This is a genomic window from Nocardioides sp. QY071, from assembly GCF_029961765.1.
Lineage (GTDB): Bacteria > Actinomycetota > Actinomycetes > Propionibacteriales > Nocardioidaceae > Nocardioides.
On the sequence record NZ_CP124681.1, the window covers coordinates 2,323,723 to 2,436,819 of the forward strand.

The 113,097-nt window shown below is 70.8% G+C and carries 118 protein-coding genes and 4 tRNA genes (2 of these 122 cut by a window edge); 95 read left to right on the forward strand and 27 right to left on the reverse strand.

What is annotated here, in order from left to right; translation table 11 throughout:
• From hutI to QI633_RS11125, 13 genes are all read left to right on the forward strand, one after another.
• Positions 1-939, forward strand: partial view of an imidazolonepropionase gene (gene hutI, locus QI633_RS11065; RefSeq protein WP_282428988.1) — the 3' portion only. 219 nt of this gene lie to the left of the window's left edge; 939 of the gene's 1,158 nt are visible here — the last part of the coding sequence; the start codon falls outside the window, past its left edge; it ends in the stop codon at positions 937-939.
• Between the two features lie 27 nt (positions 940-966).
• Positions 967-1,530, forward strand: coding sequence for a DM13 domain-containing protein (locus tag QI633_RS11070; protein WP_282428989.1), 564 nt, complete (start codon positions 967-969; stop codon positions 1,528-1,530).
• Between the two features lie 5 nt (positions 1,531-1,535).
• A complete protein-coding gene (locus tag QI633_RS11075; protein ID WP_282428990.1) occupies positions 1,536-2,507 on the forward strand; it encodes a DUF389 domain-containing protein in 972 nt (323 codons plus the stop codon).
• 192 nt (positions 2,508-2,699) lie between these two features.
• Positions 2,700-2,951, forward strand: coding sequence for a hypothetical protein (locus QI633_RS11080; protein ID WP_282428991.1), 252 nt, complete (start codon positions 2,700-2,702; stop codon positions 2,949-2,951).
• Positions 2,952-3,024: 73 nt separating this feature from the next.
• Entirely contained in the window at positions 3,025-3,573 is a 549-nt protein-coding gene (locus QI633_RS11085; protein ID WP_141799124.1) for a DinB family protein, read from the forward strand.
• Entirely contained in the window at positions 3,570-3,764 is a 195-nt protein-coding gene (locus tag QI633_RS11090; protein ID WP_141799123.1) for a DUF3046 domain-containing protein, read from the forward strand. The genes QI633_RS11085 and QI633_RS11090 overlap by 4 nt, the downstream gene beginning before the upstream one ends.
• On the forward strand, positions 3,761-5,041 hold the full coding sequence (locus QI633_RS11095; protein WP_282428992.1) for an MFS transporter: 1,281 nt from the start codon (positions 3,761-3,763) through the stop codon (positions 5,039-5,041). The genes QI633_RS11090 and QI633_RS11095 overlap by 4 nt, the downstream gene beginning before the upstream one ends.
• 196 nt (positions 5,042-5,237) lie before the next feature.
• The gene (gene recA, locus QI633_RS11100) at positions 5,238-6,290 is read left to right on the forward strand and encodes a recombinase RecA (RefSeq protein WP_141799122.1); all 1,053 of its coding nucleotides are present in this window, start codon (positions 5,238-5,240) and stop codon (positions 6,288-6,290) included.
• Between the two features lie 4 nt (positions 6,291-6,294).
• Positions 6,295-6,846, forward strand: a complete 552-nt coding sequence (locus tag QI633_RS11105; protein ID WP_282428993.1) for a regulatory protein RecX — start codon at positions 6,295-6,297, stop codon at positions 6,844-6,846.
• On the forward strand, positions 6,836-7,348 hold the full coding sequence (locus tag QI633_RS11110) for a phosphoribosyltransferase (protein WP_282428994.1): 513 nt from the start codon (positions 6,836-6,838) through the stop codon (positions 7,346-7,348). The genes QI633_RS11105 and QI633_RS11110 overlap by 11 nt, the downstream gene beginning before the upstream one ends.
• A 1-nt stretch (position 7,349) precedes the next feature.
• On the forward strand, positions 7,350-8,207 hold the full coding sequence (locus QI633_RS11115) for a polyphosphate kinase 2 family protein (RefSeq protein ID WP_141799119.1): 858 nt from the start codon (positions 7,350-7,352) through the stop codon (positions 8,205-8,207).
• The gene (locus QI633_RS11120) at positions 8,204-8,989 is read left to right on the forward strand and encodes a HipA family kinase (protein WP_260806039.1); all 786 of its coding nucleotides are present in this window, start codon (positions 8,204-8,206) and stop codon (positions 8,987-8,989) included. The genes QI633_RS11115 and QI633_RS11120 overlap by 4 nt, the downstream gene beginning before the upstream one ends.
• Entirely contained in the window at positions 8,986-9,396 is a 411-nt protein-coding gene (locus QI633_RS11125; protein ID WP_141799118.1) for a DUF3037 domain-containing protein, read from the forward strand. The genes QI633_RS11120 and QI633_RS11125 overlap by 4 nt, the downstream gene beginning before the upstream one ends.
• A gap of 105 nt (positions 9,397-9,501) precedes the next feature.
• On the opposite strand, the gene QI633_RS11130 is transcribed toward QI633_RS11125, so the two are convergent.
• From QI633_RS11130 to QI633_RS11140, 3 genes are all read right to left on the reverse strand, one after another.
• Positions 9,502-10,245, reverse strand: coding sequence for a sirohydrochlorin chelatase (locus tag QI633_RS11130; RefSeq protein WP_141799117.1), 744 nt, complete (start codon positions 10,243-10,245; stop codon positions 9,502-9,504).
• A 34-nt stretch (positions 10,246-10,279) separates the two neighbouring features.
• A complete protein-coding gene (locus QI633_RS11135) occupies positions 10,280-11,026 on the reverse strand; it encodes a phosphoadenylyl-sulfate reductase (protein WP_282428995.1) in 747 nt (248 codons plus the stop codon).
• A gap of 199 nt (positions 11,027-11,225) precedes the next feature.
• Positions 11,226-12,941, reverse strand: a complete 1,716-nt coding sequence (locus tag QI633_RS11140; RefSeq protein ID WP_141799114.1) for a nitrite/sulfite reductase — start codon at positions 12,939-12,941, stop codon at positions 11,226-11,228.
• Positions 12,942-13,290: 349 nt separating this feature from the next.
• Here QI633_RS11140 and QI633_RS11145 point away from each other — a divergent pair, with 349 nt between their 5' ends.
• Positions 13,291-14,742 (forward strand): glycine hydroxymethyltransferase, encoded by a 1,452-nt coding sequence (locus QI633_RS11145; RefSeq protein ID WP_141799113.1) that lies wholly within the window; start codon positions 13,291-13,293, stop codon positions 14,740-14,742.
• Between the two features lies 1 nt (position 14,743).
• Here the strand turns inward: QI633_RS11145 and QI633_RS11150 are convergent, their stop codons facing one another.
• Together QI633_RS11150 and QI633_RS11155 are read right to left on the reverse strand one after the other, a co-directional pair.
• Complete coding sequence (locus QI633_RS11150) at positions 14,744-15,436, reverse strand: response regulator (RefSeq protein ID WP_141799112.1); 693 nt, start codon at positions 15,434-15,436, stop codon at positions 14,744-14,746.
• Positions 15,433-17,022 carry a sensor histidine kinase gene (locus QI633_RS11155; protein WP_282428996.1) on the reverse strand — a complete coding sequence of 530 codons (1,590 nt, stop codon included), beginning with the start codon at positions 17,020-17,022 and terminating at the stop codon, positions 15,433-15,435. The genes QI633_RS11150 and QI633_RS11155 overlap by 4 nt, the downstream gene beginning before the upstream one ends.
• A gap of 137 nt (positions 17,023-17,159) precedes the next feature.
• On the opposite strand from QI633_RS11155, the gene QI633_RS11160 reads away from it, so the two are divergent.
• On the forward strand, positions 17,160-18,518 hold the full coding sequence (locus QI633_RS11160) for a cation:dicarboxylase symporter family transporter (protein ID WP_282428997.1): 1,359 nt from the start codon (positions 17,160-17,162) through the stop codon (positions 18,516-18,518).
• Here QI633_RS11160 and QI633_RS11165 read toward each other — a convergent pair.
• Entirely contained in the window at positions 18,506-19,636 is a 1,131-nt protein-coding gene (locus tag QI633_RS11165; RefSeq protein ID WP_141799110.1) for a phosphotransferase, read from the reverse strand. The two genes, QI633_RS11160 and QI633_RS11165, sit on opposite strands and share 13 nt — an antisense overlap.
• 100 nt (positions 19,637-19,736) lie before the next feature.
• On the opposite strand from QI633_RS11165, the gene QI633_RS11170 reads away from it, so the two are divergent.
• From QI633_RS11170 to QI633_RS11195, 6 genes are all read left to right on the forward strand, one after another.
• Positions 19,737-20,690: a YihY/virulence factor BrkB family protein gene (locus tag QI633_RS11170; RefSeq protein WP_141799109.1), complete on the forward strand. Its 954-nt coding sequence runs from the start codon at positions 19,737-19,739 to the stop codon at positions 20,688-20,690.
• A 9-nt stretch (positions 20,691-20,699) separates the two neighbouring features.
• Positions 20,700-21,815, forward strand: coding sequence for a potassium channel family protein (locus tag QI633_RS11175; protein ID WP_313901098.1), 1,116 nt, complete (start codon positions 20,700-20,702; stop codon positions 21,813-21,815).
• 156 nt (positions 21,816-21,971) lie between these two features.
• Positions 21,972-22,145: a hypothetical protein gene (locus tag QI633_RS11180; protein ID WP_160158269.1), complete on the forward strand. Its 174-nt coding sequence runs from the start codon at positions 21,972-21,974 to the stop codon at positions 22,143-22,145.
• A gap of 75 nt (positions 22,146-22,220) precedes the next feature.
• Positions 22,221-22,604, forward strand: a complete 384-nt coding sequence (locus QI633_RS11185) for a hypothetical protein (protein WP_282428998.1) — start codon at positions 22,221-22,223, stop codon at positions 22,602-22,604.
• 31 nt (positions 22,605-22,635) lie between these two features.
• Positions 22,636-22,845, forward strand: a complete 210-nt coding sequence (locus QI633_RS11190) for a hypothetical protein (RefSeq protein ID WP_141799107.1) — start codon at positions 22,636-22,638, stop codon at positions 22,843-22,845.
• Positions 22,846-23,412: 567 nt separating this feature from the next.
• Positions 23,413-23,817 carry a YjbQ family protein gene (locus QI633_RS11195; RefSeq protein WP_141799106.1) on the forward strand — a complete coding sequence of 135 codons (405 nt, stop codon included), beginning with the start codon at positions 23,413-23,415 and terminating at the stop codon, positions 23,815-23,817.
• Positions 23,818-23,851: 34 nt separating this feature from the next.
• Here QI633_RS11195 and QI633_RS11200 read toward each other — a convergent pair whose 3' ends face one another.
• Genes QI633_RS11200 through QI633_RS11210 form a run of 3 tightly spaced genes read right to left on the reverse strand, consistent with a single transcriptional unit; the run spans position 23,852 to position 27,578 of the window.
• A complete protein-coding gene (locus tag QI633_RS11200) occupies positions 23,852-24,733 on the reverse strand; it encodes an intradiol ring-cleavage dioxygenase (protein ID WP_282428999.1) in 882 nt (293 codons plus the stop codon).
• Complete coding sequence (locus QI633_RS11205; protein ID WP_282429000.1) at positions 24,730-25,785, reverse strand: maleylacetate reductase; 1,056 nt, start codon at positions 25,783-25,785, stop codon at positions 24,730-24,732. Before QI633_RS11205 ends, QI633_RS11200 begins: the two co-directional genes overlap by 4 nt.
• Entirely contained in the window at positions 25,782-27,578 is a 1,797-nt protein-coding gene (locus QI633_RS11210; protein WP_282429001.1) for an FAD-dependent monooxygenase, read from the reverse strand. The genes QI633_RS11205 and QI633_RS11210 overlap by 4 nt, the downstream gene beginning before the upstream one ends.
• Before the next feature lie 143 nt (positions 27,579-27,721).
• Here QI633_RS11210 and QI633_RS11215 point away from each other — a divergent pair, with 143 nt between their 5' ends.
• From QI633_RS11215 to QI633_RS11300, 18 genes are all read left to right on the forward strand, one after another.
• Positions 27,722-28,648 carry a helix-turn-helix domain-containing protein gene (locus QI633_RS11215; RefSeq protein WP_282429002.1) on the forward strand — a complete coding sequence of 309 codons (927 nt, stop codon included), beginning with the start codon at positions 27,722-27,724 and terminating at the stop codon, positions 28,646-28,648.
• Positions 28,649-28,663: 15 nt separating this feature from the next.
• Positions 28,664-29,260: a TMEM175 family protein gene (locus QI633_RS11220; RefSeq protein WP_282429003.1), complete on the forward strand. Its 597-nt coding sequence runs from the start codon at positions 28,664-28,666 to the stop codon at positions 29,258-29,260.
• 255 nt (positions 29,261-29,515) lie between these two features.
• Positions 29,516-30,769, forward strand: coding sequence for a site-specific integrase (locus QI633_RS11225; protein WP_282429004.1), 1,254 nt, complete (start codon positions 29,516-29,518; stop codon positions 30,767-30,769).
• Positions 30,769-31,446, forward strand: a complete 678-nt coding sequence (locus QI633_RS11230; protein ID WP_282429005.1) for a hypothetical protein — start codon at positions 30,769-30,771, stop codon at positions 31,444-31,446. Before QI633_RS11225 ends, QI633_RS11230 begins: the two co-directional genes overlap by 1 nt.
• Positions 31,447-31,515: 69 nt before the next feature.
• Positions 31,516-31,716 carry a helix-turn-helix domain-containing protein gene (locus tag QI633_RS11235; RefSeq protein ID WP_282429006.1) on the forward strand — a complete coding sequence of 67 codons (201 nt, stop codon included), beginning with the start codon at positions 31,516-31,518 and terminating at the stop codon, positions 31,714-31,716.
• Between the two features lie 215 nt (positions 31,717-31,931).
• Entirely contained in the window at positions 31,932-32,819 is an 888-nt protein-coding gene (locus QI633_RS11240) for a hypothetical protein (RefSeq protein ID WP_282429007.1), read from the forward strand.
• Positions 32,820-32,991: 172 nt separating this feature from the next.
• A complete protein-coding gene (locus QI633_RS11245) occupies positions 32,992-33,240 on the forward strand; it encodes a hypothetical protein (RefSeq protein ID WP_282429008.1) in 249 nt (82 codons plus the stop codon).
• A complete protein-coding gene (locus QI633_RS11250) occupies positions 33,237-33,518 on the forward strand; it encodes a hypothetical protein (protein ID WP_282429009.1) in 282 nt (93 codons plus the stop codon). Before QI633_RS11245 ends, QI633_RS11250 begins: the two co-directional genes overlap by 4 nt.
• The gene (locus QI633_RS11255; protein WP_282429010.1) at positions 33,515-34,615 is read left to right on the forward strand and encodes an AAA family ATPase; all 1,101 of its coding nucleotides are present in this window, start codon (positions 33,515-33,517) and stop codon (positions 34,613-34,615) included. Before QI633_RS11250 ends, QI633_RS11255 begins: the two co-directional genes overlap by 4 nt.
• A 168-nt stretch (positions 34,616-34,783) precedes the next feature.
• The gene (locus tag QI633_RS11260; RefSeq protein ID WP_282429011.1) at positions 34,784-35,170 is read left to right on the forward strand and encodes a helix-turn-helix domain-containing protein; all 387 of its coding nucleotides are present in this window, start codon (positions 34,784-34,786) and stop codon (positions 35,168-35,170) included.
• Between the two features lie 9 nt (positions 35,171-35,179).
• Entirely contained in the window at positions 35,180-35,848 is a 669-nt protein-coding gene (locus QI633_RS11265) for a hypothetical protein (RefSeq protein ID WP_282429012.1), read from the forward strand.
• A 109-nt stretch (positions 35,849-35,957) separates the two neighbouring features.
• Positions 35,958-36,320, forward strand: a complete 363-nt coding sequence (locus QI633_RS11270; protein WP_282429013.1) for a hypothetical protein — start codon at positions 35,958-35,960, stop codon at positions 36,318-36,320.
• Positions 36,317-36,742 carry a hypothetical protein gene (locus QI633_RS11275; protein ID WP_282429014.1) on the forward strand — a complete coding sequence of 142 codons (426 nt, stop codon included), beginning with the start codon at positions 36,317-36,319 and terminating at the stop codon, positions 36,740-36,742. The genes QI633_RS11270 and QI633_RS11275 overlap by 4 nt, the downstream gene beginning before the upstream one ends.
• Positions 36,739-36,996, forward strand: coding sequence for a hypothetical protein (locus QI633_RS11280; protein ID WP_282429015.1), 258 nt, complete (start codon positions 36,739-36,741; stop codon positions 36,994-36,996). Before QI633_RS11275 ends, QI633_RS11280 begins: the two co-directional genes overlap by 4 nt.
• Positions 36,996-40,199 (forward strand): hypothetical protein, encoded by a 3,204-nt coding sequence (locus tag QI633_RS11285; protein ID WP_282429016.1) that lies wholly within the window; start codon positions 36,996-36,998, stop codon positions 40,197-40,199. Before QI633_RS11280 ends, QI633_RS11285 begins: the two co-directional genes overlap by 1 nt.
• A gap of 322 nt (positions 40,200-40,521) precedes the next feature.
• A complete protein-coding gene (locus tag QI633_RS11290; RefSeq protein ID WP_282429017.1) occupies positions 40,522-41,139 on the forward strand; it encodes a hypothetical protein in 618 nt (205 codons plus the stop codon).
• 314 nt (positions 41,140-41,453) lie between these two features.
• Positions 41,454-41,756 carry a hypothetical protein gene (locus QI633_RS11295; protein ID WP_282429018.1) on the forward strand — a complete coding sequence of 101 codons (303 nt, stop codon included), beginning with the start codon at positions 41,454-41,456 and terminating at the stop codon, positions 41,754-41,756.
• Positions 41,753-42,076: a type II toxin-antitoxin system PemK/MazF family toxin gene (locus QI633_RS11300; RefSeq protein WP_282429019.1), complete on the forward strand. Its 324-nt coding sequence runs from the start codon at positions 41,753-41,755 to the stop codon at positions 42,074-42,076. The genes QI633_RS11295 and QI633_RS11300 overlap by 4 nt, the downstream gene beginning before the upstream one ends.
• Positions 42,077-42,089: 13 nt before the next feature.
• On the opposite strand, the gene QI633_RS11305 is transcribed toward QI633_RS11300, so the two are convergent.
• The 7 genes from QI633_RS11305 to QI633_RS11335 all read right to left on the reverse strand — a co-directional run bounded on the left by QI633_RS11305 (position 42,090) and on the right by QI633_RS11335 (position 45,304).
• Entirely contained in the window at positions 42,090-42,902 is an 813-nt protein-coding gene (locus QI633_RS11305; protein ID WP_282429020.1) for a hypothetical protein, read from the reverse strand.
• Positions 42,903-43,062: 160 nt separating this feature from the next.
• Positions 43,063-44,010 carry a helix-turn-helix transcriptional regulator gene (locus QI633_RS11310; RefSeq protein WP_282429021.1) on the reverse strand — a complete coding sequence of 316 codons (948 nt, stop codon included), beginning with the start codon at positions 44,008-44,010 and terminating at the stop codon, positions 43,063-43,065.
• A complete protein-coding gene (locus tag QI633_RS11315) occupies positions 44,010-44,369 on the reverse strand; it encodes a hypothetical protein (protein WP_282429022.1) in 360 nt (119 codons plus the stop codon). Before QI633_RS11315 ends, QI633_RS11310 begins: the two co-directional genes overlap by 1 nt.
• A 273-nt stretch (positions 44,370-44,642) precedes the next feature.
• Positions 44,643-44,903 (reverse strand): hypothetical protein, encoded by a 261-nt coding sequence (locus QI633_RS11320; protein WP_282429023.1) that lies wholly within the window; start codon positions 44,901-44,903, stop codon positions 44,643-44,645.
• A 115-nt stretch (positions 44,904-45,018) separates the two neighbouring features.
• Positions 45,019-45,093, reverse strand: a tRNA-Val gene (locus tag QI633_RS11325).
• Between the two features lie 17 nt (positions 45,094-45,110).
• Positions 45,111-45,181, reverse strand: a tRNA-Cys gene (locus QI633_RS11330).
• Positions 45,182-45,231: 50 nt separating this feature from the next.
• Positions 45,232-45,304 (reverse strand) — tRNA-Gly (locus QI633_RS11335).
• Between the two features lie 123 nt (positions 45,305-45,427).
• Here QI633_RS11335 and QI633_RS11340 point away from each other — a divergent pair.
• Positions 45,428-46,255: an aminotransferase class IV gene (locus QI633_RS11340; protein ID WP_282429024.1), complete on the forward strand. Its 828-nt coding sequence runs from the start codon at positions 45,428-45,430 to the stop codon at positions 46,253-46,255.
• Here QI633_RS11340 and QI633_RS11345 read toward each other — a convergent pair.
• Complete coding sequence (locus tag QI633_RS11345; RefSeq protein WP_141799099.1) at positions 46,252-47,424, reverse strand: GAF domain-containing protein; 1,173 nt, start codon at positions 47,422-47,424, stop codon at positions 46,252-46,254. The two genes, QI633_RS11340 and QI633_RS11345, sit on opposite strands and share 4 nt — an antisense overlap.
• A gap of 93 nt (positions 47,425-47,517) precedes the next feature.
• On the opposite strand from QI633_RS11345, the gene QI633_RS11350 reads away from it, so the two are divergent.
• From QI633_RS11350 to QI633_RS11360, 3 genes are all read left to right on the forward strand, one after another.
• Complete coding sequence (locus tag QI633_RS11350) at positions 47,518-49,353, forward strand: NAD(P)/FAD-dependent oxidoreductase (RefSeq protein WP_282429025.1); 1,836 nt, start codon at positions 47,518-47,520, stop codon at positions 49,351-49,353.
• A gap of 81 nt (positions 49,354-49,434) precedes the next feature.
• A tRNA-Val gene (locus tag QI633_RS11355) sits at positions 49,435-49,506 on the forward strand.
• A gap of 116 nt (positions 49,507-49,622) precedes the next feature.
• The gene (locus QI633_RS11360) at positions 49,623-52,241 is read left to right on the forward strand and encodes a PKD domain-containing protein (RefSeq protein ID WP_282429026.1); all 2,619 of its coding nucleotides are present in this window, start codon (positions 49,623-49,625) and stop codon (positions 52,239-52,241) included.
• A 6-nt stretch (positions 52,242-52,247) separates the two neighbouring features.
• On the opposite strand, the gene QI633_RS11365 is transcribed toward QI633_RS11360, so the two are convergent.
• Positions 52,248-52,799 carry a DNA starvation/stationary phase protection protein gene (locus QI633_RS11365; protein WP_282429027.1) on the reverse strand — a complete coding sequence of 184 codons (552 nt, stop codon included), beginning with the start codon at positions 52,797-52,799 and terminating at the stop codon, positions 52,248-52,250.
• Between the two features lie 152 nt (positions 52,800-52,951).
• Here QI633_RS11365 and thrS point away from each other — a divergent pair, with 152 nt between their 5' ends.
• The 28 genes from thrS to QI633_RS11505 all read left to right on the forward strand — a co-directional run bounded on the left by thrS (position 52,952) and on the right by QI633_RS11505 (position 78,513).
• The gene (gene thrS, locus QI633_RS11370; protein WP_282429028.1) at positions 52,952-54,937 is read left to right on the forward strand and encodes a threonine--tRNA ligase; all 1,986 of its coding nucleotides are present in this window, start codon (positions 52,952-52,954) and stop codon (positions 54,935-54,937) included.
• Positions 54,938-54,940: 3 nt separating this feature from the next.
• Positions 54,941-55,936: a hypothetical protein gene (locus QI633_RS11375; protein ID WP_282429029.1), complete on the forward strand. Its 996-nt coding sequence runs from the start codon at positions 54,941-54,943 to the stop codon at positions 55,934-55,936.
• Positions 55,937-55,976: 40 nt separating this feature from the next.
• Positions 55,977-56,720 (forward strand): TetR/AcrR family transcriptional regulator, encoded by a 744-nt coding sequence (locus QI633_RS11380; protein ID WP_282429030.1) that lies wholly within the window; start codon positions 55,977-55,979, stop codon positions 56,718-56,720.
• Positions 56,717-57,259, forward strand: a complete 543-nt coding sequence (locus QI633_RS11385; protein ID WP_282429031.1) for an HIT domain-containing protein — start codon at positions 56,717-56,719, stop codon at positions 57,257-57,259. The genes QI633_RS11380 and QI633_RS11385 overlap by 4 nt, the downstream gene beginning before the upstream one ends.
• A 61-nt stretch (positions 57,260-57,320) precedes the next feature.
• A complete protein-coding gene (gene pgsA / locus QI633_RS11390) occupies positions 57,321-57,959 on the forward strand; it encodes a phosphatidylinositol phosphate synthase (protein ID WP_141799090.1) in 639 nt (212 codons plus the stop codon).
• 31 nt (positions 57,960-57,990) lie between these two features.
• Positions 57,991-58,884, forward strand: a complete 894-nt coding sequence (pdxS, locus tag QI633_RS11395; RefSeq protein WP_141799089.1) for a pyridoxal 5'-phosphate synthase lyase subunit PdxS — start codon at positions 57,991-57,993, stop codon at positions 58,882-58,884.
• A 222-nt stretch (positions 58,885-59,106) separates the two neighbouring features.
• A complete protein-coding gene (locus QI633_RS11400; protein WP_282429032.1) occupies positions 59,107-59,649 on the forward strand; it encodes an alternate-type signal peptide domain-containing protein in 543 nt (180 codons plus the stop codon).
• Positions 59,650-59,683: 34 nt separating this feature from the next.
• Positions 59,684-60,385, forward strand: a complete 702-nt coding sequence (locus QI633_RS11405) for a signal peptidase I (protein ID WP_282429033.1) — start codon at positions 59,684-59,686, stop codon at positions 60,383-60,385.
• Between the two features lie 43 nt (positions 60,386-60,428).
• On the forward strand, positions 60,429-61,091 hold the full coding sequence (locus tag QI633_RS11410; protein ID WP_282429034.1) for a hypothetical protein: 663 nt from the start codon (positions 60,429-60,431) through the stop codon (positions 61,089-61,091).
• Positions 61,084-61,686 (forward strand): SipW-dependent-type signal peptide-containing protein, encoded by a 603-nt coding sequence (locus tag QI633_RS11415; RefSeq protein ID WP_282429035.1) that lies wholly within the window; start codon positions 61,084-61,086, stop codon positions 61,684-61,686. Before QI633_RS11410 ends, QI633_RS11415 begins: the two co-directional genes overlap by 8 nt.
• Positions 61,686-62,666 carry a signal peptidase I gene (locus QI633_RS11420; protein ID WP_282429036.1) on the forward strand — a complete coding sequence of 327 codons (981 nt, stop codon included), beginning with the start codon at positions 61,686-61,688 and terminating at the stop codon, positions 62,664-62,666. The genes QI633_RS11415 and QI633_RS11420 overlap by 1 nt, the downstream gene beginning before the upstream one ends.
• 55 nt (positions 62,667-62,721) lie before the next feature.
• A complete protein-coding gene (locus QI633_RS11425) occupies positions 62,722-63,357 on the forward strand; it encodes a hypothetical protein (protein ID WP_282429037.1) in 636 nt (211 codons plus the stop codon).
• Between the two features lie 10 nt (positions 63,358-63,367).
• Positions 63,368-64,066, forward strand: a complete 699-nt coding sequence (locus tag QI633_RS11430; RefSeq protein WP_282429038.1) for a hypothetical protein — start codon at positions 63,368-63,370, stop codon at positions 64,064-64,066.
• A complete protein-coding gene (locus QI633_RS11435) occupies positions 64,063-65,442 on the forward strand; it encodes a LamG-like jellyroll fold domain-containing protein (protein ID WP_282429039.1) in 1,380 nt (459 codons plus the stop codon). Before QI633_RS11430 ends, QI633_RS11435 begins: the two co-directional genes overlap by 4 nt.
• A gap of 61 nt (positions 65,443-65,503) precedes the next feature.
• Entirely contained in the window at positions 65,504-66,352 is an 849-nt protein-coding gene (locus tag QI633_RS11440; protein ID WP_282429040.1) for a S26 family signal peptidase, read from the forward strand.
• Positions 66,318-66,890: a pyridoxal 5'-phosphate synthase glutaminase subunit PdxT gene (gene pdxT, locus QI633_RS11445; protein ID WP_282429041.1), complete on the forward strand. Its 573-nt coding sequence runs from the start codon at positions 66,318-66,320 to the stop codon at positions 66,888-66,890. The genes QI633_RS11440 and pdxT overlap by 35 nt, the downstream gene beginning before the upstream one ends.
• Positions 66,891-66,986: 96 nt before the next feature.
• Positions 66,987-67,859 (forward strand): acyltransferase family protein, encoded by an 873-nt coding sequence (locus QI633_RS11450; protein WP_282429042.1) that lies wholly within the window; start codon positions 66,987-66,989, stop codon positions 67,857-67,859.
• Positions 67,860-67,874: 15 nt separating this feature from the next.
• Complete coding sequence (locus QI633_RS11455) at positions 67,875-68,642, forward strand: YebC/PmpR family DNA-binding transcriptional regulator (protein ID WP_141799082.1); 768 nt, start codon at positions 67,875-67,877, stop codon at positions 68,640-68,642.
• 79 nt (positions 68,643-68,721) lie between these two features.
• Positions 68,722-69,246 carry a crossover junction endodeoxyribonuclease RuvC gene (ruvC, locus tag QI633_RS11460; RefSeq protein WP_141799081.1) on the forward strand — a complete coding sequence of 175 codons (525 nt, stop codon included), beginning with the start codon at positions 68,722-68,724 and terminating at the stop codon, positions 69,244-69,246.
• Positions 69,243-69,836: a Holliday junction branch migration protein RuvA gene (ruvA, locus tag QI633_RS11465; RefSeq protein ID WP_282429043.1), complete on the forward strand. Its 594-nt coding sequence runs from the start codon at positions 69,243-69,245 to the stop codon at positions 69,834-69,836. The genes ruvC and ruvA overlap by 4 nt, the downstream gene beginning before the upstream one ends.
• Before the next feature lie 11 nt (positions 69,837-69,847).
• A complete protein-coding gene (gene ruvB, locus QI633_RS11470) occupies positions 69,848-70,927 on the forward strand; it encodes a Holliday junction branch migration DNA helicase RuvB (RefSeq protein ID WP_141799079.1) in 1,080 nt (359 codons plus the stop codon).
• Between the two features lie 107 nt (positions 70,928-71,034).
• Positions 71,035-71,364 carry a preprotein translocase subunit YajC gene (gene yajC, locus QI633_RS11475; protein ID WP_160158267.1) on the forward strand — a complete coding sequence of 110 codons (330 nt, stop codon included), beginning with the start codon at positions 71,035-71,037 and terminating at the stop codon, positions 71,362-71,364.
• Between the two features lie 2 nt (positions 71,365-71,366).
• Positions 71,367-73,217 carry a protein translocase subunit SecD gene (secD, locus tag QI633_RS11480; protein ID WP_141799077.1) on the forward strand — a complete coding sequence of 617 codons (1,851 nt, stop codon included), beginning with the start codon at positions 71,367-71,369 and terminating at the stop codon, positions 73,215-73,217.
• Positions 73,217-74,485, forward strand: coding sequence for a protein translocase subunit SecF (secF, locus tag QI633_RS11485; RefSeq protein WP_141799076.1), 1,269 nt, complete (start codon positions 73,217-73,219; stop codon positions 74,483-74,485). The genes secD and secF overlap by 1 nt, the downstream gene beginning before the upstream one ends.
• A gap of 4 nt (positions 74,486-74,489) precedes the next feature.
• Positions 74,490-75,050 (forward strand): adenine phosphoribosyltransferase, encoded by a 561-nt coding sequence (locus QI633_RS11490; protein ID WP_282429044.1) that lies wholly within the window; start codon positions 74,490-74,492, stop codon positions 75,048-75,050.
• 120 nt (positions 75,051-75,170) lie between these two features.
• The gene (locus tag QI633_RS11495) at positions 75,171-77,381 is read left to right on the forward strand and encodes a bifunctional (p)ppGpp synthetase/guanosine-3',5'-bis(diphosphate) 3'-pyrophosphohydrolase (protein ID WP_260806585.1); all 2,211 of its coding nucleotides are present in this window, start codon (positions 75,171-75,173) and stop codon (positions 77,379-77,381) included.
• Positions 77,382-77,581: 200 nt separating this feature from the next.
• Entirely contained in the window at positions 77,582-78,115 is a 534-nt protein-coding gene (locus tag QI633_RS11500; RefSeq protein ID WP_282429045.1) for a hypothetical protein, read from the forward strand.
• Positions 78,112-78,513 (forward strand): hypothetical protein, encoded by a 402-nt coding sequence (locus tag QI633_RS11505; protein WP_282429046.1) that lies wholly within the window; start codon positions 78,112-78,114, stop codon positions 78,511-78,513. Before QI633_RS11500 ends, QI633_RS11505 begins: the two co-directional genes overlap by 4 nt.
• Before the next feature lie 120 nt (positions 78,514-78,633).
• Here the strand turns inward: QI633_RS11505 and QI633_RS11510 are convergent, their stop codons facing one another.
• Complete coding sequence (locus tag QI633_RS11510; protein ID WP_260806025.1) at positions 78,634-79,872, reverse strand: DUF349 domain-containing protein; 1,239 nt, start codon at positions 79,870-79,872, stop codon at positions 78,634-78,636.
• Between the two features lie 46 nt (positions 79,873-79,918).
• Between QI633_RS11510 and QI633_RS11515 the strand changes: the two genes are divergently transcribed.
• The 22 genes from QI633_RS11515 (at position 79,919) to nusB (ending at position 102,857) form a co-directional block, all read left to right on the forward strand.
• A complete protein-coding gene (locus QI633_RS11515) occupies positions 79,919-80,650 on the forward strand; it encodes an MBL fold metallo-hydrolase (protein ID WP_282429047.1) in 732 nt (243 codons plus the stop codon).
• Between the two features lie 2 nt (positions 80,651-80,652).
• A complete protein-coding gene (hisS, locus tag QI633_RS11520; RefSeq protein WP_282429048.1) occupies positions 80,653-82,038 on the forward strand; it encodes a histidine--tRNA ligase in 1,386 nt (461 codons plus the stop codon).
• On the forward strand, positions 82,035-83,804 hold the full coding sequence (gene aspS, locus QI633_RS11525; RefSeq protein ID WP_282429049.1) for an aspartate--tRNA ligase: 1,770 nt from the start codon (positions 82,035-82,037) through the stop codon (positions 83,802-83,804). Before hisS ends, aspS begins: the two co-directional genes overlap by 4 nt.
• 150 nt (positions 83,805-83,954) lie before the next feature.
• A complete protein-coding gene (locus QI633_RS11530) occupies positions 83,955-84,980 on the forward strand; it encodes an ABC transporter permease (RefSeq protein WP_141801096.1) in 1,026 nt (341 codons plus the stop codon).
• Positions 84,981-85,075: 95 nt separating this feature from the next.
• Positions 85,076-86,815, forward strand: a complete 1,740-nt coding sequence (locus QI633_RS11535) for an ABC transporter substrate-binding protein (RefSeq protein WP_141799071.1) — start codon at positions 85,076-85,078, stop codon at positions 86,813-86,815.
• Positions 86,816-86,915: 100 nt separating this feature from the next.
• Entirely contained in the window at positions 86,916-87,932 is a 1,017-nt protein-coding gene (locus QI633_RS11540; protein WP_141799070.1) for an ABC transporter permease, read from the forward strand.
• Between the two features lie 14 nt (positions 87,933-87,946).
• Positions 87,947-89,038 (forward strand): ABC transporter ATP-binding protein, encoded by a 1,092-nt coding sequence (locus QI633_RS11545; RefSeq protein WP_141799069.1) that lies wholly within the window; start codon positions 87,947-87,949, stop codon positions 89,036-89,038.
• Complete coding sequence (locus QI633_RS11550) at positions 89,038-90,276, forward strand: dipeptide ABC transporter ATP-binding protein (RefSeq protein ID WP_141799068.1); 1,239 nt, start codon at positions 89,038-89,040, stop codon at positions 90,274-90,276. Before QI633_RS11545 ends, QI633_RS11550 begins: the two co-directional genes overlap by 1 nt.
• Before the next feature lie 57 nt (positions 90,277-90,333).
• Positions 90,334-91,707: a replication-associated recombination protein A gene (locus QI633_RS11555; protein WP_282429050.1), complete on the forward strand. Its 1,374-nt coding sequence runs from the start codon at positions 90,334-90,336 to the stop codon at positions 91,705-91,707.
• A 190-nt stretch (positions 91,708-91,897) separates the two neighbouring features.
• Positions 91,898-92,452, forward strand: coding sequence for a hypothetical protein (locus QI633_RS11560; protein ID WP_282429051.1), 555 nt, complete (start codon positions 91,898-91,900; stop codon positions 92,450-92,452).
• The gene (locus QI633_RS11565; protein WP_141799066.1) at positions 92,449-92,712 is read left to right on the forward strand and encodes a DUF6167 family protein; all 264 of its coding nucleotides are present in this window, start codon (positions 92,449-92,451) and stop codon (positions 92,710-92,712) included. The genes QI633_RS11560 and QI633_RS11565 overlap by 4 nt, the downstream gene beginning before the upstream one ends.
• An 11-nt stretch (positions 92,713-92,723) precedes the next feature.
• Positions 92,724-95,405, forward strand: a complete 2,682-nt coding sequence (alaS, locus tag QI633_RS11570; RefSeq protein ID WP_282429299.1) for an alanine--tRNA ligase — start codon at positions 92,724-92,726, stop codon at positions 95,403-95,405.
• Positions 95,405-95,875 carry a Holliday junction resolvase RuvX gene (gene ruvX / locus QI633_RS11575; RefSeq protein ID WP_141799065.1) on the forward strand — a complete coding sequence of 157 codons (471 nt, stop codon included), beginning with the start codon at positions 95,405-95,407 and terminating at the stop codon, positions 95,873-95,875. Before alaS ends, ruvX begins: the two co-directional genes overlap by 1 nt.
• On the forward strand, positions 95,868-97,019 hold the full coding sequence (gene mltG / locus QI633_RS11580) for an endolytic transglycosylase MltG (protein WP_282429052.1): 1,152 nt from the start codon (positions 95,868-95,870) through the stop codon (positions 97,017-97,019). Before ruvX ends, mltG begins: the two co-directional genes overlap by 8 nt.
• 10 nt (positions 97,020-97,029) lie before the next feature.
• Positions 97,030-97,836 carry a shikimate dehydrogenase gene (locus QI633_RS11585; protein WP_282429053.1) on the forward strand — a complete coding sequence of 269 codons (807 nt, stop codon included), beginning with the start codon at positions 97,030-97,032 and terminating at the stop codon, positions 97,834-97,836.
• Positions 97,837-97,846: 10 nt separating this feature from the next.
• A complete protein-coding gene (locus QI633_RS11590) occupies positions 97,847-98,545 on the forward strand; it encodes a prepilin peptidase (protein WP_282429054.1) in 699 nt (232 codons plus the stop codon).
• A gap of 24 nt (positions 98,546-98,569) precedes the next feature.
• Positions 98,570-99,748 (forward strand): chorismate synthase, encoded by a 1,179-nt coding sequence (gene aroC / locus QI633_RS11595; protein WP_282429055.1) that lies wholly within the window; start codon positions 98,570-98,572, stop codon positions 99,746-99,748.
• Positions 99,745-100,263, forward strand: a complete 519-nt coding sequence (locus tag QI633_RS11600; RefSeq protein WP_349016725.1) for a shikimate kinase — start codon at positions 99,745-99,747, stop codon at positions 100,261-100,263. Before aroC ends, QI633_RS11600 begins: the two co-directional genes overlap by 4 nt.
• Positions 100,260-101,357: a 3-dehydroquinate synthase gene (aroB, locus tag QI633_RS11605; protein WP_282429056.1), complete on the forward strand. Its 1,098-nt coding sequence runs from the start codon at positions 100,260-100,262 to the stop codon at positions 101,355-101,357. The genes QI633_RS11600 and aroB overlap by 4 nt, the downstream gene beginning before the upstream one ends.
• Complete coding sequence (locus tag QI633_RS11610; RefSeq protein WP_141799057.1) at positions 101,354-101,803, forward strand: type II 3-dehydroquinate dehydratase; 450 nt, start codon at positions 101,354-101,356, stop codon at positions 101,801-101,803. The genes aroB and QI633_RS11610 overlap by 4 nt, the downstream gene beginning before the upstream one ends.
• Positions 101,804-101,874: 71 nt before the next feature.
• Positions 101,875-102,441 (forward strand): elongation factor P, encoded by a 567-nt coding sequence (gene efp, locus QI633_RS11615; protein ID WP_141799056.1) that lies wholly within the window; start codon positions 101,875-101,877, stop codon positions 102,439-102,441.
• 8 nt (positions 102,442-102,449) lie between these two features.
• Complete coding sequence (gene nusB, locus QI633_RS11620) at positions 102,450-102,857, forward strand: transcription antitermination factor NusB (RefSeq protein ID WP_141799055.1); 408 nt, start codon at positions 102,450-102,452, stop codon at positions 102,855-102,857.
• Between the two features lie 74 nt (positions 102,858-102,931).
• Here nusB and QI633_RS11625 read toward each other — a convergent pair whose 3' ends face one another.
• The 8 genes from QI633_RS11625 to QI633_RS11660 all read right to left on the reverse strand — a co-directional run bounded on the left by QI633_RS11625 (position 102,932) and on the right by QI633_RS11660 (position 111,181).
• Positions 102,932-104,395, reverse strand: a complete 1,464-nt coding sequence (locus QI633_RS11625) for an aldehyde dehydrogenase family protein (protein ID WP_282429057.1) — start codon at positions 104,393-104,395, stop codon at positions 102,932-102,934.
• A 39-nt stretch (positions 104,396-104,434) separates the two neighbouring features.
• Entirely contained in the window at positions 104,435-105,934 is a 1,500-nt protein-coding gene (locus QI633_RS11630; protein WP_282429058.1) for a GMC family oxidoreductase N-terminal domain-containing protein, read from the reverse strand.
• A gap of 140 nt (positions 105,935-106,074) precedes the next feature.
• Positions 106,075-107,025 carry a PDR/VanB family oxidoreductase gene (locus tag QI633_RS11635; RefSeq protein ID WP_282429059.1) on the reverse strand — a complete coding sequence of 317 codons (951 nt, stop codon included), beginning with the start codon at positions 107,023-107,025 and terminating at the stop codon, positions 106,075-106,077.
• Positions 107,026-107,056: 31 nt separating this feature from the next.
• Positions 107,057-107,809 carry an SDR family oxidoreductase gene (locus QI633_RS11640; RefSeq protein WP_282429060.1) on the reverse strand — a complete coding sequence of 251 codons (753 nt, stop codon included), beginning with the start codon at positions 107,807-107,809 and terminating at the stop codon, positions 107,057-107,059.
• Positions 107,806-108,324 (reverse strand): aromatic-ring-hydroxylating dioxygenase subunit beta, encoded by a 519-nt coding sequence (locus QI633_RS11645; protein WP_282429061.1) that lies wholly within the window; start codon positions 108,322-108,324, stop codon positions 107,806-107,808. Before QI633_RS11645 ends, QI633_RS11640 begins: the two co-directional genes overlap by 4 nt.
• Positions 108,317-109,615, reverse strand: a complete 1,299-nt coding sequence (locus QI633_RS11650) for an aromatic ring-hydroxylating dioxygenase subunit alpha (protein WP_282429062.1) — start codon at positions 109,613-109,615, stop codon at positions 108,317-108,319. Before QI633_RS11650 ends, QI633_RS11645 begins: the two co-directional genes overlap by 8 nt.
• A gap of 5 nt (positions 109,616-109,620) precedes the next feature.
• A complete protein-coding gene (locus tag QI633_RS11655) occupies positions 109,621-109,992 on the reverse strand; it encodes a hypothetical protein (RefSeq protein ID WP_282429063.1) in 372 nt (123 codons plus the stop codon).
• A 43-nt stretch (positions 109,993-110,035) separates the two neighbouring features.
• The gene (locus QI633_RS11660) at positions 110,036-111,181 is read right to left on the reverse strand and encodes an acyl-CoA dehydrogenase family protein (protein WP_282429064.1); all 1,146 of its coding nucleotides are present in this window, start codon (positions 111,179-111,181) and stop codon (positions 110,036-110,038) included.
• 185 nt (positions 111,182-111,366) lie between these two features.
• On the opposite strand from QI633_RS11660, the gene QI633_RS11665 reads away from it, so the two are divergent.
• Both QI633_RS11665 and QI633_RS11670 read left to right on the forward strand, forming a co-directional pair.
• A complete protein-coding gene (locus QI633_RS11665; protein WP_282429065.1) occupies positions 111,367-112,884 on the forward strand; it encodes a PAS domain-containing sensor histidine kinase in 1,518 nt (505 codons plus the stop codon).
• A gap of 71 nt (positions 112,885-112,955) precedes the next feature.
• Positions 112,956-113,097, forward strand: the 5' portion of a protein-coding gene (locus QI633_RS11670; RefSeq protein WP_141799046.1) for a flavin reductase. 383 nt of this gene lie beyond the right edge of the window; 142 of the gene's 525 nt are visible here — the first part of the coding sequence; its start codon is at positions 112,956-112,958; its stop codon lies beyond the right edge, outside the window.

A 113,097-nucleotide genomic window follows, 5' to 3' on the forward strand; every position in this document is an offset into this window, starting at 1 on the left:
CTGGTGTTCGCCGGCGACCGCGCGCTGGAGTTCCAGGCCCGGATGGCGGGGGAGTCGTACGCCGCCGGCGGCATCCGCACCACCGTCGCCGCCACCCGGGCGGCCTCCGACGACCAGCTCGCGGCCGGCGTCGCGCGCCACGTCGCCGAGATGCGCCGCCAGGGCACGACCACCCTCGAGATCAAGTCCGGCTACGGCCTCTCGGTCGACGACGAGGCCCGCTCGCTGAAGGTCGCGCGCCGGTTCACCGACGAGACCACCTTCCTCGGTGCGCACGTGGTCGCGCCCGAGTACGCCGACGACCCGGCGGGGTACGTCGACCTGGTCACCGGCCCGATGCTCGAGGCCGCCGCTCCCCACGCGTCGTGGATCGACGTGTTCTGCGAGCGCGGCGCCTTCGACGAGGACCAGGCCCGCACCATCCTCGCCGCCGGTGCGGCAGCCGGCCTTCGCGGTCGCCTCCACGGCAACCAGCTCGGCGAGGGCCCCGGCGTGCGGCTCGCCGCCGAGCTCGGCCTCACCGCCGTCGACCACTGCACCTACCTCACCGACGACGACGTGCACGCGCTGCGCGACGCCGGCACGGTCGCGACCCTGCTGCCCGGCGTCGAGTTCAGCACCCGCCACCCGTACCCCTCGGGACGCCGCCTGATCGACGCCGGCGTCACCGTGGCGATCGCCAGCGACTGCAACCCGGGCTCCTGCTACACCAGCTCGTTGCCGTTCTGCATCGCGCTGGCCGTGCGGGAGATGGGGATGACCCCGGGCGAGGCCGTGTGGGCCGCCACCGCCGGTGGCGCCGCCGCTCTCGGTCGCAGCGACGTCGGCGTGCTCGTCCCCGGCGCCCGCGCCGACCTGGTCCTGCTCGACGCGCCGACGCACGTGCACCTGGCCTACCGGCCGGGTGTGCCGCTCGTCGCGCGCACCTGGAGCGCCTGAGCGGCACGCTGGCCTAGGGTGGGCGGCATGAGCCGCCGACGCGCGACCTGGCTGGCGATCGGGGGCGTCCTGGTCGTCGTACTCGTCGCGGCGCTGGCGATCTTCGAGCCCTGGCTGCTCGTCGTCGACCGCACCGCCGACGACGCCGACGACCCCGCCGCCGTCGTCGGTACGGCGAGCGGCGGGCTCACCGACACCGCGGTGCCCTCCGCGTCGGGCGACGAGCTCACCCGGGTGGTGCTCGCCTCGGCCGACTTCATCGACGGCGAGCACGACACCGCAGGCCGGGCCACGGTCTACCGGCGCAGCGACGGCAGCCGCTTCCTGCGCATCGAGGACCTCGCCACCTCCAACGGCCCCGACCTCCACGTCTGGCTCACCGACAAGCCGAGCGGCGGCTCGTGCGACGGGTGCCGCGACTCGTGGGGGATCTACGACGACGACGCCTACGTCCGCCTCGGCGAGCTCAAGGGCAACCGCGGCGACCAGAGCTACGAGATCCCCGCCTCCGCCGACCTCGCCGCCATGCGCTCGGTCGTGATCTGGTGCGACCGCTTCAACGTCGCCTTCGGGACCGCACCTCTAACCTGACGTCCGTGCAGCACCTGCGGATCACCTCGCCCCGCGACCTCACCCCGGCTGTCGTCGACGCACTGAAGTGCGACCCCGCGGTCACCAGCCTGACCTGCGTGCACGGCGCCGCACTGGTGCCCGAGGGCGACGTGGTCGAGGCGGACGTGCCGCGCGAGGCGGTCAACGACGTCGTCGACGCGCTGCGGGACCTCGGGGTGGCGCGGGAGGGCTCGATCCACGTCGTACCGATCGCGACCTGGCTCTCGCAGCCCGCCCTGGACGCGGAGCGTCGTACCCCCGGGTCCTCGGCCGACTCCGTGGTCTGGGCCGACGTCACCCAGCGTGCGTTCGAGGAGTCGGAGCTGAACTGGACGTTCCTGACGTTCATGAGCCTGGCGACGCTCATCGCGAGCATCGCGATCGTCCTCGACTCGCAGATCCTGGTGATCGGCGCGATGGTGCTCGGGCCCGAGTTCGTGCCGATCGCGGCCCTCGGACTCGCCCTGGTGCGGCGCCGCCCCACACTGCTGCGCTACGCCGCCCGCTCGTTGGTCGTCGGGTTCGCCGTCGCCATCGTCGTCACGATGCTGGCGGCGTTCGCCGCGCGCGGCCTGGGCTGGGTCACCGCCGCCGACGTCACTGCGCCACGACCCGCGACGGCGTTCATCTACACCCCAGACAAGTGGTCCTTCATCGTCGCCGTCGTCGCGGCCGCCGCCGGCGCGCTCTCGCTGACCTCGGCCAAGGTCGGCGGCCTGTCGGGCGTCTTCATCTCCGTCACCACCATCCCCGCGGCGGGCAATGTCGCGCTGGGACTGGCGTTCGGGCTGCCCGACGAGATCCGCGGCAGCGTGCTGCAGCTGCTGCTCAACATCTCGGGCATGGCCGTCGCCGGCTGGCTCGCCCTCGCCTTCCAGCAGGCCGTGTGGAGCCGGATGTCCGCGCGCCGTGCCCACCTGGTCGCGCGCCTGCGCCGCCATCCCGGCGCGGAGTGACTAGTGGTCATCTCCGGAAGTTGTTCGGGGGTGGCCCGGGTCTGAACGAAGTGGCCCCCGAGTGCGTGCATCGCAAGGCGCAGGCGCGACGCCATACCGGGTTGTCTCGCGAGCGTCTGCAACGCCGCGAGGTGCGTGCTCGGGGTGCGGGACACCCGAAGAACTTCCGGAGATGGCCACTAGCGTGCGGGCATGGAGCAGGACGAGGAACACCGCGCGCAGCTGGACCGGCTGCGGTTCGTGCAGGCCGTCGCGGAGCACGCCACCCAGGTGGTCGCGCTGATCACCCGTGCCCGCAGCGTGGACGAGGCCGTGGTGGCCGTCTCGCGGCTCCTCGACGTCGACGAGGTGACCGTGATGTCCGGGCTCGCGCAGTTCAACCTGCTCGCCCTGACCCGGCCCGCCACCGAGCGGCGCGCGGCGCTGCTGGCCGAGGGGTCCTGAACTGGCAGGGCTTCGACGGGGGGTGGCGGAATATGCCTCGCCCGGTCGTCCCTGAGGGCGGGAGGATGGTCTCGTGACCAACGAGACGACCGCCGAGATCGCCCCCGACACCAAGGACTGGACCTGGGTGCTCGACCGCCCGTGCCCCGACTGCGGGTTCGACCCGGCAGCCGTCGACCGGGTCGCCTTCGGCGACGTCATCCGCGACAACGCGGCGTTCTGGGTCTCCGTCCTCGAGTCGCCGCGCGCCGGCGAGCGGCCCGAGCCCACGGTCTGGTCGCCCACCGAGTACGCCTGCCACGTCCGTGACGTCCACCGCGTCTTCGTCGGCCGCGTCGAGCAGATGCTCACCGAGGACGACCCGCGGTTCGCGAACTGGGACCAGGACGAGACCGCCGTCGCGGAGCGGTACGACCAGCAGCGGGCCGCGGACGTCGTACCCGACCTGCTGGCCGCGGCCGACGCTGTCGCCGACGCCTACGACCGGGTCCCCGACGACGCCTGGGACCGCCCGGGACGGCGCAGCAACGGCAGCGTCTTCACCGTCGAGACCCTCGGCAGCTACCACCTGCACGACCTGGTGCACCACCGCTGGGACGTCCGGTGGATCATGGGCGAGTGAGGCACACCGAGTTCTGGGCACGCATGGAGCGCAACCTCGGTGGGGCCTACGCCCACGTGTGGGCCGACAGCTTCGTGATCGGCACGCTCGACCACCGCACGCCGAGCGAGGCGCTCGCGGCCGGCGTCTCGCCCAAGGAGGTCTGGCGCGCGGTCTGGGAGGTCCGCGAGCTCCCGGAGAGCGAGCGGTGACCGGCGTCGTCGAGCCCGACCTGGTCCTGGGCGGGGTGCAGCGGCGCACCGTCAGGGTCCTCGTGCTCACCCAGGCGGTCGGCGCCGTCGGCATCACCATCGGCATCGCCACCGCCTCCCTGCTCGCCCGCGACCTGTCGGGGTCGGAGTCGATGGCCGGGCTGGCGCAGACGGCGCAGGTCCTCGGCGCCGCGGTCATCTCGTTCCTGCTGGCTCCGCTGATGGCCCGTCGCGGGCGTCGCAGCGGACTGATGACGGGGTACGTCGTCGGCTCGGCCGGCGCCCTGACCGCGGTGCTGGCCGGGGTGGCCGGCTCGATGGTGCTGCTGCTCGTCGGCGCGATGATGCTCGGCGCGACGACGTCGGCCAACAACGCCGCGCGGTACGCCGCCACCGACCTCGCCACCGACGAGAACCGCGCCCGCTCGCTGTCGCTCGTCGTGTGGGCCACCACGATCGGCGCCGTCGCCGGGCCGAACCTGACCGGCCCGGCCGGCTCCTTCGCCGACGCCGTCGGGATCCCCGAGCTGACCGGGCCGTTCGCGATCGGTGCCATCGGCATGCTCACCGCGGCCGTCCTCGTCGGCCTGCTGCTGCGGCCCGACCCGCTGCTGACCGCGCAGGAGGCGGCCGCGCGGACGGTGCCGGGCGTCGTACGGACGGGGTCGTCGTGGAGCCGCGCGGCCGCGACGGTCCGTGAGCGCCCGGTCCTCGGCTACGCCATCGCCGGGCTCGCGCTCACCCACGCCACGATGATCGGCGTGATGACGATGACGCCGCTGCACATGGAGCACGGCGGCTCGGGGCTCGAGGTCATCGGCATCGTCATCAGCGTCCACGTGCTCGGCATGTTCGCCTTCTCGCCGTTCGTCGGCATGCTCGCCGACCGGGTCGGCCGGCCGCCGGTCCTGGCCGCCGGGGGAGTCGTCCTGCTCGCCGCGCTGCTGCTCTGCGCGTCGTCCCCGACCGGGATGTCGTGGGAGGTGACCGCCGGGCTGTTCCTGCTCGGCGTCGGCTGGTCGCTCGCCATGGTGTCGGCCTCCACCCTCGTCGCCGAGCACGCGCCGCTCGACGTACGCACCGACGTCCAGGGCGTCTCCGACCTCGTCATGGGCCTGACCGCCGCGGCTGCCGGCGCGGTCGCGGGCGTCGTGGTCGGCGGAGCCGGCTATCCCGCCCTGGCGCTGGGGAGCCTGCTGCTCGTCGTCGGCGTGCTCGGCTGCGCGGCGCGGGCCATCGCGGAGTCGCGCGGCGCCGCGACACGCCGACTCACCTGACACGACTTCGAACAGGTGTTCGGCTAGATTGGTCGTACGGCAGAACGTGGGTCCCGCCAGGGTCCCTCGGCTGTCCACAGGTACGACGTCCGGGCGGGTTGTCCACACCCACGACACGACTGATCAGGTTGTGTCGGGACCTCGCCCTAGCGTCGCCTCTGTACCTGGCCCACCACGACACGAAGGACTGAGGACCATGGCTGGAGACGACCGGCAGAAGGCGCTCGAGACCGCCCTGCTCAACATCGAGAAGCAGTACGGCAAGGGTTCGGTGATGCGCCTCGGCGACGACTCGCGCGCCCCCCTGGACGTGATCCCGACCGGGTCGATCGCGCTGGACGTGGCGCTCGGCATCGGTGGCCTCCCGCGTGGCCGCGTGGTGGAGATCTACGGCCCCGAGTCCAGCGGTAAGACCACGGTCTCGCTGCACGCCGTCGCCAGTGCCCAGGCCGCCGGCGGCATCGTGGCCTTCATCGACGCCGAGCACGCGCTCGACCCCGAGTACGCCAAGGCCCTCGGCGTCGACACCGACGCCCTCCTCGTCTCCCAGCCCGACTCCGGTGAGCAGGCCCTTGAGATCGCCGACATGCTGATCCGCTCCGGCGCCCTCGACCTGATCGTCATCGACTCCGTCGCCGCGCTCGTGCCCCGCGCCGAGATCGAGGGCGAGATGGGCGACAGCCACGTCGGCCTCCAGGCCCGCCTGATGAGCCAGGCGCTGCGCAAGATGACCGGTGCCCTCAACCAGTCCAAGACGACCGCCATCTTCATCAACCAGCTGCGCGAGAAGATCGGCGTCATGTTCGGCTCGCCCGAGACCACCACCGGTGGTCGCGCGCTGAAGTTCTACTCCTCCGTGCGCCTCGACGTGCGCCGCATCGAGACCCTCAAGGACGGCACCGACATGGTCGGCAACCGCACCCGGGTCAAGGTCGTCAAGAACAAGGTCGCCCCGCCCTTCAAGCAGGCCGAGTTCGACATCATGTACGGCAAGGGCATCTCCCGCGAGGGCAGCCTGATCGACGTCGGTGTCGAGGCCGGCCTGATCCGCAAGGCCGGTGCCTGGTACACCTACGAGGGCGACCAGCTCGGCCAGGGCAAGGAGAACGCGCGCTCCTTCCTCAAGGACAACCCGGACCTGGCCAACGAGCTGGAGAAGAAGATCCTCGAGAAGCTCGGCGTCACCCCCACCGTCGACGGCGAGTTCAACGACCTCTCCGACGAGCCGATCGGCGTCGACTCCTTCTGATCCGATGCGCGACGAAGAACCCCCCGAGGACGACGGCTGGACAGAGGATGCCGACCCCGAGTCGGTGGCCCGCAAGATCCTCCTCGACCAGCTCAGCCTCAAGGCCCGCAGCCGCAAGGAGCTCGAGGACCGCCTCGCCCGCCGCAACGTCCCGGGCGACGTGACGACCCGCCTCCTCGACCGCTTCGAGGAGGTCGGGCTGGTCGACGACGAGGCATTCGCCCGCGCCTGGGTCGAGGGCCGCCAACGCAGCCGTGGCCTCGCCACGAAGGCCTTGGCGGCCGAGCTGCGCCGCAAGGGCGTGCCCGACGAGACCACGAAGACGGTGCTCGCCGAGGTCGACCCGGAGCACGAGGAGGAGACGGCGGCGGTGCTGGTCCGCAAGAAGCTGCGCAGCATGCGCGGTCTGGAGCCGCAGGTCGCGACCCGGCGCCTGGTCGGGATGCTCGCCCGCAAGGGCTACTCACCCGGTGTCGCATACGCCGTGGTCCGGCGCGAGCTCGGGGCAGCGGCGGAGTCGGTCGAGGCCGGTGCAGAATGGGCGGGTGACGACTGACGCGGCGCCGGCGCCCGAGCGCGAGATCCTGACCTACGACCTGTTCGGCACCGCGGTGCGCGACCTCGCCCAGCAGGTCGTCGACGACGGCTTCGAGCCGGACATCGTGCTGGCGATCGCCCGCGGCGGACTCGGCCTGGCGATGGGCCTGGGCTACGCGCTGGACGTGAAGAACCTGTCGGCGGTCAACGTCGAGTTCTACACCGGGATCAACGAGCGCCTCGACGTCCCCATGATGCTGCCGCCGACGCCGGCCGCGATCGACCTGACCGGCATGAAGGTGCTCATCGCCGACGACGTCGCCGACACCGGCAAGACGCTCGAGGTGGTCCGCGACTTCTTCGCCGACCACGTGGCCGAGGCCAGGACCGCGGTGATCTACGAGAAGCCGTGGACGGTGATCCGCCCGGAGTACGTCTGGCGCCGTACCGACGCCTGGATCGACTTCCCCTGGTCATCGACCCCACCGCTGGTCGACCGGCGCGGCGGCCAGGCCCACTGAGATGGCCTTCCCCCTCTCGGACCTCACGTCCACGCTGCGCGTCGCGCCCGGCCCGATCGACCTGGGCAACATCGAGACCGACGCCGCGCCCGGCTTCGACGGCGGCAAGTCGGACGGCGAGGCCGCCCTCGCCGAGCTCGGCCCGAACCTCGCGGACCTGCAGGAGCGGCTGTTCGCCGACGGCAAGTCGGGCGGGCGCCGCTCGGTCCTGCTGGTGCTGCAGGGCATGGACACCTCCGGCAAGGGCGGCACGCTGCGCTCGACCGTCGGCCTGGTCGACCCGCAGGGTGTGCGGATCACCTCGTTCAAGGCACCCAGCGAGGACGAGCGTGCCCACGACTTCCTGTGGCGGATCACCAAGGCGCTGCCGCCGGTCGGACTGATCGGTGTCTTCGACCGCTCGCACTACGAGGACGTGCTGATCGCGCGTGTGCGCGAGCTCGCGCCGCCGGCGGAGATCGAGCGGCGGTACGACGCCATCAACGCCTGGGAGGCCGAGCTGGCGTCCGAGGGCACCACGATCATCAAGTGCATGCTGCACATCTCGGCCGCTGAGCAGAAGGAGCGCCTGCTGGCGCGGCTCGACGACCCGACCAAGCACTGGAAGTACAACCCGGGCGACGTCGACGAGCGCGAGCTGTGGCCGGCCTACCAGGAGGCCTACGAGATCGCGATCGCCCGCACCAACACCGAGGTCGCGCCCTGGCACGTGATCCCGGCCGACAAGAAGTGGTACCGCAACCTCGCGATCGGCACCCTGCTGCACGACGCTCTGCAGTCCTTCGACCTCGACTGGCCCGAGGCCGACTTCGACGTCGAGAAGGAGAAGCAGCGGCTCCTCGACGAGAAGGCCCTGTGAGCAGCGGACGGATGGAGCAGGTCAAGGTCACCCGGTACGTCACGCCGCTGCGCGAGGGCGGCAGCCTGCCCGGCATCGTCGAGGCCGACGACCTCGGTACGTACGTGTGCAAGTTCCGCGGCGCCGGCCAGGGCACCCGGGTGCTGGTCGCGGAGGTCGTCGTGGCGGGCATCGCCCGCCTGCTCGACGTACCCACGCCCGACCAGGTGGTGCTCGACCTCGACCCGGAGATCGCGCGCTACGAGGCCGACGAGGAGGTGCAGGACCTGATCAACGCCAGCACCGGCCTCAACCTCGGCATCGACTTCCTGCCGGGCTCGTTCGGCTACGACCCGACCAGCGCCCCTGACGCCGACCTGGCCGGCCGCGTGCTGTGGCTCGACGCGTTCACCGCCAACGTCGACCGCAGTTGGCGCAACCCCAACCTGCTGGTCTGGCGCGGCACCCTGCAGGCGATCGACCACGGTGCGTCGCTCTACTTCCACCACTCCTGGTCCGGCGGCCCCGGCGACCCGGCGCGCTTCGCCGCGCAGCCGTACGACGCCTCCGAGCACATCCTGCGCGGGTACGCCCCGCAGGCGGCCGCCCAGGACGCCGACCTCGCGGCCCGGCTGACCGACGACGCGCTCGCGCGGGTGCTGGCCGACGTGTGCGACGACTGGCTCGAGCCGGTCCCGGGCGCGGAGACGCCCGACGCGCTGCGGGAGCGGTACGTCGCCTTCCTCGCCGCACGCCGCGACGGTGGCCGGGCCTGGCTCCCGGCGCCGGAGATGGCCTCGTGAAGCCCTACCAGTACGTCACCCTGCGCTGCGTCCCCCGTGTCGAGCGCGAGGAGTTCGTCAACGTGGGCGTGGTGCTGTACTGCCCGGCCGAGGACTACCTCGGCGTGCGCTCGTCGGTCGACGCGGACCGGATCCGCGCGCTCGACGCGGACGTCGACATCGCCTCGGTCCGAGCCGCGCTCGACGCGATCGACCGGGTCTGTCGCGGCGAGGCCCACGCGGCGTTCGGCGTGGGCGTGCGCGCGACGGCGTACGGCTCACGGGCGCAGAAGGACGACGCGAGCACGCGCTTCGGGTTCCTCAAGGCGCCGAGGAGCACGGTGCTGCAGCCCGGGCCGGTCCACGGTGGGGTCACCGCCGATCCGGCCCGCACGCTCGAACATCTGCTGGAGCAGCTGGTCCTCTAGCGCCGAGTGCCGACATAACGGGAGCTGGGACGACGAAACTGGCGCTGGGACGACGATGCTTCCTCGTCCAAGCGCCAGTTTCACCGGCCGGCCGGTGAAACTGGCTCAGACCGGGACCAGCTCGACCGCGCCGACGGCGTAGCGGGCGAGGATCGTGCGGGCGATCTCCGGGTGGGCGCCGAGCGGCTCGGACACGGCGACGGCGCCGGCCTCGAGGGCGAGCTCGGTGGCCCGGTCGACCAGGTTGCCGGGCGCCAGGAACAGCGAGGCGACCGCGATGTGGCGACGCCCCTCGGCCCGGAAGGCACGCACGGCCTCGCCGGTGGCCGGCGGCGCGCTGGTGGCGTACGCCGCCGTGACGGGCAGCTTGTGGTGCGCGCCCCACAGCCGGGCGAGCCGGGCGACGGCCTGGTTGGCCAGCGGGTCCGACGTACCGGCGGCGGCGAGCACGAGCGCGTCGAGCTCGCGCACCCGGGCACCGCGCAGGGCTTCACGCAGCCGCTCGTCGAGCACCTCCAGGAAGCGCGCCTCGAGGCCGAGCACGGCCGTGGCGCGGATCTGCAGGCCGGGGTGGCGCGTGGTCGCCTCGGCGATCACCTCGGGTACGTCGACCCGGGCGTGGAAGGCCTCGACCAGCAGCAGCGGTACGACGACGATCTCGTCGTACCCCGCCTTCACCAGCCGGTCCACGACGGTGTGGAAGTTCGGCTTGGCGAGGTCGAGGAACGCCTTCTCGATGCGCAGGTCGGGACGCAACGCCTTCGTCGCGTCGACGAGCGCGGAAACGGTGGCGGCCGAGCGCGGGTCGCGGCTGCCGTGGGCAAGGGCGATGAGTGCCGGAGCGGTCATCGTCGGTTCCCCCTCTCCTCCGGGATGCGGGCGGTCATGAGTGGATCCCGCATTCGGTCTTGTTGGTGCCGGCCCAGCGGCCGCTGCGCGGGTCCTCGCCGGGGGCGACCCGGCGGGTGCACGGCGCGCAGCCGATGGACGGGTAGCCGTCGTAGACGAGCGGGTTGACGAGCACGCCGTTCTCGGCGATGTAGCGCTCGACCTGCTCGTCGCTCCACCGGGCGATGGGGGAGACCTTGACCTTCTGCTTCTTGGCGTCCCAGCCGATCACCGGCGCGATCACCCGGTTGTGCGTCTCCGCGCGGCGCAGGCCGGTCGCCCACGCGTCGTACCCGGCCAGCGAGTCGGCCAGCGGCTTGACCTTGCGCAGGGCGCAGCACAGGTCGGGGTCGCGCTTGTAGAGCTCGGGGCCGTACTCGGCGTCCTGCTCGGCCACGGTCTGGACCGGGGTGATCGAGATCAGGTTGACGTTCATCGTGGCCGCGACCGCGTCGCGGGTCCCGATGGTCTCGATGAAGTGGTAGCCGGTGTCGAGGAACACGACGTCGACGCCGGGCACGACCTTCTCGGCGAGGTGCGCCAGGACGGCGTCGCCCATCGAGGAGGTGATGCAGAACCGCTCGCCGAACGTGGCCGCGGCCCACTCGATGATGACCTCGGCGGGGGCGAGCTCGAGCTCGGCGCCCCAGTGGGACACGAGCTCGCGGAGCTCCTCAGGGGACCGGCCGGCGGTGTGCGACCCACGGAACTCGCGGGCGGCACGCGTGGTGGCAGTGGTCATGAAGCACCTCCTTCAGGGGTGCGGGCGGACGGGGCGGCGGGCCCCAGGAACTGGAGGCTGAAGGCCCGGAGGCAGCTGCGGCATTCCCAGCCGCCTGCTTCGCGGGGCCACAGGTCGGTGTCGCCGCAGTAGGGGCAGTGGTACGGCGACGCGGCACGCGCGCTCCGTCCGCTGCCCGGCTCGACCGACCCGTGTCCCATCAGACCGATTCCAGGGTCTTCTCGCCGCGCAGCAGCTCCTCGTCCGCGCGGTGGACCCACTCGTCGAACGCCTCGCCGTCGGTGCGGTCGGCGAGGTAGTTGGTGACGATCGTGGTGACGTAGTCGTCGAGACCGGCGCTGGTGACCTTGTGGGCGCGCAGCTTGCGGCCGAAGTTGGCGCGCAGGCCCGTGGCGCCGCCGAGGTGCACCTGGAAGCCCTCCACCTGCTCGCCCTCGGAGAGCACCATCTGGCCCTTGAGTCCGATGTCGGCGACCTGCGTGCGCGCGCACGCGTTGGGGCAGCCGTTCACGTTGATCGTGATGGGGGTGTCGAGGTCGGGGAAGCGCTTCTCGAGCTCGAGGGTGAGCAGGCGTGCGCGCTCCTTGGTGTCGACCAGGGCGAGCTTGCAGAACTCGATGCCGGTGCAGGCCATCGTGTTGCGTCGCCAGTTCGAGGGACGGGCCGTCAGGCCGATGCCGTCGAGGCGCTCGAGCAGGGCCTCGGTCTTGTCGCCGTCGACGCCGATCAGGACGATCTTCTGGTACGCCGTGAGGCGGGCGCCCTCGACGCCGAACTCGTCCATCAGCTCGGCGAGCTGGACCAGGGCGGTGCCGGAGATCCGGCCTGCCGAGGGAGCCAGGCCGACGTAGAAGCGGCCGTCCTTCTGCTCGTGGACACCGACGTGGTCGCGGTGGCCGACCGGCGTCTCGGGAGAGGCGAGGGTGGCGAGCTTCTTGCCGAGGTACTCGTTCTCGAGGACCTCGCGGAACTTCTCCACGCCCCAGTCGGCGACCAGGAACTTGAGCCGGGCGCGCGAGCGCAGGCGGCGGTAGCCGTAGTCGCGGAAGATGCCGGCGACCCCGGCCCACACGTCCGCCACCTCGTCCAGCGGGATCCACACGCCGAGCTTCTGGGCGAGCATCGGGTTGGTGGACAGGCCGCCGCCGACCCACACGTCGAAGCCCGGGCCGTGCTCGGGGTGCACCGAGCCGACGAAGGAGACGTCGTTGGTCTCGGGGGAGACGTCCATGCTGGGGTGACCCGTGACGGCGGTCTTGAACTTGCGCGGGAAGTTCGAGAAGTCCTTGTTGCCGATGTAGCGACGCTCGATCTCGAGCAGCGCGGGCGTCCCGTCGATGATCTCGTCCTTGGCGATGCCGGCGACCGGCGAGCCCAGGAACGGTCGGGGGGAGTCGCCGCAGGCCTCGATGGAGTGGAGGCCGACCGCGTCGAGGCGCTCCCAGATCTCGGGGACCTTCTCGATCTCGATCCAGTGGTACTGGATGTTGGCGCGGTCGCTGACGTCGGCGGTGTCGCGGGCGAAGTCGACGCCGATCGAGCCGAGGGCCCGGACGGCGGCCGACGAGAGCAGCTTGCCGTCGGAGCGGACCCGCATCATGAAGTAGCGGTCGTCCAGCTCCTCTTCCTCGAGGGCGGCGGTCTCGTTGCCGAGGATCCCGGGCCGGCGCTGGGTGTAGAGACCCATCCAGCGGAAGCGGCCGCGCAGGTCGGCGGGGTCGATCGAGTCGAAGCCGCGCTTGGAGTAGGTGTAGAGGATCCGGTCCCGCACGTTGAGCGGGTCGTCGTCCTTCTTGGACTGCTCGTTCTTGTTGAGCGGCTCGGTGTAGCCGAGGGCCCACTGGCCCTCCGCGCGCTTCGGGCGCGGGATCTCGGTGAACTTGGCACGTTCGGGCTTGAAGCGCAGGTCAGGCATGCGGAGAGGAGGTCCTTCGCTGATGGGTACGCCCGGCTGTGGAGGCGTACGGCTCGGGTGGATGCGGCGGCGACGTCAGCGGGGCCAACACATCATGCTGCGCGTGCGCCCGAAGTCCACGTGGCGTCGAACCACGAGGTGCGCATGGGTGGCAGCAGTGACCATGTCAATGAGTCTCACCCCTCGGACTCCTGGTCCACAAATCCGAATCTCATTATCTGGATGCCGTTCCCAACATGTGGACGGATCGTGCGCCTGACCCGCCCGCTCAGGCGGGGCCTGCGACGCACGTCACACCGGGTGCCGCCTGCCAGCGCGCCAGCAGGTGTTCGCCACTACGCTGTGCGCCATGAGCGACAACTCCCTCAACGGCGCCCTCGTCAGCAGCGCCTACAACCAGGCCCTGGAGGTCATCGCCTCCGTCGAGCCCCGCATCGCGGACGCGACGCGCCAGGAGCTCGCCGACCAGCGCGCGTCGCTCAAGCTGATCGCGAGCGAGAACTACGCCTCGCCCGCCGTGCTGCTCACCATGGGCACCTGGTTCAGTGACAAGTACGCCGAGGGCACCGTCGGGCACCGCTTCTACGCCGGCTGCCAGAACGTCGACACCGTCGAGGCGCTCGCCGCCGAGCACGCCCGCGAGCTGTTCGGCGCCGAGTACGCCTACGTCCAGCCGCACTCCGGCATCGACGCCAACCTGACGGCGTACTGGGCGATCCTGGCCCACCGGGTCGAGGGACCCTGGCTGCAGGACGCCGGCGTGAAGAACATGAACGACCTCTCCGACGCCGACTGGGAGCGGCTGCGGCACGAGCTCGGCAACCAGCGGTTGCTGGGCATGAGCCTCGACACCGGCGGCCACCTCACCCACGGCTTCCGCCCGAACATCAGCGGCAAGATGTTCCACCAGCAGCAGTACGGCACCGACCCGGAGACCGGGCTGATCGACTACGACGCCCTGCGGGCCAAGGCCAAGGAGTTCAAGCCCCTCATCCTGGTCGCCGGCTACTCGGCGTACCCGCGCCGGGTGAACTTCGCCAAGATGCGCGAGATCGCCGACGAGGTCGGTGCGACCCTCATGGTCGACATGGCCCACTTCGCCGGCCTGGTCGCCGGCAAGGTGTTCACCGGCGACGAGGACCCGATCCCGCACGCCCACGTGGTCACCAGCACCTCGCACAAGTCGTTGCGCGGCCCGCGCGGTGGCTTCATCCTCGCGACCGAGGAGTACGCCCCGAGCGTCGACCGCGGCTGCCCGATGGTGCTCGGTGGCCCGCTCTCGCACGTGATGGCCGCCAAGGCCGTCGCCTTCGCGGAGGCCCGCACGCCCGCCTTCCAGACCTACGCCCAGGCTGTCGCCGACAATGCGAAGTCCCTGGCCGAGGGGCTGCAGACCCGCGGCACCAAGCTGGTCACCGACGGCACCGACAACCACATCGTGCTGCTCGACGTGTCCTCCTTCGGGCTGACCGGTCGCCAGGCCGAGTCGGCGCTGCTCGACGCCGGTGTCGTCACCAACCGCAACTCGGTCCCGTCCGACCCCAACGGCGCCTGGTACACCTCGGGCATCCGGATCGGCACCCCCGCGCTCACCAGCCGCGGCTTCGGCGGCGCCGAGTTCGACGCGGTCGCCGACCTGATCGTCGAGGTCCTCAAGAACACCACGCCCGGCACGACGTCGGCCGGTGCGCCCTCGAAGGCGTCCTACGTCCTCGCCGACGGCGTGGCCGACAAGGTCCGCTCGGCGTCGGCGGAGCTGCTCGACAAGCACCCGCTGTACCCCGGTCTCGACCTCTCCTGAGCTACCTCCAGGAGTAGCTGACCTCGGGCCGCCCGCCGCTCGCGCCGTACCTCAGGCCGCGGGCGGCGAGCCCTTGGTCGGCGAGGTGCTCGAGGTAGCGCCGCGCGGTGACGCGCGAGCTGCCGACGGCGGTGGCGACCTCGCTCGCGGAGAGGTCGCCACCGGCCTCGCGCAGCGCGGCCGTGACGGCGCGCAGCGTCTCCGTGCTCATCCCCTTCGGCAGCGGCGCGGTCGCGCTGGGTCGTAGCGAGCCCAGCAGCCGGTCGACCTCGTCCTGCACGACCTCGGCGGGTGCGGCGTCCAGCTCTGCCCGGTAGGCGGCGTACTGCTCGAGCTTGGCGCGGAAGGTGGCGAACGTGAACGGCTTGAGCAGGTAGAGCACCACGCCCTGGCCGACCGCCTGGCGCACCACCTGGGTGTCGCGGGCAGCGGTCACCGCGATCACGTCGCACAGGTGGCCGGCGCCGCGCAGGCCGGCCAGCAGCCCCAGCCCGTGGGTGTCGGGCAGGTTCATGTCGAGCAGCACCAGGTCGACGGGGGCGCCGGCATCGCGGGCGGCGTCCAGTGCCCGGGCCGCGTCGCGTGCCGAGCGGGCGACCCCTGCCAGCGCGAAGCCCGGCACCCGTCCGACGTACGACGCGTGCGCCTCCGCCGCCAGCTCCTCGTCCTCGACGACGAGCACCCGCACGCTCACGGCGCCGTCCCGGTGCGCAGGGTGACCGTGAACTCAGCGCCGCCGAGCCCGGACCGGCCGACCGCGACGTCGCCGTCGTGCTTGCGGGCGACCTGGACGACGAGCGCGAGGCCCAGGCCACGGCCGGTGCCGGGCTCGGCCTTGGTGGTCCAGCCGCGGTCGAGCACCCGGCCGGCGGCCTCCGCGTCGAGCCCCGGGCCGCTGTCGCCGACCCGGACGACGAGGGTGCCGGCGTCGCCCTCGAAGGCGACGGCGACCCGGCGCGGGTCGACGAGCGCCACGGCGTCGAAGGCGTTGTCGACGAGGTTGCCGACCACGGTGACCAGATCGCGGGCCGGGATGCTGCTGCCGGCCGGCACGGTGCCGGAGATGGCCAGGTCGATGCCGCGCTCGGCGCCCTCGGCGGTCTTGCCGAGCAGCAGCGCGGCCAGCACCGGGTCCTCGACGGCGCCGACGACCTGGTCGGTCAGCAGCTGGGCGACCTGGAGCTCGGAGGTCGCGAACTCGACCGCGTCGCCCGGGCGGCCCATCTCGATGAGGGACACGACGGTGTGCAGGCGGTTGGCCGACTCGTGGTTCTGCGAGCGCAGGGACTCGGTGAGCCGTCGTACGACCTCGAGCTCGCCGGTGACCGAGCGCAGCTCGGTGTGGTCGCGCAGGGTGACGACCGAGCCCACGTCGCGGCCGTCCCACCGGGCGGGGGCGGCGGACACGACGAGCATCCGCTCGCCGGCGAGGTAGAGGTCGTCGGACTCCGCGGTGCGTCCACGCGCGGCGGCGACCAGGCCCGGCGCGAGGCCGAGGTCCTCGACCGGACGGCCGACGACGTCCTCGGGCAGCGCGAGCAGCCGCCGCGCCTCGTCGTTGGCGAGCTGGACCCGGCCGGATCCGTCGAGGAGCAGCAGGCCCTCGCGCACGGAGTGCAGGACGGCGGAGTAGTACTCGTACATCCGCGCCAGCTCCTGCTCGCCCATCCCGTGGGTGACCCGGTGCAGCCGCCGGCCGAGCAGCCACGCACCGGTGAGGCCGAGCAGGAGCACCAGCAGCCCGCACAGCACGACGATGGTCACGTCGCGGCGCAGCCCGCGGTCGATGTCGCTGACGGTGATGCCGACCGAGACCAGGGCGACCACCTCGCCCCCGTCCTCCACCGGTACGACGGAGCGCACCGACGGGCCGAGGGTGCCGGTGTACTGCTGGGTGAAGACCTCGCCCCGGGGTGCGTCGCCGAGGTCGCCGACGAACTTCCGGCCGATCTGCGTGGGGTCGGGATGCGTGTAGCGGGTGCGGTCCAGGCCCATCACCACGACGAAGTCGGTGTCGGTGTCGCGGCGTACCTCCTCTGCCCACGGCTGCAGCTCGGCAGTCGGGTCGGCGCTGCGCAGCGCCTCGCGGACGGCGGGGGAGTCGGCCACGGTCTGGGCCACGGCGACCGCGCGCTGGGTGGCCCGGCTGCGCGAGTCGCGCCGGGCGTCGTACGACGCCATCAGGATGCCGACCACGACGAGCAGCAGCACCGTGCCGACCTGCAGCACCAGCACCTGGCGGGCGACCGGGCGGTCGCGGAGCGGGCGTGGGCGGGGCACGTCGCCATTCTCGCGCAGCCGGGGCCCCTGCATGTGACCTGCGCCACGAACACAACGAACACAACGGTGACGGTCGTCACGACCGGTCGCAGAGTTGCGGAGAACCCCAGCCCGACCATGCGAAACCCGGAGGAACCATGGGCACCACCAGTACGGCGAGCGCGACCCAGCGCGGCGCGCGGACGCACTATCTCTACCTCGCGGTGATCGGCGCAGTGCTGCTCGGCATCGCGACCGGCCTGCTGTTCCCCACCTTCGCGGTCGAGCTGAAGCCGCTCGGCGAGGGCTTCGTCAACCTGATCAAGATGATGATCCAGCCGGTCATCTTCTGCACGATCGTCCTCGGCGTCGGCTCGGTCGCCAGCGCCGCGAAGGTCGGCCGGGTCGGCGGACTCGCCCTCGGCTACTTCCTCGTCATGTCGACGGTCGCGCTGTCGATCGGCATGCTCGTCGGCAACCTGCTGCAGCCCGGCGACGGCCTGCACCTGACCGCCGAGGCGGCCGCGACCGCGCAGGAGAAGGCGGCCGAGGGGCACGCCGACACCACCGCCTTCCTGCTCGGGATCATCCCGACCTCGGCCTTCAGTGCGCTCACCAGCGGCAGCGTGCTGCAGACCCTCCTGATCGCGCTGCTCGTCGGCTTCGCGCTGCAGCGCATGGGCGCGACCAGCGCACCGATCATCACCGCCGTCAGCCACCTGCAGCGCCTCGTGTTCCGGCTGCTGGCGATGATCATGTGGGCCGCCCCGGTCGGCGCCTTCGGCGCGATGGCCGCGGTCACCGGCCAGGGCGGCGTGGACGCGCTGAAGAGCCTCGCCGTGCTGATGGTGGGCTTCTACATCACCTGCGTGCTGTTCGTCGTCGTCGTTCTCGGCGCGCTGCTCAAGCTCGCCACCGGCATCAACATCTTCGCGCTGCTGCGCTACCTGGGCCGCGAGTTCCTGCTCATCCTCGCCACCTCGTCCTCGGAGTCCGCGCTGCCCCGGGCCATCGCCAAGCTCGAGCACGCCGGCATCGACAAGACCACCGTCGGCGTCGTCGTCCCGACCGGCTACTCGTTCAACCTCGACGGCACCGCGATCTACCTGACCATGGCCTCGATCTTCATCGCCGAGGCGATGGGCACCCCGCTCGCGCTGGGCGAGCAGGTCTCGCTGCTGCTGTTCATGATGATCGCCGCCAAGGGCGCCGCCGGCGTGACCGGCTCCGGCATGGCCGTGCTGGCCGGTGGCCTGCAGTCGCACCGGCCCGAGCTGGTCGACGGCGTCGGCCTGATCGTCGGCATCGACCGGTTCATGTCCGAGGCCCGGGCGCTGACCAACTTCGCCGGCAACGCGGTCGGCACCGTCCTGGTCGGCCACTGGACCGGCAGCATCGACCGGGCCCGGCTGGACCGGGTGCTCGCCGGCGAGGAGCCGTTCGACGAGACCACGATGGTCGACGACCACGCGCCGGCGCCGGATGCCGAGGCGCGGCGGGTGCCTCAGCCGGTCTGATCGACCAGGTCCAGGACGTAGCGGGCGGTGGCTGCCCTGGTGGCGGCCATCGCCCGCAGCGCGTCGGTGGGCTCCTCTTCGAGCACCTCGAAGGGGATCGCCGAGAGCCCGCTGAAGATCAGCAGGTGCAGCGCGTGCGCGCGCCTGACCGCGTCGATGCCGAGGTCGACGCCCTCGGCGACCAGGCCCTCGACGTACGCCGCCAGGCAGGTCGCGTCACGCTCACCGAGGTCGCTCGCATCGCGGCGACCGATCTGGACGTCGCCGACGAGCAGCTGGCCGAGGTCGAACCCGACCGGCAGTGCCATGAAGAACCCGAAGTCGATCATCGTGAAGCCGTCGCGGTCGGGCCGCACCAGCAGGTTGTTGGGACAGGCGTCGCCGTGGCCGACCAGCTCCGGCTGGTCCAGCAGCTCCTCGGTGAGCCGCGGCAGGGCGTCGACGGCGGCCAGCAGGCGCGGTCGAAGGTCGGCGAACGCGCCGGCGACGAGCGGGTGCCGCCACACGCCCTCGTCGCCGAGGATCGGCAGCACCTGGTGGCCGAGCCGGCCGTCGACGTAGCTGCGGACATCCCACTCCCGGCTGCCGATCCGGGCCAGGGCCCGCACACCGGGGCGGGCCGCGAACCTGCCGAGCAGGTGCGCTGCGTGCCGGTAGCGGGCCAAGTCCCACGTCACGTCGGCCGTCGGCACCACCTCGAGCCACACGGTGTACGCGCCGTCGTCGATGTCGTGGACGCCCAGCGCGCGCGGGATCGCCAGGCCCTCGGGCAGGTGGTCGGCGAGGTCCGAGGAGTAGACCGCGCCCTCGGTGCGCCACGGCACCATCCCGGCGGCCCAGGACCGGATCTCCTCCGGGACGTCGAGGAAGAACGGCGAGCGCGACCACTCGTGGACGTGCTTCACGAACATCCGGAAGTCGTGGGCATGGCCGTCGACCGCCGCGGTCCCGCGCACCCACCAGCGACCTCCGGTGGTGATCGCGGGCAGCGCGTAGTCGACGACCTCGGCGCGGGAGGAGAGCAGCTCGACGTCGTCGACCCCGAGCAGCTCGGCGACCATCGCCGCGAGCACGTCATCGCCGACATCGGCGGCACCGAGAGCGGATCGGTCGTGCACGGTGACCTCCTGGCAGCGAGTCCCGAGCGATGCAGATCACCCGATCGTAGGGCCGTGCGGGTCCCCGGGGCACTGGCTCCGGGCCGCTAGCGTGAGGGCCATGGCGGAGGACTCGGGCACCCAGGTCGTGGTGCCGTGGCCCCGTCGCCTCGCCCACCTGGTGTGGCGCCTGGTGGTCACGACGGTGAGCTCGTGCCTGAAGTACCGCGTCACCGGGCTCGCGGCCGAGGCCGCCTTCTTCGCGGTGGTCTCGGTGCCGCCGCTGGTCTTCGCCCTCGCCGGCGGCGTCGGCTACGTCACCGAGCACTTCACCGCCGCCCAGGTCGACGAGGTGCGTCGTGCCGTCGTCGACCTGTTCTCGCGCTTCCTCACCGACACGGCCGTCAACAAGGTGATCAAGCCGACCATGGACGACGTGCTGCGCGGCGGCCGGTTCGACGTGATCTCGCTCGGGTTCGTGCTGGCCCTGTGGTCGGGCTCCCGGGCGCTCAACGTCTTCGTCGACACCATCACGATCATGCACGGGCTCGGCGGGCACCGGGGGATCGTGCGCACCCGGGCCCTGTCGTTCGTGCTCTACATCCTCGCCGTGATCTCCGGCGCGATCACGCTGCCGCTGGTGGTGGCCGGGCCCAAGCTGGTGCGGTCCTGGCTGCCCAACCGGGCGGAGTTCCTGATGGGGTTCTACTGGCCGCTGATCATCGTGATGTGCGTGTGCTTCCTCGCCACGCTCTACCACGTCTCGGTGCCGGTGCGGACCAACTGGAGCTTCAACCTGCCCGGTGCGGTGTTCTCGCTGACCAGCTGGGTCGTCGGGTCCTACCTCCTGCGCTGGGTGCTGACCGTGACCGCCGAGGACTCCCACTCGATCTACGGCCCACTGGCCGCGCCGATCGCGATCCTGGTGTGGCTCTACATCGCCGCGCTCGCCGTGCTCATCGGTGCGGGCGTCAACGCCGCCTTCGACGAGGTGTTCCCGCAGGAGGCCACGCAGCGGGCGCGCCGGGAGCTGCTCGACCGCCTGCTGCGTCGTACGCCGGACCCGGTGGAGTAGGTTCCCGCCGTGGGTGTGCTGAGCGGAGGACCGGCCGAGACCCCCCTGACGGGGCAGGTCGCGCTGCCCGAGCGGATCCGGTCGCCCTGGTGGCAGCTGGGGCGGCGCCTGCTGCTCGCCCTGGCGATCCTGGCCGGCACCGTGCTGCTGGTCTACCTCGACCGCGACGGCTATCGCGACTCCGGCGACGCCACGGCGGGCGACCCCACCGGCAGGATCACCCTGATCGACGCGATCTACTACACGACCGTCACCTTGAGCACCACCGGCTACGGCGACATCTCGCCGGTCAGCGACGGCGCCCGCCTGGTCAACGCGTTCATCATCACCCCGGCCCGCATCGGGTTCCTCGTGCTCTTGATCGGCACCACCCTCGAGGTGCTCGCCCAGCGCACTCGCGAGCTCTTCCGGATCTCCCGTTGGAGGAACAACATGGGACACCACGTCGTGGTGATCGGCTACGGCACCAAGGGCCGCAGCGCCGTCGAGACGCTGGTCGGCAACGGCCTCGACCGCGAGCACGTCGTGGTGGTCGACCCGAGTCCGGTCGCGCTGGCCGACGCCCACGCCGACCAGCTCGCCGTCGTCACGGGCGATGCCACCCGTCGCGGCGTCCTGCAGCGCGCCGGCGTCGCGGAGGCCGAGCAGGTCATCATCACCACCGGCCGCGACGACTCCAACGTGCTCGCCGCGCTCACCGTGCGCCAGCTCAACCCCGACGCCTGGATCGTCGCCGCGGTCAGCGAGCAGGAGAACGCACCGCTGATGCGGCAGTCCGGTGCCGACTCGGTCATCACCTCCTCCGACGCCGTCGGCCGGCTCCTCGGCCTCTCCACTCTCTCGCCCACGCTCGGCACGGTGATGGAGGACCTGCTCACCTACGGCGAGGGACTCGAGGTCGCCGAGCGCGAGCTGCTCGTCAACGAGGTCGGCATGCCGCCCCAGTCGCTGCCCGACCAGGTGATCGCGGTGGTCCGCGACGAGAAGGTCTACCGCTACTTCGACCCGGTCGTGACCCTGCTCGCCCGCGGGGACCGGCTGGTCGTCGTACGCCCGGCCAAGGAGCTGCCCTGGGCCCCCCGTCCGGGCACGCACGACGAGGACTTCGCCGCGGACGAGGACTGAGCCGGTGAAGGCAGGCTGAGCCCGGGACCCTCGGCGGGACCCCTGGTCCTCCCGGACTACGCCGGTCGCCGACGACCGTCCTGACCTGAGTGTCGATCGGTCCGATCCGGCTCGCGCCGCGCGACATCGGCTCCGCGAACCGGCAGGGTGGGTCGCATGGGGAAGGACTTCGGACCGTGGGTGCGCCACGACTGGTGCCCACGTTGCTACCGCCTGACGGAGCAGACGCGTTGGTACCGACGACTACTCGGCGAGCCGCCGGACCAGCACGAGCGGCGGGTGCGCTGCAACGAGTGCTCGGCCGACCTGGGCCACGCCGCGGCCAGCTGAGCGTGTGACAGCGGGGTTGGCCTCTGGGGATCGGGTACTGCGCGGTCGAAGTCCGTATCCGAGGAGGAGGCACTCATGCACCGCAAGAGCACGGCCGAACAGTTGAGGGACGACCTGCGCGATCTCGTCGACGCTGTCGTGCCCGAGGTCGAGTCCGCGGCCCACGCCGTCGCGGAGAAGGCACCACCGCTGATCCACCACGGCCGCGCCGTGGCCGTCGAGAAGGGCACGCGGGCGGCGACGTCGCTCGCCCAGCGGATCCCGGACCCGGTCATCGATCGGCTGCCGGACACGGTCGCGGACCGGCTCCCGCAGCCGCACCGCAGGCGGGGCCGGACGCTGCTCGTGCTCGGCGCGCTCGGCCTCCTCGGTGCAGGCGCCGCGGTCGTCGCCCGCCGGCGGCAGGCCCCACCCGAACGCCCCGTGGTGACCGGGATCGACGAGCAGGACCGGGCCTGACGTATTCGAACATGTGTTCTATTCTGGGCTCATGGCGGGGGTGCGGCACGTGTGGGTCCGACTGCCGTTCGTGCCCGTCGAGCTGCCCGGCCTGGTGCTCCACTGGCGCGCGACCGACAACGGCTGGGAGGGCCTGGTGTCGTACGTCGACCGCGAGGGTCGGGCGGTGACCGACTGGCTGGCCGCGACCGCTCTGCGGCCGGTGCCGCTCGAGCAGAAGGGCGGCTCGCCGGCGCCGTGACCCGGACGGCGACGGCGTGCGGGATCGTCGGAGGTCATCTCGTCGTTTTCGCCCCGCGCGGCGGCTCTGGCCACTACTCTCGGTCCCGGTTCCCCAACCACAGCGTGCCCGACGAACCCCACACTCGCCGGGCACGGGACGCCCTGCCCGGCATCGCCGGGCAGGGCGTTCTTCGTACCCGGACCTGGTCGCTCGTGATGTCGCCCGTCGTGCGGCGGGTAAAGCCTTCGCGAAGTGCCTCCGGTGCTCCGGCCGCCGACCTACTCTGAGCCACACCAGGCGATTCTCGGGATCGGCCAGGTTGCGACGATGAAGGGATCCCGCGCATGTCGATCGTGCGTCCGCAGCTCGACGTGGCTCCCTGCGTCCCCCCTTCCCCGGCTCGTGGCTGTTCCCTGCATCGGGCCGGCCGTGGTGAGGCGTCCCCACTCAGCCTGACCATGGGCGGGTGCTCTCCGGGAGACCACTGAGTGCCTGTCGGACCCGGGAATCCCGGGTGTCCGCTCCGTTGCGGGAAGAGCGCGCCCGCGACGGAGCGGACGACCACCCGGCCGCCATGATGGACCCGTGGACACCGAGACCAGGACCTACCGCACCGGCGAGCGCGACGTCGTCCTCGACCTGACCCGCGACTGCGCGGCCTTCGTCGCGGGCCGTGGCGACGGCCTGCTCCACGTCTTCGTGCCGCACGCCACCTGCGGCCTCGCGATCCTCGAGACCGGCGCCGGCAGCGACGACGACCTGCTCGCCCTCCTCGGCGACCTGCTGCCCGCCGACGACCGCTGGCTGCACCGCCACGGCACCCGCGGCCACGGGCGGTCCCACGTGCTGCCGGCCCTGGTGCCGCCGTACGCCACCGTGCCGGTGCTCGCCGGCAGCCTCGCGCTCGGGACCTGGCAGAGCATCTGCCTGGTGGACCTCAACGTCGACAACCACGAGCGTGAGGTGCGGTTCAGCTTCCTCGCGGGATGAGGCGGCGCAGCGGGAACGCTCGCGCGGCAGGACACTAGGCCGGGGCCAGCACGATGTCGAAGCGCACCCGGGACCAGGCCCCGTCGACCACGCGGTCCGCGGGAGCGGGGGTACCCGCCGGCTGCTGCTCGAACCTCTTGACCAGCGAGTCCTTCACGCCGAAGACCGAGTCGCGGTCGAGCAGCTCGTCGCCCTCGACGAAGATGTGCGTGACCAGGGTGCGCCGCCCGGCGGCGGTGACCATGAAGTGCAGGTGCGAGGCGCGCATCGGGGAGCGGCCGGTGGCCGCGAGCATCCGGCCGACCGGACCGTCGTGCGGGATCGGGTACGGCGTCGGCGTGATCGCCCAGAAGGCATAGCTCCCGTCCGGCCCGCTGTGCAGGTGGGCGCGTGCGGCGGTCCGGTCGTCGTCGTACTGCACGTCGTAGAAGCCGTCGTCGTCGGCCTCCCACACCTCGATCCGTGCGCCCGGCACGGGGTTGCCGTCGGTGTCGGTGACGGTGCCCTCGACCCAGCACGGCTCGCCCGCCGCGCCACGGGCGATGTCGCCGCCGGACTCGATCCGCGGCGAGCCGTCGACGAAGAACGGTCCGAACACGGTGGCCTCGGTGGCGTCGCCGTGGGCCTGGTTGTTCATCGCGATCGTCTGCATGGACGCGCCGAGCACGTCGGAGAGCAGGATGAACTCCTGGCGCCGCTCGTCGGTGATGTGTCCCGCGTCGGTGAGGAAGCCGATCCCGGCCTCCCACTCGGCCTCGGTCAGCCGGACCTCGCGCAGGAAGGCGTGCAAGTGCCGGGTCAGCGCCTGCATCAGCTCCTTCAGGCGCGGGTCGGCGGTGGCGTCGAAGGAGCGCAGCACGCGCTCGACCAGGTCCTGCTCGCGGGCCTGCTGCTCGGGTGGGACGGGCGTGCTCATGCGGGATCGGCTCCTTCCCAGACCGCACGGAGGAGCGCGGTGAGGTTCTCGGTGGTGACCGGCGTGGGGTTCGATGGTGGTACGACGGGCAGGACGGCCGCCACCGCGTCGGGGATCTGGTCCTCGCGGAACCCGTGGTCGCGCAGCGCCCGCGGCGCGCCGACGTCGGTGCGCAGTCGCTCGAGCCCGGCCAGGGCGGTGGGTGCGCCGAACGCCGTCGCCAGCCGGGCGTCCGCCTCGGGGGCGTTCGCGACGTTGAGCGCCAGCACGTGCGGCAGCACCGCGGCGTGGGTCTGCGCGTGCGGGAGGTCGTAGCGGCCGCCCAGCACGTGGCAGATCTTGTGGTGCAGCCCGGACCCGGCGGACGCGAAGGCGACGGCGGCGAGGTAGGCGCCGTGGACGGTCTGCTCCCGTCCCTCGACCGAGCGCGGATCGGCGACGACCGTCGGCAGGCCGGCGTACAGCGCCCGGGCGCCCTCGATGGCCAGCGCCGCGTTGATCGGGTCGGCGCGCGGCGCCCACAGCGAGTCGACGCAGTGCGCGAGCGCGTTGAGGCCGCTGGCGACGGAGAGGTCCACGGGCAGGCCGGTCATCAGCGTGGCGTCGTACACGACGGCGTGGGGGAGTACCCGCCGGTCGACGCCGGTGGTCTTCACGGCGCCCGCGGTGAGGCCCCAGACGTCGGTGGCCTCGGAGCCGGCGTACGTCGTCGGCACGGCGATGATCGGGAGCCCGGTGGTGAGGGCGACCGCCTTGCCGAGTCCGGTCGTCGAGCCGCCGCCGACGGTGACGACCACGTCGACCCGCGCGTCGGTGGCGGCCGCACGGGCGCGGTCGGCGACCTCGACGGGGACGTGCATGACCACCTCGTCGTACGTCAGGGCGACGGGCAGTCCGTCGGTCACCGCCGCCGCGAGCGCGGCCTCCCGCTCGGAGGCGATCACCATCACGCGCGTGGCGCCGAGGGCGGCGACCTCCTCGGCGACTGAGGCCGCCGCGTCGCCGGACGCGAGCCGGACCCGCTGGGGCAGGGTGTCGTGGACGAACCTCACGCGTCCCTCCCGAGCAGCGTGCCGAGCGCGGTGCGCAGGGCCGCCCCAGGGTCCTCGGCGAGGGTGTGGGCGCGCCAGGCGACGTGCTTGTCGGGTCGGACGAGGAGGGCTCCGCTCTCCTCGACCTCGCGCAGCTTGGACCAGTCGTAGTAGAGGTCGGTGACCTCGCGGCCGGGCCCGATCACCACGCTCGCCAGCGGCACGCCGAGCTCGGCGGCCACCTTCTCCGCGGCGGGAGCCCAGGCCTCGCCGGCGACGCCGGTGATCAGTGTCCAGCGGTCGTACGGCGCCAGGTCCATCATCGCCCGCTTCGCGACGTTGTCGCCGACCCAGGCGTGCGGCAGGTGCGCGCCGGGCGAGGTCGACATGACGTGGAACAGGTCCTCGTCGGCACTGGGTGCCGGCCGAGTGCCGTCGGACAGGATCGCCCGTGACTCGTAGAACTGGCCGAGCTCGACGCCGTGCGCGTTGAACTCGTAGTTCTTGCGATCCATCGCCGTCACCAGGGCGGCCCGTCGGGCCGCGCCCTCGGGGGTGTTGTCCTTGCGCTGCTCGATGACCGCGGCCATCGCGGCCGGGTCGGTGAGCCCGGTGACGCCGAGTGCGTCGAAGATCTCCGCGAACTCGCGTGCGCTCCGGTTGGCGCGCGTGACGATCCTCTTCGCGACGGGCGCGCGCTCCTCGGAGTAGCTCTCCAGCAGGCTCGAGTCGGCCTCGCCCCTGAGGACGGCGGCCAGCTTCCACGCCAGGTTGTAGGAGTCCTGGACCGAGGTGTTGGAGCCGAGGCCGTTGCTCGGGGGGTGCCGGTGGATGGCGTCGCCGACGCAGAACACCCGTCCCCGCTGCAGGTGCGTCGCGTACATCTCGTTGACGCCCCACAGCGAGTACCCGGTGATCTCAGGCTCCAGGTCGGGCATGCCGAGCAGGTCGCGCACGATCCGAGTGGCTTCGGCGTCGTCGAGGTGCGGGGGCTCCTCGTCGATGTCGTAGCCCCACACGATCAGCCACTCGTCCCACGGCCGGACCATGCGGACCAGCCCGGTGCCGATCCCGCCGACATTGGAGCCGGGCTGGATCACCCAGTAGAGGACGGAGGGCCGGTGGTCGACGTACGCACCGATGTCGGCCTTGAAGGTGATGTTCATCGACCCGGCGATGTCCATCGCGCCCTCGAACGGCAGGTCGATGTCGGCGGCGACCTTGGAGCGGGCGCCGTCCGCGCCGATCAGATAGCGGCAGCGGATCGTGTACTCGTGGCCGGTGAGCCGGTCGCGTACCCGCACGTCGACCTTGTCGTCGTCCTGCACGTGGGAGAGGTACTCGGTCGAGAACCGCGCCTGGGTGCCACGCTCGGTCGCATTGCGGACCAGGATCGGCTCGAGGTAGGTCTGCGGGATGTCGACCGTCAGGCACGGCGAGGCGAGCTGGTAGTCGGCCTCGCGGTCCGGACGCGTGCCCCAGGTGTGGATCCGGCCGATCTCCTCGCCCGCGATGCTCGTGCAGAAGACGGTGTCGCCGCACAGCTCGTGGGGCGTCGCGTCGGCCAGCACCTGCTGCTCGATGCCGAGGTCGCGGAAGACCTCCATCGCGCGCTGGTTGGTGATGTGGGCGCGCGGGGTGTTCGCGGTCCAGCGGTACTTGGTGATCATGATGTTGGGGACCCCGAGGGTGCTCAGGAAGAGCGCCGCCGCGGCGCCGCCGGGACCCGAGCCGACGACCAGCACCTCGGTCTCGACCACGTCCTCGACCGCGGGCAGCTCGGTGTCGGCGATGCCGTCGTTGAACTCAGCCATGTCCCGAGACTGCGGCCCCGGTGTGGCCGTCGCCACAGGTGGGAGCTGTGATGGCGGAAATGCGCACCTCGTGGCCGTGTGTCTGGCTCGGGCTTCCGGCGCGGTCTCTGGCGCGATGATGGTTGACGTGTCATCCTTTCTGCATGAGGGCGGTTCCGGAGGCGCGGGTCTTCGAGGTCGGCGGCGTGGCCGAGGTCGGTGCCTGGGAGCGGCACAACGCCGAGGCGCTGATCGAGCTCGCCTGTGCGCTCCCGGACGGGGCATTCCGCGCGCGGGAGGTCAACCTGCAGCTCGACCGGGTGCATGTCGCCCTCGTCTCCGGCACGGCGCACACGGTCTCGCGCGACGCGGCGCTCGTGGCCGAGCGTCCCGCCGACGCGATCGCCGTGTACGCCGCGCTGCGGGGCGAGGCGCTGCTCGAGTCCGGTGGCCGGCGCCGTGTGGTCCGGCCCGGACAGCTGCTGGTCTGCGACGTGGACCGCCCGTTCCTGCGGGGCTTCGGGCACGGGCTCGAGGAGCTCGCCGTCAAGATCCCGCGGCCGCTGTTCACCGAGGTCACCGGCCTGGCCTCGCTCGACGCGCCGCTGGTCATCGACGCCGCCGGAGATGGCGCCGACCCGCTCGCCCGGGCCCTGGTCCGGCTGGTCGGGCGGTCGGTGGCGGCCGACGTACCGGTGCCGGCGGACGAGCGCGCCGTCCTCGAGCTGGTCTCCGTCCTCGCCACCGGCTCCCGCGGCTCCCTCGCCCTCGCCCACCGGGCCGCTGCCCGCGCGTACATCGACGACCACCTCGCCGACCCCGCGCTCTCGGCGACCTCGGTCGCCGCCGGCGCCGGGATCAGCGAACGTCAGCTGTCACGGGTCTTCGCCGACGCCGGCACCTCGGTCCCACGCCAGATCCTCGCCCGCCGCCTCGACCTGGCCCATGCACTCCTCGCCGCCGGTGCCGCTGGGCGGACGGTCGACGTCGCCACCCGCTGCGGGTTCGCCTCGGCGTCGTACTTCTCGCAGGCCTTCCGCCGCCGGTACGGCGTCAGCGCGGGCGAGGTGCGGCGCAGCGCGGCCTCCTGAACCTAGGATCCGCGCATGCACACCGGTCGCCTCGAGGCATTCAGCGACGGCGTCCTCGCCATCGCGATCACCGTCATGGTCCTGGAGCTCAAGCCGCCGGCCGGCGATGACTGGCACGCGCTGTTCCACTCCACGGGACTGGGCCTGCTGACGTACGTGCTCAGCTTCGTCTACATCGGCATCTACTGGAGCAACCACCACCACCTGTTCCAGCTGGTCGAGCACGTCGACGGCGCCGTGCTCTGGGCCAACCTGCACCTGCTGTTCTGGCTCAGCCTGTACCCGTTCACCACCGCCTGGCTCGACGAAAGCCGCATCGCCGAGGTGCCGACGATCGTCTACGGTCTCAACCTGCTCGGCGCTGCCCTCGCCTACTACCTGCTGCAGCTGGTCGTCGAGCGCACGCCGTCCGGTCGGCGTACCAAGGAAGCGCTCGGCCGCGACATGAAGGGCAAGATCTCGCCCGTCCTCTACATCGCCGGCATCCTGCTTGCGCTGTGGGAGCCGGTCGCCGGGATCGTGCCGATGGTGGTCGTGGCCGCGATGTGGCTGGTGCCGGACCGGCGGGTCGAGCGGTTCCTGGCGGGGGAGCGGGGCGAGGGCGTCGCGTGAACGGGCACCGGAAACGAACAAACCGGCCCGATCCGTGAGGATCCGAGCCGGCTCGGTGCCCGAAGGCTGGTGGGCGATACTGGGTTTGAACCAGACCGCCCATGCTTTGGAGATCACTGGATCTACCTCGGCAAACAGGTCTCTGAACTGCGAATACGCGACACAGTACAACGGAAGCGACCGGAAGTCCACGGAATCGAATAGACTGTGTTTTGTCCACGTTGAGTCCACGACGGACAGGGAGCACAGCAGCGAATGGCCCGCCCGAAGACCGGTCGACCACACACCGGCAGCGTCGAGAAGCTGCCGTCCGGCCGCTACCGCGTGCGCTTCACCGGTCCCGACGGAGGCCGACACAAGGCGCCTGTCACCTTCGAGGATGTGAAGGCGGCTCGGCTCTGGTTGGACCGCGAGCTCCGTGCGATCGAGGACGATCCCGAGGGCTGGGAGGCTCCGGATGTCCGGGCCGCGAGCCGGAAGGCGATGGCGCTGACCTTCGGCGAGTACGCCGAGTCCTGGTTGGCCGGCCGAAAGGTCCGAGGCCGGCCGTTGGCGGACCGCACCCGGGATCACTACCGAGATCTTCTCGACCGGTTCCTGCTGCCGACCTTCGGAGACGACGCCCTCGTCGGGATCACCCCGGAGCAGGTCGACCGCTGGTACGAGCTGACGGCGGCCGACACCCCGACCTACCGGGCGCACGCCTATGCACTGCTGCGCACGATCCTGGGCACGGCCGTCGACCGCGGCCTCATCCGCACGGCGAACCCCGCCAAGGTCCGCGGTGGCGGTACGACGAAGCGGGCCAAGAAGATCCGACCGGCGACTCTCGAGGAGCTGGCCGTGATCGCTTCCGCGATGCCCGAGCGGCGCCGTGTCATGGTCGTCCTTGCGGCCTGGACCGCGCTCCGGTTCGGAGAGCTCGCTGAGCTGCGCAGGGGAGACGTCGACCTGAAGCGCGGCGTCATCCACGTGCGCAGGGGAGTCGTGCGCGTGCGCGAGACCGCTCCTGACGGCACCGTCACGATCGTGCAGAAGGTGAAGACCCCGAAGACCGACGCCGGCATCCGCGACGTGCCGATCCCACCCCACCTCATCGACGACGTCCGAGCCCACCTCGAGAACCACGCCCTGCCCGGCAAGGACGGGTTGCTCTTCCCTGGCCAGGTCGACCGCGACAACGAAGGAAAGGCGACCAAGGTGAGCCACTTGTCGAGTTCCGCCTTCTATGGCAGGGAGTCGCTGTTGAACCACGACGGCTCGATCAAGAGGAAGGGCCACGGCTACTTCGAGGCCCGCCGGATCGCCGGTCGGCCGGACCTCAACTTCCATGCACTGAGGCACACCGGTCTGACCAACGCCGCGGTCGCCGGCGCGACTCTGGCCGAACTGATGGCGCTGGCGGGGCACTCGACCTCGGGCGCGGCGATGCGCTACCAGCACGCCGCCCAAGACCGGATGCAGGAGTTGGCGAAGCGGATGTCCGAGTTGGCGGGAGGTCAGCCCTGATGCTCAAGCCGATCCTGCGCCTGCACTGCAAGACTCACCCCGACGAGACCCTGGCCGAGTTCTGGACCGAGGCTGAAGGCTGGTGGGATCCCAGGGTCAAGGTTCCCGCAGACCTGAACTTGCATCACCTCGTCGGTCCGCACGCGGCGGGCACATTGCACGAATCCGTGCAGACCTCGATGGGAGTCTCCTCCCCGACCTTCCGGGGCGAGGAGTCTGTCGTGCCCGCCTTTCGCGGCAAACCCGGTACGACCTGGGAGGAGAACTGGCTCATCCCGCTTCCGGACGGCTACGTCTGGGATCAAGAGCGCGGTGTCGCCTATCCGGAGGCCAAGCTCGACGGTGACCGCCACGTCGACCTCAAGCGAGGCTCGGGAATCGGCACTCGGTATCGGGCTCGCTGCCCACGGCAGGGGTGCACCGCTCCGACCATGAGGAAGGTGCGTCTGCTGGGGGTGCTGGAATGGGTGCACGACCGCCGAGACGATCTGGTCTCTGCGATCACGCAAGATGCGATCAAGGCGCTCGGGCATCTGCCGCAGCGCTGGAAGATCGTGGATTGGCCTGACGGCGTTGCGAATCCCGATGGGGTCGACCTCTCCTGGGGCGGGCTCGTACTCGAAGCCGACTGGGACACGCTGTTGAAGGTCGTGCCCAAGGGCGACGCTTCGGTTTGATATCGTTCTTGTTGTATCGATTCCTCTCAGGTGGAGGAGCGCTCTTAAGCGTTCCCCTGGGAGGAACAGATGGCGACTCTCTCGCCTCGCCGCTGGCTCAGCCAGTCCGAAGCCGCCGAATATCTCGGCGTCACCACCCGCACGATCCGTAACTACATCGCGAGCGGGGACCTGCCCGCACGCCGGGTCTCTGGCTCTCGCCTGATCCGGATCGCGGCAGATGATCTCGACGAGCTCCTCAAGCCCATCCCGTCCGCGAAGGTCGGGTGACGGCCGATGTCCAACTTCCACGACCGAGGGCGCCCCGCCGTCAACGGAACGCCCTCGAAGATGTCGATCGCCACCGACGTCACCATCGTAACCCCGCTCGACGGGCAGATCCGGTGTACGCGCTGCGGTCACCCGCTCCACGCTGACGAGTCCGTCCGCCTGGAGCTCGGGCCGGTCTGTCGCCGCCTTGTTGCCGACCTCGCGGAGGTGGCCTGATGACGACCACCATGTCGATGGACGACGTCGTAAGGCACAAGCCCCTTACGACCAGGAACCGACGTACCGCGGCGGCCTACTCGGAGTTGGACGACGTGATCGTCGAGGTCTGCCGGAACGACAACCCGCTCTCGGTCCGCGGGGTCTTCTACCGGGTGATGTCGGCCGGCGTGGTCGCCAAGACGGAGAAGGAGTACGGCGTCGTCCAGCGCCGGGTCCTCAAGCTCCGTCGTGACGGAGCGCTGCCCTACGAGTGGATCGCCGACGGCACCAGGTGGCACGTGAAGTCACGGTCATGGGACTCGGTGGAGCAGGCGTTGCACGACACCGCCATCTCGTACCGCCGGGCACTCTGGGCGAACCAGGACACCTACGTCGAGGTCTGGTCGGAGAAGGAGGCGATCTCGTCGATCGTCTCGCCGGTCACTGACTCTTACGACGTGCCGCTGATGATCGCCAGAGGGTTCGCCTCGGAGACGTTCCTCTACTCCACGGCGTCGACCATCAGGGCGGTCGGGAAGCCGACCGTCGTCTATCAGCTGGGCGACCACGATCCGTCCGGTGTCGCCGCGTGGAAGCACGTCCAGGTCAAGCTGAGGGAGTTCGCCCCGGACGTCAAGATCTCCTTCGAGAGGATCGCCGTCACGGAGGAGCAGATCTCCTCGATGGGGCTCCCGACGCGGCCGACCAAGGCGACTGACTCGAGGGCGAAGACCTTCTCGGGCGAGTCGGTCGAGGTCGACGCCATCCCGACCCGGATCCTGCGGGACCTCGTTGACGAGGCGATCACCCGGCACATCGACCCGGTGGCGCTCGAGGCCACTCGCGTCTTCGAACGCGAGGAGCGACAAGGTCTTCTCGCGATGGCTCGGGGGTGGTCGTCTTGATCGCCAACGCCTCTTCTCGTCCGTACGACGGGAACTGCTGCACGGCGCTTGATCTCGACGAGCGCAACCGTGCCGCACTGCTCGGTATGACGTGCTCGTCGGATCGGTGTGCTCGACGCGACCTCGAGACCGCCCGGCCGGATCTCCGAATCGTGGGCGGCGGTGATGGCCGGTGAGCTCCAAGGACTACCTCGACCACTTCGCCTGCCGGGTCATCCAGGACGCGATCTGCTCGGCCGCCCCTCAGCAGTACGAGGAGCGCGCCCGCGAGTTCGATGCTGTCGGCACCCCGCGGTGCCGCGAGATGGCCCAGGCGTGCCGCAACGCTGCGATCTTCTGGCGGATCTACGGACCGGAGTTGATCGCCGACGACATCGACACCGTCATGGCCGAGTTTCCGCCGAGGGGGTGGGCGGCTTGAGCACGCGCATGCGCATCATCGCGACCCTCGACGGCCGCATCGTCGTCTTCACCGGCTGGCGGGTCGCCGAGCTGCTCAAGGAGGCCGGCGCCAAGCCGATCTACGCCGGCACTGTCGGCGGCTGGATGATCGACCGGCACCGCCTCGGCGACGTTCTGGCCTACCTCGAGCAGCGCAACATCTCTGTCACGGTGCTCGGCGAGGGCACTCACTCAGCGAGTACCCCTGAGGGTGTCAGCCGAACGGACACCCTTGCCGAGGACGGTGGTCTCTGGTGAGCGCGGGAGGCTTCGGGCAGGACTATCCCGACGTCGAGGTGCCACCACCTGACCACCTCGTTGTAGGCGAGCCGGTCTTTCGCAGGTCGTGGAAGCCGGTCGACCTCTCCGACGTGCTCGACGGCGCCTGGAAGCCTGCAGAGCCCACGGTGGGCCGGCGTGCCGACGGGATCGGCTTGTTCTACCCGGGCAAGGTCCACACGGTCTCGAGCGAGTCGGAGGGCGGCAAGACGTGGCTGGTCCTCGCGGCCGTGGTCCACGAGCTCAGCGTCGGCAACCACGTCGTCTACGTCGACTTCGAGGACGACGAGGGCGGCATCGTCGGCCGCCTGCTGACCTTGCAGGTCGACAAGCAGGCGATCCGCGAGCGGTTCCACTACGTGCGCCCGCTGGACGCGCTGGGGAGTGGGATCCACCTCGACGACCTCGGCGTGCTCCTGCGCGACGTACAGCCCACCCTGGGCATCGTTGACGGTGTCACCGAGGCCATGACGCTCCACGGTCTCGACACCAACTCCAACTCGGACGCTGCGACGTTCGGTCGGATGCTCCCGCGGCGCCTCGCTGATGCTGGTGCTGCATCGGTGTCGCTCGACCACGTCACCAAGTCCGCGGAGGGCCGCGGTCGGTACAGCCTTGGAGCCGTTCACAAGCTCAACGCCCTCGATGGTGCCGCCTACGTGCTGGAGAACCGGAACTCGTTCGGCGTCGGGATCACCGGCAGGTCGACCATCCGGATCGCCAAGGACCGGCCCGGACAACTTCGCCGGCACGCCCTGTCGTCGTCGGGTGGCCTGCACTGGTTCGGCGACCTGGTGATGGCCTCACATCACGAGACGTGGGCGGAGCTCGAGGTGGCTGCGCCGGTCGACACTGCCGACGTCGAGTTCCGGCCGACGCACCTTATGGGCGCGATCTGTGCGGCGATCGAGAAGGTCGGTCGACCGCTGTCGGGCACCCAGATCGAAGCCATGGTTAAGGGCAAGGCGACGACCATCCGTCAGGCTCGGGCACTGCTCGAGGTCGAGGGGTACATCTCCGACAAGACCCCGTTCGCACTCCTCAAGCCGTGGGATGGGGGAGGCCAGGATGACTGATTTCCGTCCCCCGTCCCTGCCCCGTCCCGGCTCGTCCCGGACGGGGGTCACACAACCCCGTCCCCCGTCCCCCTCCCTTAGGGGGGACGGGGACGGGGGTAGTGACAGGCATCGTCGCTGTAGCCGCGTCCCCGTCCCGCGTCCCTGTCGGTCGTGGGGGTGGTGGACGTGGCGCTGATCGGGACCGACGGGCCGGCCGTCGTTGTCAGCGCTCGGGCTTGCGCATTCCTAGAGCAGTACGCCGGACTGACCACTCTGCGCGTGCGTGTGCGCGGCGTGGATCCGCAGCTCTCGAAGGAGCTGGAGGAGATCCGACTCGCTGCCATGCACTGGCGTGGTTCCGCAGCCGGAACCACGGACGACACCAAGCCGGAACCTGCCGCAAAGTCAGACCAGTGGTTGTCCACGGGGCAGGCCGCCGAACTTGCGGGAGTCACCTCGCGGGCCATTCGCAAAGCAATCGCGAATGGCCGGCTCCCGGCCAACGAGATCGGCGGCCAGTACCGGGTCAGCCGAGAAGACATCGAACACTTCAAGGCCGCACGAGCGGCATAGGAGGACACAGTGCCTGCGATCACCGACGAGGTCGCCGCCAAGGCGATGGCAATCCACGACAAGTTGAACGCAACCCTGGCCCGCGTCCGAGGCAACAAGGACCTCAACGACGACGGCCGCCTTCGGCAGCTCGCCAAGGCGTACACCGACGCCAAGGTGCAGCTCACCAGCCTGCGAGAGCAGTTCGAAGGCGAACGCGCCGCGACTGTCACCAAGCTCAACCGCGAGATCTTCGGAGCCACTTCCGTCTCCGGAGCCGACGCCATCTCGTTGCGGGACGCGGCTGATCGCGCCTCGCAGATCACCGACCCTGCCGACGCTCTCAGGCTGGTCCAGCAGGCCAACGACACCGGCGACGAGGTTCTCGCTCGTGCCATTGCGCAGGTCGCCCACCGCAACCACGCGGGCTTCCTCGGTGCAGCATGGGCGCCGGTCCTCGAAGCGTTCCTCGCCGAGCGCCCGGTGATCGCAGCCCGCCTCACGCAGCTCGAGGGAGCCACCACCGGCGGCCTGCAGTCCGACTTCCAGATGGAAGGCCACTTCTACCTCGCCGAGCCCTACGAGTTCGCCCAGGTGCCGCCCGGCCGGATCGCCGCCTACGCCGCCGAGCCCGAGCCGGCTCCCAAGCGCAGCCTCTACGAGGAGATGCGCCAGCAGCTCGGGCATGGCCCGATCTGATGCGCCCCCGGCCCCAGGGGGATGCACCGGCCCCACCCAGTATCCCTGACCGCGGAGGAGGTGTCTCGCAGGTTTCACGACCAATCAACCTCAATGGAGGAGGTGAGCAGTGCCGCCGAAGAAGAATCCGCAGAAGCCGTACAGCCGGGCTCACCGGGGCCAGGTCGGCAGCCGGATGGCGCTCGTCGATCTGCCTGCCGTTGGCTGTGATCTCCCTGTTCCTGGCCTCCCGGCCGGGCGCGACTGGTCTGCCCCGGAGCGGGAGCGGTGGGAGGAGCTCTGGCGCTCGCCTCAGGCGACGCAGTGGGACGAGACGGCGCGTGGCACCGTGGCCGTGCTGATCACCTACGAGCTGGCGATCCTGGAGAACAAGGCCAGCGCGTGGCAGGCACAGGAGTACCGGTACGCCGCCGAGTCCCTGGGACTCACGCCGAGGGCGCTGACCGCGCTGGGCTGGAGGATCACCGAGTGAGCGAGCGGCGACGTGCTCGGGCTCGCACCGAACACGCCTTGACCGTGAGCGGAGGTTTGCCTGCCTGCCTCGTCATCGGCCGCTGTATCGAGGTCTGGGTCGGCGGCCACACTCCGACTGACCCATTGTTGATCCGGACCCAGCACGAGGTTCGTCGGCGCTTCGGCATCGTCCGATCGTGGTGGCTAGAGCAGCAGGGGATCCCTGGCCGCGACGGATGGAGCATCATCCCGAGCGGTCATACCTGGTCGGCCGACTTCCTCATCGAACAGGGCCGCCGGCAGTGGGTCGACGAATACCTCGCGCGTGCCGGCTGCAAGCTCTCCGACGTCCCGGCCTTGGCCTCCGACGCCAACCGGCTGTGGGACCTCGCGTCCCCAGGTTCATCCATCCAATCCCTACCCGAAGGGGCATCGCGTTGACCACCACTGACGCCGAGTACCTGGCGGCACTCCCGCCCACCGTCCAGCAGCAGCTCCTCATGCTGGTCGAGGCCGCAGCCGACACCACCGACGACGAGAAGGTCGTCCTGATGTCGTGGATCACCAACGGCATCGAGGGCATGTTGCGCAACCCGCTGATCTTCCGAGAGCACGCCAAGCTCATCGCCCTCCTTGGTCCGGTGGGCGAGCTCCTGGCTGAGATCTACCGCGCCGACGAGCAGGAGGTGGCCTGATGGCTACGCGCCGTGAACGGGTCGTTCTTGAGCTTGAGGACTCCGGGTTCTCGACAAAGATGGCGAAGAACGCCGCTGCTACTGCCCTCCTGTCCCGCGAGCTGCACAACCTCGACCGGCGGTCAGTGGATGTCGGTCCGCACCTCCTCCAAAGCGGCCGGGCTATGGACTCCTTCGGCACGTCGCTGAGCCGTCAGGGCGCCGAGGTCGACCGGTTCTCGGGTCGCATGCGGATCCTGGCTGACAGCCTGGCTGTCTTCGGTCCCGGTGGGGTCGCTGCTGGCGGCGTGGCTGCAGGCGGGATCGCTGGCCTGGCGTCCCAGATGGGCTTCGCGACGATCGCGATGAGCTCGCTGGTCGCTGCGTCCCAGGGTGTCGGTGACGCCCTCAAGGCGATGAACACCGCGGCGCTCGAGCCCACTGCCGCGAACCTCGAGAAGGCTCGAGAGGCGATGGACCAGATCGGGCCGTCGGCGCAGATGTTCGTGACCCGCTTCCAGGAGCTGCGCCCCACTCTCCGCGAGATCCGCGATGCTGCGGCCGCCGGCTGGTTTCCCGGCCTCACGGATGCCCTGGACTCTGTCGAGCGCGTCGGGCCCGAGGTCGCCGACCTGTTCGAGCAGATCGGTCGCGCCGGTGGCTCACTGGTGGCCGAAGGAGCTGCCGCGTTCGCTGGGCCGGAGTGGCAGCAGTTCCGGACGTTCATCGGCACCGAGGGACCGCGAGCGCTGACCGAACTCGGTCACTCTGTGGGCAACGTGACTCGGGCTCTCGCCGAGCTGTGGATGGCATTCGGGCCGATCAACTCCTCCTTCTCGACCTGGCTCGTCGACGCGTCGCGCGGTTTCGCCGAGTGGGCCGATGGCCTGTCGGCAACCGAGGGTTTCCAGTCCTTCGTCACCTACATCCAGACCAACGGCCCCCGTGTCGCAGACGCCCTGGCTGCGGTCGGCAAGGCGGTCGTCGAGATCGTCGAAGCCATCGCACCGTTGGGCGGTCCATCACTCCAGATCATTGAGTCGTTCGGCAAGGTGCTGGCCGCGATCGCGGACAGTGACCTCGGGACGCCGATCCTGGCTGCCGTCTCTGCTCTTACGCTGCTCAACCGCACGCTCCAGGTGACAGCCGCTCTCCAGACGCGGCTGACCGGCTCGACTGCCCTGGCGGGCGGTATGGCCTCGGGAGGCGTGCTTGGCCTCGGACGAGCTGGCACGGGTGGTCTCAAGGCGACCGCGTCCGACCTCCGTCTCGTTGGCGCCAATTGGCGTTACCTCGGCACCTCGGCCGCCCTCGCTGAGGCCAGGCAGTCCAAGGCGCTGACTGGGATGGCCAAGGGCACCGCTGTCATCGGTGGCTTGACCGTGGCCGCGACCGGTGCTGCTGAGGGCATGGGCATCTCGAACTCGGCCTCCCTGGCGCTCATGGGCACGATCGCCGGACCATGGGGCGCGGCGGTCGGTGCAGGTGCCGGAGCGCTGATGGATCTCTCGGCCGCGCTCGACGTCAGCACCTCGTCGGCCGAGTCGTTCAACGCGGCTCTGGCCTCCGGCGACGTGAACCAGATGGTCGCGGAGATCGCCGCAGTTGAGAAGGAGCTGGCGAACCTCAACGACATCTCGAAGCTCGACAGCGTCGGAGACTTCGCCAAGGGCAGCAAGCTCATCCTCCAGGACGCGTTCGCGAACATCGGCATCGGCGAGTTCTCCGACACGAACTCCGACCTTGAGGCACGCCGCTCGGTGCTCGAGGGCCAGGTCGAGGCCGCCCAGCGCGCGCAGTTGGCCGAGGCTGGGTTCTCCGACGCCCTGCGCCAGACTGGCGAGGACGCCGGGTTCACCAGCGGCCAGCTCCTCGACCTCGCATCCAGCACGCACGAGGCAACAGCGGCCTACTGGGGCGGCGTGGATGCCTCGATCCGGCTAGGTGAGGCCATCGACGGCGTCGCCGCTGCTGCCAACGAGGGCAAGCGGGGACTCGACGCGTCGACTGAGGGTGGCCGGGACAACCTGACTGCCATCTCGAACCTCGCCAACGCCTGGGCGACCACCAATGAGGCGATGAAGGACGCTCCAGCCGAGGAGGTCGAGGCCGCCTACCGCAAGGTGCGCCAGTCGTTGATCGAGGCGGCCATCAAGATGGGCGCTACGAAGCAGGAGGCGAAGGGGCTGGCGAACCAGCTCGCCAAGCCGATGTCGATCGTGGTCAAGGACAAGACCAGGGAGGCTGTCGCCAGTGCCAAGGCCGCGATCGCCGACCTTCGTCGTTCGATCGAGGGAAAGCCGATCATCCAGACCGTCGAGGTCAAGCGGAAGTACGGCAAGAACGCCACCGTCGGCACTCCGGGCGGCCTCCCGGAGCTGTTCGGTGGCCCCGGCTCTGCAAACGGCTCCACGGTCCCCAAGGACGGCGGCCCCTACTCGGACCGCTTCCCGTACCTGCTGGCCCCCGGTGAAGAGGTCATCTCCAACCGCCATGGCCAGGCCGACCGCAACCGGCCGCTGCTCAAGGCGATCAACGCGGGGATGCTGGCAGAGGGCGGCACTGCTGGAGGTAGGCGTGGCGGCTCTCTCTTGGTCGCTCCCGGCTTCGGCTCGCTAGCCGAGCTCGATCAGTTGCCCAAGTCGCTCAAGTCGCTGGTGAAGTGGGTTGACGAGTCGGCGGATGCGCTCAAGGGCGAGGTGTCGGCGCGTCAGTCGCTGTCCGATTCGCTGACATCGGCGGTGTCCTCGAAGATCACCTCCGACCTGTTCGGCGCCACCGATGTGTGGTCGAAGGGCGGCACCTTCGAGGACGTGATGGCCCGCCTGAACGGCGACATCGCCAACGGGAACGCTCTGTCGGCCAACATCGCCGCGCTCCAGGGCAAGGGGCTCGATGGCCCGGCCTTTGACGCACTGTTGGCCCAGGGAGACTCGGCGACGATCGCCAACTTCGCTGCCCTCTCGGCCGCCCAGCTCGACCAGTTCGAGGTTAGGTACGGAGACCGCTCCAAGTTGGCCGACTCCGTGGCCGCACAGGCCGCTGCGGCGGCTGGCTACACGGCCCAGATCGTCGCGCTGCAGGCGAAGGTCGACCAGACGAACGCGCTCCTCGCGCAACTGAACGGCATCCAGAAGGCGGCGCCCGGCGCGACTGGTTCGTCCCTCGCGAAGGCCACCAAGAAGGGCGCCGGCAACGCGTCCCGCAACAGGAAGCGAGGCTGACGTGCCCCGAGGTCGAGCGCGAGTCGCCCCACCGTCGGGCAGTGCACAAGAGAAGAGAGGAGATGGTCGGGTGGAGCGACTCGCTGAGCCGAAGCTAGGACGTGGGTCCGACAGAACGTCTGCGACCGTTACGACAAGATCTTCGGGTCTGCTGCATGCGGCAACTGCGCGGAAGCGGTCGCAGCTCCCACGCTGGGCCTGGTGCAGTTACGGATCCTTGGCGCGAGGGTGCTGGCTAGGACGGCTCGTAGTCGGACAAGGAATGGGTTGACGCCATGACCACTTTGGTGGCCTCAGACCTAGTCGCGGGATCATCAACCCCATGACCAACGTCCTGCTCTGGGTGACAGCAATCTCGACCTTAGGTACTGGCATTGCCACGGTCGGGCTCGTGGTGGTGGCGCAACGAACCTTTGGCGGCGCTGCTGATCAGTTGCGACTCCTGCAGGAGCAGGCGCAGCGGGACAGTCGGCCATATGTGACAGTGCGGGCCGTGCCTGGGTTGCACGGTGCGGGCTTCTGGGATCTTGTAGTCGAGAACTTCGGAAAATCTGCTGCCTACGAGGTGACGGTCGATGCGGGTCCCATCACGCCCCGAGACGCCAATGATCACATCAGTGAGCGCCTCGCCGACTACTTGGCAACGCCCCGGACCCTTGTGCCTGGGGCTCGGGAGCGTGTGATGTGGCGATCAGAAGATGCCCCGTCGATGGGTGTGACTGAGTCAGGAGCGCCCGCTGCGGTGACCTGTCGGCTGTCCTATCGGAACGAGCAACTCGACCAGTTCGAGGAGACCTACCCACTCGACTTGATGGGGTACGGCGCCGTTGTGCCGATGCCGACAGAAGGTCCGCGAGCATCCGGAACGGGCAAGGAACTGGCCAACATTGAGAAGGCTCTCCGCACCCTCAACGTCCACGTCGGAGAGCTCCGGCACTGAGAGGGTTTCGACGGTTTCCAGAAACATGCAGGGGGCGCGTCGGCCACTCCCTGTCGGACCTCTCAGGCATGCTGCGTGTATGGCATATCTCAGATGCCGCAAGTGCGGCCAACTCATCGAGTTCGTGACCTTCGACGACGCGCGCACTGAGACATGCGCCGACTGCCGGGAAGACTGACTGGGCGCCCGGCGACGAGCAGATGGCGCCAAACTCTCAGCCCCGGGCCCTCTTCGCGAAGTCCCGAGACATAGTGGATGTGACTAACGTCCCAAAGGGGTTGTCTTGCCGCAATCTGTGATGCACAGTTTGCTGCATGGCCACTCTAGATCGACCGGCCGCGCGCAAAAGCCTTCCCCTAAGCGCTCGCGACATCCGCGACATCGACATGCTTCGGGGTTCAGCAGACCGTCGTGCCGCCCTGTCCAACCTCGTCGCCGAGGAGGTTGCTGAGGACAGCAGCGAGGCCGCTGTCCTTCACGCTGTGTTCGAAGCTGGGCTTCGTGCGGTGTCGCAGGAACTTGAGTCCCGGGGCTATGCAGAGATCGCGGAGGACTACACGCTCGCCGAGCGTCGTCGGGTGTCCCGCCGTCGGAAGCCGGCGTGGGCTGACGAGTGAGCACATGGCCGCTAGTGAGGGGGCAGGTCATCCAGGCCGATATCGGCCTGGATGAACCCAAGCTGCTGGTGGTGGTCTCAAACAACCGGCGCAACGAACGACTTGGCAGTGTGCTGTGCGCGCGGATGACTACCACGGCGAAGCCGGACCTGCCGTCTATTGTCCCACTCGAGCACCCTGAAGTGTTCGTTGGCTGTGTCGTGTGTGACGACATTGTCGAGGTATTCGAGGACGAGGTAATGGCTGTTCGTGGGGGGCTGTCGGGGGCCGCGATTCCGGTGCTGAACGACGCCCTGCGCGCTGCGCTCGACATCCCCTGAGCGGAGCCGCCTGTCACTTCGGCTCCGGAAAGTTCTCGTTCGTCAGCCCGCCCTTCGGCATCTGGAGCTTGGTGCGGGTCTCGCCGGCCCGGTGTGCGTTCCAGGCGCGGATGGTGAGCGCGAGTCCCTCGGTCTCGTTGATCCGGCCACCGGAGACGCGGAGCTTGATGACGCGGTTGCGCAGCACCGCGATGGGGTCTGTCGCGGGGATCCCGTCGCCGTCGGCGACGCGCAGGAAGAACGTGGTGGCGGCGTCGGGGTCGATCTTCGAGAAGAGGAAGTGGCAGAGGCCGATCACGGACGCCGGTAGCCGCTCGCGTGACGCCAGCCGTGACGCGAGGTCGGCCGAGGCGCGGATCTCGGGTGTGCGGTCGAGGAAGTCGTCCATCTCGAGTGCGGTCGGCTTGATGGCACCGGTGTTGGTGCGCATGCCGCGCTCCCACATCACGGCACGTCGGACGACCGCGGCCAGGGTCGTGGTGTTCTCCTCGCCGGCCAGCTTGAGCGCGTCTGCGTAGGAGCGTTTGGCGCCAGTGTCGACGGTCGACATCACGTCGTCGGACAGGTTGCGCACGACGACCATGGGCACGCTCGTGTCGGCTTGGACGACGGCGCCGAGGCGGTGCTGACCGTCCAGGAGGACCCCGCTGGGGCCGAACTTGATGGTCTCGCCGTTGAGTCTCCAGCGGCCGGCCGCAATGTCGCGGGCGTAGGCGTCGATCACGCTGCGGCGCACGTTGCGGTTGTTCGTGTTGCGGCTCAGCCAGGTCTCGGCGAGCTGTGGAGTGACCTCGACGATCTCGACGTCGGGGGAGTGGTCGGGCATGACGATTTCCTCGAAGTGAAGGGTGGTGAACTTCGAGGCCGGGTGCTCTCGAAGACGGGCAAGCAGGTCTTCCAGCACCTTCTGGTTCTCAGCCCGAAGGTGCGCCCGCCCATCGAGGGCGGGCGGCTTGGTGGCTCGCGGACGGGGATGCGGTAGCGGATCACTGGGCCGCCTCCCCGGTTGTGATCTCGTCCACGATGGCAAGGCGAAGCCGCTGAAGTTCGCTCGGCATGGCGCGTCGGATGTCCTGGATCAGATCCTCGACGGCCACCTCCCAGGTCCCATCGGAGGGTCCGAAGACGACGCCCTTCTTGGGATCCCAGTCGACCTTGTGATTGTCGGTAGAGATTGCGGTCCACGCCTTCAGGAGCGCTACCGACTGGATTCGGGCGGGAGTGTTCGGGTCGATCTCAATGCGCCAGCGGTCCTTGGACTCGTCGAAGGAGTAGCACGATACGTAGCCGTCGGCGCGCTCCTTCTCTTTGCGCCTGGAGCGGAAGTGAACATCGACGTTGAAGCCAGCCAGCCGGGCGATCAGCGCGTCACGACGCTGGAGCGCCTCCTGCTCACGAGTCGGCCCGGCCTGCTTCTCCTCGGAGATGTCGCGGTGGGTGTCGGTGCGGAGCTGGGCGTGGAGCGTCTCTCGCCCGCAATACCGGCACGGCAAGGTCGTGACCATCCGACGACCGAGGACGTCACCGTCGTCGAGGTCCATGACACCACGGCCGTCATGGACCTCCTCGGCGACGGTGAACCGGCGGAACGTGCCGCACTCGCAGCACAGAGCCCTTCCGTTCCCGGCTCCGACGTCCTGTCCGACTCTTCGCGGATGCGGCTTGTCGTAGACGCTGCCGCGGGCGTCAGCCTTGAGCACGGAGGTGCCCATCAACTCGTCGAAGGAAACCTCGAGTGCGTCGGCCAAGGCGTCGACCTCGCCGTCGTCGAACCAGCGGTTTGCCCCGAGTCCTTGGGTGAGCTTGCTGTACGAGGCATCCGCTCGTCGGGCGAGGTCTGTCAGCGTCCATCCGCGCGCCGCGGCCATCTGGCGGATGTTTGCCCGCAACTCAGCCTGCGCCGGCCGGATGATCTGGTAGTAGGGCGTCGCCATCATCGCGCCCCTGACGACTCGCTGCCCGACGGGACAGCACGGAGGCGAGCGCCGGCGAAGGCGCCTCGGTCGCGCATCCAGTTGCTCGAGAGCAGGTAGCGGGCGCGCTGGTCGTTGGAGGAGTAGCACTCCAGCAGGTCGAGGAGCTGGCGCACGGCATCGACGTCCGTCTGGTCGGGGGCTCGCAGCTCGGCGGGGGAGCGGTCCGCGATCTCGGCCGCCGTCAGCATCGCGATGGCCAGGCGCCGGGCGTCGTCCGGAGCGAGCTCGGAGAAGTCCTCGGAGCCTCGACTGAGATCCCCATCGATGTCGACGCAGGTCTGCTTGCGTCCGGTGCTGACGTCCTCCCAGGTCCTCACTTGGACCACGATGTCGACGACCCGGTTCGGGTACTGGTGCGGCGTCTGCCAGGCATCGACGACCGCGCTGCGATGGAACGTGCAGTCGTTTCGAGGGATTGCGAGATCCCGGGCGTGCTCTTCGGCCGGAGTCGTGCACCAGGGTGGGCAGACAAGGGCGGGCGTGGTCGCTGTCTCGGTGATCGGAGATGATGTCATGGGTTCTGCGTCCTCCTCGTGGACGTGGTTCCAAGGCTCCGCTGGTGTTGGCGCACCAGACGGGGCCGCTCTGTTTCAGACGGTGCGCTCGGGGTCCGACAGAACGCTGGGCGCGCTCAGACGCGGGAACCGCGCAGAGATCGCGTTGCCCCAGCGCTCTCGCTCGGCTGCGTGCTTGTCGAGGTCGTCGTAGAACTCGGGTTTGCGGTGCCAGCCCATCTCGATCGCGGTTCCGATCCTGCGCGACACCTCGTCCTGGAGGCTGAAGAGCGTCTCGATGGTGAGCGGCGCGAAGGGCAGCCGGGTCAACTGATCCGGCTGAACGAGTGCGGTCATTCCAGGGCCTCTCGCTGGTAGGAGAGGGCCGAAACTTCTGTCCACGTGGCGCCCACGGGGAAATGAGAATCGGCCCCTGACTCTGCGTATTCGCAGGTCAGAGGCCGTTTTCCTCTGGTGGGCGATACTGGGTTTGAACCAGTGACCTCTTCCGTGTCAAGGAAGCGCGCTACCGCTGCGCCAATCGCCCCTGTGGAGTTGTCTGTGAGGTGGGTACGGGATTTGAACCCGTGTACACGGATTTGCAGTCCGTTGCCTCGCCTCTCGGCCAACCCACCGCGGCGGCCCTACACACTGGCCTGGTCAGGCAGTGGGTCTGACCACTCCGAGCGGACGACGAGGCTCGAACTCGCGACCTCAACCTTGGCAAGGTTGCGCTCTACCAACTGAGCTACGTCCGCATCGCACTGCCCTGCGTGCCTTTCGGCCCGCCCTGCGGTGCGTTGAGAACAGTAGCCGATTGCGTGAACCGCGCCAAAACGGGGGTCCACTTCCGGCATGTCGGCCCCTTCTACGCTGGGCCCATGCGCGTGTGGATCAACGGCCGAGTCCTGTCTGACCCGATGGCGCCGGCGGTGCCGGTGACCGATCACGGACTGACCGTCGGGGACGCGGTGTTCGAGGCGGTCAAGGTCGTCGACGGCAAGCCGTTCGCGCTGGGGCGCCACCTCGACCGGCTGGAGCGGTCGGCGGCCGGGCTGGGGCTGGTGGGCCTCGACGTCGATGACGTACGACGGGGCGTGGCCGCCGTGCTCGAAGGCGAACCGCTGCCGCTGGGTCGGCTGCGGATCACCGTCACCGGCGGCAACGCACCGCTGGGCAGCGGGCGCGGCGACGACCCGCTGACCGCGATCGTGGTGGCCGCGCCGATGGATCCGGCGCAGGAGACGACGGCGGTGATCACCGTGCCGTGGCCGCGCAACGAGCGGGGGCCGCTGGCGGGACTCAAGACGACGTCGTACGCCGAGAACGTCGTCGCCCTGGCCGCTGCGCGCGAGCAGGGCGCGAGCGAGGCGGTGTTCGCGAACCTCGCCGGGAACCTGTGCGAGGGCACCGGCACCAACGTGTTCTACGTGGTCGACGGCGAGGTGCGCACGCCCACGCTGGCCAGCGGCTGCCTGGCCGGAGTGACGCGGGCGCTGGTCCTGGAGTGGGTCGGGGCGGTCGAGGTGGACGAGCCGATCGACGTGGCGGCCGGCGCCGACGAGATCTTCCTGGTCTCGACGACCCGCGACGTGCAGGGCGTGCACCGCTGGGACGACCGCACCCTCGAGGCGCCCGGCCCCGTGACGAAGCAGGCCGCGGCGGCCTGGCGGGAGCGCGAGCCGGAGCTGCTCGGAATCGACAGCTAGCGAGCGCCGACCACGCTGAGCGACACGCCCTCACCGAGGCGGTAGGGGTTGGTCGCCAGCAGCGCGCCGAGCACCCGGCGCATCCGCGAGATCTCCGCGCGCACGGTGACCTGGCGCCCGCTGTCGCCGTACAGCACCTGGCTGAGCCGGCCTGCGGAGACGCCGGCCGGGCCGGCGGCGGCGATGGCTGCGAGGAGCTCGGCGTGCCGGGGTGTGAGTGCGACCCGCCACGGCGAGTCGCCGCCGCGTACCTCGAGGGTCGCGGGCGAGGCGCCGAGATCGAGCACTGCCGAGAGCACGTGCGCGGAGGCCGAGGGCCGGATCAGCCAGCCACCTCGCAGGCGCTCGGGCAGGCACAGCCCGATCCCCGGTACGGCGAGGGCCCGGTCGGGTTGGGGCGCCTCGACCCGGTCGCGGACGGCGACGCCCTGGTGCGCGGCGACCCAGCCGTGGTCGTCGACCACGAGCAGCGGGCCGTTGGCGCCGGAGAGCAGCGGCTCCGCCGTTCGCCGCAGCTGGTCGAGACGTTCCTCGTGGTGGCGCCACAACCGTGCCTCCGCGAGCCGGACCGATGCCGTGACGAGCGCCTCGATCGCCGGGTGGAGCGTGAGCGCGGGTCCGCTGACGTCGACGATGCCGAGCAGCGAGCCGTCGATCGGGTCGTGGATGGGGGAGGCGGTGCAGTACCAGGGCACCTGGGCGTTCTCGAAGTGCTCGGCCGCGAACAGCTGCACCGGCGCGGCCTCCGCGAGCGCGGTGCCGATCGCGTTGGTGCCGACGGCCTGCTCGGTCCAGGTCGCGCCGTCGGCGAAGCCGAGCCCGTCGGCCTGCCGCTTCACCCGCGGCGAGCCGCTGCGCCACAGCACCACACCCTCGGCGTCGGTCACCACGACCAGGTAGTTCGACGCGTCGGCGGCGCTGAGCAGCAGCTCACGGATCTCGTCGATGACCAGCGAGAGCCGCGACGTACGACGCCGCTCCTCGACGTCGGAGGGCGGCAGCGGGTCGCGGCCGTTGCGGCCGTCCGGATCGATCCCGAGGCTCAGCACCCGGGTCCAGGACCGCGCGACGACGGCCCGCGGCCGCTCGGGCGGCGCGGACCCGGAGAGCACCGCGTCGTGGATCCGGACCAGGTCGCGGGCCCGCATCGCGAGGTCGTGCGTGGCCATGTCACCACCGTAGGCGGTGCGGTGTGATCGAGGCCACATGCAACAACGTGCAACGGTTCCCGGCAATGGCGGTCCGGAGGTCGACTTCTCGGCATGACCCAGCTCGACGACCGGCCCGTCACCACGGCCGACACCGACCCCGAGATCGATCCCGCCACCGCCTGGTTCGCGGCCTTCGAGGACGCCCTCACCGCCCGCGACGTCGACCGCGCCGCCGGCCAGTTCGCCGCGACCAGCTTCTGGCGCGACCTGATCGCCTTCTCCTGGAACCTCACCACCGTCGAGAACCCCGACGGCGTCGCGGACCTCCTCACCCACACCCTCGACCGGGTCGACCCGCGCGGCTTCCGGCTCACCGAGCCCGCCGACACCGCCGACGGCGTCACCACCGCGTGGTTCGAGTTCGAGACGTCTGTCGGCCGCGGCCGCGGCCTCGTGCGCGTCGTCGACGAGGACGGACCGAAGGCGTGGACCTTCCTCACCACCTTGTACGAGCTCAAGGGCCACGAGGAGCCCAAGGGCGTACGACGCCCGATGGGTGCCGTGCACGGTGCGACCAAGGAGCGGGTGACCTGGCTGGAGAAGCGCCAGGCGGAGGACGCCGCACTGGGCGTCGACACCCAGCCCTACGTCCTCGTCGTCGGCGGCGGCCAGGGCGGCATCGCCCTCGGCGCCCGGCTGCGCCAGCTCGGCGTACCGGCCCTCGTCATCGACAAGCACCCGCGCCCGGGCGACCAGTGGCGCAACCGCTACAAGTCGCTGTGCCTGCACGACCCGGTCTGGTACGACCACCTGCCCTACCTGAAGTTCCCCGACAACTGGCCGGTCTTCGCGCCCAAGGACAAGGTCGGCGACTGGCTCGAGTTCTACACGCGGGTGATGGAGGTGCCGTACTGGTCGAACACGGTCGCCACCAGTGCGTCGTACGACGAGGGCACGGGGGAGTGGACCGTCCACCTCGAGCGCGAGGGCAAGCCGCTCGTCCTCAAGCCCACCCACCTGGTGATGGCGACCGGCATGTCGGGCAAGGCCAACGTGCCGACCTACCCCGGTGCCGACGTCTTCCAGGGCGAGCAGCACCACTCCTCGCAGCACCCCGGACCGGACGCGTACGCCGACAAGAAGGTCGTCGTGATCGGCAGCAACAACTCGGCCTTCGACATCTGCGGCGCGCTGTGGGAGTCCGGCGCCGACGTGACGATGGTGCAGCGCTCGTCGACGCACATCGTCAAGAGCGACACCCTGATGGACATCGGCCTGGGCGACCTCTACTCCGAGCGCGCGCTCGAGAACGGCGTCACCACCGAGAAGGCCGACCTGATCTTCGCGTCGCTGCCGTACAAGATCATGCACGAGTTCCAGATCCCGCTGTACGACAAGATGCGCGAGCGCGACAAGGACTTCTACGACCGGATGGCCGCCGCCGGCTTCGACCTCGACTGGGGGGACGACGGGTCCGGACTGTTCATGAAGTACCTGCGCCGCGGCTCGGGCTACTACATCGACGTCGGTGCGGCCGAGCTGGTGGCCAACGGCGACGTCAAGCTCGCGCACGGCCAGGTCGACCACCTGACCGAGACGTCCGTCGTGCTGGCCGACGGCACCGAGCTCCCGGCTGACCTCGTCGTCTACGCGACCGGCTACGGCTCGATGAACGGCTGGGCCGCCGACCTGATCAGCCAGGAGGTCGCGGACCGCGTCGGCAAGGTGTGGGGCCTCGGCTCCGACACCACCAAGGACCCCGGCCCGTGGGAGGGCGAGCAGCGCAACATGTGGAAGCCGACCCAGCAGGAGAACCTCTGGTTCCACGGCGGCAACCTGCACCAGTCGCGCCACTACTCGCTCTACCTGGCCCTCCAGCTGAAGGCCCGGCACGTCGGGATCGACACCCCGGTGCACCGGCTCCAGGAGGTCCATCACCTCGGCTGAGGATCCCGAGCCACCCCGATGCGAACCGCGGTCGCGAGATGCGTTAGAGTCTCCGACCGCGGTTCCTTCGGTTCCGCGTCCGGGCGATTGGCGCAGTGGTAGCGCGCTTCGTTCACACCGAAGAGGTCACTGGTTCGAACCCAGTATCGCCCACCGGACGGCACCGGCAGAGCCGCGCTCATCGAGCGCGGCTCTTGTGCTTCTCGGTCTCCGGGCTTCACCGAATCCGGGTATGCGCGAGCCGCCGCAGCGTTCCTAGTGTCGAACCCATGAAGCTCCCCACCGCGGCGGCCGTCGTGCTCGGCGCGACGGGCCTGGCCCTCGTCCCGGCGACACCGCCCGCATCGGCCGCGGTGCCGACGGTGGTGGCGAGCCTGGTGCAGAACATCTCGACGGCGGCCTGGACCACGCCGCTGCCCGACCCGGCGGGCATCACCTACCTGCCGGGGCGCGACCACTTCCTGATCTCCGACTCCGAGGTCGACGAGACGCCGGTGTTCCAGAACGCGAACGTGCTGGAGACGACCCGGACCGGGACGATCGTGGACCGCGGCGTCACGACGGCGTACAGCAAGGAGGCGGCGGGGATCGCCAGCAACCCGGCCAACGGGCACGTGTACGTCTCGGACGACGACCAGTTCCGGGTGCACGAGATCACCGCCGGTGCGGACGGGCGGTACGGCACGGCCGACGACGGACACACCTCGATCAGCACGGCGGCGTTCGGGAGCACCGACCCGGAGGACGTGACCTACTTCCCGCCGACCGGCGAGCTGTTCGTTCTCGACGGCGCCGACAACGACGTGCACCGGGTCTCGCCGGGGCCGAACGGGGTCTTCGACGGCGTCGCGCCCACGGGGGACGACACGGCCACCGAGTTCGACATCCAGCGGTACGGCGCCGAGGACCCCGAGGGCATCGGCTACCACCCGGGTCGCGGCACGCTCGTGGTCGTCGACAGCACCTCGGACCGGATCTACGAGCTCAACCGCGACCTGGTCCTGGTCTCCCAGATCGACATCGGGGTGACCAACCAACGGTTCGCGGCCGGTATCGCGGTGGCCCCGGCGAGCAACGACCCGGGCCGCTACGACTACTACGTCGTCGACCGCGGCGTCGACAACGACGCCAACCCCAACGAGAACGACGGCCGGCTCTACGAGCTGCGCGCCGACCTGCCGTCGATCGGCAACCTGGCTCCGGTGGTCGACGTCAGCAGGGACGCACCCGTCGAGGTCGGTACGCCGATCGACGTCAGCGCCACCGTCCGCGACGACGGCGTGCCGGCACCGGCGAGCCTGCAGTGGAGCACCGTGTCCGGGCCCGGCCCGGTGAGCCTCTCGGCGCCCACGCAGCCGCAGACGAGCGCCACCTTCACCACGCCGGGCAGCTACGTCCTGCGCGCCACGGCTTCCGACGGCCAGCTCACCGCGTCCGACGACGTCACCATCACCGTCGTCGCCCGCGGCGCCCCACGCCCGCTCGACACCCCGGTCGCCAAGGCCTTCGACGACGTCGAGCAGCGACCCACCGGGTACGCCGACTGGCTCGGCGCGACCCTGAACGTCCCCAACGCCGGCACCACCACCCAGACCGTCGGGATCCGCTTCGCCGACCTCGCCGTGCCGGTCGGCGCGAGCATCACCGAGGCGTGGATCCAGTTCGCCGCGAGCGGCTCGACCAGCACCGCCACGTCGATCCAGGTGCGCGGCATCGCGGCCGACGACACCCCGACCTTCACCACCTCGTCCACCACGGTCTCCTCCAAGCCGCGGACCGCGGCGCAGGTCGCCTGGAGCCCGCCGGCCTGGACCTCGGGCCAGCGCGGTGCCGCCCAGCGGACCACCGACCTGAGGAGCATCGTGCAGGAGGTCGTCGGCCGGCCCGGGTGGCGGCAGGGCAACGCGCTCGCCTTCGTGATGACCGGCACCGGCGAGCGCCGAGCGTCCTCCCACGACGGCGCGACGCCGCCCGTGCTGCACCTCGCCTACACCGTGCCGCAACAGCAGGACACGCCGCCGACAGCGGCGTTCACGTCCAGCTGCAGCGCGCTCAGCTGCACCTTCGACGGATCCGGTTCCTTCGACGACCAGGGCCCGCTGGCCTCGCTGCAGTGGTCGTTCGGCGACGGCGGCACCGCCACAGGTGCGCTCGCCAACCGCACCTACGCCGCCCCGGGGACCTACGACGTCGCGCTGGTCGTGACCGACTCCGCCGGCCAGACCGCCACCGTGACCCACCAGGTCACCGTCGCGGACAGCACGCCGATCGGGTTCCGGGCCCTCGCCCGGACCAACGTCAACAGCACAGCGCCGTCGGTGACGGTGCCGGCCGCCGTACGCAACGGGGACGCGCTGCTGCTCTTCGCGACGCTCAACGTCACCACCCTCACCGTGACCCCACCAGCCGGGTGGACCCAGCTGGCCGACTTCGTCACCGGCTCGCAACGGACCCTGCTGTGGCGGCGGGTCGCGAGCGCCACCGACGCGGGGACGCCGGTGAGCGTGCAGCTGAGCGGCTACGCGAAGGTAGCCCTCCAGGTCGCGGCCTACACCGGCGCCTCCCGGACGACGCCGGTCGCCCTCGTCGCCACCCGCGGCGACCCCGCGAGCACCCTGACCCACCCCACTCCCGCCGTCGCGGTGAGCGGCGCCGGACGCTGGGTGGTGTCGTACTGGGCGGACAAGTCCTCGGCGACGACCGACTGGCAGCCGCCCGCGGGCGTGGCGGTTCGCGACGAGACGATCGGCACCAGCGGCGGGCACATCGACGCGCTCCTCGCCGACGGCGGGGGAGCGGCGCCCGAGGGGACCGCGCCCGCCCTGACCGCATCGACGGACGCGTCCAGCCGGGCCGCGATGATCACGGTGGTGCTGCAGCCGGGGTGAGCCGACTCAGGCGTCCGCGGCGGCTTCCTTCTCGGTCGTGTCGCCGGCGGTGCTCAGCCGGCCGCCGGTGTCCTCGAGGTGCGCGCGGACGAACCAGTGGAACAGCTCCAGCTGCTCGGTCTGCCCGATGAACATGTCCTGGGTGACCAGGTCGAGGTCGTCGAGCTCCTTGATGCCGTCACGGTAGGTGGTGATGACGCCCTGGTAGACGAGGTCGAGCGCCGCGAGGTGCTGCTGGGTGGTGCCGCGGCCGATGTCGTAGTCGTCCCACGCCCGCCGGCCGACCAGGCCGCCCGGCGTGCCCTGGGGCGAGCCGCCGAGCGTCGCGATCCGCTCGGCGAGCGCGTCCGCGAAGCCGCGAACCGTCTCGACCTGGGGGTCGAGCATCTCGTGGACCGCGATGAAGTGCGGCCCGACGACGTTCCAGTGCACGTGCTTGAGCGTCAGGTGCAGGTCGGTGCAGGCGTCGAGCCGACTCTGGAGCAGCTCGACGACCCGCACGGCCGCCTTCTCGTCGAGTCCGGGCGTGGTGAAGTGCAGGGTCGCAGTGGTTGCCATGGTCCTGCGGTACGCGATCGGCGCGGGTTCACACGGTCCGACGACGGGGTCGCCGAACTGCCGCGCGGCACCCCCGCTCGGCTCGGTACGATCGTGACCCGGCGCGCCGACCGGTCGCGCCGCCATCCACGTTCCACCGAGGGAGCCCTTCCGTGCCCGACATCAAGGTCGCCGTACTCAACCCTGACGCACGCCAGGAGGAGACGGTCACGGAGGGCACGAAGGCCTGGGAGCTGTTCCGCGAGGACGCCGACGTCATCGCCGCGCGTGTCAACGGCCAGCTCAAGGACCTCTCCTACGCCCTGGGCGACGGCGACGAGGTGGAGGGCGTGCTCATCGGCAGCCCCGACGGTCTCGACATCCTGCGGCACTCCACCGCCCACGTGCTGGCCCAGGCCGTGCAGCAGGTGTTCCCCGAGGCCAAGCTCGGCATCGGCCCGCCGATCGAGGACGGCTTCTACTACGACTTCGACGTCGAGACCCCGTTCGTGCCCGAGGACCTGGTCAAGCTCGAGACCGCGATGCGCAAGATCGTCAAGGAGAACCAGCGCTTCGACCGGCGGGTCACCACCGACGAGGACGCGCTGGTCGAGCTCGCCGATGAGCCCTACAAGGTCGAGCTCATCGGTCTCAAGGGCAACGCGGGCGAAGCCGCGGAGGGAGCCAGCGCCGAGGTCGGCGCCGGCGAGCTGACGATCTACGACAACATCAACCGCAACGGCGAGGTCGCCTGGAAGGACCTCTGCCGGGGCCCGCACCTGCCGACCACCAAGCGGATCCCCGCGTTCAAGCTGATGCGCAGCGCGGCGGCCTACTGGCGCGGCGACGAGAAGAACAAGCAGCTCCAGCGCATCTACGGCACCGCCTGGCCGAGCAAGGACGAGCTCGACGCCCACCTGCACCGGCTCGAGGAGGCCGAGCGCCGCGACCACCGCAAGCTCGGGCGCGAGCTCGACCTGTTCAGCTTCCCCGACGAGATCGGCTCCGGGCTGCCGGTCTTCCACCCCAAGGGCGGCGTGATCAAGCGGGCGATGGAGGACTACGTCCGCGAGCGCCACATCGCCGAGGGCTTCGAGTACGTCGGCACCCCGCACATCGCCAAGGAGGGACTCTTCTACACCTCCGGGCACCTGCCCTACTACGGCGAGGGCATGTACCCCGCGCTCGACGTCGACGGCATGGAGTACCGCCTCAAGGCGATGAACTGCCCGATGCACAACCTCATCTACCGCTCGCGGCAGCGCTCCTACCGCGAGCTGCCGTTGCGCCTGTTCGAGTTCGGCCACGTCTACCGGCACGAGAAGTCCGGCGTGATCCACGGCCTGACCCGGGTGCGCGGCTTCGCCCAGGACGACTCGCACTCCTACGTCACCCCGGAGCAGGCCCCGGCCGAGGTCGAGCACCTGCTCAACTTCATGCTCAGCCTGCTGCGCGACTTCGGGATCGAGGACTTCTACCTGGAGCTCTCGACCCGCGACGAGTCCAAGGACAAGTTCATCGGCTCCGACGAGGACTGGGCGAAGGCGACCCAGGTGCTCGAGGACGTCGCCCGCGCGACCGGGCTCGAGCTCGTGCCCGACCCGGGCGGAGCGGCGTACTACGGCCCGAAGATCTCGGTCCAGGCCAAGGACGCGATCGGCCGGACCTGGCAGATGGGCACCGTCCAGTACGACTTCAACCAGCCCTCGCCCGACCGCTTCAACCTGGAGTACGTCGCCGCGGACGGCACCCGCCAGCAGCCGGTCATGATCCACTCGGCGAAGTTCGGCTCGATCGAGCGCTTCATGGGCGTCCTCGTCGAGCACTACGCCGGCGCGTTCCCTCCGTGGCTGGCCCCCGTCCAGGTGCAGGGCATCCCGATCGCCGAGCGGCACGTCGACTACCTGCACGAGGTGGCCGCCGAGCTGCGGAAGCACGCGATCCGGGTCGAGATCGACGAGTCGGACGACCGGATGCAGAAGAAGATCCGCAACGCCCAGCTGCAGAAGGTGCCCTTCATGGTCATCGCCGGCGACCAGGACCTCGAGGCGGGCGCGGTCAGCTTCCGCTACCGCGACGGGCGCCAGGACAACGGTGTCCCGATCGCCGAGGCGGTCGCCCGCGTCGTGGCCGCGGTCGAGTCCCGCGAGCAGGTCTGAGCCATGGGCGGCGCCGGTCGGCGGGTCGCGCTGACCTGCGCCGCCACGGCGCTCGCCGCCGTACTCGTCGGGTGCGGCGGGTCCACGCCCTCGGGCGCCCCGCCGCTCCCGCCGGTCAGTACGCCGACCGCCACCGACACGGCCGTCGACGGCGCGCCCGGCGGTGACGCCGGCGATCCCGGCGCCGACGCCAGCGACCTGGCGAAGCTGGCCGAGGAGGCCGCGCGCAACGCCGGTCAACAGCCGACCAGCGACATCGCCCCGCGCGACGGCGAGGTGCTCGGCGGCGACGTGAGCTGGCCGCAGTGCCCGCCCGGCACCGGCATCCCGGAGAAGCAGGGTAAGGGGCTGCCGATGCCGCTGCCCGAGGCGGAGTACGTCGTCCTCGGGCTCACCAACGGCCCCGGCTTCACGCCGAACCCGTGCCTGGCCGACCAGGTCGCATGGGCGAAGGCCAACGACGTCCTCGTGTCGGTGTACGCCGTGTCGAGCTACCCGAGCGCGGCCACGCTGAAGAAGTACGGCGCCGACGGCCCGTTCGAGGCGACCGACCGGCTCGGCAGGCTGCGCAACGTCGGCTACCAGCAGGCCAGGTTCAACATCGGCACCATGGGCCAGGTCGGCGTGGTCAGCCCGATCGTGTGGATCGACGTCGAGCCGGTCCCGAACTTCGACTGGAGCACCGACCTGCAGGCCAACGCGGCGGTGATCGAGGGCGTGGCCCGCGGCTACACCGACGCCGGCTTCGCGATCGGCGTCTACTCCACACCTCACCTCTACCAGCGCGTCGTCGGCGACCTGAGCCTCGGCGGCGTCCCGGAGTGGCGGGCCGCTGGCCAGACCTCACGGGAGGAGGCGCTCCACCGCTGCGGACCCGACTGGTCCATCCAGGGTGGCGTCGCCGTCATGGGACAGTGGGTGGAGCAGGAACGCGACCTGAACCTCACCTGTCCGGGGATCGCGGCCGACCTCGGTCGCTGGTTCCACCGGTTCTCGTGACCGGGGTCGTGCCCATGGGGCGACGTGAGAGGGTTTCCTCATGACCAGCGAGGGTGTGGACACCGAGCCGCTCGACGGGCGCCGGCGTCGCTGGCAGGAGCACAACCAGGTGCGCCGCCAGGTGATCATCGACGCGGCGATCGCCGTGCTCGAGCGCCAGGCGCCGGGCGAGGAGGTCCAGGTCCAGGCGGTCGCCGACGAGGCCGGCATGAGCCGGACCGTCATCTACCGCCACTTCGAGGACCGCTCCGACCTCGACCGGGCCGTGCAGCGCGCGGTCTGCGAGCAGGTCGGCGTGGAGCTGCTGCCCGCACTGTCCTACGACGGCACCCCGGACCAGATCATCCACCGCATCGTCGGCAGCTTCATCCGCTGGGCCGAGGCCCACCCCACGCTCTACTGGTTCGCCGAGCGCGACCTCGCCGGCTGGGGCCCGAGCCCGCTGAGCCAGGCCGTCGAGCAGGTCGCCGAGGGCATCGAGGGGATCATGGCCATCGTCGTCGCGGCGATGGGCGTCGAGCTCTCCGACGACGACCGTGCCGCCCTCGACCCGTGGGTGTTCGGCATGATCGGCGCCGTGTTCGCCGCGGTCCGCCGCTGGCTGGAGCGCCCCGTGCGCGAGCCCGGCATCGACGCGTGCATCAGCATCCTGTCCGAGTCGATCTGGCTGCAGATCAACGGCATGGCACTCTCGCGCGGCCTCAACCTCCCCGACCTGCCGGTCGCCCAGCTGCTCCAGACCCTCGGCCCCACCGACGACCCCGGCTCCGAGGGCGGCGCATGAGCCCCACCACCGGGCCCGACGGGCTCGACCGGCTGTGGACGCCGCACCGGATGGCCTATGTCCGCGGCGAGGCCGACGACCCGGAGCAGCCGGCGCACGCCGACCCGCGTCCGGCCTGCCCGTTCTGCCGGATCACCGACGACCCGGCGACCTCCACCGACGACGAGCTCGTGGTGGTGCGAGGACGCACGGCCTACGTCGTGCTCAACCTGTACCCCTACAACCCCGGCCACCTGATGGTGCTGCCCTACCGCCACGTCGCCGACTACCTCGATCTCGACGACGAGGAGACCGACGAGGTGACCGCGCTGACCAAGGCGGCGCTGCGCACCATCCGCGCGGTGTCCCAGCCGCACGCGTTCAACGTCGGGCTCAACCTCGGCGGCGCCGCGGGCGGATCGCTCTCGGGCCACCTGCACCAGCACGTCGTACCGCGCTGGTCGGGGGACGCGAACTTCATGACGGTGATCGGCGGCACCAAGACCCTGCCGCAGCTGCTGGGGGAGACCCGCGATCTGCTCGCGGACGCCTGGCAGTAGTAGCCCGTATGTCGGTGCTCGGTAGTCAGCCTGTGGGGGATCGAGGGTATGTTCTCGACCCGTGTTGGAGCGCTTCAAGGAGTTCTGGGCCGGGACCGTGCTGCACCCGGTGGTGCGGCTGTTCATCCGGCTGGGCATCAGCCCCGACGCGGTGACTCTCGTCGGCACCCTCGGCGTCAGCGCGGGTGCCCTGATCTTCTTCCCCCAGGGCGAGCTGCTGATCGGTGTCCTGTTCATCACGGCGTTCGTGTTCAGCGACCTCATCGACGGGCGGATGGCCCGCGAGACCGGCCGGGTCTCCAAGTTCGGTGCCTTCTGGGACTCCACCCTCGACCGGATCGGCGACGGCGCGATCTTCGGCGGCCTCGCCCTCTACTTCGCCGGCACCGGGGAGGACCAGGGCGACAGCTACCTCTACCTGTGCGTGACCCTGTGGTGCCTGGTGATGGGCTCGGTCACCTCCTACGCCCGGGCCCGCGCCGAGTCCCTCGGGATGGACGCCAAGGGCGGCATCGCCGAGCGGGCCGACCGGCTGGTCTCGATCCTCGTGATGACCGGTCTCGCGGGCATGTTCGACCTCCCGATCCTGATGTACGTCACCCTCTGGGCACTGGCCCTGGCGAGCACCTACACGGTCGTCTTCCGGGTGCTGAAGGTACGCCGGCAGGCGCTCGCGTCCGAGGGCCAGCCCCCCGCGTAGCGCACCGGCTCGCCGCCGTACGATTGGTCACATGAGCGAGCAGCAGGAGCACGGCACCACCCGGGTCAAGCGTGGCATGGCCGAGATGCTCAAGGGTGGCGTCATCATGGACGTCGTCACCCCCGAGCAGGCGAAGATCGCCGAGGACGCCGGCGCGGTCGCCGTGATGGCGCTGGAGCGGGTCCCCGCCGACATCCGCGCCCAGGGTGGCGTGTCGCGGATGAGCGATCCCGACATGATCGACGGCATCATCGAGGCCGTCTCGATCCCGGTGATGGCGAAGGCCCGGATCGGTCACTTCGCCGAGGCCCAGGTCCTGCAGTCGCTCGGTGTCGACTACATCGACGAGTCCGAGGTCCTCACCCCGGCCGACTACGCCAACCACATCGACAAGTGGGCCTTCACGGTTCCCTTCGTGTGCGGCGCGACCAACCTGGGTGAGGCGCTGCGCCGGATCACCGAGGGCGCGGCCATGATCCGCTCCAAGGGCGAGGCCGGCACCGGCGACGTGTCCAACGCGGTCACTCACATGCGCACCATCCGCGCCGAGATCCGCCGACTCGGCTCGCTGGCCGACGACGAGCTGTACGTCGCCGCGAAGGAGCTCCAGGCTCCCTACGACCTGGTGGTCGAGGTCGCGCGCACCGGCAAGCTGCCGGTCGTGCTGTTCACCGCGGGTGGCATCGCCACTCCGGCCGACGCCGCGATGATGATGCAGCTCGGTGCCGAGGGCGTGTTCGTCGGCTCCGGCATCTTCAAGTCCGGCAACCCCGCCCAGCGGGCCGAGGCGATCGTGAAGGCCACGACCTTCCACGACGACCCCGACGTGGTCGCGAAGGTCTCGCGCGGCCTGGGCGAGGCCATGGTCGGCATCAACGTCGACGAGCCGGCCCGCTCGATCCAGTTCGCCGAGCGCGGCTGGTGACCCCGGGCGGGACCTGCCCGCCCACTCGCACGACCCGACCGGGGCCGTGGTCCTGATCACTCCGGACCACGGCCCCGGGCCTGTTCTGGGACCAAAGTCCCCATTCGCCGGACGGGGCGTGCCCCGCTGTGTTTGCCTTCGTTGCGGATCACAGGCGCGCTTCCTGCGCCGTGACCATGACAACCAGACCTGGGGACAACAGGCATGGGGACTGGAGAACAGATGAAGAAGACGACGAAGGGCGCACTCGCGGCGGGAACCGCGGCCGTCCTGCTCATGGGTGGTGCGGGCACCCTGGCGTTCTGGACCGACTCGGTGACGGCCACGGGCACGTCCATCTCGAGCGGTCACCTCAAGCTGACCGACGCGAGCTGCGGCAACGGTTGGATCCTCGACGGTGGCGCGACCTACACCAGCCAGCTGCTGGTGCCGGGCGACAAGCTGACCAAGTCGTGCACCTACAAGCTCGACATCGCGGGCGAGCACCTCAAGAAGGCCGACTTCGCGGTCACCGCGCCGACCGACGTCACCGGCGCCCAGGCGCTCATCGACGAGCTCGACGTGACGACCTCGGTGAAGCGCAACGGGGTGACCCAGGCCAGTGCCACCGGCGTGACGGTCGCCAACAACGACTCGATCACGGTCGACATCTCCATCGACTGGCCGTACGGCGCCGAGGACAACGACTCCAACCAGCTGGCCGGACTCTCGGCCACGCTGGACGGGCTGACCGTCAAGGTGACGCAGAACCACGACGCTGCCTGAGCCGGTCCGGCACGGCACCCGTGGACGCGCGTCGATGAGAGTCCTCCGCTTCGGCGGCCTGGTCCTGGCCTGGCTGCTGATCCTGGTGGCACTCGCGTCGATCACGGCCGCGGTGCTCGTGCCGCGCCTGGCCGGCGCCACGCCGTACACGGTGCTGACCGGGTCGATGCGGCCGCACCTCCCGCCGGGAACCCTGGTGGTGGTGAAGCCGGTCGACGCGGACCAGCTCCGGGTCGGCGACGTCGTCACCTACCAGCTCGAGTCGGGCGAGTCGACCGTCGTGACCCACCGGATCACGTCGGTCGACACCCGGCTCGACGGGAAGACGGTGTTCACCACCCAGGGGGACGCCAATGACGTACCCGATCCGGCGCAGGTACGGCCGGTGCAGGTGCGTGGCCGCCTCTGGTACGCCGTCCCGTACCTCGGCTACGTCAACAACGCACTCAACGGCGGACAGCGGCAGATCGCGGTGCTCGTCGTCTCGACGGCGCTGATCGGGTACGCGGCCTTCATGTTCGTGGGGGCCGTCCGTGACCGCCGGCGTGGCAGGGGCGGCGACCCGGCCGGGGAACCGGAACCGGTCCCCGACGTGGACGCCGGCAGCGCACCACGACTCGACGAGGTCCAGCAGGCAGCGACGCCGGGCAGCCCGATCGCCGTCGCGGTCGTCGCCGCCACCGTTGCCGGGCTCACCGCACTGCTGCTCCTGGCCCGGCGCCGCGGCCGGACCTGATCCACCCCGAATCCACCCGAAGCACGAAGGAAGGCCCACCACCATGATCCGCCGTCTCGCCTCGCTCGTGGCCGCAGCCGTCGTGGCTGTCGCTGTCACGGCCGCGCCGGCGTTCGCGGACGACGAGATCGGGCTCAGCGCCGACGGTGTGACGTGGTCCCACCAGCTCGCCGCGCCCCTGTTCGCCCCGGGCTTCCTCTGGGTGCCGGGGGACGTCGAGGAGCGCAGCTTCCGGATCCGCAACGGTGGCCCGTCGGCCGGTGAGGTCACCGTCGACGTCGTCGCCAGCGACCCCGCGGGCCTGCTCGCCTCGCCCGACCTCCTGCTCGAGGCGCGCCTCGGCTCCGGTGCGTGGGTCGAGGTGTCGGCCGGCACCACGCGGCTCCAGCCGGCGGTGCTCGACGTACCGAAGGGCGCGGACACCACGGTCACGGTGCGCGGCACCTTCCGTCCCGAGACCACGGCCCACATGGACGAGGTCGTTCCGTTCGACGTCCGGGTGACCCTCTCCGAGGACGGCGAGGTCGCCGGCGAGAGCTCCGGCGGCGACGGCGACGAGGACGGCGAGGTGTCCGGTGGCGCCTTGCCGGACACGGGATCCCCGTTCGGTGTCGGGCTGGTCTGGCTCGCCGCCGGTCTCATCGGCGCCGGCATCGCCCTGGTCCGACCGACGCGGCGCGGCCGACGGGGGGTGGCCCGTGGCTAGGCGGGTCGCGCGGCACCGCGCGCAGCGCGCCGGGTGGTTCGGCCACGGTCGCACCCGGGCCCTGCTCTCGGCCGGGCTGCTCCTCGGCACCGGAGCGGTCGCCACCTCGGCGTACTGGACCGATCAGAAGGTCGCCCAGGGCGTCACTGTGCAGAGCGGCACCCTCCACCTCGACCTCGAGTCGAACCAGCGGGTGCGGCCCGAGACGATCAGCAATTGGGGCGACCTGTCGCTGGCCAGCCTGGCCGACGGCACCAGCCGAGCCGCGGTCATGACCGTCTCCAACAACAGCCGGGGCAACGCCAGGCTGTCCTACCGGGTCCAGGCGAGCGCGGCCAACGCCCTCGGCGCAGCGTTGAGGCTCACGGTGCGGCGCGGTGGCACGGTCAGCGGCGGAACCTGCACGGGCGGAACCCTCATCGGCACCGCCGGCGCCACGCTCAACGGCTTCAACCAGGCCATGGACCTGACCCTGACGACCGGGCAGTCGCACGACCTGTGCCTCCAGGTCACGCTGCCGGCCGGTTCGAACATCGCCTCCAGCGCGAGCTCCACCGTGACCTTCACCTTCCCCGCCAAGCAGGAGCCGTCGTGATGCCCGGTACGAAGCGGATGGCGCGCGAGGCGCTCCTGTGGGCCGGGGGAGTGCTCGGCGCGCTCTGTCTGCTCTCCCTCCTCGCCGGCTGGGCGCTCAACGTGACCCCGCTGGTGTTCGCCTCGGGCTCGATGAGCCCGGCGTACGACGCCGGCGCGCTCGGCATCGCCCGTCAGGTCGACGCGGCCGACCTGCGGGTCGGTGACGTCGTCAGCGTCCACGACGCCGGCGGTGCGCGGGTCACCCACCGGATCGTCGCCGTCGACGGCCGGGGCGACCGGGCCGTGCTCACGCTGCGGGGCGACGCGAACGACGTCTCCGACGTGCAGACCTACGACGTCGGCTCGGCCGACCGGGTGGCCCTCGGCGTTCCGTACGCCGGCCACGTGCTCAACGCAGCCGCCAGCCCGTACGGGCTCGCCACCGCGGCGGTTCTGGTGGCCGGCCTGCTGCTGACCGGCTTCGGACGTGGCCGGCGGCTCGTCCCGGTCGGCCTCGTGGCCACCGTGGTCGCCGGGATCGGCCTCGGCGCGACAGGCGCGACGCCCTGGGCGTTCACGTCGGCGTACTGGACCGACTCGGCGAGCGCCACGGTCGCCGCGAGCACCCCGTCCGCGGTCACCCACCAGCAGCCGACCTGCACCTCGAAGGAGGGCAGCGGCCAGGACAAGGAGCAGGCGCAGCTCACCTGGACCGGCCTCGGGGCGCAGTACGAGTTCTACTGGGAGCTCTGGAAGGGCGCCAGCCCGGGCGGGACCCTCTACAGCTCCGGCACGCTCAACCCGGTCAACGCACCCGGGACGGTCGCCCTGACCTTCGGCATCGTGAGCGGAGGCGGCGGCAACGACAGCTACTACGCCAAGGTGTGGACCCGGCTCGCGAGCAACCACAGCAACGTCGGTTCGCCGACCACGACCCTCCTGCACTCCGGGCCGCGTCCAGGCGGCCCGAACTGGTGGATGTACTGCGGCACCGCCTGAGAACCACCCCGGACGAAAGTCCTCAGCCGGTCAGCGGTGCAGCCGATGAACCGGTATGGCAATCGTCCGTCCCCGTGACCCGCGCCGCCGCCGGAGCCTCGTGCTCGCGGTGGCCGGCGCGCTCGCGGCGACGCTGCTGGTGCTCGGGATCAGCGGCACCCTGTCCAGCTGGACCAGGGCGATCCTCACCAACGACAGCAATGCCGTCGAGGCCGCACAGTCGCTGATCCTCCAGGAGACGGGCCCCGGCGACGTGGTGTGCACCTCCACCGACGGCGGTGGGTCCGGCAACAGTGCGACCTGCTCGACCATCGACAAGTACGGCGGCACCGCCGTGCCCCTCGGTCCCGGGGACCACCAGACGGTCACCGTGACCCTCACCAACACGGGCACCGGAAGCGGCGGCCTGACACTGACTCCCGGCACCTGCGCCACCTCGGCCGGCAGCCCCACCGCGTCGGCCGAGCTTTGCGACGTCGCCACGCTCACCGTCGTCTGCACCGCGCCCGGCACCGTCGACACGTCGGCCACCCCGGTCGTCCTCTCCGCGCTCGCCGAGCTCACGGTCGCGGCGACCCTCGCCCCGGGCGCGTCGACCGACTGCACCTTCGACGTCGCGCTGCCCGCGTCGGCCTCACCCCAGGTCGCCGGGCAGATCGCGACCCAACCCCTGGTCTGGACGCTGAGCTGAGGAGGCTCGCATGGCATCGCACGCATCCCGCAGGCACGCCGACCGTCGACGTCTTCGCCCCGGCCCGAGGGGTCTCGTGCTTGGTGCCTGTGCGCTGGCCGCCGCGCTGCTCGGCCTGAGCGTCAACGGCACCCTGTCCGACTGGACCAGCGCGATCCTCTCCAACAGCACGAACACCGTCGCCAGCAGCACGGCGGTGATCCTGCAGGAGGTCGGTCCCGACGGCACCGTCGCGCACTCCTCGCAGACCTGCCGCTCGAGCGACGGTGCCGCGAACAGCGCGACCTGCACCACGATCAACAAGTACGGCGGCACCACGGCCCCGCTGAGCCCCGGCGGCAGCCAAGTGACCGACGTCGTGTTCACCAACCTCGGCGCTGCCAATGCGTCCAGCTTCGTGCTCACACCCGGCACCTGCACGTCCACCCCGTCGACAGGCACGCCGACGCCCAACAACCTCTGCACGACCGACCTCACGGTCGCGGTCAGCTGCTCCAACGGGTCGACGTACGCCGCGGGCTCGGCCTGGACCGACCTCGTCTACCCGGCCGGCGCGGCATCGAGCATCCCCACGCTGACCCACGCGGCCGGGCTCGCCTCGGGCGCGTCGGCGACCTGCCGGTTCACCGTCGCACTGCCCTCCAACGCCTCCGTGCTCGACCAGGGGCTGACGGTGAGTCACCCCTTGAGCTGGACGCTGAACAAGTGATCCGGCCGAGCAGCTGGACGCTCCTCGTCGGGGGAGTGGCCCTGCTCGGCCTGGTCGCCGGTACGTCGAGCACCCTGTCCGGCTGGACCGCCGGGGCGGTGGTCAACGCCACGGACACCGCCGCCGTCGGCACCCTCTCGGTCACCCACGCCTACGGCGCGACCACCTGCGCCGGCGGCCCGCGCACCGCCACCGTGGCGTGCGGTCCGACCCTCACTCCGGGCGCGGGCGCCCCGGCCAGCAGCAACGACGCGATCACCAACACCAGCGGCCGGGCGATCACGCAGAGCCTGACCGCCGCGTCCTGCGCCCCCGTGCGGCACGCCAACACCCAGCAGGCCAGCGACCCGATGCTGCCGCGCAGCACCGTCGCGTTCCAGCAGACCGATCCGTGGGGCACGACCTCCGCGACGGCGCTCAGCGGCTCGGCGTACGCCAGCGACATCGTCGGCACCAACGGCTCGGGACTGCTGGGCCTGCTCTCCAACAGCTACAGCATCGGCGTCTGGTTCAAGGCCGCGGACGGGCAGGGCGGCGGGCTGATCAGCCTGGACGCGAGCCTGTCCGACGCCGCCTCCGCGACCGGGAACCCGATGGTCTGGCTCGACAGCGCCGGCCACGTGAGCTTCTCGGCCAACGGCACCCTCGGCCTCAACATCACCGGCGCCAGCGCCGCGGCGTACACCTCCGGCTGGCACCTCGCGGTCCTGACCGTCGACACGACCGGGGTGATCACGCTGACCAAGACGGTCAAGCTCTACGTCGACGGCGCCCTCGTGGCCTCGGGCTCCGGGCTCACCCTGCTGACCAGCACCACCGGCTACTGGCACCTGGGCTGGGCCGACTTCACCGGCCTCACGGCCCCGACATCGGCGTACTTCCACGGCGCCCTCTCCGGTGCCTTCGTCAACAGGAGCACCGCTCTCGGCGCTGCCGCGGTGTCCTCCCTGTCCTCGGCAGCCACGGCGACCGCCTACCGGACCACCGTGACCGGGCTCAGCGGCACCGCCTCGCTCTGGATGCTCGACGACGACGGCGTGACGACGTACGCCGGCCTTCTGCCCGGCGCGATGGCGAACCCGTGCAGCCAGGTCAACGTCAGCCTCACGTTCACGAACCCGGCCGCCACCGTCGTCGCCACCAGCCTCACCAACCTGGTCGCGCCCGGCAACAACCCCCGCACGATCGCGGCCCCGGCGGCCGGCCAGGCCCAGGGCCTGACGATGAGCACCACCCGCGGCGCGAGCTACAGCACCGACATCACCGGCCTTCGGCTGTACGTCCCGTTGGCCTTCACCTACGGCACCAGCCCCGCCACCGGGTGGACCATGACGATGCAGTGGAGCGGCGACCCCGGGGACGTGTTCCTCGCATGAACCACCCCACGACGTTCTTCTCCTCCGCTTCGCTCCCCCGAACAACGCCGCGGGGACCCCGGTGAGCGCCCGCCGACTGCTCGCCGTCCTCCAGTGGTCGCTGCTCGCCGTGCTCGTGGCAGGGGTGGTCGCGGCCGGCGCCTGGCGGCTGGACGGTGGGCGGTGGGAACGGGTCGAGACCGCGTCGATGGGCACCGTCGCGCCGGTCAACACGCTGCTGTGGGTCGAGCCCGTCGAAGCGACGAACCTGCGGGTGGGCGACTTCGTCACCTTCCACCCGCCCGGGCACGACGAGGTCAGCTACAGCCACCGGATCGCGGCGATCCACGCCGACGGCACCTTCGAGACCCAGGGCGAGATCACCTCCCGCGACCCGTGGCGGCTCACCGCGGACGACCTGGTCGGCCGGGTCGTGATGCGCTGGTACGGCGTCGGGTGGCTGGTCGTCGCCGCGCCCGTGCTGCTCATCGGCGGGCTGCTGCTCTGGCTCGTCGTGGTCACGCTGCGGGAGCGCTCCTGGCGCCTGCCCGTCGCCATCGTCGGCACCGCTCTCGTGCTCAGCGTCGCGATCGTGGTGCACCGGCCGCTGGTCCGCGCCCAGGAGCTCGGCTTCGGCGAGGTGCCGGGAGGTGCGCGAGCGACGTACGTGTCCACCGGGCTCGCCCCGGTCCGGCTCCAGGCCCACCGCGGGCCCCACGTCGACCTGCGCGACGGCGAGGTCGGCTCGGTGCTCATCACCCGCCGAGACCGTGCCGGACGCTACGGCATCGAGATGAGCCCGCGGATCCCGTTGTGGTGGTGGATCGTGCTCGTCGCGGCCTGCTTCGTGCCCTCGCTGGGGAGCGCGGCGAGACCCGGCCCTAGGATCGGTGCCCATGCCCTCGATCGGAGTCTTCGCGCTGCAAGGTGACGTGCGCGAGCACCTCCACACCCTCACGGCCCTCGGTGCCGACGCCTTCCCCGTCCGGCGCCCGGCCGAGCTCGAGCGCTGCGACGGCCTGGTCCTCCCGGGAGGCGAGTCGACCACCATGGCCAAGCTGGCCCGGACCTTCGAGCTGCTCGAGCCGCTGCGGGCCCGGGTCGGCGACGGGATGCCGACCTTCGGCACCTGTGCCGGGATGATCCTGCTGGCCGACCGGATCGAGGGCGGCACCTCCGACCAGGAGACGATCGGCGGCCTCGACGTGACCGTGCGCCGCAACGCGTTCGGCCGCCAGGTCGACTCGTTCGAGGCCGACCTGCCCTTCACGGGACTGGCCGACCCCGTGCACGCCGTCTTCATCCGCGCGCCGTGGGTCGAGCGCACCGGTCCCGAGGTCGAGGTGCTCGCCGAGGCGCAGGGCCACCCGGTCGCCGTACGGCAGGGGCACCTGATGGCGACGTCCTTCCACCCGGAGGTCGACGGGGACGGCCGGGTGCACCGGTACTTCCTCGACCTCGTCGGGTAGCTCGTCGGGCAGCTCGTCGGGTAGCTCGTCGGGTAGTTCAGCCGGCGTTCCCGGTGTGGTCGCCCGGACGACGTCGCGGCGCGCGATCGTCGGCGGGTGCGCCAGCAGTGGATGGACGGGATGCGCGGCCTCGCGATCGTGGCGGTCGTGCTGTTCCACGCCGAGCTCGTCGGCGGGCCACTGATCTGGCTGTCGGAGGTCAACCAGGAGCTGGCGCACTACCGGATGCCGCTGCTGATGGGGCTCTCCGGCCTGCTGCTGGCCCGCTCGCTGGCGAAGGGGCCACGGCGCCACCTCAGCGGCAAGGCACGCGCCGTGCTGTGGCCGTACGTCGTGTGGGCGAGCCTGGACCTCACCCAGGTGTGCCTCCACCTGCTCGCGACCGGCGAGCCGCTGCCGCCCGACCTGTCCCGGCTGGCGCTCTACAACCCGTCGGGCTACCTGTGGTTCCTCGCCTTTCTGTTCTGCTACCACGTGCTCGCCACGCCGCTGCCCGCGTGGGCACGCAGCATCGCCGCGCCCACGCTGCTGCTCCTCGGCGCCACGATCGGGTCCAGCGACCTCCACCGGTTCGTCACGCTCGCCGGATGGTTCCTCGTCGGCGACCTGCTCGGGCGCGTCGTCGGCCCGCGGGTCCCGGGCGTCGTGACGGACCTCGTCGGCCGCTTCCGGTGGGGGTTCCTGGCGACGATCGGGCGTCAGTCGGTCGTCTACTACGCCTGCCACCTGATCGTGATGGTGTACGCCGTCCGGCTGGTCCACCGCCTCGGCGTGACCGAGCCGCGGCTGGTCGTGCCGGTGGCGGTCGTCGTACCGCTGGCGGTGGGGGCCCTGCTGGTCCGCCTGCGGCGTCACCGCTGGGCCGACGCGCTGTTCGTGTGGCCCCGGGTAGACTCCACGGCCGTCACCGAGCGCATCGGTGCGTCGGTGCCCGAGGAGGTGCCTGCGCTTGCCCAGAGACAATGCTGAGAGACAGAGGGACTGATGTCTGGCCACTCCAAGTGGGCGACCACGAAGCACAAGAAGGCCGCGATCGACGCCAAGCGCGGCAAGCTCTTCGCGAAGCTGATCAAGAACATCGAGATCGCCGCGAAGATGGGTGGCCCCGACCCCTCCGGGAACCCGACGCTCTTCGACGCCATCCAGAAGGCCAAGAAGCAGTCGGTGCCCAACAAGAACATCGACTCCGCTGTCAAGCGCGGCGGCGGTCTCGAGGGCGGCGGCGTCGACTACGAGACGATCATGTACGAGGTCTACGGACCCCAGGGCGTCGCGCTCCTCGTCGAGTGCCTCACCGACAACCGCAACCGCGCCGCGATGGAGGTCCGCACCGCGGTCACCCGCAACGGCGGCACCATGGCCGACCCGGGCTCGGTCTCGCGGCTGTTCACCCGCAAGGGCGTGGTCGTGGTCGCCAAGAGCCAGGAGGCCAAGGAGGTCTCCGAGGACGACCTGCTCGAGGCCACCCTCGACGCGGGTGCCGAGGAGGTCGCCGACCTCGGCGACAGCTTCGAGGTCCAGTCCGAGGCCACCGACGTCGTCGCGGTCCGCACGGCGCTGCAGGACGCCGGCATCGACTACGACTCCGCCGAGGTCCAGTTCGTCGCGACCATGGACATCCCGGTCGCCGACCCGGCCGCCGCCGGCAAGGTGTTCAAGCTCGTCGACGCGGTCGACGACCTCGATGACGTGCAGAACGTCTTCACCAACGCCGACATCCCCGACGAGGTCCTCGACCAGATCGAAGACTGACCCGGCGTGTCCCGCCGCCACGGCGGGACCGGGTCGCCTACCTTGGGTCCGAACACATGTTCGGGCGAAAGGTGACGACGTGCGCGTGCTCGGGATCGACCCGGGGCTGACCCGCTGCGGCCTCGGCGTGGTCGAGGGCTCGATCGGCCGTCCGCTGACGCTGGTCGACGTGAGCGTCGTGCGGACGTCAGCACAGCTGGCCGTGCCCGAGCGGTTGGTGACCATCGAGCGGGGGATCGACGCCCGGCTCGACGAGTACCAGCCCGACGCGGTCGCGATCGAGCGGATCTTCGCCCGGTCCGACGTCAGCACGATCATGGGCACCGCTCAGGCCGCCGGCATCGCGATGGTCTGCGCGGCCCGGCGCGGGCTGCCGGTCGCGCTGCACACGCCGAGCGAGGTGAAGGCCGCGGTGTCCGGCAACGGCCGCGCCGACAAGGCCCAGGTCGGCTCGATGGTGGCCCGGATCCTGCGCCTCGACGCGGCCCCGAAGCCGGCCGACGCGGCCGACGCGCTCGCCCTGGCGATCACCCACATCTGGCGCGGCGGCTCGCAGGCGCGCATCGACGCGGCCCTCGCGGCCGCGGGCAGGAGGACCCGTTGATCGCGTTCGTCCGCGGCCAGGTGGCCGCGCTCACCCTCACCAGCGCCGTCGTCGAGGTCGGGGGAGTCGGCCTCGAGCTGATGTGCACGCCCGGCACCCTCGCCCAGCTGCGCACCGGGTCCACGGCGACGCTGCCCACCAGCATGATCGTGCGCGAGGACTCCCTCACCCTCTACGGCTTCGCCGACGAGGAGGAGAAGACGATCTTCGAGCTCGTCCAGACCGCCTCCGGGGTCGGGCCCAAGCTCGCCCAGGCCATCGTCGCGGTGCTCTCGCCCGACGGGGTGCGCAACGCCATCGCCTCCGACGACGTGCGCACCCTCACCAAGGTGCCCGGCATCGGGCAGAAGGGCGCGCAGCGGATCATCCTCGAGCTCAAGGACCGCATCGGCGTCGCTCCCGGCACCTCCGGCGCCGGCCCAGTCGCCGACGCGGCCTGGCGCGACCAGGTCCACCAGGGCCTGGTCGGGCTCGGCTACAACGCCAAGGACGCCGACAAGGCGGTCGACGCGGTCGCGGGCGAGGCCGGCGCGGCTCCCGACGTACGCGCGCTGCTGCGGGCCGCCCTGCGCTCGCTCTCGAAGGCCTGAGAAGGTAGGACATGCCCTTCCACGAGGACGAGCTCGAGGCGGCGGAGGACCTCCACCTCCGCTCGCTGACCGCCGCCGAGGCCGAGGGCGACGAGCGCGCGGTCGAGGCAGCGCTGCGTCCGCGCAGCCTCGACGAGGTGGTCGGCCAGTCCCGGGTCCGCGACCAGCTCGGCCTGGTCCTCGAGGCGGCACGGCAGCGGGGGAGGGCGCCCGACCACGTGCTGCTCTCCGGCCCGCCCGGGCTCGGCAAGACCACGCTGGCGATGATCATCTCCCACGAGATGAACGCGCCGCTGCGCATCACCAGCGGCCCCGCGATCACCCACGCCGGCGACCTCGCGGCGATCCTGTCGGGCCTGGGCGAGGGCGAGGTGCTCTTCGTCGACGAGATCCACCGGATGTCGCGCCCGGCCGAGGAGATGCTCTACCTCGCCATGGAGGACTTCCGGGTCGACGTCGTGATCGGCAAGGGGCCCGGTGCCACCGCGATCCCGCTCGAGCTGCCGCCGTTCACCCTGGTCGGCGCCACCACCCGGGCCGGCCTGCTGCCCGGCCCGCTGCGCGACCGGTTCGGCTTCACCGCCCACCTCGAGTTCTACGAGCCCGACGAGCTCGACCGGATCGTGCGCCGCTCCGCCGACCTGCTCGGCGTCGACCTGGCCCACGACGGCTCTTCCGAGATCGCCGGCCGCTCCCGCGGCACGCCGCGCATCGCCAACCGGCTGCTGCGCCGGGTGCGCGACTACGCCCAGGTCCGGGCCAACGGTGTCGTCACCCGACCCGTCGCGCAGGCCGCCCTCGACCTCTACGAGGTCGACGAGCTCGGCCTCGACCGGCTCGACCGCGCCGTGCTCGACGCCCTGTGCCGGCGCTTCGGCGGGGGACCGGTCGGTGTCTCCACGCTGGCCGTCGCGGTCGGCGAGGAGCGGGAGACCGTCGAGGAGGTCGCCGAGCCCTTCCTGGTCCGCAACGGCTTCCTCGCCCGCACCCCGCGCGGCCGGATCGCCACCCCGGCCGCCTGGATCCACCTCGGGCTCACCCCGCCCGTGCTGCCGTACGACGAGGCCGGGCCGACCCTCTTCGAGGACTGACCGGCATCGATCAGGTTTTCCCACGGGTCCGTGGCTACACTGACCGGCGGTCCCGGGGACGGCTTCGTCCTGCGGTGTCCGTCCGTGCCCTTTGGAGAGGTTTGTCTGTGAAAGACGCTGCGTCCCTGCTGCCGATCGTGGCGATCGCGGCCATCTTCTGGCTGCTGATCATCCGCCCCGCCTCGCGCCAGCGCAAGGAGGCCGCCTCCCTGCAGGCGTCCCTCGCCGTCGGCGACGACGTGATGCTGACGTCCGGCATCTTCGGCACCATCACGGGAGAGGCCGACGACCACCTCGAGGTCGAGCTCGCGCCCGGAGTGGTGATCCGGGTGGTGCGGGGCGCGGTCGCGTCCGTGCGTCGCGACGCCGAGGAGGCACCCGAGGAGACCGCCTCCCACGACCTGACCGACCGTCCCGACGACGAAGAGGAGCGCTGAGCATGGCGTCCCGCCGTCCGCGCCCTGGGCGCCACCTGATCGTCTTCTTCCTCGCCCTGGCCGTGCTCTACGGCCTCACCGCGCTCTCGCAGGCCGGCGTGAAGGACCCCGAAACCCCCTGGCGGCCCGCGCTGGGCCTCGACCTGCAGGGCGGCACCCGGATCACGCTGACCGCGCTCAAGGCGCCCTCGAAGGAGAACCTCGACGAGGCCCGCCGGATCATCGACCAGCGCGTCAACGGCTCCGGTGTCGCCGAGGCCGCGGTCACCACCCAGGGCGGCCGCAACATCGTGGTCGAGGTCCCGGGCAAGACCAAGAACCGCAACCAGCTCGAGGAGACCGTCAAGCGCCAGGCGCAGCTGCGCTTCCGCCTCGTCGCCTGCTCCGACGCCCGCCCGGCCGGGTGCGACACGTCCGGTGCCAGCACCGGCGGCATGGGCCTGGGCCGCGCTCCGCTCTCGCTCGCCGAGGACGACCCGACCGACACCCCGTCGGACGCCCCTTCCGACGCTGCCTCCGACGGCGCCACCGACACCGCGTCGGGCACGGCGACAGACGCCCCGGCCACCGACGCCCCGTCCGGTACGCCGACCGACGGCGCGACCGGCACCCCGACCGCCGAGGACCCGGGCGGCGACGGCAAGGCGTGGACCGTGAAGGACGACATCGCCTGGTCCCGCAGCCCCGACCAGGCCGCGATCGCGCTGTTCAACAGCTACACCTGCGACGCCAAGGGCGTCGTCGTCGACGCCGACGGCAAGCCCGCCGACCAGGTCGACGACCCGGACAAGCCGCTCGTGGCGTGCACGGAGCCCGAGAAGGACAAGAACGGTGACGAGACCACCCCGGCGATCAAGTTCCTGCTGAGCCGCTCCGTCGTCGAGGGCACCGAGCTCGACAACGCGAGCGCCCAGACCCCGCAGAACGGCGTCGGCTGGGTCGTCGCCATCGAGATGGGCAACAGCAAGGACCGCGCGCACCCGAAGGGCTCCGCGGGCGCCGCCTCGGACTTCGAGGCCGTCACCCGTGCCTTCGCCGGCACCGACGAGCAGTTCGCCGTGGTCCTCGACGGCCAGGTGCTGACCTACCCGGTCCTCAACAGCGTCATCACCGACGGTCGCTCGCAGATCGAGGGTGACTTCACCGAGCAGGAGGCGCTCGACCTCGCCAACAGCCTCAAGTTCGGTGCGCTGCCGATCAAGTTCAACGACAAGCAGACCTCCGTCGAGGAGATCGGCCCGTCGCTGGCCGGCAACCAGCTCTCCGCGGGCCTGACCGCGGGCGCCATCGGCCTCATCCTGGTGATGCTCTACTGCCTCTTCTACTACCGCGGCCTCGGCCTGGTGGTCGTCAGCTCGCTGTTCGTGGCCGCGGCGATCACCTACGCCCTGGTGCTCCTGCTGAGCAAGACCGCCGGCTTCACGCTGACCCTGCCCGGCATCGCCGGACTGGTCATCGCGGTCGGCATCACCGCCGACTCGTTCGTCATCTTCTTCGAACGCATCCGTGACGAGATGCGCGAGGGCAAGTCGATGCGGGTCGCGGTCGAGACGGGATGGGCCCGGGCGCGAGTCACCCGGGTCGCGGCCAACACGGTCCAGATCCTCTCGGCGCTGGTGCTCTACATCTTCGCCACCGGTGCGGTGAAGGGCTTCGGCTTCGCGCTGGGCCTGACCACCCTCATCGACCTCGCGGTGCTGTTCTGGTTCACCAAGCCGATGGTGTCCTGGCTCGCGCAGTTCAAGGCGTTCAACTCCGGGCACAAGCTGTCCGGCCTCAGCAAGGAGACGCTGGGCATGGACATCACGCCCTCCCGCCCCCGTCGTTCCGCCGTCGCCGGAGGTGACGCCTGATGGGCAAGATGTCCCGGCTCGGCAACGAGCTCTACCAGGGCCGCAAGTCGATCAACTTCATCGGCAAGCCGTGGCTCTTCTACCTCATCTCCGGTGTGCTGGTCGGGCTCGCGGTGCTGGTGCTGTTCGTCAAGCCGCTCAACATGGGCGTCGAGTTCACCGGCGGCACGACGGTCTCGGTGCCGGTGGGCGCCGGCGAGGCCACCCAGTCGGCCGCCGACGACCTGCGGACCAAGGTCGCCGACTCCGGCATCCAGAACGCTGAGAACCCCACGGTCACCACCGAGGGTGACTCCGCCCTGGTGATCCAGGTCGAGAACCTCAGCGAGAAGCAGCGCGGCGAGATCGCCGCGCTGGTCCACGACGAGTTCCCGAACGTCGCCGAGAACGACCTGTCCGTCCAGGACATCGGTCCGAGCTGGGGGCAGGAGGTCGCCAAGCGCGCGGCCATCGGCGTCGGCATCTTCCTGCTGCTCGTCGTGCTGTTCATCTGGGGCTACTTCCGCGAGTGGCGGATGTCGGTCGCCGCGCTGGTCGCGCTGATCCACGACGTCATGCTGACCGTCGGCGTCTACGCGCTGTCCGGCTTCCAGGTGACGCCCGCCGCGGTCACGGGTGTGCTGGCGATCCTCGGCTTCTCGCTCTACGACACCGTCGTCGTGTTCGACAAGATCAAGGAGAACACCACCGTTCTCCGCAAGAACACCCAGTCGTACGCCGACGCGGCCAACCTCGCGGTCAACCAGACCCTGGTGCGCTCGATCAACACCTCGATCGTCGCGCTCATCCCGATCGGCGCGATCCTCTACGTCTCCGCCGTCCAGCTCGGTGCCAGCTCGCTGCAGGACCTCGCGCTCGCACAGTTCGTCGGCATGGGCGTCGGCGTCTACTCCTCGGTGATGCTCGCCCCGCGCGTGCTGGTCCACCTGAAGATGCAGGAGAGCGAGATGCAGGTCCAGGCGCGGCGCGCCAAGGCCAAGCAGCGCGCGCTCGCCGACCGCTACGCCTCGGTCCCCGCCGCCACCGACGACACGCCCGTCGCCGGCCGTCGCGGCGGCGACCCCGACGAGATCCCGGACGAGCTGCTCGAGGAGGAGTTCGAGATCGAGGTCGACGAGGAGCCGGCTCCCCGTCGTACGGCACCCAACACGGAGGCCGTCGGCAAGGGCCGCGTGGTCCCGACCAACAGCCGTCCGGTCAACGAGAGCGGGAGCTCGGGTCGCAAGCAGCCGGTGCGCCAGACGCGGTCCAAGCGCGGCAAGAAGTAGCGCGGTGAGCGTTCGCGACGACGTCCGCGAGCGCGCGGTCGACGCGCTCACCCGGCTGGTCCGCGACATCGCGGACTTCCCGGAGCCGGGCATCGTGTTCAAGGACATCACGCCACTGCTGGCCGACCCGGTCGGCTTCGGCGCGGTCGTCGAGGCGATGGCCGCGGCCGGGCGCGACGAGAGCGGCGCGGTCGTCGTCGACAAGGTCGTCGGCATGGAGGCCCGCGGGTTCATCCTCGCGGCGCCCGTCGCGCTGACCCTCGGCGTCGGCTTCGCCCCGGTCCGCAAGGCCGGCAAGCTGCCGCACGACACCCACCAGGTCGACTACGCCCTCGAGTACGGCGAGGCCGTGCTCGAGCTCCACCAGGACGCCGTCGCACCGGGGGAGCGCGTGCTCCTCGTCGACGACGTGCTCGCCACCGGCGGTACCGCGGGCGCCACCTGCGACCTGGTCCGGCGCTGCGGCGCGGAGCCGGTCGGCTTCGCCGTACTGATGGAGCTGGGCTTCCTCGACGGGCGCACCGCCCTCGGCGAGGTTCCCGTGCACGCGCTGCAGCGGATCTGAGGGCGGCACTAGACTCACCTCATGACCGAGGAGCGCACGACGCCGCGGGTGCCGACAGCGCCCACCCCGGTCCCGAGCGAGCCCGGTGGCGGGCGCGGCGTGCGGGCCCGGCTGGCCCGGATGGGCAGTCGCGGCCAGGTGTCCAACCCGGTCCTCGAGTCGTTGTTCCGCGCGGTGCGGGCCAACCACCCGAAGGCCGACCTTCAGCTCCTGGAGCGCGCCTATCTCACTGCCGAGCGGCTGCACGCCGACCAGAAGCGCAAGAGCGGCGATCCCTACATCACCCACCCGCTCGCGGTGACCACCATCCTCGCCGGCATCGGCATGACCGAGCCGACCCTGGTGGCCGCCCTGCTGCACGACACGGTCGAGGACACGCCGTACACCCTCGAGGAGTGTCGCCGCGACTTCGGTGACGAGGTCGCGCTGCTCGTCGACGGCGTCACGAAGCTCGACAAGGTCGTCTACGGCGACTCGGCCAACGCCGAGACCATCCGCAAGATGATCGTCGCGATGTCGCGCGACATCCGGGTGCTGGTCATCAAGCTCGCCGACCGGCTCCACAATATGCGCACGCTGCGCTTCGTCAAGCAGTCCACGCAGGAGCGGAAGGCCCGCGAGACGCTCGACATCTACGCCCCGCTGGCCCACCGGCTCGGCATGAACACCATCAAGTGGGAGCTCGAGGACCTCGCCTTCGCGACCCTCCACCCCAAGATCTACGACGAGATCGTGCGCCTGGTCGCCGAGCGCGCGCCGTCGCGCGACTCCTTCCTCGCCGAGGTCATCTCCCAGGTCGAGAAGGACCTGCGCGAGGCGAAGATCAAGGCGACGGTCACCGGCCGGCCGAAGCACTACTACTCGATCTACCAGAAGATGATCGTCGGCGGCCGCGACTTCTCCGACATCTACGACCTCGTCGGCATCCGCATCCTCGTCGAGGAGGACCGCGACTGCTACGGCGTCCTCGGCGTGCTCCACTCACGGTGGAACCCGGTCCTGGGCCGGTTCAAGGACTACGTCGCGATGCCGAAGTTCAACATGTACCAGTCGCTGCACACGACGGTCATCGGCCCGCAGGGCAAGCCGGTCGAGATGCAGATCCGCACCTTCGCGATGCACCGCCGCGCGGAGTACGGCGTCGCGGCGCACTGGAAGTACAAGGAGGACGGGCGGGCCGGCAACGACACCGACCGGCCCGGCGACCTCGACGACATGAGCTGGGTGCGCCAGCTGCTCGACTGGCAGAGCGAGGTCGAGGACCCGGGCGAGTTCCTGGAGTCCCTGCGCTTCGAGATCAACCAGGCCGAGACCTACGTGTTCACCCCGCGCGGCGACGTCATCGCGCTGCCGTCCGGCTCCACCCCGGTCGACTTCGCGTACGCCGTGCACACCGAGGTCGGCAACCGCACGATCGGCGCCCGGGTCAACGGCCGCCTCGTGCCGCTCGAGTCGACCCTCGAGAACGGCGACGTCGTCGAGGTCTTCACCTCAAAGGCCGAGGGCGCCGGCCCGTCGCGCGACTGGCTGAACTTCGTCAAGTCGCAGCGCGCCCGCTCCAAGATCCGCCAGTGGTTCACGAAGGAGCGGCGCGAGGAGGCGATCGAGCGCGGCAAGGACGAGATCGCCAAGCTGATGCGCAAGGAGGGCCTGCCCCTCAAGCGCCTGCTGTCCCACGACTCGCTCACCCTCGTCGCGTCCGCGTTCCGCCTCACCGACGTCAGCGCGCTCTACGCCGCCGTCGGCGAGGGCAACCTCGGCGCGCAGACCGTCGTACGCAAGGTCATCGAGCTCCACGGCGGCGACGAGGGCGCCCAGGAGGATCTCGCCGAGGCCGTCACCATCACCGGCCGCCGCGGCCGTCCCCGCCGGCCCACGAGCGGCGACGCCGGCGTCATCGTCACCGGCTCGCCCGACGTGTGGGTCAAGCTCGCCAAGTGCTGCACCCCCGTCCCGCCCGACACGATCCTCGGGTTCGTCACCAAGGGCGGCGGAGTCTCGGTGCACCGCAAGGACTGCACCAACGCCGCCAGCCTGCTGGCCCAGCCCGAGAAGCTCGTCGACGTCGAGTGGGCCCCCACCGGTCAGTCGACCTTCCTGGTCAACATCCAGGTCGAGGCCCTCGACCGCTCCCGCCTGCTGTCCGACATCACCATGGTGCTGTCCGACGCCCACGTGAACATCCTGTCGGCGAACCTCACGACCTCCCGCGACCGCACGGCGAAGTCCCGCTTCACCTTCGAGATGGCCGATGCCAAGCACCTCGACACGGTGCTCAACGCGGTCCGCTCCGTCCCCGGCGTGTTCGACGCCTATCGGGTCACGCAGTAGCACTGCCGCGGCTGCATGAATCCCCGGCCGGCCGGGGATTCATGTACTGGTTGGGGTTTGCAAACCCCAACCAGTACATGAAGTGCCCGTTGGAACACGAGATTCACGCTCGCATCCACAGGCCGGCAGGTCGCAGGTGTGACGGCGGCGCCCGCGCGGGCAGAGCGCCGGGTATGTATCTGGAACCCAATCACCCGTGCATGGTCGAGATCGCTTTGCGCAAGGAAATGATCAAGCTCGGCCACACCGACCGCAGCCTGGCCCGCGCCGTTGCAGCTGGCGTGCTGGGCAAGCCACGTAGAGGTGCGTACGTCGACGGCGTGGTTTGGCGCTCGCTGACGAAGGAGGACCGCTACGCGGTTCGCGTCCGGGCCGCCATTCGCCAAGCGTGTACGGACGCGGTGGCCAGCCACGTGTCGTCGCTTCCCTTCGTCGGCGGTCCGATGTGGGATCTGCCGCTAGACGACGTCCACTTGTTGCGCAAGGACGGGAAGAGCGGACGGCACGAGGCGGGGATCCAGCAACACCGTGGCGCGATCATGGACGGCGATATCGTCGAAGTCGGCGACATCGAGGTCGTCGCACCGATGCGGGCGACGCTCGAGGTTGCGACGTTAGCGACGGTCGAGGCAGGCCTCGTCGTACTGAACTACTTCCTCCATCGTGGTGACTTCACCGTCGAGCAGTCCGAGAGCGGTACGAACACGGGATGGATCGGTGGCCGTCCTCCTTGAACACCGACCTCGTACTGCGGCTTGGCGATTCGCGGATCGCGTCGGTTGGGGAGAGTCGGACGCACTACTTCCTGTGGCGACATCACTTCCCGGCGCCGATCCCGCAGTTTGAGGTCTCCGATGGCGCGCTGTTCCTCGCCTTGCTTGACTTCGCCTTTCCGGACCTCGGGATCTGGATCGAGTTCGATGGCAAGGAGAAGTACCTCAAGTTCCGACGCCCGGGCGAGAGCGTCGCCGACGCGGTCATTCGGGAGAAACAGAGAGAAAGCTGCATCGCCGAGCTGACGGGATGGCGGTGCGTCAGGATCACGTGGGGCGACCTCGCTGATCCTGTGCGCCTGGAGAGCCGGATCCGGGCCGTGATCGCGTCGGCTGCCGCTGCGCGTGGCCCGCGCTGACAGGCTCGCCAGTCCCACGCGCACCACCGGACGGGCAGCTCATGCACCTGTCAGGTGTTGTAACCCCCAACAAGCGCATGAATCCCCGGCCGGCCGGGGATTCATGCACCTACGAGCACGTCAGCTGAAGTCGGCCGACGCCTTCTTGGCCATCTCGAGGAACGACCGGCGCCCCTGGAGGTTCTCCTCGAGCTCGCGGACCTTCTTCTCGTCCCCGCGCGCCCGGGCGGCGTCGAGCTTGGCCTCGGCCTCGGCGATGGCGGCCTCGAGCTTGGAGACCATGTCGTCGGCGCGGGCCGACTTCTCGGGGTCGGTACGACGCCACTGGTCGTCCTCGGCGCGGCGGATGACCTGCTCGACGGCGCGCATGCGGCCCTCGAGATCCTTGATGCGGTCGCGCGGGACCTTGCCGGCCTCGTCCCACTTCTCGGCGACGACGCGGAAGGCCGTCTTCGCGGCCGCCAGGTCCCCGGACGACTCCAGGGCGGCGGCGATCGCCTCGGCCTCGACCAACAGCTCCTCCTTGACCACGGCGTTCGCGGCGAACTCCGTGTCGAGGGCGGCGTTGGCGGCGTCGCGGGCGCCGAAGAAGGTGTCCTGGGCGCCGCGGAAGCGGCGCCAGAGCTCGTCGTCGACGGCCTTGGGGGCCGGACCGGCGGCCTTCCAGTCGCGCATCAGGTCGCGGTAGCGGCCCGAGGTCGGGCCCCACTCGGTCGACGACGCCAGCGCCTCGGCCTCGGTGACCAGGCGCTCCTTGATGACGCGGGCGCCCTCGCGCTTCTCGTCCTGCTCGGCGAAGTGCGACTTGCGCGCCTTCGTGTACGCCGAGCGCGCCGAGGAGAACCGCCGCCACAGCTCGTCGTCGGCCGCCTTGTCGATGCGGGGGAGCTTCTTCCACTCCTCGAGGAGCTCGCGCAGCCGGTTGGCGCCGTTGCGCCAGTCGCGCCCGGCGGCGATCTTCTCGGCCTCACCGGCGAGTCGCTCCTTCTCGGCCCGCGCGTCGGCGACCCGCTGCGCCTTCGCCGCACGCCGGGCGTCGCGCTGGGTGGCGATGACCGGGCCGAGCTCGTCGAGCTTGCGGACCAGGGCGGCGATGTCCCCGACGGCGTGCACGTCGACCAGCTGCTCGCGCACGAGCTTGACCGATGACGTCGCCTCCTCGGGCGACAGCACGCCGGTCAGCACCCGTTGGTGGAGCAGGTCCACCTCGAGCGAGAGGTTCTCGTACCGCTTGGTGTAGAAGGCCAAGGCCTCCTCGGGCGTCGCGTCGGGCATCTGCCCGACCGCCCGCTCGCCATCGGTCGTCTTCACGTAGACGGTGCCGTCGTCGCCGACGCGGCCCCAGTCGGAGGTAGTCACAGTGGCCCATGCTAATCAAAGCCGGAGCGCTCGATAGGCTGGGCCGGTGCTGATCGCCGCTTTCCCCGCCGGACCGTGGGGCACCAACTGCTACGTCGCGGCCACCGCACCCGGCGCCGAGTGCGTCGTGATCGACCCCGGGAAGGACGCCGCGGCCGGCGTCGCGGAGGTCGTCCGCGAGCACCGGTTGAAGCCCGTCGCCGTGCTGCTGACCCATGGCCACATCGACCACATGTGGTCGGTGACCCCCGTCGCCGGGACGTACGACGCCACCGCGTGGATCCACCCGGGCGACCGGCACCTGCTCGCCGACCCGATGGCGGGCATCTCGCGGGAGTCGGCCGGCATGCTGCTCGGCGGCGACTACGAGTTCACCGAGCCCGACGACGTCGCGGAGCTGGCCGACGGCGCCAGCCTGGAGCTCGCGGGCCTGCGCTTCCTCGTCGACCACACCCCCGGCCACACCGAGGGCTCGGTCACCTTCCGCACTCCCTGGGACCGGACATCCGGCGGCCCGGACATCTCCGAGGTCATGTTCTCCGGCGACCTGCTCTTCCAGGGCTCGATCGGCCGCACCGACCTGCCCGGCGGCGACCATACGAAGATGCTCGCCTCGCTGGCCACCAAGGTGTTGCCGCTGGCCGACGACGTCGTGGTGCTCCCGGGCCACGGCGAGCAGACCTCGATCGGCCGCGAGCGCGCCACCAACCCGTTCCTGCTCGACCTGCTCGACTCCGGCACCGACAACGCGGCCGGCCGCGTCACCCGAGGACTGTAGAGATGGCCAAGCCCACGCCGCTGAGCGGCTTCCCCGAGCTCCTGCCTGCCCAGCGCTACGTCGAGCAGCAGGTGATCGCGACCCTCGCGCACACCTTCGAGCTGCACGGGTTCGCCAACATCGAGACCCGGGCCGTGGAGCCGCTCGACCAGCTGCTGCGCAAGGGCGACACCTCCAAGGAGGTCTACGTCCTGCGGCGCTTGCAGGCAGCGGAGGACGGCTCCGCCAGTGACAGAGACAAGGGGATCGGGCTCCACTTCGACCTGACCGTCCCCTTCGCGCGCTTCGTGCTCGAGAACGCCGGCAAGCTCGAGTTCCCGTTCCGCCGCTACCAGATCCAGAAGGTGTGGCGCGGCGAGCGGCCCCAGGAGGGCCGCTTCCGCGAGTTCACCCAGGCCGACATCGACATCGTCGGGCGCGACACGCTCCCGTTCCACCACGACGTCGAGGTCGCGCGGGTGATGCTCGAGGCGCTCGGCAAGCTGGCCCACCCGGATTCGATCGGTCTGCCCGGCTTCCGGCTCCAGGTCAACAACCGCAAGCTGATCCAGGGCTTCTACGCCGGCCTCGGCGTGTCGGGCGACGGCATCGACGAGGTCATGCGCCTGGTCGACAAGCTCGACAAGCTGCCGGCCGACAAGGTCCGCGAGCTGCTGCTGGCCGAGGCCGGGGTCAGCGAGGAGCAGGCCGACAAGGCCCTCGCCCTGGCCACCATCAAGGCGGTCGACGACTCCTTCGTCCAGCGGGTCCGCGACCTCGGCGTCAGCCACGAGCTGCTCGACGAGGGCCTCGACGAGCTCGCCACCCTGGTCCGCGCCTGCGCGCCGCTCGCCACCGACCGCGCCCGCATCGAGGCCGACCTGTCCATCGCCCGGGGACTGGACTACTACACCGGCACCGTCTTCGAGACCCGCCTCGACGGCTACGAGTCGCTCGGCTCGATCTGCTCCGGGGGCCGGTACGACGCCCTCGCCTCCGACGGGCGTACGACCTACCCCGGCGTCGGCATCTCGCTCGGCCTCAGCCGGCTCCTCGTGACGCTCGTCCAGCGCGGGGCTCTCACCGCCGACCGCTCCGTGCCGAGCGTGGTCCTGGTCGCGGTCACCGACGAGGAGTCCCGCGCCGACGCCGACGAGATCGCCACCGCCCTGCGAGCCCGCGCCATCTCGTGCGAGGTCGCGCCCACCGCCGCGAAGTTCGGCAAGCAGATCCGCCACGCCGAGCGGCGCGGCATCCCGTACGTCTGGTTCCGCCAGGCCGACGGCACGAGCGAGGTCAAGGACATCCGCTCCGGAAACCAGGTCGCCGCCGATCCGGCGACGTGGCAGCCTCCGACCGAGGACCTGCGACCGCAGGTCATCACCATCGATGAAGGGGAATCCAAGTGATCCGCACCCATGTCGCCGGCGACCTGACCGTGCCTGCGAACGTCGGCAAGACCGTCACCCTCACCGGGTGGGTGGCCAGCCGGCGCGATCACGGCGGTGTGGCCTTCATCGACCTGCGCGACGCCTCGGGCGTGGTCCAGGTCGTCATCCGCGACCCCGAGGTGGCGCACCCGCTGCGCAGCGAGTTCTGCCTGAAGGTCACCGGTGAGGTGGTCGAGCGCACCGAGGGCAACATCAACCCCAACCTGCCGACCGGCCACTACGAAGTCGTCGCGAGCGACGTCGAGGTGCTCAGCGCCGCCGCGCCGCTGCCGTTCCCGATCAGCGACCACGTCGACGTGGGGGAGGAGGTGCGCCTCAAGCACCGCTACCTCGACCTGCGGCGCGGCGCCCCGGGCAGCGCGATCCGGTTGCGCAGCAACGTCAACAAGGCCGCCCGCGACGTGCTGGCCGGCCACGACTTCGTCGAGATCGAGACGCCGACGCTGACGCGCAGCACGCCCGAGGGCGCCCGCGACTTCCTGGTGCCCGCGCGCCTGCAGCCCGGCAGCTGGTACGCCCTGCCGCAGAGCCCCCAGCTGTTCAAGCAGCTGCTCATGGTCGCCGGCATGGAGCGCTACTACCAGATCGCGCGCTGCTACCGCGACGAGGACTTCCGCGCCGACCGCCAGCCCGAGTTCACCCAGCTCGACATCGAGATGAGCTTCGTGACCCAGGACGACGTGATCGCCCTCGGCGAGCAGATCGTCGCAGCGCTGTGGAAGCTGATCGGCTACGACGTCCCGCTACCCCTGCCGCGGATGACGTACGCCGACGCGATGGCCCGCTACGGCTCCGACAAGCCCGACCTGCGGATGGGCCTCGAGCTCGTCGAGTGCACCGACTACTTCAAGGACACCCCGTTCCGCGTCTTCCAGGCGCCGTACGTCGGTGCCGTGGTGATGCCGGGCGGCGCGAGCCAGCCCCGCAAGCAGCTCGACGCCTGGCAGGAGTGGGCCAAGCAGCGCGGTGCCAAGGGCCTGGCGTACGTCCTGGTCCAGGAGGACGGCGAGCTCGGCGGTCCGGTGGCCAAGAACATCACCGACGAGGAGAAGGCCGGCCTGGCCGCCCACGTCGGCGCGCAGCCCGGCGACTGCATCTTCTTCGCGGCGGGTGCGGTGAAGTCCAGCCGTGCCCTGCTCGGCGCCGCCCGGCTCGAGATCGGCCGCCGTGGCGGCCTGCTCGACGAGGACGCGTGGAGCTTCCTGTGGGTCGTCGACGCGCCGCTGTTCGAGCCCGCCGACGAGGCCACCGCCGCCGGTGACGTCGCGGTCGGCGGAGGAGCGTGGACCGCCGTCCACCACGCCTTCACCAGCCCGCAGGACCTCGAGGCCTTCGACACCGACCCCGGCAACGCGCTGGCGTGGGCCTACGACATCGTCTGCAACGGCAACGAGATCGGCGGCGGCTCGATCCGTATCCACCGCGAGGACATCCAGAAGCGGGTCTTCGAGGTGATGGGGATCGGCGAGGCCGAGGCCGAGGAGAAGTTCGGCTTCCTGCTCGAGGCGTTCAAGTTCGGCGCGCCCCCGCACGGCGGCATCGCGTTCGGCTGGGACCGGGTGGTCGCTCTGCTGGCCGGCACGGACTCCATCCGCGACGTCATCGCCTTCCCGAAGACCGGTGGCGGCTACGACCCGTTGACCGCCGCTCCCGCGCCGATCACGCCGGAGCAGCGGAAGGAAGCCGGTGTGGATGCCCGTCCGACGGAGGAAAACAAGGGCTGAGGCCCCTCCGCCGGACGGTTTGCCGGGCGTCGAGACCAAACCGTTACCGCGTCGCTATCGCCTTGACGCACCTGGTGCGCCTAGTGTCACGGACGGCGCGTGGCCGATGTGGCCCGCGTCGCATCCGTGACACACGGCGACGAGGTGAAGATGACGATCCCGGGCTCCGAACTGGAGATCCACGAGACCGAGACCCCGGTCGAGGACGACGCAGTCGTCTCGGTGGCCGGCCGGTCACCCACCCAGCTGGCCATCGCCCGGTTCCGGGCCGACAAGCTGTCGATGATCTCCTTCGTGCTGACGGCGTTCATCATCATCTGCGCGATCGCGGCGCCGATCCTGGTGGCCCTCGGCGTGCTGGCGCCCAACGAGCAGCACCAGAACCTCCTGTCGGCTGACGGCGTGGTGCCCGAGGGCGCTTTCGGCGGGATCTCGTGGAGCCACCCCTTCGGTGTCGACCCCGGCCTGGGCCGCGACCTGCTCGCCCGCCTGATGCTGGCGATCACGTCCTCGCTCACCATCGCGCTGACCGGCACGATCATCACCGTCGTCATCGGTGCGATCCTCGGCATCGTCGCCGGCTTCTCCGGCGGCTTCGTCGACGCGGTCGTGGGCCGGATCATCGACCTGACGCTGTCGTTCCCGCAGACCCTGATGCTGCTGGCCCTGTCCGGCCCGGTGGTCGTGATGATCCGCGGCGACGTGTCCGACTTCCCGGGGCTCGGCTTCTTCAGCAACCCCGACCTCGCCAACGGTGCCTTCGTCATCGTCATCCTCGCGGCCTTCGGCTGGCCGCCGGTGGCCCGCGTGGTCCGCGGCCAGGTGCTCTCGATCCGCGAGCGCGAGTTCATCGAGGCCGCCCGCCTGCTGGGTGCGTCGCGCCGCCGGCTGTACTTCAAGGAGGTGCTGCCCAACGTGTGGGCGCCCGTCTTGGTCTACGTGACGCTGCTCGTGCCGGCCTACATCTCCGCAGAGGCCGCGTTCAACTTCCTGGGCGTCGGCATCAAGCCGCCGACCCCGACGCTGGGCAACATCCTCGCCGACTCGGTCAGCTACACCAGCGCCGACCCGACGTACTTCTTCCTGCCGGGTGCCCTGCTGGCCCTCATCGTCGTGGTGTTCAACCTCGTCGGTGACGGCGCCCGCGACGCGCTCGACCCCAAGTCGCACCGATAACAACAAAGGACCCGGTGCTCCGCCGACATCACACGGGACCCGGAGCATCGCGGCGCCGGCCGAGCCGGCGTCACTACCGAAAAGGAGATAGTTGGATGGCCTTCAAGAAGCCATTGGCTGCCGTGGCTGCCACAGCGCTCGCGGCGACACTCGCCGCGTGCGGCGGTGGCAGTGACGACGGCGACAACAGCGGGAGCAGCGGGGGCAAGGCCGAGAAGGGTGGCAACGCCATCTTCCTCGTCGGTGTCCGCAACGTCGAGCACTGGGACCCCCAGCGCATGTACATCGGCCGTGACCTCAACAACTCGGGCCGGCTGTTCTACCGCAGCCTGGTGGCGCTGCCCGCCTCCAACGACCCGGTCGAGGGCACCACGCCCGTCCCGGACCTGGCGACCGACACCGGCACCACGACCGACGGCGGCAAGTCCTGGAGCTTCACCGTCAAGGACGGCGTGAAGTGGGAGGACGGCAAGGACATCACCTGTGAGGACTTCAAGTACGGCGCGTCGCGCAACTTCGCGACCGACGTGATCATCGGTGGTCCCGCCAACTACCTGTTCACCTACCTGGACATCCCGACCGGTGACGACGGCCTGCCGCAGTACAAGGGCCCCTACACCAAGAAGGGCCAGGACCTCTACGACAAGGCCGTCACCTGCGACGGCAAGACGATCACGTACCGGTTCAAGAAGGCGTGGCCGGACTTCGCGAACTCCATCGCGCAGCTGCGCTACATGGACCCGTACCGCGAGGACCTCGACAAGGGTGACGCGAACAACTTCGTGATCATCTCCAACGGTCCCTACAAGCTCGACGGCACCTGGAAGGAGGGCACCGGCGGCAAGTTCGTCCGCAACGAGAACTGGGACGCATCCACGGACACGATCCGCAAGGCCTACCCGGACACCTGGGACTTCCGCGAGGGTGACACCGACGAGGCGATCTACGAGCAGCTGCTCGCCGACTCCGGTGACGCGCAGTACTCCGTGACCGAGCGTCGTCTCCCGCCGGCCCTCTTCACCCGCAAGGACGAGGCCGGGGACCGCTACACCCAGGTCGAGTCGCCGTACGTCGACTACGTGCTGCCGAACTTCAACTCGCCGGTCTTCAAGGACGCGAACTGCCGTGAGGCGCTCAAGCTCGCGACCGACCGCGCGGCGTGGATCAAGGCCGGCGGTGGCCCCGAGTACTTCAAGGCCGCCGACTCCGTCATCAACCCGGGTGTCCCCGGCTACAAGTCGAACCCGGCGTTCGAGGCCATGGGCGAGTCCGGCGACCAGACCGCTGCCAAGGCCGCGCTCGACAAGTGCGCTGCCCCGAAGCCGGTGAAGATCAAGTTCACCTACTCGGGTGGCACCCCCACCTCCGACAAGCAGGCCTCCGCTCTGAAGGCCGGCTGGGACGCGGCCGGCTTCCAGACCGAGCTCGACCCGCTGGAGGACACCTACTACTCCGTGATCCAGAAGCCGGACGCCGACTTCGACGTCACCTGGGGTGGTTGGGGTGCTGACTGGTCGTCCGCCGGCACCGTCATCCCGCCGCTCTTCGACAGCCGGATCAACCTGACCGGTGACTCGAACGGCAACGACTACGGCAACTACAAGGGTGGCCCCGAGGTCAACCAGATGATCGACGACGCCTACGCCGAGCCCGACCTCGACGCTGCCGCTGACAAGTGGGCCGCTGTCGACGCCAAGCTGGGTCAGGACGTCGCCTACATCCCGCTGGAGATCACGATCTTCAACTTCGTCCACGGTGGCAAGATCACCGGCTACGAGAACAACGTCTCGGTGAACGGCTACGCCGACCTCGCCGTCCTCGGCGTGGCGAAGTGAATCTCCGCTAAACACACCACATGACAGTCGGGGGTCGTCCCCAAGACGGCCCCCGACTGTCGGTGCCCACCGGTCGTCTCCTCCCACACTGAGGTCTGCTGTGCTCGCGTACGTCATCCGTCGGCTCTTCGCCGGCGTGATCATGCTCATCGTGATGAGCATCGTCACCTTCGCCCTGTTCTTCGCCTCCCCGATCGACCAGGCGTCCTTCATCTGCGGCAAGAACTGCTCGGCCGCCCAGAAGAAGCAGACGGCCGCCGCCATGGGCTACGACGACTCGTTCGCCAACCAGTGGGTGGACTTCGCGAAGGGCGTCGTCCAGGGGCGCGACTACCCCGACGACCCCAAGCTGCGCGAGACGGCGCCGGAGACCATCGTCCACTGCGACGCTCCGTGCCTCGGCTACTCCCGCGAGCGCGGTGACACCGTCACCAACCTGATCAAGGACACCTTCCCGGTGTCCTTCTCCCTGGCGGTCTCCGCCTTCATCCTCTGGATGGTCGGCGGCGTGCTGCTGGGAGTCACAGCGGCCCTGAAGAAGGGCTCCATCATCGACCGCGGCCTGGTCGGCCTGTCCCTGATCGCCTATGCCTTCCCGACGTTCTTCGTCGGGCTCGTGCTCTACAAGTTCGTCGCGATCAAGTGGGGGCTCACCGAGATCCCGCGCTACACCTCGATCGCCGAAGGAGGCGTCGGTGGCTGGCTCTCCAGCCTGACGCTGCCCGCGATCACCCTTGCCCTGTTCTTCATGGCGGCCTACGTCCGCATGACCCGGTCCTACGTGATCGAGTCCTTCCAGGAGGACTACGTCCGCACGGCACGGTCCAAGGGCCTGCCGGAGCGCACCGTGACCTACAAGCACGCCCTGCGTGCGGCCCTGACCCCGATCGTGACCATGGCGGGCCTGGACTTCGCCGGCCTGATGGGCGGCGCGATCATCACCGAGTCGGTCTTCAACTACCCAGGCATGGGCAAGCTGGCCGTGCGCGCGAGCTCGGACTTCGACCTGCCGACGACCGTCGGCCTGGTCGTCCTGCTGGCGGCCTTCGTGATCCTGGCCAACATCATCGTGGACCTGTTGTACGCCGTCATCGACCCGCGCGTGCGGCTGGGCTGAGAGGAACTCCCGGAATGTCCACCACCTCCCCGTCCCCGCTCACCACGACGGAAACGGCCTCCGCGCCGCTGCTCTCGGTCAACGAGCTGCAGGTCCACTTCCCGACCCAGGACGGCCTGGTCAAGGCCGTCAACGGCCTGACCTTCGACCTCGACCGCGGCAAGACGCTCGGCATCGTCGGCGAGTCGGGATCCGGCAAGTCCGTGTCCAGCATGGCGATCATGGGGCTGCACCGCGGCACCAACGCCAAGCTGAGCGGCGAGATCGTGCTCGACGGCGTCAACCTCCTCGACATCAGCGCCGAGGAGATGCGCAAGAAGCGCGGCCGCGAGGTCTCGATGATCTTCCAGGACCCGCTGTCGGCGATGCACCCCTACTACACCGTCGGCAACCAGATCGCCGAGGCGTACCGGGTGCACCACGACGTGTCGAAGAAGGTCGCCAAGCAGCGCGCCGTCGAGATGCTCGACCGGGTCGGCATCCCCAACCCCGACAAGCGGGTCAACGACTACCCGCACCAGTTCTCCGGCGGCATGCGCCAGCGCGCGATGATCGCGATGGGGCTGATCAACGACCCCAACCTGCTCATCGCCGACGAGCCCACCACGGCGCTCGACGTGACGGTCCAGGCGCAGATCCTCGACCTGCTGCAGGACCTGCAGCGCGAGTTCAACTCGGCGATCATCATCATCACCCACGACCTCGGCGTCGTGGCGGAGATGGCCGACGACGTCCTGGTGATGTACGCCGGCCGCGCGGTCGAGCACGGTCCGTGCAAGGAGATCCTCACGCACCCGGAGATGCCCTACACGTGGGGCCTGCTCTCCAGCGTCCCGGACCTGTCCGGCGACACCGAGGCGCGGCTGATCCCGATCCCGGGCAACCCGCCCAGCCTGCTCAACCCGCCCTCCGGGTGCGCCTTCCACCCGCGGTGCCCGCACCGCGACAAGGTGCCCGGCGACCTGTGCCGCACCGAGCTGCCCCTGCTCGTGCCCGGCCAGCGCGGCGAGATCCACACCAAGCGCTGCCACCTGCCCAACCCTGACGCGATCTACGCGGCCGAGGTGCTGCCGGTCATCGCACCGGACCTGGCCGAGGAGCTGTGATGACGAACGACACGATCAACGTGGGCAGCCAGGAGCCCGAGGACGCAGCGCCCGTGGCGCGGGTCGAGGGCCACGGCGCCGCCGTCGCGCCCGCCGATGCCAAGCCGATCCTCGAGGTCGACCAGCTGCGGATGTACTTCCCGGTCAAGTCGCCCGGCCTGATCCGCCGTACCGTCGGCCAGGTCCAGGCCGTCGACGGCGTCTCCTTCCAGGTCGCCGAGGCCACCTCGCTCGGCCTGGTCGGCGAGTCGGGCTGTGGCAAGTCGACGACCGGTCGCCTGATCACCCGCCTCTACAAGCCCACGGCCGGTGCGATCCGGTTCGAGGGCCAGGACATCGCCCAGGCGGGCCCGGCCGAGCTCAAGCCGCTGCGCCGCGAGATCCAGATGATCTTCCAGGACCCGTACACCTCGCTGAACCCGCGACAGACGGTCGGCTCGATCGTCGGTGCGCCGCTGGCGATCCACAAGGTGCTTCCCAAGGACAAGATCCTGCCGCGCGTGCAGGAGCTGCTCGAGATCGTCGGCCTCAACCCGGAGCACTACAACCGCTACCCCCACGAGTTCTCCGGCGGCCAGCGCCAGCGCATCGGCATCGCTCGCGCGCTGACCCTGCAGCCCAAGCTCCTCGTCGCCGACGAGCCGGTCTCCGCGCTGGACGTGTCGATCCAGGCGCAGGTCATCAACCTGCTCCAGGACATCCAGAAGGAGTTCGGGGTCGCGTTCCTCTTCATCGCACACGACCTCGCCATCGTGCGGCACTTCTGCCCCGAGATCGCAGTCATGTACCTCGGCAAGATCGTCGAGATCGGCGACCGGGACTCCATCTACAACAACGCCCACCACCCCTACACCCAGGCGCTCCTGTCGGCCGTCCCCGACGTCAAGCAGGCCGCCACGGGCGGCCGGATCGAGCGGATCCGGCTGCAGGGCGACGTCCCGAGCCCGATCAACCCGCCCTCGGGCTGCCGCTTCCGCACCCGCTGCCCGATCGCCCAGGAGATCTGCGCCCGGCACGAGCCGCCGCTGCTCCAGATCGGTCGCAAGCACAAGGTCGCCTGCCACTTCCCGGGTCGCCTGGGCCAGGCGCCCCACGAGCCGCTGACCGCCGGCCTGCTCGGCGTCGACGCCGAGGGTCGTCCCGACCCGGGTGCCAGCCCGAGCACGGACCTGGTCGAGCAGCCCGGGTACGCCGACACCTGGTTCGACCTCGACAACAAGTCGATCGGCCGCGCCTGAGCCTCAGGCCCGGCCTCGGCGGCAGGGTGTCGTCACGGCTGACTAGGCTTGGTCATCGTGGATGACGAGCCCCAGCTGTTCGACACCCCGGGCTCGTCCGCAGGGTTCGGGGCAGTGACGTCGGGCGGCTCGCTCGCCGACGCCACCCACTCCTCCGCCCCGTTGGCGGTGCGGATGCGTCCGCGCACCCTCGAGGAGCTGGTCGGCCAGGAGCAGCTGCGCGCGCCCGGCTCGCCGCTGCGGCAGCTGGTCGAGGGCGACCAGTCGCTCTCGCTGCTGCTGTGGGGGCCACCCGGCACCGGCAAGACGACGATCGCCTCGATCATCAGCCAGCAGACCGGGCGGCGCTTCGTCGAGGTCTCAGCCGTGTCCGCCGGCGTCAAGGAGGTCCGGGCGGCGATCGACTCGGCTCGGCGCCAGCTGGTGGCGACGGGGGAGGAGACCGTCCTCTTCGTCGACGAGGTCCACCGGTTCAGCAAGGCCCAGCAGGACGCCCTGCTGCCCGGTGTCGAGAACCGCTGGGTGACCCTGGTCGCGGCGACCACGGAGAACCCGTCGTTCAGCGTGATCTCGCCGCTGCTCTCGCGCAGCCTGCTGCTGCGCCTGCAGTCGCTGACCGACGACGACATCGCCGCCGTCCTCGACCAGGCGGTCGGCGACGAGCGTGGGCTCGACGGCGAGCTGGTGCTCGAGGACGCGGCCCGCGAGCACATCGTGCGTCTCGCCGGCGGCGACGCCCGCCGCTCGCTGACCTACCTCGAAGCCGCGGCGGGGGCGGCGAGGAGCAAGGGCAGCACCACCATCGACGTCGAGACCGCCGAGACCGCGGCCGACCAGGCGGCGGTGCGCTACGACCGCGACGGTGACCAGCACTACGACGTGGTCAGCGCCTTCATCAAGTCGGTCCGCGGCTCCGACGCCGACGCCGCCCTGCACTACCTCGCGCGGATGATCGGGGCGGGGGAGGACCCCCGGTTCATCGCCCGCCGCCTGATGATCCTGGCCAGCGAGGACATCGGCCTGGCCGACCCGACCGCGCTCACCACCGCGGTCGCGGCCGCACAGACGGTCCAGCTGATCGGCATGCCCGAGGCCCAGCTGACGCTGGCCCACGCCACCATCGCGCTCGCCGTCGCGCCCAAGTCCAATGCCGTGACCACCGCGATCTTCGAGGCCGTCGCCGACGTCCGGGCCGGCAAGATCGGCCAGGTCCCACCCCATCTGCGCGACGCCCACTACGCCGGCGCCAAGTCGCTGGGCCACGGCCAGGGCTACGTCTACAGCCATGACGCCCCGTTCGGCGTCGCCGAGCAGCAGTACGCCCCGGACGTCGTCCTCGACGCCGCCTACTACCGCCCGACCGAGCTCGGCGCGGAGGCCGCGGTCAAGCAGCGGTGGGAGCGGGTACGCCGGATCATCCGCGGCAAATAGTGGTCGCCACCAGAAGTTCTTCGAGCGCCCCGCGCCCCGGGCACGCACCTGGCCGCGTTGGCGTCGCTCGTAGGACGACACGGTACGACTTCGCTCCTCCGCCTTGCCATGCACGCACCCGGGGGCCACTCCGTTCAGACCCGGGTCGCCGACGAACAACTTCTGGCGGCAACCACTAGGCTTGCCCGTCGTGACCTCCGAGCTCGCCGTCCCGACCTGGCTGGTCGTGGTGACCCTCGTCGCCGTCGTGGCGCTCGGCGTCGCGGCGTACCGGCTGTCCCGGTCCGTGCGCCAGGCGCGCAGCCACACCGAGGCACTGCTCGCCGCGGCCGCGCAGGACGCCGACGCGCTGCGCGAGCAGCTGGCCGGCATCGAGGCGGAGCTGGCAGCCGGGCAGGAGCGTGCCACGCGCCGGGATCGGACGCCGGTCGCCGTGGTCGACGACCGCGAGTACGTCATCACCGACCTCGGACAGGAGCACGGCCCCCGGGTCCCGGCCCGCGTCGTACCCGCGCCGATGTTCGCCGACATCGTGCTGCGCGAGAGCGTCATCAAGACCGCCGCGCTCGCCGCGGGGCTGCGCCGGGCCCTGTCGCCCGAGGTGCGCAACCGGATCCGGTTCGAGATGAGGCGCGAGGTCAAGCGCTCGCGCAAGGAGCGCCGCCTGATGCTCAGGGCCGCCCGCCGTGACCTGGAGTCGCGCCAGCGCGCGACCCTGCGCCCCGACGTCGAGGTGTCGTCGTGAAGGGCACGGTCTGGTTCGCGGCGGGTGCGGCTGCCGGCGTCTACGGCATGGTCCGCGTCCGCCGCCTCGCCGAGGCGTTCACCCCCGACGGCATGCGAGACCGCATCGGCGCGGCCGTGCTCGGCGCCCGGATGTTCGGCGAGGAGGTCGCCCGCGGCCAGGCCGCGGCCGAAATCCACTTGCGACAGCGCTTCGACGGCGCCGACGCTGGTCCGCCCCAACTGATGAAACCCCAGCCCAGCAAGGAAGGCACCCGTTGAGCGAGCAGTACCTGAGCAGCGCGGAGATCCGCAACCGGTTCCTCGCCCACTTCGAGGCGCGCGGCCACACCGTCGTACCGTCGGCCTCGTTGCTGCTCGACGACCCCAACCTGCTCTTCGTCAACGCCGGCATGGTGCCGTTCAAGCCCTACTTCCTGGGCCAGGAGACGCCGCCGTTCCAGCGTGCGACCAGCGTCCAGAAGTGCGTGCGGACCCTGGACATCGAGGAGGTCGGCAAGACCACCCGCCACGGCACGTTCTTCCAGATGAACGGCAACTTCTCCTTCGGCGACTACTTCAAGGAGGGTGCCGTCCAGTTCGCGTGGGAGCTGATCACCCACGCCCAGGCCGACGGCGGCTTCGGCTTCGACCCCGACAAGATCTGGGTCACCGTGCTGCCCGACGACGACGAGGCGCGCGACGCCTGGAAGCGGATCGCGGGCCTGCCCGACGAGCGGATCCAGCCGCGCGGGCTCAAGGACAACTACTGGAACATGGGCGTGCCCGGTCCCGGCGGCCCTTGCAGCGAGATCTACATCGACCGCGGCCCCGAGTTCGGGCCCGACGGCGGTCCCGAGGCCGACGAGGACCGGTTCCTGGAGATCTGGAACCTGGTCTTCATGCAGGAGGAGCTCAGCGCCGTCCGGGCGAAGGACGACTTCGACATCGCCGGCCCGCTGCCCAGCAAGAACATCGACACCGGCATGGGCCTCGAGCGGGTCGCCTACCTGCTCCAGGACAAGCACAACATGTACGAGATCGACACGATCTTCCCCGTCATCGAGAAGGCGATGGACCTCTCCGGGAAGAAGTACGGCGCCAGCGGCGCCGACGCGCACGTCGACGACGTCCGCTTCCGCGTGGTCGCCGACCACGTGCGCAGCTCGCTGATGCTCATCGGCGACGGCGTGACGCCCGGCAACGAGGGCCGCGGCTACGTGCTGCGCCGCCTGCTGCGCCGCGCGGTGCGCAACATGCGCCTGCTCGGCTACCAGGACCCGTCGCTGCCCGAGCTGCTGCCGGTCTCGCGCGACAAGATGGGGGAGAGCTACCCCGAGCTGGTCACCGGCTGGGACCGGATCGCCCAGGTCGCCTACGCCGAGGAGGAGGCGTTCCGCAAGACGCTCCAGGCCGGCACCCAGATCTTCGACCTCGCCGCCGGCGACGTGAAGCAGTCCGGCGCCACCACCATCCCCGGTGACAAGGCGTTCGCGCTCCACGACACCTACGGCTTCCCGATCGACCTGACCCTCGAGATGGCCGCCGAGGCCGGCTTGAGCGTCGACGAGCCGGGCTTCCGCCAGCTGATGGCCGAGCAGCGCGAGCGGGCCAAGGCCGACGCGCGCGCCAAGAAGGGCCAGCACGCCGACACCGGCGTCTACCGCGCCATCCTCGACGCGAACGGCCCGACCGAGTGGCTCGCCTACGAGACCCTCGAGACCGAGTCGAAGCCGCTGGCGCTGCTGCGCGAGGGCGCCGCCGTACCCGTGCTCACCGGCGGTGAGATCGGTGAGCTGGTCCTCGACCGCACCCCGTTCTACGCCGAGTCCGGCGGCCAGGTCGCCGACGCCGGTGTCATCGAGTTCGAGGGCGGCGCCGTCGAGGTGCTCGACGTCCAGCGTCCGGTCCGCGGCCTCGTGGTCCACCAGGTCCGCGTCGTCGACGGCGAGCTGCCCGCCGACGCCCGGCTGCTGCACGCCAAGGTCGACCCGCAGTGGCGCATCGGCGCCCGCCAGGCGCACTCCGGGACCCACATCGTGCACGCCGCGCTGCGCGAGGTGCTCGGGCCCACCGCCCTGCAGTCCGGCTCCTACAACCGGCCCGGCTACCTGCGCCTCGACTTCGGGTGGCTCAACGCTCTCTCGCCCGAGCAGGTGCGCGAGATCGAGCAGGTCTCCAACAACGCGCTGCGCGCCGACCTGCCCGTCGGCTGGCAGTACATGACCCTCGGCGAGGCCAAGGACTGGGGCGCGATCGCCCTCTTCGGTGAGACGTACGACGACCGATCAGTCCGCGTGGTCGAGATCGGCGGCCCGTGGTCGCGTGAGCTGTGCGGTGGCACGCACGTCGACCACTCCAGCCAGGTCGGCACCATCGTGGTCACCAGCGAGGCCTCGGTCGGCTCCGGCAACCGCCGCATCGAGGCGCTGACCGGCGTCGAGGGCTTCGACTACCTCGCTCGCGAGCGCGACGTCGTCGGCCAGCTCTCCACGCTGCTCAAGACCCAGCCCGGCGACATCGTGGGCCGGGTCGGCGACCTCGTCGAGCGGCTCAAGCAGAGCGAGAAGGAGATCGAGAGGATCCGTCTCGCCCAGCTGCTGTCCGGCGGTGCCGCGCTGGCCGAGGGCGCGAGCGACGTCAACGGCGTGCGCCTGGTCGCCCAGCGCCTCGACGGCGCGAGCGGCGGCGACGTACGCACCCTCGCGACCGACGTCCGCGCCCGGCTCGCCGGCGACGCCCCCGCGGTCGTGGTTCTCATCGGTGCGGCCGACGGCAAGGCGGCGATCGTGGCGGCGCTCAACGACGCCGCCCAGGCCCGCGGCCTCGCGGCCGGCGACCTGGTCCGCGCGGCGGCGCCCTTCCTCGACGGCAAGGGCGGCGGCAAGGCCGACATGGCGCAGGGCGGCGGAACGGACGTGTCCCGCATCGACGAGGCGCTGGCCGCCGTGACCGCCGCGGTGGCGCGAGGCTGATGAGGCACGGCGTCCGCCTCGGCGTCGACCCGGGCGACGCGCGGATCGGTGTCGCCCGCAGCGACCCGTCCGGCGTGCTCGCGACCCCGGTCGAGACGGTGCGGCGCGGCAAGGGCGACCTGCGCCGCCTCCACCAGATTCTCGCCGAGGAGAACGCGGTGGAGGTCGTGATGGGCCTGCCCCGCTCGCTCGGCGGCGGGGAGGGCCCGGCGGCGCTCAAGACCCGCGAGTTCGCCGTACGCCTGGCCCGGCGGATCGAGCCCGTCCCGGTGCGGCTGGTCGACGAGCGGCTCACCACGGTGACCGCGGAGGCTATGCTGCGCGACCAGCGCAAGGGAGCGAAGCGCCGAGCCGTGGTCGACCAGGTCGCGGCCGTCGTCATCCTCCAGCAGGCGCTGGATGCAGAACGCGCGACCGGCAACCCTCCGGGGGAGCTGGTGACCCCCACGCACGAGGAGACGCATGACTGAGCCGCTGCCCGAGCACGTCGAGGACGCAGGTCACGACCTGCTCCCCGGTACGGCGGCCGGTGGCCGCCGGCGGGCCGAGAAGCGGCGTCGGGGCGGTTGCCTGCCGATGCTGCTCGTGGTGGTGCTGTTCTGCGGCATCGTCGCCTGGTTCGCGCGCGGCGCGATCGCCGACGTCAAGGACATGTTCGCCGGTCCCGAGGACTTCGCCGGGCCGGGCAGCGGCGAGGTCACCTTCGTCATCGACCCCGGCCAGTCGGTCTCCTCGATGGGCGCCGAGCTGCAGGATCTCGGCGTGGTGAAGTCCTCCGATGCCTTCGTCGACGCCGCCGCCAAGGACGGCCGCTCCACCAAGATCCAGGCCGGCACCTACCTGCTCAAGAGCCGGATGAAGGCCGCCGACGTCGTCGCGATCCTCGTCGACCCCTCGCAGATCGCCCAGGACACGGTGACCATCCCCGAGGGCAAGCGGACCTCGGACATCGTCAAGATCCTCGCCAAGAGCACCGACTTCAAGGCCAAGCAGTTCCAGGCGGTGCTCGACGACCCGGCCGCGCTCGGCCTGCCCGCGTCGGCGGGAGGCAACCCGGAGGGCTACCTGTTCCCGGCGACCTACACGATCACCCCGGCCGACACCCCGCAGTCGATCCTGGCCGCGATGGTCGCCAAGGGGGAGTCGGTGATGACCGACCTCGGCCTCGACGCCCAGGCACAGGCGCTCGGCCTGACCGCCCACGAGGTGCTGACCGTCGCGAGCATGCTGGAGTTCGAGGCGAACCGCACCCAGGACTACCCGAAGGTGGCGCGGGCGATCTACAACCGCCTCGACAAGGGGATGGCCCTGCAGTCGGACGCCACGGTCGCCTACGCGAACGGGCTCTCCGGCGAGGTGTGGACCACCTCCGCGCAGCGCGACATCGACTCGCCCTACAACACCTATGCCAACACCGGCCTGCCGCCGGGACCGATCGGCAACCCCGGCCAGGCGACCATCGACGCCGCGCTGCACCCGGCCGAGGGGCCGTGGCTGTACTGGGTCGTGGTCAACCTGAAGACCGGGGAGACCGTCTTCTCGACCACGCTGGCCGAGCACAACGCGGCCACCGAGCGGCTTCGTGAGTACTGCAAGACCTCCGACGCCTGCTGATGCCGTGTCGATGAGGTGTGCGGTCCTGGGTGACCCGGTCGCCCACTCGCTCTCGCCGAGCCTGCACCGGGCGGGGTACGCCGCACTCGGCCTGGAGGCGACGTACGACGCCGTGCGGGTGCCGGCCGGTGGTCTGGCAGGCTTCGTGGCCGGCCTCGGACCCGAGTGGCGGGGGCTGTCGGTGACCGCGCCGCTCAAGCGCGAGGCCCTGGCGCTGGCCGGCGAGGTCTCCGACCTCGCCGTGCTCGCCGGTGGCGCCAACACCCTGGTGCGGACCCCGGCCGGGTGGCTCGCCGACAACACCGACGTCCCGGGTGCGGTGGCGGCGATCCGGGAGCGCTTCGCCGGGGACCTGTCGACGGCGACCGTGCTCGGCGGCGGCGCCACCGCCGCGAGCGTGGGCCTGGCGCTCGCCGACCTCGGCATCGGTGCCATCACCGTCGCGGCCCGCAACCCGGGCAACGCGGCGGCTGCGGTGGCGGCGATCGAGCGTCACCCGTCGGCTCCCCGGGTGGTCGTCGTACCGCTGGACGAGGTGGGCCGGGCCGGTGACGTCCTGGTCTCCACCGTGCCCGCGGCGGCCCAGACCGACGACCTGGTCGGGCGGGTGCTGCCCGCGGACGTGGTCTTCGAGGTCACCTACAACGAGTGGCCCACCCCGCTGGTCGCCGCGGCCCTGTCCGCCGGAGCGACCGTCGTGTCCGGGCTGGACCTGCTCGTCCACCAGGCGGTGCTCCAGTTCGGCATGTTCACTGGTCACGACGGGCCACTGGACGCCATGCGCTCGGCGGGCGAAGCCGCGCTCGCGGCTCGGTAGGTTCGGCGCCATGGAGTGGGTGCCCGCGCTGGCCTGCGCGCTCGTCGGCGCGGCGCTGGGGCTGTCGGTGCCGTGGCTGATCGCGCTGTGCCCCGAGCCGGAGCACGACCCGAGCGAGAACCCCGACGACTTCCCCGACCACGTCCCGTTCGCGGATCTCGCCGCCCGTCCCGGGCTGCGGCCGCGCAGCGCCCTCGCGTGCGGGCTCGCGGCCGGCGTGCTCGGCCTGGCGCTCGGCTGGAGCTGGGCCCTGCTCTGGCTGCTCGTCCTGGTGCCCGTGTGCTGCGCGCTGACGGTGATCGACTACGTCACCTGGTACCTCCCTTCGCGCCTGATCCGGCCCTCCTGGCTGGTGACCGGCGTCCTGGTCGGCGTGGTCGCGGTGGTCCTCGGCGACGCGAAGGTGGCGCTGTGGGGGCTGATCGGGTTCCTCGCCCTCGGCGGCTACTACGGCCTGATCCGGCTGGTCAGCCCGCGCGCGATGGCCGGCGGCGACGTCCGGCTCGCCGCGCTGCTCGGCATCGCGCTGGGCCCGTTCGGTGCGCCGGTCCTGGTCGCCTCCGTCCTGGCGGCCGCGGTCCTCGGCGTGCTGGGCATGGTGCCCATGCGGCGCAGCGGCACCATGATCCGCCGGCGGGTGCCGTACGGGCCGTTCCTCGTGCTGGGTGGGCTGGTCGCCGTCGTCGTGGGACAGGTCCTCGGCGGCTGAGCGCACCGTGGGAGACTGGTTCCCATGTTGCGCTGGCTGACCGCGGGGGAGTCCCACGGCCCCTCCCTGGTCGCGATCCTCGAGGGCCTGCCGGCCCACGTCGAGGTCACGACCGATGACATCTCCGACTCGCTCGCCCGCCGTCGCCTCGGCTACGGCCGCGGCGCCCGGATGAAGTTCGAGGCCGACGAGGTCACCATCACCGGAGGCGTGCGGCACGGGCGCACCCAGGGCGGGCCGGTCGCGATCCAGGTCGGCAACACCGAGTGGCCGAAGTGGGAGACCGTGATGGCGGCCGACCCGGTCGACCCCGCCGTGCTCGAGGCCCAGGCCCGCAACGCCCCGCTCACCCGCCCGCGGCCCGGCCACGCCGACCTCGCGGGCATGCAGAAGTACGACTTCGCCGACGCCCGCCCGATTCTCGAGCGCGCCTCCGCCCGCGAGACCGCGGCCCGGGTCGCGCTCGGCCGGGTGGCCAGCAACTTCCTCGAGCAGGCCACTGGTGCGCGCATCGTCAGCCACGTGCTTGAGATCGGCGGCGTCCGTACGCCGTCGCGCGACGTCCCCGCCCCGGCCGACGTCGAGCGTCTCGACGCCGACCCGGTGCGCTGCCTCGACGCCGACGGCTCGAAGCTCATGGTCGAGCGGATCGACCAGGCCCACAAGGACGGCGACACCCTCGGCGGCGTCGTCGAGGTCGTCGTCCACGGCCTCCCGCCGGGCCTCGGCTCCCACGTCCACTGGGACCGCCGTCTCGACGCGCGCCTCGCCGGCGCGCTGATGGGCATCCAGGCGATCAAGGGCGTCGAGGTCGGCGACGGCTTCGAGCTGGCCGCGACCCCGGGCTCCCTGGCCCACGACGAGATCGTCCCGACCGAGGACGGCCTCCGGCGCGTCTCCGGCCGCTCCGGCGGCACCGAGGGCGGCATGACCACCGGCGAGGTCCTCCGCGTCCGCGCGGCGATGAAGCCGATCGCCACCGTCCCGCGCGCACTGCGCACCGTCGACCTCGCCACCGGCGAGGAGGCGGTCGCGCACCACCAGCGCTCCGACGTCTGCGCGGTCCCCGCGGCCGGCATCGTCGCCGAGGCGATGGTCGCGCTGGTGCTCGCCGAGGCGGTGCTGGAGAAGTTCGGCGGCGACTCGGTCCAGGAGACCCGCCGCAACGTGCAGTCGTACCTCGACACCCTCCGGTTCAAGTGACGGGCGGGCCGCGTGCGGTCCTGATCGGCACGATGGGTGCCGGCAAGACCACCGTCGGCCGGCTGCTCGCCGAGCGGCTCGGGGTCGGGTTCGCCGACACCGACGAGCTGATCGAGGCGCAGTACGGCAAGTCCGTCCAGGACATCTTCGTCGAGGACGGCGAGGCGACCTTCCGCGCGCTCGAGCGGGCCGCGGTCGCGCGTGCGCTCGAGGAGAGCGACGGCGTGCTCTCCCTCGGCGGCGGCGCGGTGCTCGACCCCGCCACCCAGGCCCTGCTCGCGGCCCACCAGGTCGTCTTCCTGCGCGTCGGGCTCGCCGACGCCGTCAAGCGGGTCGGCCTCGGCTCCGGGCGCCCGCTGCTGCTCGGCAACGTGCGAGCCCGGGTCAAGCAGCTCCTCGACGAGCGTGCTCCGGTCTACGCCGGCCTGGCCCGGATCACCGTCGACACCGACGGTCGCGCGCCCGCCGAGATCACCGCCGAGATCGTCACCGCCCTCCAGGGAGAACCCGCATGAGCGAGCCCACTGTCATCGCGGTGACCGCCGCGGCGCCGTACGACGTCGTGGTCGGCCACGGCGTCCTCGACCGCCTGCGCGGCCTGCTGCCCGTCGGCGTCCAGCGGGTCGCCATCATCACCCCCGAGTCGCTCGAGGACCTGCTCGAGCCGTTCGCCGACCTGCTCGAGGGCCTCGACGTCGTCGTGCTGCAGGTGCCCGACGGCGAGGAGGCGAAGAACTGGGAGGTCGCCGCGGCCTGCTGGGAGTCGCTCGGCGAGGAGGGCTTCACCCGCTCCGACGCCGTGGTCACCCTCGGCGGCGGCGCGACCACCGACCTCGGCGGGTTCGTGGCCGCGACCTGGCTGCGGGGCGTCGCGGTGGTCCACGTCCCGACCACCGTGCTGGCGATGGTCGATGCCGCGGTCGGCGGCAAGACCGGGATCAACACCCCCGCCGGCAAGAACCTGGTCGGCTCCTTCCACGAGCCGGCCGGTGTGCTGTGCGACCTCGCGCTGCTCGAGACCCTGCCGCGCGCCGAGGTCGTGGCCGGGCTCGGCGAGGTCGTGAAGTGCGGCTTCATCGCCGACCCGCGCATCCTCGAGCTCGTCGAGCAGACCGACCCGTCGGAGCTGACCGCGGACTCGCCGGTGCTGCGCGAGCTGGTCGAGCGCGCGATCCGGGTCAAGGCCGACGTCGTCGCCGACGACCTCAAGGAGACCGGGGGAGTCGACGGCCATCCCGGCCGGGAGGTCCTCAACTACGGGCACACCCTCGCGCACGCCATCGAGAGGGCCACCGACTACTCCATCCGGCACGGCGAGGCCGTGGCGCTGGGGTGCGTGTACGTCGCCGAGCTGGCCGCGCGCGCCGGGTCGCTGTCGCCCGAGGTCGTCGAGCGCCACCGCGCGGTGTTCGGCCGGGTCGGCCTGCCGACCTCGTGGAGCGGCGCCGACTTCGACACCCTGCTCGCCACGATGCGGGTGGACAAGAAGGCCCGCGGCAACCAGCTGCGCTTCGTCGTGCTCGAGGACCTGGCCCGGCCGGTCGTGCTCGCCGGTCCGTCCGAGGCGGACCTGCGGGCGTCGTACGCTTCCCTAGGCTCGGGCGCATGAGCAAGCGTGACGTCTACGTCCTCAACGGCCCCAACCTGGGCCGCCTCGGCAGGCGCCAGCCGGAGATCTACGGCACGACGACGCACCTCGACCTGCAGAACGAGCTGATGCCGCGGTGGGGCAAGGAGCTCGGGCTCAAGATCCACTTCTCGCAGACCAACCACGAGGGCGAGCTGCTCGACTGGCTCAACCACGCGGCCGACAAGGCCTGGCCGGTCGTGCTCAACGCGGGCGCCTGGACCCACTACTCCTACGCCCTCTACGACGCCTGCGCGCAGCTGACCGCGCCGCTCGTCGAGGTGCACATCAGCGCGCCGTCGAAGCGGCCCGAGGAGTTCCGGCACACCTCGGTCGTCACCCCCCACGCTGCGAAGGTGATCGAGGGCGAGGGCATCGACGGCTACCGGCAGGCGCTGGAATTCATCGCAGCGCGGCCTGCCCACTAGACTTGTCGGTCGGCCCTGTGTCGTGTGCTGGGGCCGACCCGATCTTCGACATCTCGACAGAAGGCTGACGCATGGCAACGACGAACGACCTCAAGAACGGCATGGTGCTGAACCTGGAGGGCCAGCTCTGGCAGGTGGTCGAGTTCCAGCACGTGAAGCCGGGCAAGGGCCCCGCGTTCGTCCGCACCAAGCTCAAGCACGTCGAGTCGGGCAAGAACGTCGACAAGACCTTCAACGCCGGCACCAAGGTCGAGACCGCCACGGTCGACCGCCGCTCGTTCCAGTACCTCTACAACGACGGCACCAACTTCGTCTTCATGGACGTCCAGGACTACGACCAGCTCGAGGTCGACCCGGCCATCGTCGGCACCGCCGCCGGCTTCCTCCTGGAGAACCAGGAGGTCATCCTGGCCACCAACGAGGGCCGCGTGCTCTTCATCGAGATGCCGGCCTCCGTCGAGCTGCTCGTGTCCTACACCGAGCCCGGCGTCGTCGGCGACTCCGCCACCGGCCGCACGAAGCCCGCCACCCTCGAGACCGGCGCCGAGATCCAGGTCCCGCTGTTCATCGAGCAGGGCGAGAAGATCAAGGTCGACACCCGCGAGGGCGGCTCGTACCTCTCGCGCGTGAAGGGCTGATCAACCAAGTGGGAGCCCGGACCAAGGCCCGCAAGCGCGCCCTCGACGTCCTGTACGCCGCCGACCTGCGCGGCGAGACGGGCGTCGAGGCGCTCGAGCGGGTCATCGCCGAGGGCGAGGCCCCGGCGAACCCCTACACCGCCGTGCTGGTGCGCGGCGTGAGCGAGCGTCGTGATCGGATCGACGAGGTGCTCGAGGAGTTCTCCACCGACTGGAGCCTGGCCCGGATGCCCGCGGTCGACCGCAACGTGCTCCGGATCGGCGTCTGGGAGCTGCTCTGGGCCGACGACGTGCCCGACACCGTCGCGGTGACCGAGGCGATGGGCCTGGTCCGCGAGCTGTCGACCGACGAGTCGCCGGCGTTCGTCAACGGGGTGCTGGGCGCGATCCAGCGCAAGAAGGCCACGCTCGTCTGAGCACAGACAGCCCGCCGGGCCACGGTCGCGAGACCGGGCGCGGCGGGCTGCGTGCTCCCTGGACCAGCGCCGGCTCAGAGCACGACGGTGACCGTCTTGCTCTCGGTGTTCGCGAGGATGCCGTCGTAGCCGCACTCACGGCCGACGCCCGAGGCCTTCAGGCCGCCCCACGGCAGCTGCGGCATCAGCGGCGACCAGCCGTTGACGCCGATGGCACCGGCCTGCAGGCCGGCCGAGAGCGCGTGCGCCCGGGCCAGGTCGTTGGTGTAGATCGTCCCCGCGAGGCCGTACGCCGTGTCGTTGGCCAGCCGCAGCGCCTCCTCGTCCGAGTCGAACGGGATCACCGTGGCGACCGGGCCGAAGATCTCCTCGCGCGCGATGGTCATCTCGTTGGTGCCCGCGAAGACCGTCGGCTCCACGAAGAAGCCGGCCTCGCCGACGGCCCGACCTCCCGCGACCAACCGGGCGCCCTCGGCGGATCCGGCCGCGACGTAGCCGAGGACCCGGTCACGCTGGGCCGCGTTGACGAGCGGGCCGAGCGTGGTGGTCGGGTCGAACGGGTCGCCGAGCACCTGGGCGCCGGCCGCACCGCCGAGGCCGTCGAGGACGGCGTCGTACAGCGATCGGTGCACGAAGACCCGGCTGCCCGCCGCACAGGTCTGGCCGGAGTTGGCGAACACGCCCATCCCGATCGACGGGAACACGGCATCGAGGTTCGCGTCCGCGCACACGATCTGGGCCGACTTGCCCCCGAGCTCCAGCGTGGTGCGCTTGAACGTGTCGGCGGTGACCTTCTGGATCTCGCGCCCGACCTGCGTCGAACCGGTGAAGCTCACCTTGTGCACTCCCGGGTGCCGCACGAGCGCGGCGCCGGTGACGGTGCCCTCGCCGGGAAGGACCTGCACGACGCCGGCCGGGAACCCGACCTCCTCGGCGAGCCGGGCCAGGTGGAGGATCGACAGCGAGGCGTCCTCGGCCGGCTTCACGATCACGGTGTTGCCGCAGGCCAACGCCGGGGCGAGCTTCCAGCCCAGGATCATCAGCGGCGCGTTCCACGGCACGATCGCGGCGATCACGCCGACCGGCTGGCGCAGGGTGTAGGCGTGGGTCGGCCGGCCGAAGTACCCGTCGTTGCTGATCTGCTCGCCGTTGATCTTGTCGGCCCAGCCGGCGTAGTAACGGAGCGTGGCGACCAGGTTGGGCACGAACAGCATCTGGGCCAGCCCGTTGGGCACACCCATGTCGAGCGAGTCGAGGTTGGCCAGGACGGTGGCGTCGCGCTCGACGAGGTCGGCGAGCCGGTGGATCAGCGCGCCTTTGCCTGACGGCGGGACCGCGGCCCAGTCCCCGTGGAGGGCGGCGGTCGCGGCGGCGACGGCTGCGTCGACGTCCTCGGGCGAGGCCGCGGAGACCTCGGCGAGCGGTGCGCCGGTCGACGGGTTGAGCGAGGTGAACGTCCCCGCGCGGCCCGGGACGAACGATCCGCCGAGGAAGAGGTCGGTGGTGAGCTCGGTGGTGAGCTCGGGAGTTGCCGTCATCTGAGTGCTCCTGCTTCGTGTGGTGGTGGGCCGGCGCGCTCAGCGGCCGAGGATGAGGTCGGCGGCCCGCTCGGCGATCATCGCTGTGGGCGCGTTGGTGTTGCCCGTGGGTACCGACGGCATGATCGAGGCGTCGGCGACCATCAGGCCCTCGAGGCCGATGACCTCGAGGGTGGGGGAGACGACCGCGTCGGGGCCGGTGCCCATCCGGCAGGTGCCGACCTGGTGGTGGTAGGTCTGCACCGAGCGACGTACCCATGCCTCGAGGGCCTCGTCGCTGTCGTCCGTGCCGGGCCCCGGCTGCACCTCGCGAGCACCCCAATCCTCGGCGAGCGGACCGACCGCGGCGACCTGGCGACACTGGCGTACCGAGGCGACCAGGGCGGCGACGTCGTCGTCGTGGCTGAGCACGCCGTAGTCGATGAGCGGCTCGGCCGCGGGGTCGGTGCTCGCGAGCGTGACGGTTCCGGTGCTCCTGGGCCGGACCAGGCCCGCGTGCAGGGTGAAGCCGGACGACGGCCCGGTCATCCCGGGGTCGTAGTAGAACGGGATCGAGAAGTTGATCGGCTGGGTGTCCGGGACGGGCAGTGCCGGGTCCGACTTCCAGAACCAGTGCGTCTGCGTGACCGGCTGGAAGGCCCGGGGTGGGTCGATCTCGCGCTTCTCGGTGCCGAAGATGACGGGGACCAGCCAGTGGTCCTGCAGGTTCGCGCCCACGCCGGGCAGGTCGACGAGGACCGGGACGTCCAGCGTCCCCAGGTGGGCGGCCGGTCCGATGCCGCTGCGCAGCAGGACACCGGGAGAGGCCAGCGTGCCCGTGCAGAGCACGACCCGGTCGGCATCGATCGTGCGGGACTCGCCGTCGACGACGACCACGGCTCCGGTCGCACGGCCGTCGGAGACGACCACACGGTCCACGAGCGCGCCGGTGACCAGGGTGAGGCTCGGGTGGTCGAGGACGTCACGCATGTACGCCGCCCAGGTGGACAGCCGCTTCCCGTCGCGCAGGTTGAGCTGCATCCGCGAGACGCCGTCCTGGTCGCCGGAGTTGTAGTCGTCGTTGAGCGGCAGGCCGGCAGCGACGGCGGAGTCGATGATCGCCTGCTGGATCGGCGTGAGCTCGGGCCGGACCCGGTCCATGAACCCCTCGCCGCTGTCCAGGTCGGTCTCGATCCGGTCGAACAGCGGCTCCACCTCGGCCCAGCTCCAGCCCTTGTTGCCGGCGTCGGCCCACCCGTCGTAGTCCCAGGCGGCGCCGCGGACCCAGATCGTGCCGTTGAGCTGGCCGGAGCCGCCGACGACCTTGCCGCGCGGCGTCATGATCCGCCGGTCCCCGGCATGGGCCTGCGGGGTGCTGGACCAGCCCCAGTTCTCGGGTCCGCCCCAGAGCTCGCCGACGCGGGAGAGGTCGTGGATGGCCGGGTTCGTGTCCATCCCGCCCGCCTCGACGAGGGTCACGGAGAGGCCGGCGTCGAGCAGGCGCCGGGTCAGGACGGAGCCGGCGGTGCCTGCTCCGAGGATGAGGACGTCGGTGGTCATGTGCCGGCTCCTGTCGCGGGAACGGTTGGGCCCGAGAGATGTGGTGTGGGCGAGATCACGCTAGGAGCGGCGCGGGGGCGTGCTCCATGCGTACTAGGTGCAGTCCGCTGAGGATTTCCCCGACGTGGCAGCCCGGCCGGTCAGTACAGCTCGATGAGCAGCCGGTCGCTGGTCGCACGCGAGACGCAGAGCGCCAGCTGGGTCTCCCGGTCGGTGGCGGTCAGGCAGTTGTCGCGGTGCTCGACGCTGCCCTCGAGCAGGCCGGACACGCACGAGCCGCAGACGCCCTCCTCACAGGACTTGAACACCTCGATGCCGTTGTCCTCGAGGACGGCGAGGATCGAGCGGTCCGCGGGCACGTCGAACGTCTCGCCGGTGTCGAGCTCGACGGTGAACGGACGGTCGCCGGTGGTGTCGACCTCGGAGGCCACGAAGTTCTCGAAGTGGAGGTGGTCCTCGCCGACCCGGGTCGCGAACGCCGTACCGACCTGGGTCATGAAGCCCTCCGGTCCGCAGGTGTAGACATGGCTGCTCGGTGTCAGCCGCGGAGCGATCGCGGCCAGCACCGTGGGCTGCTCGGTGCGCGGTACGCCGAGGTGCAGGCTGACCCGGTCGCGGAACTCGGCGCGGTTCTCGAGGAGGTCGACGAACGCCGCCTCCTCGCGGGAGCGGGCGAAGTAGTGCAGCTCGAAGGCTGCGCCGCGACTGTGCAGCTCGTAGGCCATCGAGAGCAGGGGCGTGATGCCGATGCCGCCGGCGACCAGCACGTGCCTGTCGGCGTCGTCGGCGATGGCGAGCAGGTTGCGCGGCTTGCTGACCTTGAGATGGTCGCCGACGGCCACCTCGTGGATCGCCGCGGACCCGCCGCGGGAGGCGGCCTCCTTCTTGACTGCGATCAGGATCGACTCGGGGTCGTCGGGCGGCATGCACAGCGAGTACTGCCGCAGCACGCCGGTCGGCCCGACCACGTCGATGTGGGACCCGGCCGGGTAGGGCTTGAGGGACTGACCGTCGGCGCGCACCATCCGCAGCGTGCGGATGCCGGGTGCCTCCTCGGTGATGTCGACGACGCGGAAGAGGATGTTCGTCATCAGGTGCTCCTAGCGGAGGTCTAGCGCAGGTCTAGCGGAGGTAGAGGCCGCCGTTGGCGTCCCAGCAGGCCCCGGTCACCGACGCGGCGTCCGGGGAGGCGAGCAGGGCGACCATGTCGGCGATGAAGCGCATGCTCCCGAGCCGGCCGACGGGGATGCCGGCGACGAGCGCGTCGAGGCCGTCGCCGAGCAGGTCTCGGACCATCGGGCTGTCCTGGGGGCCAGGGGAGACGGCGTTGACCGTGACCCCGCGGGCGGCGAGCTCGCGGGCGAAGACCTTGGTCGCCGAGAGCACCGCGCCCTTCGAGGAGGCGTAGTGGCCGCCGGTGGCGGTGCCACCGTTCTGGCCGGCCAGGGACGCGATGTTGACGATCCGGCCGTACCCGGCCTCGGCCATCCGGGCGCCGAAGACCTGGCAGGCGAAGAAGGTGCCGTTGAGGTTGACCCGCATCACCTCGTCCAGCTCGTCGGGGGTGATCTCCAGCAAGGGCCGGGCCTGGGTGCGCGCGGCGTTGTTGACGAGGACCTCGACGCTGCCGAGGTCGGCGAGGACGTCGGCCAGCAGCCGCTCGACGTCCGCGCGCTCGCTGACGTCGACGGCGTAGGCGCGGGCCTCGGGGCCTCGCGCCGACAGCTCGTCGGCGAGCGCGGTGGCCGCGTCCGCCGAGACGTCGGCGACGGCGACCCGGTGCCCGCCGGCGTGCAGGCGCCGGACGATCTCGCGGCCGAGCCCGCTCGCGCCGCCGGTGACGACGGCGACCGGCGCCGGCTTCGCCGTGTTCACAGCAGGAAGCCCGCCGCGGGTACGGCGTCGCTCGCGTCGACGAGACGGACCACCTTGCGGGCGATCCGGTCCTCCGCGGGCGTCGTACCGAGCCGGACGACGTGGTCGACGTCGCCCGCCCACAGGTCGTGGCTGCCGCGCTTGTAGGCGACCACGACCTGGGCGGCGCGCAGGGTCACCTCGTCGTCGGAGACGGCGCTCGGCACGAACCGGGACACGGTACGGACGGTCGTGGCGGCGTCGACGGCGGCGATGGCGAAGCCCTCGGTCATCCGGGCAACGCGCAGGCGCCGCATGCGTGCGTCGTCGTAGACCATGTTGAGGATGTCGTCGAAGGACTCCGCGTCGCGGTCGATCGGGATCACGTAGACGGCGTCCTCGGCGTAGAGTCCCTGCCAGGTCTCGTAGTCCTTGGCGTCGAGGACGGCGGCCTCGCGCCAGACCAGCTCGATCGCGCGGACCACCCGCGGGTCGGCCACGGACAGCGCGGGCGCGGCGGTCACGGTCTCAGTCATCGCTCATCATCTGCTTCCACTGCTGGTAGGCGGCGCGCATGCCGGTCTCGTCGGTGACATGGCTGGTCGGCCAGCCGTCGTCCGACGGCTTCTCGCGGGCCAGGCCGCGGTTGACCATGATCGGCATCTCCGGTGCGCCGCGGGCGCCGCGCTGCACGCGGTCCCAACCCTCGGAGTCGTCGGGGGTGCCGAAGCCGAACGGCCCCTGGAAGTGCTCGTGGGCGCGCAGCCGCTCGCGGTTGACGGGATCCACGATCTCGGCCGGGCCGTCGGGGCCGAGGGCGACGTGCTCGATGTAGGTCTCCTCGACGCTGACCGGGCGCAGCACCCGGAGGAAGGAGATCGACATCGACACGTTCGGGAACAGGTTGAGGTTGAACCCGGTGCCGTGGACGGCACGGACCAGCCGCCGGATCTCGGCCTCGCCGACGCCGCGCTCGGTGAGCTCGGCGACGAGCCCGTCGAAGCGGGGCTGCAGCGGCTCGCTGCCGTCGTCGACCTCCAGGTCGGAGTGCTCGGGCACCATCTGCATGACGGAGTGGCCGTTGCCGAGGTCGTGCGTGACCGCCGTCGGGTCGGTCATGAACGACATCATCTCCGCGGTCTCGGCGTCGACCGAGGCCATCCAGGAGCGGTGCACGATCGGGAAGTGGTAGCCGTCGGTGGTGTTCTCGAGCTGGATCTTCCAGTTGCCCTTGTACTTGAACTGGTGGGTGCCGATCACCTTGATCGGGTAGCCGCCGCCCTGACCCATGAACCGGTCGATCCACAGCCTCACGTCGCCGAGGAAGTCCTCCAGCGGCTCGATGTCGTCGGCGAACGTCGCGAACACCATGCCGCCGTACGACTCGGTGCGCAGCTTCTTCAGGCCCAGGCCGGACTTGTCCATCACGCCCTCGTAGCCGTCGGGATACGGGATGCCGCGCAGCTGGCCGTCGAGGGAGTACGACCACGCGTGGTAGGGGCAGGTGAACCCGTTGGCCTGCCCGGTGCGCTGCTCGCACAGCGAGGCACCGCGGTGCCGGCAGCGGTTGACCATGGTGTGGATCGCGCCCTTGCGGTCGCGGGTCACGATCACGGGCTGGCGGCCGACGTACGTCGACTTGAAGCTGCCCGGCTTCGGCAGCTCGGACTCGTGGGCGACCCACACCCAGGTGCTCTCGAAGACCCGCGTCATCTCCTGCTCGAAGATCTCCGGGTCGGTGTACATCCGGCCCGCGATGCGGTCGTCGAGGACCAGGTCGGCGGGCGGCAGGTCGTGGACGGTGTCGGCTGTGAACTCGGTGGTCATGACGATCAGTCCTCGTACTCGCGCGGGGTGAGGGCGCGGCCGATCCGCGCCTCGATGGTGGCGTACTTCCAGAGCTTCCAGGGGCTGGTCCCGACCGGGATCGTGCGCAGCAGCCCGCAGGCCTCCTTGACGCTCTCCTGGGTGTCGACGTCGCACAGCAGGTAGCAGGTCCAGGGCCACCCGGTGGAGGGACCGACCATGTGGGAGTCGTCGTCGATGTCGCCGATGAAGTCGACGCCGGGCAGTGCCTTGATGCCGTCCATCAGGCCGACGAAGGCGGTCCACACGTCACCGGTCTCGACGCCGCCCTCGGGCAGGTCGAAGAAGTTCTGGTTGATGCCGATGCAGAACAGGACGCGCAGGGGCGGGGTGCTCATCAGCGGGTCTCCTCTCGAGGACGGGTCGGGATGCGCGTGGGGCTCACTGGAAGCCGGGCACGGTCGGGGGCTGGCCCATCAGGACGGCGCCGGCGGCGTCGTACATCGCGGGGCCGAGGAAGGCGTGCTGCTGGGGCACGAGGGCATCGCCGAGCAGCCACTGCAGCGGGTGGGGCGTGGCGATCGCGCCGGTGCCGGAGAGCTGGATGACCTGGTTGACCGTGTCGGCGGCGGTCTTGGCGAGGTGGGTGGCGGAGAGCCGCAGGTGGGCGTTGTGCTGCTCGGTGGTCGGGTCCCCTGCGAGGACGGTCTGCCAGGCCTCCTCGGTTACCTCGTAGAAGTAGGCGCGCGCCGAGCGCAGCGTCGCCTCCGCCTCGGCGAGACCGGTGCGGTAGTAGGCACGATCGGCGAGCTTGGGGGCGCCGGTCACGCCGGTGCGCCCGGACCCGACCGCGGTGGCGAAGTCGAGCGCGGACCGCGCGACGCCGGCACCGACGACGGCCAGCACCTGGGCGGCGTACGCGAGGGTGGGATAGCGGTAGAGCGGCTCGTCGACGGTCGGCTGCCCGCCGCGGATGAAGGTCCACTCGCGCGGCACCTCGACGTGGTCGACCGCGAGGTCGAAGGAGCCGGTGCCCTTCATCCCGACGACGTCCCACTCCTGCACGATCTCGACCTGGCCCGGCCGGAGCAGGGCGGTGCGCGGCTTGCCGGCGGTCGAGTCGTCGCCCGGGATCCCGACACCGAGGATGTCGGCGCCCATGCAGCCGCTGGCGAACTTCCAGCGCCCGTTGACCAGGAAGCCGGACGGCGTGGGCTCGGCGTGCTGCACGGGGAAGAGCCCGCCCGCGAAGCACACGTCCGGACCGTCGGCGTACAGCTCGGCCTGGGTCTCCAGGGGGAGCGCGGCGAGGTAGACGAGGGCCGACCCGAAGCTCGCGACCCAGCCGGTCGAGCCGTCGACGGCCGAGATCCGCTCGATCCTGCGAAGGAAGTCGCCGGGCGGCAGCGGCTCGCCCCCGAAGCGCCGCGGCGTCGAGGCCCGGTAGATGCCGGTCTCCTTGAGCCGGGCGACGAAGTCCGGCGAGACGTACCGCTGGTCGCGGAACTCCTGGCGGCGTGCGGTGAGCTCCACGAGCACGTCCTCCAGCGGGACGGCGGCCGTGCGGCTCTCCTGGGTCTGGACCATCGGGGTGCTCCTCATCGATTCATCGATCGGGTCTGGATCCGACGCTAGGTACGCCGCTGCGGGAGCGCGATTGGTCATTGCCTGCCCGGGAGCGGGGATTCCCTCCGGTGGGCGTAGGTGATTTCTTCAGCCCGCCACCGGGTCGGGGACTGCCACCGGGGACGGTCGGCTCCTACGCTGGCCCGATGCAGGTCGACCCGGCGGCACCCGAGTTCGCGACCTCCGACTTCGTCGCGATGATGAACGCCTCGACCACGTGCGTCCTGGTCCACGACGCCGTCACGAAGAACATCCTGTGGGCCAACCCGGCGGCCTGCGAGATGCTCGAGTTCACCCTCGAGGAGATCCGGCCGCTCAAGGCCAACGACATGAGCAGCTCGGCGCAGCAGTACGACCGCGTTCTCGGCCGGGCCTGGCTGCACGAGGCGGTCGAGCACGGGTCGAGCCGCATCGAGTGGCACTACCGCTCGAAGTCCGGCCGGGTGATCCCGACCGACGCCCTGGCCGTGCGGGTGGAGCTGTCGCAGGGACCGGCGGTGATGGTGCAGTTCCGCGACATCGCCCGCGAGCAGCAGGTCGAGCGCGAGCTGAAGCTCACGACGTCGTACGTCGACGCGCTGGCACGGCACACCTCCACGGTCGCGTTCCTGCTCGATGCCGCCGGCGCCGTCCGCTTCGCCACCGACACGGCACTGGGCTACATCGGCCTGACCGGCGACGACGACCCGCCGGCCGGACACCCGCTCACGACCTACGGCCGCCTGCGCCGCGGTGGTCGTCCGGTCACGTGGGCGGAGACCGCGGCGGCCGCGGCACCGGTCGGTCCGGTCCAGCTGGAGCTGATCGGCGACGGCGGCGGCACGACCTGGCTGGAGGGGAGCCTCGAACGCCTGCGGGTCCAAGAGGTCGACGCCTTCTTGATGATCCTGCACGACGTCTCGGAGCGGGTGCAGGGCGAGGTACGGCGCGAGCTGGAGCTGCGCCACGAGAACTACCTGGCCCGCTACAACGCGATGGGTGACATGGCGATGGCCATCGCCCACGAGCTCGGCCAGCCGCTGTCCGCCGCCGGGAACTTCATCGCCGGCATCCGCACCCGCTCGACGGCGGCCGCCGGCCCGGGGGAGATGCCGCAACGCCTCGCCGACCAGGTGGCGTACGGCCTCGACAGCGCCGCCCGGCAGATCGACCGGGCCACCGAGATCGTCACCGCCCTGCGCTCGTTCGTCGGACACCTCGAGCACGTCGAGCAGGTCGTCGACCTCAACGAGGTGGTCCGCGAGTGCCTGTACTTCATCCGCCTGCGCGCCGCCGCGAGCGGCGTCGAGCTGCGGGTCGGGCCCGACGACGACCCGGTGCTGGTCCGCTGCGAGCAGGTGCTGACCGGCCAGGTCGTGATGAACCTGTGCTTCAACGCCATCGACGAGATGGCCGCCTGCGACGAGGCCGTGCGCGAGATCGTGGTGACCGTGCGCGCCTCGGAGGGGATGGGCGTGGTCACCGTCGACGACCGTGGGCGCGGCGTGACCCGCGACCCGTTCGCCGAGTCGTTCACCAGCAAGGAGGCGGGCAGCGGCATCGGGCTGGCGTTGAGCCACCGGATCATCACCCGCCAGCACGGCAGCATCTGGGCGGAGCTGCGCGATGGCGGCGGGTCCCGGTTCGGGTTCGCGCTGCCCCTGGTCGAGAGCCCCGCGTCGTAGGGGAAATCCTCAGCCGGCGAGGTGGAAGTCTCGATACCTCTGCGGCTGGTGCCGCGCCTAGCGTCGAGGCCATGTCCGAGGAGCTCACCACCACCCAGCGTGACTTCCGCGCCGCGATGGCGAACCTGTCGGCCGCGGTCAACGTCGTCACGACCGACGGCGTCAGCGGCCGGGCCGGCATCACCGTCAGCGCGGTGTGCTCGGTCACCGACA

What these genes read in the sequence shown, in the direction of transcription:
- QI633_RS11320 (WP_282429023.1), bottom strand. Translation starts at nt 44,903, where the DNA reads ATGACCGCACTCGTTCAGCCGGATCAGTTGACCCGGCTGCCCTTCGCG.
- QI633_RS11135 (WP_282428995.1), bottom strand. Translation starts at nt 11,026, where the DNA reads ATGACCACTGCCACCACGCGTGCCGCCCGCGAGTTCCGTGGGTCGCAC.
- QI633_RS11590 (WP_282429054.1), top strand. Translation starts at nt 97,847, where the DNA reads ATGGAGTGGGTGCCCGCGCTGGCCTGCGCGCTCGTCGGCGCGGCGCTG.
- QI633_RS11145 (WP_141799113.1), top strand. Translation starts at nt 13,291, where the DNA reads ATGAGCGACAACTCCCTCAACGGCGCCCTCGTCAGCAGCGCCTACAAC.
- QI633_RS11500 (WP_282429045.1), top strand. Translation starts at nt 77,582, where the DNA reads ATGGTCGAGATCGCTTTGCGCAAGGAAATGATCAAGCTCGGCCACACC.
- QI633_RS11190 (WP_141799107.1), top strand. Translation starts at nt 22,636, where the DNA reads ATGGCGGGGGTGCGGCACGTGTGGGTCCGACTGCCGTTCGTGCCCGTC.
- efp (WP_141799056.1), top strand. Translation starts at nt 101,875, where the DNA reads ATGGCAACGACGAACGACCTCAAGAACGGCATGGTGCTGAACCTGGAG.
- QI633_RS11365 (WP_282429027.1), bottom strand. Translation starts at nt 52,799, where the DNA reads ATGGCAACCACTGCGACCCTGCACTTCACCACGCCCGGACTCGACGAG.
- QI633_RS11240 (WP_282429007.1), top strand. Translation starts at nt 31,932, where the DNA reads ATGACGACCACCATGTCGATGGACGACGTCGTAAGGCACAAGCCCCTT.
- QI633_RS11220 (WP_282429003.1), top strand. Translation starts at nt 28,664, where the DNA reads ATGCACACCGGTCGCCTCGAGGCATTCAGCGACGGCGTCCTCGCCATC.
- aroB (WP_282429056.1), top strand. Translation starts at nt 100,260, where the DNA reads ATGAGCGAGCCCACTGTCATCGCGGTGACCGCCGCGGCGCCGTACGAC.
- QI633_RS11310 (WP_282429021.1), bottom strand. Translation starts at nt 44,010, where the DNA reads ATGGCGACGCCCTACTACCAGATCATCCGGCCGGCGCAGGCTGAGTTG.
- QI633_RS11375 (WP_282429029.1), top strand. Translation starts at nt 54,941, where the DNA reads ATGGGCGGCGCCGGTCGGCGGGTCGCGCTGACCTGCGCCGCCACGGCG.
- QI633_RS11610 (WP_141799057.1), top strand. Translation starts at nt 101,354, where the DNA reads ATGAGCAAGCGTGACGTCTACGTCCTCAACGGCCCCAACCTGGGCCGC.
- QI633_RS11495 (WP_260806585.1), top strand. Translation starts at nt 75,171, where the DNA reads ATGGGCAGTCGCGGCCAGGTGTCCAACCCGGTCCTCGAGTCGTTGTTC.
- mltG (WP_282429052.1), top strand. Translation starts at nt 95,868, where the DNA reads ATGACTGAGCCGCTGCCCGAGCACGTCGAGGACGCAGGTCACGACCTG.
- QI633_RS11530 (WP_141801096.1), top strand. Translation starts at nt 83,955, where the DNA reads ATGACGATCCCGGGCTCCGAACTGGAGATCCACGAGACCGAGACCCCG.
- QI633_RS11105 (WP_282428993.1), top strand. Translation starts at nt 6,295, where the DNA reads ATGCGCGACGAAGAACCCCCCGAGGACGACGGCTGGACAGAGGATGCC.
- QI633_RS11115 (WP_141799119.1), top strand. Translation starts at nt 7,350, where the DNA reads ATGGCCTTCCCCCTCTCGGACCTCACGTCCACGCTGCGCGTCGCGCCC.
- QI633_RS11130 (WP_141799117.1), bottom strand. Translation starts at nt 10,245, where the DNA reads ATGACCGCTCCGGCACTCATCGCCCTTGCCCACGGCAGCCGCGACCCG.
- pdxS (WP_141799089.1), top strand. Translation starts at nt 57,991, where the DNA reads ATGAGCGAGCAGCAGGAGCACGGCACCACCCGGGTCAAGCGTGGCATG.
- QI633_RS11410 (WP_282429034.1), top strand. Translation starts at nt 60,429, where the DNA reads ATGATCCGCCGTCTCGCCTCGCTCGTGGCCGCAGCCGTCGTGGCTGTC.
- QI633_RS11625 (WP_282429057.1), bottom strand. Translation starts at nt 104,395, where the DNA reads ATGACGGCAACTCCCGAGCTCACCACCGAGCTCACCACCGACCTCTTC.
- QI633_RS11380 (WP_282429030.1), top strand. Translation starts at nt 55,977, where the DNA reads ATGACCAGCGAGGGTGTGGACACCGAGCCGCTCGACGGGCGCCGGCGT.
- QI633_RS11200 (WP_282428999.1), bottom strand. Translation starts at nt 24,733, where the DNA reads ATGAGCACGCCCGTCCCACCCGAGCAGCAGGCCCGCGAGCAGGACCTG.
- ruvB (WP_141799079.1), top strand. Translation starts at nt 69,848, where the DNA reads ATGCCCTTCCACGAGGACGAGCTCGAGGCGGCGGAGGACCTCCACCTC.
- QI633_RS11655 (WP_282429063.1), bottom strand. Translation starts at nt 109,992, where the DNA reads ATGAGCACCCCGCCCCTGCGCGTCCTGTTCTGCATCGGCATCAACCAG.
- QI633_RS11585 (WP_282429053.1), top strand. Translation starts at nt 97,030, where the DNA reads ATGAGGTGTGCGGTCCTGGGTGACCCGGTCGCCCACTCGCTCTCGCCG.
- ruvX (WP_141799065.1), top strand. Translation starts at nt 95,405, where the DNA reads ATGAGGCACGGCGTCCGCCTCGGCGTCGACCCGGGCGACGCGCGGATC.
- QI633_RS11080 (WP_282428991.1), top strand. Translation starts at nt 2,700, where the DNA reads ATGGAGCAGGACGAGGAACACCGCGCGCAGCTGGACCGGCTGCGGTTC.
- hisS (WP_282429048.1), top strand. Translation starts at nt 80,653, where the DNA reads ATGGCCAAGCCCACGCCGCTGAGCGGCTTCCCCGAGCTCCTGCCTGCC.
- QI633_RS11645 (WP_282429061.1), bottom strand. Translation starts at nt 108,324, where the DNA reads ATGACTGAGACCGTGACCGCCGCGCCCGCGCTGTCCGTGGCCGACCCG.
- QI633_RS11425 (WP_282429037.1), top strand. Translation starts at nt 62,722, where the DNA reads ATGGCAATCGTCCGTCCCCGTGACCCGCGCCGCCGCCGGAGCCTCGTG.
- QI633_RS11405 (WP_282429033.1), top strand. Translation starts at nt 59,684, where the DNA reads ATGAGAGTCCTCCGCTTCGGCGGCCTGGTCCTGGCCTGGCTGCTGATC.
- pdxT (WP_282429041.1), top strand. Translation starts at nt 66,318, where the DNA reads ATGCCCTCGATCGGAGTCTTCGCGCTGCAAGGTGACGTGCGCGAGCAC.
- QI633_RS11345 (WP_141799099.1), bottom strand. Translation starts at nt 47,424, where the DNA reads ATGGCCACGCACGACCTCGCGATGCGGGCCCGCGACCTGGTCCGGATC.
- QI633_RS11340 (WP_282429024.1), top strand. Translation starts at nt 45,428, where the DNA reads ATGCGCGTGTGGATCAACGGCCGAGTCCTGTCTGACCCGATGGCGCCG.
- QI633_RS11170 (WP_141799109.1), top strand. Translation starts at nt 19,737, where the DNA reads ATGGCGGAGGACTCGGGCACCCAGGTCGTGGTGCCGTGGCCCCGTCGC.
- QI633_RS11455 (WP_141799082.1), top strand. Translation starts at nt 67,875, where the DNA reads ATGTCTGGCCACTCCAAGTGGGCGACCACGAAGCACAAGAAGGCCGCG.
- QI633_RS11665 (WP_282429065.1), top strand. Translation starts at nt 111,367, where the DNA reads ATGCAGGTCGACCCGGCGGCACCCGAGTTCGCGACCTCCGACTTCGTC.
- QI633_RS11140 (WP_141799114.1), bottom strand. Translation starts at nt 12,941, where the DNA reads ATGCCTGACCTGCGCTTCAAGCCCGAACGTGCCAAGTTCACCGAGATC.
- QI633_RS11630 (WP_282429058.1), bottom strand. Translation starts at nt 105,934, where the DNA reads ATGACCACCGACGTCCTCATCCTCGGAGCAGGCACCGCCGGCTCCGTC.
- QI633_RS11185 (WP_282428998.1), top strand. Translation starts at nt 22,221, where the DNA reads ATGCACCGCAAGAGCACGGCCGAACAGTTGAGGGACGACCTGCGCGAT.
- QI633_RS11635 (WP_282429059.1), bottom strand. Translation starts at nt 107,025, where the DNA reads ATGACGAACATCCTCTTCCGCGTCGTCGACATCACCGAGGAGGCACCC.
- QI633_RS11550 (WP_141799068.1), top strand. Translation starts at nt 89,038, where the DNA reads ATGACGAACGACACGATCAACGTGGGCAGCCAGGAGCCCGAGGACGCA.
- QI633_RS11235 (WP_282429006.1), top strand. Translation starts at nt 31,516, where the DNA reads ATGGCGACTCTCTCGCCTCGCCGCTGGCTCAGCCAGTCCGAAGCCGCC.
- QI633_RS11360 (WP_282429026.1), top strand. Translation starts at nt 49,623, where the DNA reads ATGAAGCTCCCCACCGCGGCGGCCGTCGTGCTCGGCGCGACGGGCCTG.
- QI633_RS11230 (WP_282429005.1), top strand. Translation starts at nt 30,769, where the DNA reads ATGCTCAAGCCGATCCTGCGCCTGCACTGCAAGACTCACCCCGACGAG.
- QI633_RS11650 (WP_282429062.1), bottom strand. Translation starts at nt 109,615, where the DNA reads ATGACCACCGAGTTCACAGCCGACACCGTCCACGACCTGCCGCCCGCC.
- QI633_RS11285 (WP_282429016.1), top strand. Translation starts at nt 36,996, where the DNA reads ATGGCTACGCGCCGTGAACGGGTCGTTCTTGAGCTTGAGGACTCCGGG.
- recA (WP_141799122.1), top strand. Translation starts at nt 5,238, where the DNA reads ATGGCTGGAGACGACCGGCAGAAGGCGCTCGAGACCGCCCTGCTCAAC.
- QI633_RS11210 (WP_282429001.1), bottom strand. Translation starts at nt 27,578, where the DNA reads ATGGCTGAGTTCAACGACGGCATCGCCGACACCGAGCTGCCCGCGGTC.
- QI633_RS11350 (WP_282429025.1), top strand. Translation starts at nt 47,518, where the DNA reads ATGACCCAGCTCGACGACCGGCCCGTCACCACGGCCGACACCGACCCC.
- QI633_RS11420 (WP_282429036.1), top strand. Translation starts at nt 61,686, where the DNA reads ATGCCCGGTACGAAGCGGATGGCGCGCGAGGCGCTCCTGTGGGCCGGG.
- aroC (WP_282429055.1), top strand. Translation starts at nt 98,570, where the DNA reads ATGTTGCGCTGGCTGACCGCGGGGGAGTCCCACGGCCCCTCCCTGGTC.
- QI633_RS11215 (WP_282429002.1), top strand. Translation starts at nt 27,722, where the DNA reads ATGAGGGCGGTTCCGGAGGCGCGGGTCTTCGAGGTCGGCGGCGTGGCC.
- secF (WP_141799076.1), top strand. Translation starts at nt 73,217, where the DNA reads ATGGGCAAGATGTCCCGGCTCGGCAACGAGCTCTACCAGGGCCGCAAG.
- QI633_RS11545 (WP_141799069.1), top strand. Translation starts at nt 87,947, where the DNA reads ATGTCCACCACCTCCCCGTCCCCGCTCACCACGACGGAAACGGCCTCC.
- QI633_RS11295 (WP_282429018.1), top strand. Translation starts at nt 41,454, where the DNA reads ATGGCCACTCTAGATCGACCGGCCGCGCGCAAAAGCCTTCCCCTAAGC.
- QI633_RS11535 (WP_141799071.1), top strand. Translation starts at nt 85,076, where the DNA reads ATGGCCTTCAAGAAGCCATTGGCTGCCGTGGCTGCCACAGCGCTCGCG.
- QI633_RS11305 (WP_282429020.1), bottom strand. Translation starts at nt 42,902, where the DNA reads ATGCCCGACCACTCCCCCGACGTCGAGATCGTCGAGGTCACTCCACAG.
- QI633_RS11225 (WP_282429004.1), top strand. Translation starts at nt 29,516, where the DNA reads ATGGCCCGCCCGAAGACCGGTCGACCACACACCGGCAGCGTCGAGAAG.
- QI633_RS11290 (WP_282429017.1), top strand. Translation starts at nt 40,522, where the DNA reads ATGACCAACGTCCTGCTCTGGGTGACAGCAATCTCGACCTTAGGTACT.
- QI633_RS11430 (WP_282429038.1), top strand. Translation starts at nt 63,368, where the DNA reads ATGGCATCGCACGCATCCCGCAGGCACGCCGACCGTCGACGTCTTCGC.
- QI633_RS11070 (WP_282428989.1), top strand. Translation starts at nt 967, where the DNA reads ATGAGCCGCCGACGCGCGACCTGGCTGGCGATCGGGGGCGTCCTGGTC.
- QI633_RS11385 (WP_282429031.1), top strand. Translation starts at nt 56,717, where the DNA reads ATGAGCCCCACCACCGGGCCCGACGGGCTCGACCGGCTGTGGACGCCG.
- QI633_RS11160 (WP_282428997.1), top strand. Translation starts at nt 17,160, where the DNA reads ATGGGCACCACCAGTACGGCGAGCGCGACCCAGCGCGGCGCGCGGACG.
- secD (WP_141799077.1), top strand. Translation starts at nt 71,367, where the DNA reads ATGGCGTCCCGCCGTCCGCGCCCTGGGCGCCACCTGATCGTCTTCTTC.
- QI633_RS11400 (WP_282429032.1), top strand. Translation starts at nt 59,107, where the DNA reads ATGAAGAAGACGACGAAGGGCGCACTCGCGGCGGGAACCGCGGCCGTC.
- QI633_RS11660 (WP_282429064.1), bottom strand. Translation starts at nt 111,181, where the DNA reads ATGGTCCAGACCCAGGAGAGCCGCACGGCCGCCGTCCCGCTGGAGGAC.
- QI633_RS11180 (WP_160158269.1), top strand. Translation starts at nt 21,972, where the DNA reads ATGGGGAAGGACTTCGGACCGTGGGTGCGCCACGACTGGTGCCCACGT.